At 70.2% G+C, this 84,730-nt stretch carries 79 protein-coding genes and 1 pseudogene; 32 read left to right on the top strand and 48 right to left on the bottom strand.

Translation table 11 applies throughout. From position 1 onward, the window contains the following. Nucleotides 1–682: 682 nt before the first annotated feature. Nucleotides 683–1,717 carry an aldo/keto reductase gene (locus KGQ19_RS06310; protein ID WP_212008122.1) on the bottom strand — a complete coding sequence of 345 codons (1,035 nt, stop codon included), beginning with the start codon at nt 1,715–1,717 and terminating at the stop codon, nt 683–685. Nucleotides 1,718–1,832: 115 nt separating this feature from the next. Here KGQ19_RS06310 and KGQ19_RS06315 point away from each other — a divergent pair, with 115 nt between their 5' ends. The 3 genes from KGQ19_RS06315 (at nt 1,833) to KGQ19_RS06325 (ending at nt 4,099) form a co-directional block, all read left to right on the top strand. Then, a complete protein-coding gene (locus KGQ19_RS06315; protein WP_230418263.1) occupies nt 1,833–2,417 on the top strand; it encodes a TetR/AcrR family transcriptional regulator in 585 nt (194 codons plus the stop codon). Nucleotides 2,418–2,469: 52 nt separating this feature from the next. After that, nucleotides 2,470–3,222, top strand: coding sequence for a TetR/AcrR family transcriptional regulator (locus tag KGQ19_RS06320; RefSeq protein WP_212008123.1), 753 nt, complete (start codon nt 2,470–2,472; stop codon nt 3,220–3,222). Between the two features lie 133 nt (nt 3,223–3,355). Further along, nucleotides 3,356–4,099: an SDR family NAD(P)-dependent oxidoreductase gene (locus tag KGQ19_RS06325; RefSeq protein ID WP_212008124.1), complete on the top strand. Its 744-nt coding sequence runs from the start codon at nt 3,356–3,358 to the stop codon at nt 4,097–4,099. Between the two features lie 30 nt (nt 4,100–4,129). On the opposite strand, the gene KGQ19_RS06330 is transcribed toward KGQ19_RS06325, so the two are convergent. Beyond that, entirely contained in the window at nt 4,130–4,552 is a 423-nt protein-coding gene (locus KGQ19_RS06330; protein ID WP_212008125.1) for a tautomerase family protein, read from the bottom strand. 171 nt (nt 4,553–4,723) lie between these two features. Between KGQ19_RS06330 and KGQ19_RS06335 the strand changes: the two genes are divergently transcribed. Next, on the top strand, nt 4,724–5,635 hold the full coding sequence (locus tag KGQ19_RS06335; protein WP_212008126.1) for a LysR family transcriptional regulator: 912 nt from the start codon (nt 4,724–4,726) through the stop codon (nt 5,633–5,635). Nucleotides 5,636–5,809: 174 nt separating this feature from the next. Here KGQ19_RS06335 and KGQ19_RS06340 read toward each other — a convergent pair whose 3' ends face one another. The 3 genes from KGQ19_RS06340 to KGQ19_RS06350 form a co-directional block, all read right to left on the bottom strand. Next, nucleotides 5,810–7,444: a phospholipase C gene (locus tag KGQ19_RS06340; RefSeq protein ID WP_212008127.1), complete on the bottom strand. Its 1,635-nt coding sequence runs from the start codon at nt 7,442–7,444 to the stop codon at nt 5,810–5,812. 114 nt (nt 7,445–7,558) lie between these two features. Continuing rightward, nucleotides 7,559–8,797, bottom strand: coding sequence for an iron uptake transporter deferrochelatase/peroxidase subunit (gene efeB, locus KGQ19_RS06345; protein ID WP_212008128.1), 1,239 nt, complete (start codon nt 8,795–8,797; stop codon nt 7,559–7,561). A 106-nt stretch (nt 8,798–8,903) separates the two neighbouring features. Further along, nucleotides 8,904–10,127, bottom strand: coding sequence for an EfeM/EfeO family lipoprotein (locus tag KGQ19_RS06350; RefSeq protein WP_212008129.1), 1,224 nt, complete (start codon nt 10,125–10,127; stop codon nt 8,904–8,906). A gap of 13 nt (nt 10,128–10,140) precedes the next feature. Between KGQ19_RS06350 and KGQ19_RS06355 the strand changes: the two genes are divergently transcribed. The 4 genes from KGQ19_RS06355 (at nt 10,141) to KGQ19_RS06370 (ending at nt 12,058) form a co-directional block, all read left to right on the top strand. Continuing rightward, nucleotides 10,141–10,299 carry a hypothetical protein gene (locus KGQ19_RS06355; protein ID WP_212008130.1) on the top strand — a complete coding sequence of 53 codons (159 nt, stop codon included), beginning with the start codon at nt 10,141–10,143 and terminating at the stop codon, nt 10,297–10,299. Nucleotides 10,300–10,303: 4 nt separating this feature from the next. Continuing rightward, nucleotides 10,304–10,834, top strand: coding sequence for a SigE family RNA polymerase sigma factor (locus KGQ19_RS06360; protein ID WP_307856353.1), 531 nt, complete (start codon nt 10,304–10,306; stop codon nt 10,832–10,834). Nucleotides 10,835–10,861: 27 nt separating this feature from the next. Further along, the gene (locus tag KGQ19_RS06365; RefSeq protein ID WP_212008132.1) at nt 10,862–11,623 is read left to right on the top strand and encodes a hypothetical protein; all 762 of its coding nucleotides are present in this window, start codon (nt 10,862–10,864) and stop codon (nt 11,621–11,623) included. 237 nt (nt 11,624–11,860) lie between these two features. Next, a complete protein-coding gene (locus tag KGQ19_RS06370; protein ID WP_212008133.1) occupies nt 11,861–12,058 on the top strand; it encodes a hypothetical protein in 198 nt (65 codons plus the stop codon). 4 nt (nt 12,059–12,062) lie between these two features. On the opposite strand, the gene KGQ19_RS06375 is transcribed toward KGQ19_RS06370, so the two are convergent. The 5 genes from KGQ19_RS06375 to KGQ19_RS06395 all read right to left on the bottom strand — a co-directional run bounded on the left by KGQ19_RS06375 (nt 12,063) and on the right by KGQ19_RS06395 (nt 17,130). After that, nucleotides 12,063–12,671 (bottom strand): hypothetical protein, encoded by a 609-nt coding sequence (locus tag KGQ19_RS06375; protein WP_212008134.1) that lies wholly within the window; start codon nt 12,669–12,671, stop codon nt 12,063–12,065. A gap of 69 nt (nt 12,672–12,740) precedes the next feature. Further along, nucleotides 12,741–14,276, bottom strand: coding sequence for an MFS transporter (locus KGQ19_RS06380; protein ID WP_212008135.1), 1,536 nt, complete (start codon nt 14,274–14,276; stop codon nt 12,741–12,743). After that, the gene (locus KGQ19_RS06385) at nt 14,273–14,944 is read right to left on the bottom strand and encodes a TetR/AcrR family transcriptional regulator (protein WP_212008136.1); all 672 of its coding nucleotides are present in this window, start codon (nt 14,942–14,944) and stop codon (nt 14,273–14,275) included. Before KGQ19_RS06385 ends, KGQ19_RS06380 begins: the two co-directional genes overlap by 4 nt. A gap of 175 nt (nt 14,945–15,119) precedes the next feature. Then, nucleotides 15,120–15,890 carry an NYN domain-containing protein gene (locus KGQ19_RS06390; protein WP_212008137.1) on the bottom strand — a complete coding sequence of 257 codons (771 nt, stop codon included), beginning with the start codon at nt 15,888–15,890 and terminating at the stop codon, nt 15,120–15,122. 34 nt (nt 15,891–15,924) lie between these two features. Beyond that, nucleotides 15,925–17,130: an ROK family transcriptional regulator gene (locus KGQ19_RS06395; protein ID WP_212008138.1), complete on the bottom strand. Its 1,206-nt coding sequence runs from the start codon at nt 17,128–17,130 to the stop codon at nt 15,925–15,927. A gap of 143 nt (nt 17,131–17,273) precedes the next feature. Here KGQ19_RS06395 and KGQ19_RS06400 point away from each other — a divergent pair, with 143 nt between their 5' ends. Next, nucleotides 17,274–21,881 carry a glycoside hydrolase family 3 C-terminal domain-containing protein gene (locus KGQ19_RS06400; RefSeq protein WP_212008139.1) on the top strand — a complete coding sequence of 1,536 codons (4,608 nt, stop codon included), beginning with the start codon at nt 17,274–17,276 and terminating at the stop codon, nt 21,879–21,881. Nucleotides 21,882–21,966: 85 nt separating this feature from the next. Here KGQ19_RS06400 and tmpA read toward each other — a convergent pair whose 3' ends face one another. Both tmpA and KGQ19_RS06410 read right to left on the bottom strand, forming a co-directional pair. Next, a complete protein-coding gene (gene tmpA / locus KGQ19_RS06405; protein WP_438801860.1) occupies nt 21,967–23,151 on the bottom strand; it encodes a 2-trimethylaminoethylphosphonate dioxygenase in 1,185 nt (394 codons plus the stop codon). Next, nucleotides 23,055–23,801, bottom strand: a complete 747-nt coding sequence (locus KGQ19_RS06410) for a GntR family transcriptional regulator (protein WP_212008141.1) — start codon at nt 23,799–23,801, stop codon at nt 23,055–23,057. Before KGQ19_RS06410 ends, tmpA begins: the two co-directional genes overlap by 97 nt. Nucleotides 23,802–23,965: 164 nt before the next feature. Here KGQ19_RS06410 and wsfD point away from each other — a divergent pair, with 164 nt between their 5' ends. Next, nucleotides 23,966–25,477: a glycan biosynthesis hexose transferase WsfD gene (gene wsfD, locus KGQ19_RS06415; RefSeq protein WP_438801861.1), complete on the top strand. Its 1,512-nt coding sequence runs from the start codon at nt 23,966–23,968 to the stop codon at nt 25,475–25,477. On the opposite strand, the gene KGQ19_RS06420 is transcribed toward wsfD, so the two are convergent. Together KGQ19_RS06420 and KGQ19_RS06425 are read right to left on the bottom strand one after the other, a co-directional pair. Beyond that, nucleotides 25,438–26,034, bottom strand: coding sequence for a sensor domain-containing protein (locus KGQ19_RS06420; RefSeq protein ID WP_307856354.1), 597 nt, complete (start codon nt 26,032–26,034; stop codon nt 25,438–25,440). The two genes, wsfD and KGQ19_RS06420, sit on opposite strands and share 40 nt — an antisense overlap. Nucleotides 26,035–26,604: 570 nt before the next feature. Beyond that, entirely contained in the window at nt 26,605–26,799 is a 195-nt protein-coding gene (locus KGQ19_RS06425) for a hypothetical protein (RefSeq protein WP_212008144.1), read from the bottom strand. Nucleotides 26,800–27,126: 327 nt separating this feature from the next. Between KGQ19_RS06425 and KGQ19_RS06430 the strand changes: the two genes are divergently transcribed. Continuing rightward, on the top strand, nt 27,127–27,654 hold the full coding sequence (locus tag KGQ19_RS06430) for a hypothetical protein (protein ID WP_212008145.1): 528 nt from the start codon (nt 27,127–27,129) through the stop codon (nt 27,652–27,654). A gap of 21 nt (nt 27,655–27,675) precedes the next feature. Here the strand turns inward: KGQ19_RS06430 and KGQ19_RS06435 are convergent, their stop codons facing one another. The 4 genes from KGQ19_RS06435 to glnA all read right to left on the bottom strand — a co-directional run bounded on the left by KGQ19_RS06435 (nt 27,676) and on the right by glnA (nt 30,352). Further along, nucleotides 27,676–27,825 carry a hypothetical protein gene (locus KGQ19_RS06435; RefSeq protein WP_212008146.1) on the bottom strand — a complete coding sequence of 50 codons (150 nt, stop codon included), beginning with the start codon at nt 27,823–27,825 and terminating at the stop codon, nt 27,676–27,678. Nucleotides 27,826–28,085: 260 nt separating this feature from the next. After that, on the bottom strand, nt 28,086–28,496 hold the full coding sequence (locus tag KGQ19_RS49335; protein WP_307856355.1) for a PIN domain nuclease: 411 nt from the start codon (nt 28,494–28,496) through the stop codon (nt 28,086–28,088). Further along, nucleotides 28,493–28,717, bottom strand: coding sequence for a type II toxin-antitoxin system VapB family antitoxin (locus KGQ19_RS06445; RefSeq protein WP_307856356.1), 225 nt, complete (start codon nt 28,715–28,717; stop codon nt 28,493–28,495). The genes KGQ19_RS49335 and KGQ19_RS06445 overlap by 4 nt, the downstream gene beginning before the upstream one ends. A 210-nt stretch (nt 28,718–28,927) precedes the next feature. After that, entirely contained in the window at nt 28,928–30,352 is a 1,425-nt protein-coding gene (glnA, locus tag KGQ19_RS06450; RefSeq protein WP_212008148.1) for a type I glutamate--ammonia ligase, read from the bottom strand. 241 nt (nt 30,353–30,593) lie between these two features. Between glnA and KGQ19_RS06455 the strand changes: the two genes are divergently transcribed. Then, nucleotides 30,594–31,001 (top strand): RDD family protein, encoded by a 408-nt coding sequence (locus tag KGQ19_RS06455; protein WP_212008149.1) that lies wholly within the window; start codon nt 30,594–30,596, stop codon nt 30,999–31,001. A gap of 242 nt (nt 31,002–31,243) precedes the next feature. Here KGQ19_RS06455 and KGQ19_RS06460 read toward each other — a convergent pair whose 3' ends face one another. The 7 genes from KGQ19_RS06460 to KGQ19_RS06490 form a co-directional block, all read right to left on the bottom strand. Beyond that, entirely contained in the window at nt 31,244–31,969 is a 726-nt protein-coding gene (locus tag KGQ19_RS06460) for a DUF4191 domain-containing protein (RefSeq protein ID WP_212008150.1), read from the bottom strand. A gap of 50 nt (nt 31,970–32,019) precedes the next feature. Next, nucleotides 32,020–32,205: a hypothetical protein gene (locus KGQ19_RS06465; protein ID WP_212008151.1), complete on the bottom strand. Its 186-nt coding sequence runs from the start codon at nt 32,203–32,205 to the stop codon at nt 32,020–32,022. Nucleotides 32,206–32,526: 321 nt separating this feature from the next. Further along, nucleotides 32,527–33,480 (bottom strand): lipoyl synthase, encoded by a 954-nt coding sequence (lipA, locus tag KGQ19_RS06470; RefSeq protein WP_212008152.1) that lies wholly within the window; start codon nt 33,478–33,480, stop codon nt 32,527–32,529. Between the two features lie 97 nt (nt 33,481–33,577). Continuing rightward, nucleotides 33,578–34,387 (bottom strand): lipoyl(octanoyl) transferase LipB, encoded by an 810-nt coding sequence (gene lipB, locus KGQ19_RS06475; protein WP_212008153.1) that lies wholly within the window; start codon nt 34,385–34,387, stop codon nt 33,578–33,580. Nucleotides 34,388–34,424: 37 nt separating this feature from the next. Further along, nucleotides 34,425–36,194 (bottom strand): S1C family serine protease, encoded by a 1,770-nt coding sequence (locus tag KGQ19_RS50900; protein WP_212008154.1) that lies wholly within the window; start codon nt 36,192–36,194, stop codon nt 34,425–34,427. A 214-nt stretch (nt 36,195–36,408) separates the two neighbouring features. Next, the gene (locus KGQ19_RS06485) at nt 36,409–37,965 is read right to left on the bottom strand and encodes a sensor histidine kinase (RefSeq protein WP_212008155.1); all 1,557 of its coding nucleotides are present in this window, start codon (nt 37,963–37,965) and stop codon (nt 36,409–36,411) included. Beyond that, entirely contained in the window at nt 37,962–38,651 is a 690-nt protein-coding gene (locus tag KGQ19_RS06490) for a response regulator transcription factor (protein ID WP_015795955.1), read from the bottom strand. The genes KGQ19_RS06485 and KGQ19_RS06490 overlap by 4 nt, the downstream gene beginning before the upstream one ends. Before the next feature lie 189 nt (nt 38,652–38,840). Between KGQ19_RS06490 and KGQ19_RS06495 the strand changes: the two genes are divergently transcribed. Together KGQ19_RS06495 and KGQ19_RS06500 are read left to right on the top strand one after the other, a co-directional pair. Further along, nucleotides 38,841–40,826: a DUF4192 domain-containing protein gene (locus KGQ19_RS06495; RefSeq protein ID WP_212008156.1), complete on the top strand. Its 1,986-nt coding sequence runs from the start codon at nt 38,841–38,843 to the stop codon at nt 40,824–40,826. After that, nucleotides 40,823–41,764 carry a hypothetical protein gene (locus tag KGQ19_RS06500; RefSeq protein WP_212008157.1) on the top strand — a complete coding sequence of 314 codons (942 nt, stop codon included), beginning with the start codon at nt 40,823–40,825 and terminating at the stop codon, nt 41,762–41,764. The genes KGQ19_RS06495 and KGQ19_RS06500 overlap by 4 nt, the downstream gene beginning before the upstream one ends. Here KGQ19_RS06500 and KGQ19_RS06505 read toward each other — a convergent pair. Together KGQ19_RS06505 and KGQ19_RS06510 are read right to left on the bottom strand one after the other, a co-directional pair. Then, on the bottom strand, nt 41,740–42,516 hold the full coding sequence (locus KGQ19_RS06505) for a cytochrome b/b6 domain-containing protein (RefSeq protein WP_212008158.1): 777 nt from the start codon (nt 42,514–42,516) through the stop codon (nt 41,740–41,742). The genes KGQ19_RS06500 and KGQ19_RS06505 overlap by 25 nt on opposite strands. Beyond that, nucleotides 42,500–43,252 (bottom strand): molybdopterin-dependent oxidoreductase, encoded by a 753-nt coding sequence (locus KGQ19_RS06510; protein WP_212008198.1) that lies wholly within the window; start codon nt 43,250–43,252, stop codon nt 42,500–42,502. The genes KGQ19_RS06505 and KGQ19_RS06510 overlap by 17 nt, the downstream gene beginning before the upstream one ends. Before the next feature lie 151 nt (nt 43,253–43,403). On the opposite strand from KGQ19_RS06510, the gene KGQ19_RS06515 reads away from it, so the two are divergent. Further along, nucleotides 43,404–44,108, top strand: coding sequence for a hypothetical protein (locus tag KGQ19_RS06515; protein ID WP_212008159.1), 705 nt, complete (start codon nt 43,404–43,406; stop codon nt 44,106–44,108). Nucleotides 44,109–44,548: 440 nt separating this feature from the next. Next, on the top strand, nt 44,549–45,331 hold the full coding sequence (locus KGQ19_RS06520; protein ID WP_212008160.1) for an NUDIX hydrolase: 783 nt from the start codon (nt 44,549–44,551) through the stop codon (nt 45,329–45,331). A gap of 93 nt (nt 45,332–45,424) precedes the next feature. On the opposite strand, the gene KGQ19_RS06525 is transcribed toward KGQ19_RS06520, so the two are convergent. Continuing rightward, on the bottom strand, nt 45,425–45,715 hold the full coding sequence (locus KGQ19_RS06525; protein WP_212008161.1) for a hypothetical protein: 291 nt from the start codon (nt 45,713–45,715) through the stop codon (nt 45,425–45,427). A gap of 250 nt (nt 45,716–45,965) precedes the next feature. Here KGQ19_RS06525 and KGQ19_RS06530 point away from each other — a divergent pair, with 250 nt between their 5' ends. Continuing rightward, a complete protein-coding gene (locus tag KGQ19_RS06530) occupies nt 45,966–47,999 on the top strand; it encodes an ATP-binding cassette domain-containing protein (RefSeq protein WP_212008162.1) in 2,034 nt (677 codons plus the stop codon). After that, the gene (locus KGQ19_RS06535; RefSeq protein WP_212008163.1) at nt 47,996–48,811 is read left to right on the top strand and encodes a hypothetical protein; all 816 of its coding nucleotides are present in this window, start codon (nt 47,996–47,998) and stop codon (nt 48,809–48,811) included. Before KGQ19_RS06530 ends, KGQ19_RS06535 begins: the two co-directional genes overlap by 4 nt. A 26-nt stretch (nt 48,812–48,837) precedes the next feature. Here the strand turns inward: KGQ19_RS06535 and msrB are convergent, their stop codons facing one another. Together msrB and KGQ19_RS06545 are read right to left on the bottom strand one after the other, a co-directional pair. After that, a complete protein-coding gene (gene msrB / locus KGQ19_RS06540; RefSeq protein WP_212008164.1) occupies nt 48,838–49,236 on the bottom strand; it encodes a peptide-methionine (R)-S-oxide reductase MsrB in 399 nt (132 codons plus the stop codon). Nucleotides 49,237–49,241: 5 nt separating this feature from the next. After that, nucleotides 49,242–50,018, bottom strand: coding sequence for a pyrimidine reductase family protein (locus tag KGQ19_RS06545; RefSeq protein ID WP_212008165.1), 777 nt, complete (start codon nt 50,016–50,018; stop codon nt 49,242–49,244). Nucleotides 50,019–50,162: 144 nt separating this feature from the next. On the opposite strand from KGQ19_RS06545, the gene zapE reads away from it, so the two are divergent. The 4 genes from zapE (at nt 50,163) to KGQ19_RS06565 (ending at nt 53,606) form a co-directional block, all read left to right on the top strand. Next, the gene (gene zapE / locus KGQ19_RS06550; protein ID WP_212008166.1) at nt 50,163–51,242 is read left to right on the top strand and encodes a cell division protein ZapE; all 1,080 of its coding nucleotides are present in this window, start codon (nt 50,163–50,165) and stop codon (nt 51,240–51,242) included. Nucleotides 51,243–51,409: 167 nt separating this feature from the next. Further along, entirely contained in the window at nt 51,410–52,255 is an 846-nt protein-coding gene (locus KGQ19_RS06555; protein WP_212008167.1) for a polyphosphate kinase 2 family protein, read from the top strand. Between the two features lie 86 nt (nt 52,256–52,341). Further along, nucleotides 52,342–53,046 carry a DUF4232 domain-containing protein gene (locus KGQ19_RS06560; RefSeq protein ID WP_212008168.1) on the top strand — a complete coding sequence of 235 codons (705 nt, stop codon included), beginning with the start codon at nt 52,342–52,344 and terminating at the stop codon, nt 53,044–53,046. A 56-nt stretch (nt 53,047–53,102) separates the two neighbouring features. Beyond that, nucleotides 53,103–53,606 (top strand): GNAT family N-acetyltransferase, encoded by a 504-nt coding sequence (locus tag KGQ19_RS06565; protein WP_212008169.1) that lies wholly within the window; start codon nt 53,103–53,105, stop codon nt 53,604–53,606. A gap of 75 nt (nt 53,607–53,681) precedes the next feature. Here the strand turns inward: KGQ19_RS06565 and KGQ19_RS06570 are convergent, their stop codons facing one another. The 8 genes from KGQ19_RS06570 to KGQ19_RS06605 form a co-directional block, all read right to left on the bottom strand. Next, entirely contained in the window at nt 53,682–54,659 is a 978-nt protein-coding gene (locus KGQ19_RS06570; RefSeq protein ID WP_212008170.1) for a quinone oxidoreductase family protein, read from the bottom strand. A 121-nt stretch (nt 54,660–54,780) separates the two neighbouring features. Continuing rightward, complete coding sequence (locus KGQ19_RS06575; protein ID WP_212008171.1) at nt 54,781–55,542, bottom strand: sirohydrochlorin chelatase; 762 nt, start codon at nt 55,540–55,542, stop codon at nt 54,781–54,783. Continuing rightward, entirely contained in the window at nt 55,539–56,432 is an 894-nt protein-coding gene (locus tag KGQ19_RS06580) for an ABC transporter permease (RefSeq protein ID WP_212008172.1), read from the bottom strand. The genes KGQ19_RS06575 and KGQ19_RS06580 overlap by 4 nt, the downstream gene beginning before the upstream one ends. Next, a complete protein-coding gene (locus KGQ19_RS06585; RefSeq protein ID WP_212008173.1) occupies nt 56,422–57,222 on the bottom strand; it encodes an ABC transporter ATP-binding protein in 801 nt (266 codons plus the stop codon). The genes KGQ19_RS06580 and KGQ19_RS06585 overlap by 11 nt, the downstream gene beginning before the upstream one ends. Before the next feature lie 24 nt (nt 57,223–57,246). Beyond that, entirely contained in the window at nt 57,247–58,365 is a 1,119-nt protein-coding gene (locus tag KGQ19_RS06590) for an ABC transporter substrate-binding protein (protein ID WP_212008174.1), read from the bottom strand. A 118-nt stretch (nt 58,366–58,483) separates the two neighbouring features. After that, nucleotides 58,484–59,830, bottom strand: coding sequence for a sulfate adenylyltransferase subunit 1 (locus KGQ19_RS06595; RefSeq protein WP_212008175.1), 1,347 nt, complete (start codon nt 59,828–59,830; stop codon nt 58,484–58,486). A gap of 2 nt (nt 59,831–59,832) precedes the next feature. Next, nucleotides 59,833–60,756, bottom strand: a complete 924-nt coding sequence (cysD, locus tag KGQ19_RS06600) for a sulfate adenylyltransferase subunit CysD (protein ID WP_212008176.1) — start codon at nt 60,754–60,756, stop codon at nt 59,833–59,835. Nucleotide 60,757: 1 nt separating this feature from the next. Beyond that, the gene (locus KGQ19_RS06605) at nt 60,758–61,480 is read right to left on the bottom strand and encodes a phosphoadenylyl-sulfate reductase (protein WP_212008177.1); all 723 of its coding nucleotides are present in this window, start codon (nt 61,478–61,480) and stop codon (nt 60,758–60,760) included. 482 nt (nt 61,481–61,962) lie between these two features. Between KGQ19_RS06605 and KGQ19_RS06610 the strand changes: the two genes are divergently transcribed. Continuing rightward, a complete protein-coding gene (locus tag KGQ19_RS06610) occupies nt 61,963–62,811 on the top strand; it encodes an LLM class flavin-dependent oxidoreductase (protein WP_212008178.1) in 849 nt (282 codons plus the stop codon). Nucleotides 62,812–62,898: 87 nt separating this feature from the next. On the opposite strand, the gene KGQ19_RS06615 is transcribed toward KGQ19_RS06610, so the two are convergent. Further along, nucleotides 62,899–64,629, bottom strand: a complete 1,731-nt coding sequence (locus KGQ19_RS06615) for a thiamine pyrophosphate-dependent enzyme (RefSeq protein ID WP_212008179.1) — start codon at nt 64,627–64,629, stop codon at nt 62,899–62,901. An 81-nt stretch (nt 64,630–64,710) separates the two neighbouring features. Between KGQ19_RS06615 and KGQ19_RS06620 the strand changes: the two genes are divergently transcribed. Next, nucleotides 64,711–65,481 (top strand): hypothetical protein, encoded by a 771-nt coding sequence (locus tag KGQ19_RS06620; RefSeq protein WP_212008180.1) that lies wholly within the window; start codon nt 64,711–64,713, stop codon nt 65,479–65,481. Between the two features lie 33 nt (nt 65,482–65,514). Here KGQ19_RS06620 and KGQ19_RS06625 read toward each other — a convergent pair whose 3' ends face one another. The 5 genes from KGQ19_RS06625 to KGQ19_RS06645 form a co-directional block, all read right to left on the bottom strand. After that, nucleotides 65,515–66,633: a hypothetical protein gene (locus KGQ19_RS06625; protein ID WP_212008181.1), complete on the bottom strand. Its 1,119-nt coding sequence runs from the start codon at nt 66,631–66,633 to the stop codon at nt 65,515–65,517. Nucleotides 66,634–66,943: 310 nt separating this feature from the next. Then, nucleotides 66,944–67,924 carry a GH25 family lysozyme gene (locus KGQ19_RS06630; RefSeq protein WP_212008182.1) on the bottom strand — a complete coding sequence of 327 codons (981 nt, stop codon included), beginning with the start codon at nt 67,922–67,924 and terminating at the stop codon, nt 66,944–66,946. Between the two features lie 87 nt (nt 67,925–68,011). Continuing rightward, nucleotides 68,012–68,200, bottom strand: a complete 189-nt coding sequence (locus tag KGQ19_RS06635; RefSeq protein ID WP_212008183.1) for a hypothetical protein — start codon at nt 68,198–68,200, stop codon at nt 68,012–68,014. After that, entirely contained in the window at nt 68,197–69,906 is a 1,710-nt protein-coding gene (locus KGQ19_RS06640; RefSeq protein WP_212008184.1) for a nitrite/sulfite reductase, read from the bottom strand. Before KGQ19_RS06640 ends, KGQ19_RS06635 begins: the two co-directional genes overlap by 4 nt. A 257-nt stretch (nt 69,907–70,163) precedes the next feature. Further along, nucleotides 70,164–71,588, bottom strand: coding sequence for a choice-of-anchor A family protein (locus KGQ19_RS06645; protein WP_212008185.1), 1,425 nt, complete (start codon nt 71,586–71,588; stop codon nt 70,164–70,166). A gap of 271 nt (nt 71,589–71,859) precedes the next feature. Here KGQ19_RS06645 and KGQ19_RS06650 point away from each other — a divergent pair, with 271 nt between their 5' ends. Continuing rightward, complete coding sequence (locus tag KGQ19_RS06650) at nt 71,860–73,215, top strand: dicarboxylate/amino acid:cation symporter (RefSeq protein WP_212008186.1); 1,356 nt, start codon at nt 71,860–71,862, stop codon at nt 73,213–73,215. Nucleotides 73,216–73,296: 81 nt separating this feature from the next. On the opposite strand, the gene KGQ19_RS06655 is transcribed toward KGQ19_RS06650, so the two are convergent. Further along, the gene (locus tag KGQ19_RS06655) at nt 73,297–74,601 is read right to left on the bottom strand and encodes a D-arabinono-1,4-lactone oxidase (protein ID WP_212008187.1); all 1,305 of its coding nucleotides are present in this window, start codon (nt 74,599–74,601) and stop codon (nt 73,297–73,299) included. Nucleotides 74,602–74,648: 47 nt separating this feature from the next. Continuing rightward, nucleotides 74,649–75,848: an MFS transporter gene (locus KGQ19_RS06660; RefSeq protein ID WP_212008188.1), complete on the bottom strand. Its 1,200-nt coding sequence runs from the start codon at nt 75,846–75,848 to the stop codon at nt 74,649–74,651. Between the two features lie 161 nt (nt 75,849–76,009). Here KGQ19_RS06660 and KGQ19_RS06665 point away from each other — a divergent pair, with 161 nt between their 5' ends. Both KGQ19_RS06665 and KGQ19_RS06670 read left to right on the top strand, forming a co-directional pair. Continuing rightward, nucleotides 76,010–76,408 (top strand): hypothetical protein, encoded by a 399-nt coding sequence (locus KGQ19_RS06665; protein ID WP_212008189.1) that lies wholly within the window; start codon nt 76,010–76,012, stop codon nt 76,406–76,408. An 82-nt stretch (nt 76,409–76,490) separates the two neighbouring features. After that, complete coding sequence (locus tag KGQ19_RS06670; protein WP_212008190.1) at nt 76,491–77,003, top strand: GNAT family N-acetyltransferase; 513 nt, start codon at nt 76,491–76,493, stop codon at nt 77,001–77,003. 52 nt (nt 77,004–77,055) lie between these two features. On the opposite strand, the gene KGQ19_RS06675 is transcribed toward KGQ19_RS06670, so the two are convergent. Continuing rightward, complete coding sequence (locus KGQ19_RS06675) at nt 77,056–79,470, bottom strand: phosphocholine-specific phospholipase C (protein ID WP_212008191.1); 2,415 nt, start codon at nt 79,468–79,470, stop codon at nt 77,056–77,058. A gap of 325 nt (nt 79,471–79,795) precedes the next feature. Between KGQ19_RS06675 and KGQ19_RS06680 the strand changes: the two genes are divergently transcribed. Genes KGQ19_RS06680 through KGQ19_RS06690 form a run of 3 tightly spaced genes read left to right on the top strand, consistent with a single transcriptional unit; the run spans nt 79,796 to nt 81,488 of the window. Further along, a complete protein-coding gene (locus KGQ19_RS06680; protein ID WP_212008192.1) occupies nt 79,796–80,350 on the top strand; it encodes a fluoride efflux transporter FluC in 555 nt (184 codons plus the stop codon). Next, the gene (gene crcB / locus KGQ19_RS06685; RefSeq protein WP_212008193.1) at nt 80,347–80,709 is read left to right on the top strand and encodes a fluoride efflux transporter CrcB; all 363 of its coding nucleotides are present in this window, start codon (nt 80,347–80,349) and stop codon (nt 80,707–80,709) included. Before KGQ19_RS06680 ends, crcB begins: the two co-directional genes overlap by 4 nt. A gap of 32 nt (nt 80,710–80,741) precedes the next feature. Beyond that, a complete protein-coding gene (locus tag KGQ19_RS06690) occupies nt 80,742–81,488 on the top strand; it encodes an oxygenase MpaB family protein (RefSeq protein ID WP_212008194.1) in 747 nt (248 codons plus the stop codon). A gap of 12 nt (nt 81,489–81,500) precedes the next feature. Here the strand turns inward: KGQ19_RS06690 and KGQ19_RS06695 are convergent, their stop codons facing one another. Beyond that, entirely contained in the window at nt 81,501–83,267 is a 1,767-nt protein-coding gene (locus KGQ19_RS06695) for an AMP-dependent synthetase/ligase (RefSeq protein WP_230418280.1), read from the bottom strand. A gap of 291 nt (nt 83,268–83,558) precedes the next feature. Here KGQ19_RS06695 and KGQ19_RS06700 point away from each other — a divergent pair, with 291 nt between their 5' ends. Both KGQ19_RS06700 and KGQ19_RS06705 read left to right on the top strand, forming a co-directional pair. Beyond that, nucleotides 83,559–84,272: a single-stranded DNA-binding protein gene (locus KGQ19_RS06700; protein WP_212008196.1), complete on the top strand. Its 714-nt coding sequence runs from the start codon at nt 83,559–83,561 to the stop codon at nt 84,270–84,272. 207 nt (nt 84,273–84,479) lie between these two features. Continuing rightward, a pseudogene (locus KGQ19_RS06705) lies at nt 84,480–84,730 on the top strand (hypothetical protein); the annotation flags it as partial.

The following is an 84,730-nucleotide window of genomic DNA, read 5'->3' on the forward strand; positions in this document are numbered from 1 at the left end:
CGCGGACTTTACCCCCGGACACCGGTGCTGTACCCCCCGGGCTGACGACGCGACCGTGGGGAACGGACCGCACCACCTCAGGGACCGCAGCCGCTGAGACTCACCCGGCCACCCGAGGGAACCGCGCAAGTTTCCCTGAGGTTGTCGAGGCCCGCCGGAGGCCCGGCTCTTCATCACAGTTCTTGATCTTGCTGTTGATTTTGACTGTGCCCTTGTTCTGACTTGCTGGAGTTGAAGAGGCCTGAGGTGGGGCGGGGTTGTGAACGCGAGAACCGGCAGCCGACAAACACACCTGCCACCCTGAACCCCGAACCGGCACAACTATGACCGAAGGCCGTAAAAAGCCTTTGAGGCCCAAAAACTAACCGCAACCTACAAACCAGAACCACCGCACGAAGACCCTCAGGCCCTCGTGCGAGAAGTCGTCGGCCGCACCCGCACCGCACGCACCACGCCGCACCGCCCCACGCCAACAACGCTCCGGCGGCTGCGCGATGGTCGGTCGCGCGCCGAGATCGCAGCGGCACCGAGAGCGGCGGCGGCCCGGGCGCAGGCGGCAGTTGCCGCAGCCGCTCTCGGTGCCGCTGCCGCTGCCGCCCGGCAAGCCGAGGCCGCGTGAACTGTCTTCCGAGCCGCCGAGTTCCCGAGCCCTGGCCGCCGCTCAACACCGATCGCGCTTCTGCTATCCCCGCCGGAATGCGGCTTCCAGCGAGCGCGTGCCGTACTCCCAGAAGTTGTCGGCGACGTTGACTGTCTCGCCGGGGCGCACGATCTGGTCGATCCGGTCCAGTACGTCCGTGCTCAGCTCGACCCCGTCCGCGGCCAGGTAGCCGTGCAGGTGCTCCATCGTGCGGGGGCCGATGATGGCCGAGCTGACTGCGGGGTGCCGCGTGGTGAATGCGGTCGCCAGTTGGACCAGCGTCAGACCGGCCTCATCGGCGAGGGCGCCGAGGGCGTCGGCGGCGGCGAACTTGGCGGCGTTGGCCGGGGCGGTGGCGTCGTAGGTGGCGGCGCTTCGGGCGCGGGCGGGGGAGCCGGGGCCGGTGATCTGGGCGCCGGTGCGGTACTTGCCTGAGAGCCAGCCGCCGGCCAGCGGGCTGTAGGCCAGGACGCCCAGGCCGTGGCGGGCGGCGGTGGGGAGCAGGTCGTATTCGATTGCCCGGGTGAGGATCGAATACGGCGCCTGCTCGCTGCGCATCCGGCCGAAGCCGCGGCGGTCGGCGACCCACTGTGCCTCCACGATCTGCGAGGCGGGCACTTTGGAGGCGCCGAAGGACCGGATCTTGCCGGCGCGGACCAGATCGGTGAGGGCGCCGAGGGTCTCGTCGATGTCGGTGAACGGGTCCGGGGCTCCGAGTTGGTACAGGTCGATGTAGTCGGTGCCGAGGCGGCGCAGTGAGCCCTCGACGGCGCGCGTGATCCAGCGCCGCGAGCCGCCGCGGTGGTTCGGGTCGCCGCCGAAGGAGACCCCGAACTTGACGGCCAGGATCACCTCGTCCCGGCGTCCGTCGGCCAGCGCCTTGCCCAGGATCTCCTCCGACTCGCCGTTCGAGTAGCCGTCCGCGGTGTCGATGGTGGTGATCCCGGCGTCCAGCGCCGCGTGGACGATCCGGATCGCGTCGTCGTGGTCGGGGTTGCCGAAGGCGCCGAACATCATCGCGCCGAGTGTGAGCCTGCTGACCGAGATTCCGGTGGCTCCGAGTGGTCGGTAGTCCATGAGGACTCCTTTCGCCGGCCGTGGGCAGGGCTCCGGCAGGCGGGTAGGCTGGGATCGAAGCGAAGCGGATAGGCTTTCCACTTCACCCTAGAACCGAAACGGATAGGCTGTCCACTTGACCACGGAACCGACCCCGAAGCCGCTGCCCCCGGCAGCGCGCCGCACCGACGCCGAACGCAACCGCGCCAAGATCCTCACCGCGGCCCGCGAGGCGTTCGCCGATCCGGACGCCGAGGTGTCGATGGCGGAGGTCGCCCGGCGGGCCGGCGTCGGCATGGCCACCCTGTATCGCAACTATCCCGGCCGTCCCGAGCTGCTTCAGGCCCTCTACGCCGACGAGGTGGACGCCATCTGTCAGGCTGCTGAGGCCGCCGACGGCCAGTCGCCGGGCGAGGCGTTGCAAGCCTGGCTGCGGCAGCTGTTCACCTTCTTCGCCGGCAAGCGCCACCTCGCCGCCGAACTGCTCAAGCACACCGACCGGGGCGACCCGTTGTTCGACGGCGGCCGCGCCGGGGTCGTCGCGGCCGGGGCACCGCTTCTCGCGGCGGCCCAGGCCGCCGGCACCATCCGGGGCGACCTCGACATCGAGCAGGTCCTCGACCTCGTCCACGCGGTCGCCACGATCCGCGGCGACCCGGCCCGCGTCCAGCCGCTGCTGCAAGCGGCGCTGGACGGGCTCCGCGGCCTGAAGGCGGGCTGATCCCAGGCTGGTCCCGGTCCCGTCCCCGTACGGCTTGTTTACGCTGTCAGCCATGCGAGGAGATTCCACGGCCCCGAACGCCGACGAGCAGCGCGTCCCGGACCGGGCCGAACGGACTCGCGGCCCGCGGCGGGCGCTGGTGGAGGCGGAGATCCTGGACGAAGCGGCGCGGCTGTTCGCCACCCGGGGTTTCGCCGCGACCAGCATGCAGGAGATCGCGACCGCCCTCGGAACGAGCCGTCCGGCGCTCTACCACTACTTCACCGGGAAGGACGAGATCCTCACCCGCCTGGTTCAAGGGCTGGCGGACGATTCGCGCCGCGCGCTGGACCAGGCCGCGGCGGTCCGGGGCGGTGCCGAGGAGCGGCTGGCCGGCCTGGTCTGTGCGCTGGCCGCGCCGATCGCCGCCGCGCCGCTGCGGGCCCGGCTCATCCGCAGCAGCCTCATCGAGCTGCTCGACCTGGACGGCCAGTTCGCCGCCGTGCGCGACGAGGTCCTACTGGCGGTCTCCGGCGTGATCGACGAGGGCTGCGAATCCGGGGAGTTCCGGCGCTGCGACGGCCGGGTCGTGGCGTTCTCGATCCTAGGCATGATCAACTGGCTGGCCTGGTGGTACGACCCGGCCACGGGACCCTCGCCGGAGGCGTTGACCGGCGAACTCTCCGAGTCGGCCCTGGCCATGGTCCGTGCGCAGACCGCCGATCACGGCCCGGTCGGCGTCTCGGGCGCGATCGCCGCGATGCGCCGTGACCTGGACTTTCTTGAGCGCACGGTGTGCGGTGACGGCAGCGTGACGAAATCCTGACGGCTGCGTAGATTATTCTACAACCGTGTTGACAGCAGAGACTGTCAACGCCAACCTGGACGTATGAACGTTCTTCTTCACCCCACGAATTCCTCGGCCATGGAATGGAACACCCCGGCGGAGTGACGGCGGCATGACAGATCATCGGAAGGGTCATAAGGGCATGCAGTCGGTCGTGATCATCGGGGCCACGCAGGGAACCGGTAAGGCACTGGCAGCCGAGTACGCGCGGCGCGGCGCGGACGTCGTGATCACCGGGCGCAGCGCGGAACGGGCCGCCGATGTGGCGGCCGAACTCGCCAAGGACGTGCCGGGCACCGTCGCCGGCCTGGCCCTGGACCTGACCGCCCCGGCCGACATCGCCGACCGGCTGGCGCCGATCGAGCGGGTCGACCGGCTCGCCCTGGTCGGCGTGGTCCGGGACCGCAACACCATGGCGGCCTACAACGTGGCCAAGGCCGGCGAACTGGCCGTCACCAAGGTCGTCGGCTACACCGCGGTCGCCAGCGCGCTCGCCCCGCGCATGGCCCAGGACGCCTCGGTCCTGCTGTTCGGCGGCGTGGCCAAGGACTACCCCTACTTCGGATCGACCACCGTGTCCGCGGTGAACGCCGCGGTCACCGGGCTCGTGCGCATGATGAGCCACGAACTCGCCCCGGTCCGGGTCAACGCGCTCCATCCCGGGATGATCGAGGACAGCCCGTTCTGGACGGAGAACGCCGACGCGGCGGCGGCCATCGTGGACAGCGCCCGCAGCGCGTCGCTGACCGGGCGGCTCGGCACTATGGACGAGGTCGTCGACGCCTGCCTGTTCCTGCTGGAGAATGCTTGGGCCAACGGCGTCGATCTGTCTTTGGACGGTGGCCGGCGCTTCTGAGGTCGACGTCTCAGGCGACCAGGCGACGTCTCAGGCGACGTCTCGCGCGACGGCCGTCATGCGTTCGTCGTAGCCCGTCTCGGGATTGACGACGCGGCCGGCGGCCCACCAGTTCTCGCGGGCGGTCTCCTGGATCACCAGCATGAAGTCCTCCTCGGGGACGTCGGCGTACAACCGGAGGTTGGCGACGATCGCTTGGAAGAGCTCGTTCTTCTGCTCCGGCGTGCGCTGGTTGAAGGCGAGCTGGATGAACATGGTGCGCTCACCGCGGCGGATGCCGAAGACGACCGGCTGGATGACGAAGTTCTCGGGGGCGACTTCGTGGAAGACGTGGAACTGATCGTCCTGGGGGATCTTCAGCACGTCGACCATGGACTTGTGCAGGGCTTCGGAGATGAGGCGGCGGTGTTCGGGGGTGGTGCCCTGGCGGAGGTAGATGTTGATCAGGGGCATGATTTGCCTTTCTGGTGCTGAGTGACAGCTGCGCGAGCGTCAGGCGTCAGGCGTCAGGCGTCAGGCGTCAGGCGTCACGCGCTCACGCTCTCGACGCTAGAGACAGCGTGGGCATTCCGCCAACGAATGTCCGGCATGCTGGATATGCTGTCTCCTCATGGACATCTCCTCATGGACATGACGCTGGTCGGGCTGCGGGTCCTGCGCGAGGTGGCCGAGCGAGGCACCTTCACCGCCGCGGCCGAGGCGCTGGGCTACACGCAGTCGGCCGTCTCCCGGCAGGTGGCCACCCTGGAACAGGCGACCGGGGCCCGGCTGTTCGATCGCTATCCCGGAGGCGTGCGGCTGACCAGCGCGGGGCAGGCGTTGCTGCGGCACGCGGTCACGGCCTTGGAAGCGCTGGAGGCCGCGGATCGGGAGCTGCGCGGGGCGCAGGACGACAGCGGACGCGTGCGGCTCGGGTTCTTCCCGGCGGCCGGGGCGGTCATGGTCGCGAGGGCGCTCGCGGCGCTCCGTCGGCAGCGGCCGCACATTCAGGTCAGCACGCGGGAGGGCACCACTCCCTCGTTGGTGCGGGCGCTGCGGACCGGGGCCCTGGACCTCGCGGTGCTGTCTTCGCGTCCGCCGTACCGGTCGCCGGATACTGACGATCCGCCGCTGCACGTGGAGCCGCTGCTGGAGGATCGTCTGCTGGTCGCGGTGCCGGCTGGCGGGCGCTTCGCGAACAGCGGCGCGAGCGTGACGATCGAGCAGCTGGCGGGGGAGACGTGGATCGCCAGCCCGGCGGGCATCTACGAGCCGCTGCTGGGTGTCTGGCCGGGCCTGCCCGGGCGGCCGCGGGTGCAGCACGCCACCCGCGACTGGCTGACCAAGCTGCATCTGGTCGCTGCCGGGCTGGGGATCACCACGGTGCCGTCGACGATGCTGGCCGCGGTGCCGCCGGGGGTGCGGCTGGTGGAGATCGACGGGGTGCCCGAGGAGCGGCGGCGGGTGAGCCTCGTTCGGCTGCCCGGGGCCGGCCGGGCCTCGGTGGACGCGGTGGCGCTTGCTTTGCGGGACGAGGCCGGGGTGCTGGCTGAGTAGCGTGGGGTGGTTTGCCGATGGCTGACCAGTTGCGGTTGAACACAACGTCGAACACAAAGGAGCCACCAGCGTCGTCCCCCACCCCCCGAGGGTCCGACCGCCGATGGCTCCCAGCTTCCAGCTACCCGCGCCGGCGCAACCACGCGCCGGCGCGGGTCCACCGACCGAGACCGACTACCACCGCGAGGCGATGGCGCCCGTCTTCGGGTTCAGGATGATCTTGTTCCAGATGTCCGGGAAGCTGAAGTCGAACATGTTGCGGATCGACCCGGCGTTGGCGTCGAACGAGCCGTTGCCGACGCGGCCCAGGTTCCAGTTGTTCTCGACGAACTGCAGGATCGAGGCCTGCGAGATCTGGTTGTGGCTGATGTAGTTCTGCTTGCTGTAGGGCGAGATCACCAGGAAGGGCTGGCGCGGGCCGACGCCGCAGCGGTCCGCCTGGCCCTTGGCCGGGGCGGCCGCGGTGCAGGCGGGGGTGCCGTCCAGCGAGGTGTTGGAGCCGTTGACAACCTGGCCGGACTGGTGGTCGTACCAGCCGTCGGAGTCGTCGTAGGCGACGATGACCGCCGTGTCGCGCCAGTCCGGGGACTTCTGGATGGCGTTGATCTCGGTGGCGATGAAGTTCTGCTCGTCCAGCGGGTCGGAGTAGCCGGCGTGGCCGTCCTGGTACTCGGCCGCCTTGAGGAAGCTGACGGCCGGGAGGTGGCCGGTGTTCAGGGCGGTGCTGAACTCCGACAGGTCGTACTGGTGGTTCGCCTGGTCGGTCTTGCCGATCATCGAGGTCTTCGACGGCGGGAGGTGGTGCGGGTTGGCCGTCGACTTGAAGTACTCGAAGGGGTCGTGGTGCGCCGAGTAGTCGGCGGAGGAGTTGCCGCCGACGTTGGTGTGGGCGGCGCCGCACTGGGCGTAGCCGTTGGCCGACTTGGCGGCGGTGGTGGTGGGGGCGAAGCCGCCCTGGAACCAGCCCCAGGTCACGTTCTTCTTGTTCAGCAGGTCGCCGACGTTGCTGCCGGACAGGGCGGCCAGCGGCGAGGTGGACGCGTGCCCGTTGTCCGAGCAGTCGTCGTAGGCCGGGTCGGCGTCGGTGTACAGGGTGCCGACGCCGGAGGCGTTCGGGTTGCCGATGAAGGAGGCCGAGACCGGCTGGCCGGTGGTGGAGTTCACCGCGGTGGCGCCGTAGGTCTGGCCGGAGATCAGGTTCAGCGCGCCGGGGGTGGACGGGCCGAACACGTCGCTGTAGGAGTTGTCGCTCATCGCGTAGTTCTGAGCGTAGTTCCACAGGCCGGTGACGGTGTTGCCGTCGTAGTAGTCCATCACCAGGCCGGGCGCGCCGTACAGGACCGGCATGCCGGTGCAGGTGGCCACGTTGGTGCTCTGGACGTACTGGTCGTTCTTGCCGTTGTCCGACGCCTTCTGCTCGGCGGTGTAGCCGTGGTTCTGGTCGCAGGTCAGCGCCTGGCTCGGGGAGAGCCGCTGCGGGTTGTACTGGTTCGGGTTCGCCGTCAGCAGCGAGGGCGTCAGGCCGTTGGCCTTCGGCGTGCTCCACTTCGCGGTGAACGGCGTGCCGTCGGTGTTCGCGGCCTTCGGGTAGGTGCCGAAGTAGTGGTCGTAGGAGACGTTCTCGTCGAAGAGGACGACCACGTGCTTGATCGGGGTGGTGGTCCGGCTGTCCCCGTTGCCGCCGTGGCCGTGGTGCCAGTCGTATCCGGACGCGAACGCGCTCGGGGTGGCGACAAGACCGATCACCGCGGCGGCGGCCGTGGTCAGGACCCACTTCCGGTGGATCAGTCGTTTCTTGCTCTGCGACATCGGATCTTCTCTCTCCAGAGGCGGTCTTGCCTGTTTATCGGGGGTCAGTCTCGACAACCGCAGTGAACGCGCCGGGAATCTCATGAGAATTCTGAGGCTCAGTGCCGCCGACGTTCAGGCCAACAATGCCGACCCGAAGAAGTCCGAACCCGACGAAACCCCCGGAAGCACCAGGAAGTATCCGCCGCCGAACGGCGAGATGTAGTCGTCCAGCGGCTCCCCGCTCAGCCGGTTCTGCACCGTCTCGAACTGCCGGCGGACGTCCTGCTGGTAGCAGGTGAAGATCAGGCCCATGTCGAGGTTGCCGTTCGGGTCCACGCCGCGGTCGTAGTTGTGGCCGCGCCGCAGGATCCGCGAACTGTCGGTCGCCGCGGAGCGCGGATTGGCCAGCCGGATGTGACTCGTCAGCGGGATCGTCTCACCGGTGGGGTCGTTGGAGTAGTCCGGCGCGTCGGTCTCGGCGTGCCCGGACAGCGGGGCCCCGCTGCCGCGCCGCCGGCCGAACATGTTCTCCTGCTCCCCGAGCGAGACCCGGTCCCAGAACTCGGTCAGCATCCTGATCAGCCGCACGCTCAGGTAGCTGCCGCCGGCCGTCCACGCCGGGTTCTTCGCCGGGTCCACCCACACCAGCCGGCTCATCTGCGCCGGGTCGGTGACATCCGGGTTGGCGGTGCCGTCCATGAACCCGAAGTGGTTGCGCGGCGTCCCCGAGGGCCGGGGCGGGCTGACGAAGCCGTCGATCCGCCACCGGATCTGCGCGGCGCCGCGGACGCTGCGCATGATGTCGCGCAGCGCGTGCAGCACAGTGTCGCTGTGGTCGGCGGAGAGCTGCAGGCTCAGATCGCCGTGGCACTGCGCCTGGTCGAGGTCGTCGTTCGGGAAGACCGGCATCGGGAACAGCCCGTTGGGCTTGCGCGCGGCCAGCCCGAAGCGGTCGTCGAACAATGAGGAGCCGACGCCGAGGGTCACCGTGAGGTTGTCGGCGACGACCTCGGGGCCCAGCGTGCCGGAGTCGGTCGGCGGCCCGCTGACCCCGGCCTGGTCCGGCAGGCCGCCGGAGGTGAGGAACGCGGCGCGGGCACTGATGGTGCGGAACAGCTCGGTGAGCCCGGCCTTGTCGGTCGCGGTGACGTCGAGCGCCAGCATGATCGTGGCCGGCGCGGCGGACCGGAGGACCGCGGCCTGGTGCGGGCCGTGGAAGGAGGGCGCGGCGGCGGCTGCGGCGGAGACGGCGGCGGCCGAGGCCGGGTCGCGGGTCAGCGCCAGGCCGGTGCCGGCCGTGGTCGCGGCGGCCGCCACGCCGCCGATGCCGGCGGCGCGGAGCAGGGACCGGCGTCCGATCGGGGCGGTCATCGGGGGCTCCCTGGTGTGATCTGGAACGAAGCAGGTGATGCGATGCGGGCGATGGCCGAAGGCGTTGCAGCGGCGGCACAGACCCCGAGCGCGGCGAACTCGGCCCTCACGACTTGTCCAACCGCGGCTCGCAGATCGTCGCGACCGGCGCCAGCAACTCCACCGCACCGCCGGCCGCCGAGTTCAGCGCCTCCCGCTGCGCGGTCGTGAGCCGCGTCAGCGGCGTCCACGACCCGTCGGCGTGGTGCTGCGCCTGGACCAGGGCGCGCAGCCGGGTCAGCGCGGCGTCGATCCGCGGCAGGTCGGGGTCGCGCGGCGTGAGGACCGGCCGCAGGATGCCCAGCAGCGACTGGGTGCCGTCGATGTTCGCCTCGACGGTCGCCAGCGTCGTGCCGCTGCCCTGGTCGCTCTGGCCGGACAGCTCGAAGCGGACCGCGTCCTCCAGGATCTCGTGCGTCCGCAGGCCCAGCTGCAACGGGTCGATCTGGTCGCCCGGGAACTCGGTCGCCAGCTTGTCCACCGACGCCACCAGATCCCCGGCCGGACCCGCCAGCTGCGCGGCGCTCTGACCGTGCCAGAGCCCGTACTCGATGCGGTGGAAGCCCCCGAAGCCGGAGTCCCCGACGCCGCCGGGAAGGTCGTTCGGCAGGCCGTCGATCGCGTCGCCCAGGTCGCCGAAGGCGTCGTAGGCGCCGCCGAGGCGCTCGTACTGCTGGTGCGCGGGGACCCAGTCGGTCCGCGCGGCGTCGAGGTCCCCGGCGGCGATGTCCGTCTGGAGCTTCTGGACCAACGGCTTCAGCTGCGCCAGGCCGCCCTCGACGTAGGCCTGGTAGGCCTTCACCGGCGCGGTCAGATCCTCGCGTGACACCGGCAGCACGCCGGGCGTCGTCGCCCCGGCCATCGACCCCGACGCGCTTGCGCTGACCCGGACCGGCGGCCCGGTGACCGGATCGGCGTCGGCCGGCCAGCAGCGCAGGGCATAGGTGCCGGCGCCGAGCACGACCGGCATCTGATCGCTGGTCCCGGCGGCCAGCCCGACGATCTCCCCGTAGATCGCGCCGCTGTCCGGGTCGACCAGGTAGACCTCGGTGGTCTGGATACCGGTGTTGGCGATCAGCAGGTTCTGCTTGCCCGGCTTGGCCGAGGTCCAGTTGGCGCCGCAGTCATAGGCGTCGACGGTCAGCGCATCAGAGGGCAGACCGGCGGCGTATTCGGGCTTGGCGGGCGTGTGGTGCATAGAGGTGCCGACGAGTGCGCCGACGACCGCGACGGCGGTGGTGAGCGCCAGGACGACCTTCGGCGAAGCCAGCCAGGGCGGGATCTTGGACAAGGGGAGCCCCATCATGGCGAGCGTCCGGAACGGTTTCGCCGCCGAGCTTAGGGGATCCTTGGTTGGCGGACGGCTGTTGGACGTGGAATTCATCCTGGCTTCGCCGAGTGTTGGCTTCGCGGAATTCATCGCCGGCGACGCAGACCCGGATCGCCGCTTCGTGCGTCTGTGATTGCGTGGGACGACAAAGCAAGCGAACCGAGCTTGACGCGGACTTCACGGAGTTCGTGGAGGCGAACGCTCACCGCATCCGTGCGCTGGCCCAGTGGCTGAGCGGCGATCCGGACCGGGCGGCCGATCTCGCGCAGTCGGCGTTGGAACGGACGTATGCGCGGTGGGGACGCATTCAGTCCGGTGATCCGATGGCGTATGTCCGCAAGGCCCTGCTGAACCAGCAGCGCGACTGGTGGCGCCGTCGTCAGCACCGCCCGGAGTGGCCGACGGCCGAGGTGCCGGACGTCCGCTCGGGGGAGGACCACGCGGCCAGCCACGCGCAGCGCGACGTGATGCTCGCGGCGCTGGGCCGGCTGACGCGCCGGGAGCGGCAGGTGCTGGTGCTGCGCTACTACGCGGATCTGAGCGACGCCCAGATAGCCGCCGAGATCGGCGTGGCGGTGGGCACCGTCAAGAGCACTTCGGCACGGGGGCTGCGCAAGATGCGCGTCTTATTGGGCTCGGCCGGGGCGCCCGTCCCGGCCGATTGGTAAGCGGGTTCTCCGATTCGGAGGTGGTGTATGGAAACAACAGATGAGTTCGAGACACACATGCGGGACGTCCTGCACGAGGAGGACGACCAGGCGGCCGGGTTCACCGCCGCGCAGGTGATCGCCAAGGGCCGGCACCGGCGGCGGACGCGTACGGCGGCGGTCTCCGGGGTCGCGCTGGTCGCGGCCGGTGCGGTGGCGGTGGTGCCGAGCGCGTTGATCGGCGGGAGCGGCCACGGCCGCGGCGGGGTGCTGACGGCGGGATCCGGCTTGCCGGCACCGGTCGCGACCACGACGGGGTCGCTGCCCGCGCCTTCGTCGCCGATGTCGGTGCCCTCTTCGGGGACGTCGACGGGGCAGACGGCCCCGTCCTCGCCGCCGTCGAGCACGCCGAGCGCGCACGTGGTGCCGCCCGGGACGATCACGCTGGTCGGCGGGTACACGATCACGCTGACCAAGGACTCGGTGACGTTCGCGGGCGACGGCGGCGCGGTCGGGCCGCTCTACACCGACAACGGCAACCAGGGCACCGACTCGATCGGCCTGCAATCCTGCGGGCGATTGGTCGGCGGTGTGTACATCGGCAGCGGCGAGGTCGCCTCAGGCCAGGTGACGGTGGACGGCAAGGTCCATGCCGCGAACATCGTCACGCTGGCCGGGCATCCGGGCTGGAGTGTGGCCTACGTGGACCTGGCGGCCCTCCCGCAGTCGACCTCGACCATGTCCATCAGCGTCTTCGACGCGGCCGAGCACCAACTGGCGACCTTCGCGGTACCGCCGCGGGCGCACTGAGGTACGGCACAGAGCTCTGATGCCCATCTGGGTTGTGCCGGGCGTCTGAACCGCCCGGCACAACCGCGGATCCAGGCACGGGGCCATGGATGCTGCATTCTGTCACCCCTGGCAGCGCTGTCCCCCGAAAGGTACAGCTCCAGTCACCGCCGGCCCGCAGTACGCGCCATGCTGCTGGTGGGGCCCGAAGCGGGCGCCTGAACGCCGTCAACCTGGGCCGCGGTAGGAGTGTTCGTCATGGATGTCCGCTACAAGCACCCGAGCCGGGCCAGCCTCCGGGCCTTCGAGGAGCGCCAGGCCCGGCGTCAGCGGAACCGTACGGTCGGTGCGGTGGTCGGTGGTGTCTCCGTAGCGGTGGCGGCCGCTGCGGCCGTGCTGCGGGCCGCCGGTGTGGGCGGCCCGTCGGCCGGGCAGCAGCGCCGCGACTCCGACTGAGCGCTCATTCGCTCACAGCTACTTCTGGCCCGGCTATATCCGGCACAGCTGTATCCGAGACCGTCGGTACCGTCGCCTCGACGGCGTAGAACAGCGGGATCCGGTGCAGCGCCGGCGGCTCGCCGGGCAGCCCGAGCTCGTGCCAGCGCCGCTGGATCGCCACCCGGACCAGTTTGCGGGCCCGGTGCAGCAGGAACAGTGCGAGCGGCACCTCGGCGAACGCCGCCGAGGCCAGGCTGACCCACACGTCCGACGTTCCCCAGTCCAGCACTATGTCGAACCAGGCGTCGCACAGCAGCAGCGTCGCGGTGAACACCGCGAGCATGACGACGATCTGCCGGCGGAGCATGGCCGCCACGATGGTCCCGGTCAGGGAGAGCAGCAGCAGGATGTCGAAGCCGACCCAGGCCGCGGACCAGGCCTTCGAGCGGTAGCCGGTGGGCATGGAGATCGCCAGGTAGACGATCCAGGCACCGAGGCCCGTGAGACAGGCCACGAGCACGGTGAGCAGGCGCGAGCGCAGACTTCGCAGGCGCTGCGGGTGGTTGCCGAGTTCCCGGGCCGCGTCGAGCAGGGATCCGGAGTGAGCAGGAGTTTTGGTTGCCGTGTGCATGGCGGTCTCCCCCAGTGCCCGGCCGTGGCGGCGGGTGGTGCCACGGCCGGGCGGATCGTGCTGTGGGTGTCAGTGTGCGAAAACCGGTACCGCGTCCTCGGTGGTCTCGGTGTGGTCGGCCCCGGAGCTGCCGGAGCCGGCGGCGGGTCCGCCCGTCTGCGGGCGGGCGTTGATCAGCGTCGCGGCCACCAGGGCGGCCAGCGTCAGCAGCCCGGCGGCGATCCAGTAGGCGGTGGAGAAGCCGTGGACCATGGCGGACAGCTTCAGCTGCGCGCCGCCGGCCGCGGAGTGGACGCCCGCGGCGTGGCCCTTGGCGTAGTTCGCGGTGGCGCTGTTGGCGATCGTGCTCAGCAGCGAGGTGCCGATCGCGCCGCCGACCTGCTGGGAGGTGCTGACCATCGCCGAGGCGACGCCGGCGTCCTGCGGCCGGACGCCGTGGGTCGCCACGTTCATGGCCGGCATGAACACCAGGCCCATGCCGAAGCCGAGCATCAGCAGCGCGGGCAGCACGGTGGTGGTGTAGGAGCCGCTGACCGAGATCTGGGTCAGGATCAGCATCGCCGCCGCGGCGATCGCCGCACCGGGCACCATCAGGAACTTGGTCGGGACCTTGGGCAGCAGCCGGACCGCGACCTGGGTGGCGCCGAGCATCATGCCGACGACCATCGGCAGGAACGCCAGGCCGCTCTTGAGCGGGCTGTAGCCCAGCACGACCTGCAGGTAGTAGGTGAGGAACAGGAACGCGCCGAACATCGCGACCACCGCGAGACCGATGGTCAGGTACGCACCGCCGCGGTTGCGGTCGGTGATGACGCGTAGCGGGAGCAGCGGGCTGGCCACCCGGGTCTGAGAGAAGATGAACGCGGCGAGCAGCACCACCGAGCCGATGATGAACCCGAGCGTGGTCCCCGAGCTCCAACCGTCGGTCTCGGCCTTGTTGAATCCGTAGACCAGCGAGGCCAGGCCGGCGCCGGCCAGCACGATGCCGAGGATGTCCAGGCGGTTGTGGTTGCGGGTGCCCTCGGGCTCCTTGATCTCGAAGATCGCGCCGGCCACGGCGACCACGGCGAACAGGACGTTGACGTACAGCGTCCAGCGCCAGTTCGCGTACTCGGTGAGCACACCGCCCAGCAGCAGGCCGACGGCCGCGCCGCCGCCGGAGATCGCGCCGTAGATGCCGAAGGCCTTGGCACGCTCCTTCGGCAGGGTGAAGGTGACGGTCAGCAGCGACAACGCCGCCGGGGCCAGGATCGCGCCGAACGCGCCCTGCAGCGCGCGGGCGCCGAGCAGCATGCTGGTGTTGACGGCCGCGCCGCCGAGCGCCGAGGCGCCGGCGAAGCCGATCAGGCCGATGAGGAAGGCCCGGCGCCGGCCCCAGCGGTCGGCGATGCGGCCGCCGAACAGCAGCAGCCCGCCGAAGGCCAGGGCGTAGGCGGTGACCACCCACTGCCGGTTGGCGTCGGAGATGCCCAGGTCGCGCTGGGCGGAGGGGAGGGCGATGTTGACGATGGTGCCGTCCAGGACGACCATCAGCTGGGCCAGGGCGATGAAGGCCAGGGCCCGCCACCGCCTCGGGTCGAGGGTCTGGGTTATGGACTCGGTCATGACGAGGTGGTCCTTGTCTGGGTGTGGCCGGTGTGCGGGTTCGGGGCCGCCTCGCTCTGTGCGCAGGGCTTGGTGAGCGGCAGGATGATCTGGTCGAGGATGGTGAGGATGAACGCCGGATCCGGCGGTCGGCCGGTCAGGATCAGCCGGTGGAAGACCATGGACGGGACGATGTCGGACAGCAGTTCGTAGTTCGGGACCGGTGCGATCTCGCCGCGCTCGATCGCCCGGTCGAAGACGGCCCGGTACACCGCCTTGCGCGGTGCGATGAACAGCTCGGCGAACGCCGCGCGCAGCTTGGCGTCATGGACCAGGCCCGACACCAGACCGGCCTGGACGTCGGTGCGGAACGTGTCGTCCACGTCGTTGAAGTGACAGGTGAGCTCGACCAGGTCGCCGCGCAGGGTCCCGGTGTTTGGCTGCACGGGGGCGGCCTTCATCCGGCCGACCGCGTCCACGACCAGCTCCGCCTTGCCGGCCCAGCGCCGATAGCAGGTCGCCTTCCCGGCGCCGGCCCGGGCGGCCACGGCGTCGATGGTCAGCCGGTCGTAGCCGACCTCGGCCAGCACCTCCAGGGCGGCCTGGCGCAGGGCGTCGTCCCGAGACGCGTCGCGCTTGCGCCCGGGGGTGTGGACAGTCTCCTCGGCCTGTACCACCTGGCTGGTCATCGGTGCTCGCCTCTCAATGCTGAACGAGTTTGTATCGAAACGGGAGTGTCTCGGAACTCCATCGTATCGAAACTAACCCGTTTCGCAAAAGCGGGCCGGGATGACGCCCGGGTGACGCGCATCACCCCAGGTCAGCGGGTTGCTGACCTGGGGTGATGCGTTGAGGAAGCGGCGGCTACTGGTCCGCGCGGGCCTCGTAGCGCTTGTCCCGGATGTAGATCTGGGCCGGCGCGCCCGCTCCGGCGCTCCGGCGGTCGACGTCGAACAGGCCGGTCGCCGTCACCAGATTGCTGAGCTTGGGGTAGCCGTAGGTGCGGGAGTCGAAGTCCGGCTGCTGGTTGGTCAGGATCTGGCCGACGCCGGACAGGCCGGCCCAGCCGTCCTCGTCGCTGGCCGCCTCCACCACGGTCCGCAGCAGGCTGACGAGCTTCGCGTCGCCGCGCAGCTTGGCCGCCGTGCTCTTCGCGGTCGGCTTCGCCGTGGCCTCCGGCACGACCTCGTCGGTGACCGCCAGGTTCTCGGTGTAGATGAACTTGTCGCACGCCGCGACGAACGGCTTCGGCGTCTTGCGCTCGCCGAACCCGTAAACGATCAGTCCGGACTCCCGGATCCGGGCGGCCAGCCGGGTGAAGTCGCTGTCCGAGGACACGATGCAGAACCCGTCGAAACGCCCGGAGTACAGCAGGTCCATGGCGTCGATCACCATCGCGGCGTCGGTGGCGTTCTTGCCGGAGGTGTAGGCGAACTGCTGGATCGGCTGGATGCTCAGCGTCAGCAGCTGCTCCTTCCACCCTTTGAGGCTGGTCCCGGTCCAGTCGCCGTAGGCGCGCTTGACGTGCGCCGTGCCGTACTTGGCGATCTCCGCGAGCAGGGTCGGCGCGTTGCCCGGCTGGGCGTTGTCCGCGTCGATCAGTACCGCGAGCTTGACCGCGTCTTCCGCGACCACGTGGTTCTCCCTCCGACACGGTCCACGATAGCCGTCACTTCCCCAACCGCTCGGGAACGCCGTCGAGGACGAGGGCTGCCGCGCCGCGTGCCCCGGCGCTGTCGCCGAGCAGGCTCGGGACGATCCGCAGGCGCTGGTGCAGCGAGCCCATGGTGCCCCGGTTCAGCGTGCGGCGCATCGGCTCCAGCAGCGCCTCGCCCGCCTCGACCAGGTCGCCGCCGATGACCACGAGTTCCGGATTGAGCAGCGAGACGACGGTGGACAGCGCCCGGCCGACCGCCTCCCCGGCGTCCTCGACGGCCCGCAGCGCCCCGCGGTCGCCCCGGCGCAGCAGGTCGGCCAGGTCGACGCTGCCGACCGGCTGCCCCCAACTCCGGGCCAGCAGCCCGGTGATCGCGGCCGGGCTGGCGACGGTCTCCAGGCAGCCGCGACCGCCGCAGCGGCAGACCGCGCCGTCGCGCTCGACCACCACGTGCCCGAGCTCGCCGGCCAGCCCGAGATGGCCCAGGAGCATGCGGCCGTCGCTCATCATGCCGGCGCCGATGCCGGCGGCCAGCCGCACGTAGACCACGTCGGCGCAGTCGCGGGCCGCGCCGAAGCGCCGCTCGGCGAGCACGCCGGCGTTGGCGTCGTTGATGATCCGCGTCGGCAGTCCGGTCCGTGCGGCGAGCACGTCGGCCGGCCGGGTGCCGACCCAGCCGGGCATGATCCCCTCGGCCCGGAGCCCGCCGGTGGCCTTGTCGACGGGGCAGGCGATCCCCAGCCCCAGCCCCAGGATCTTCTCCGGCGCCACGGCCGTGTCCTGGACCGCGCTCGCGATGAGCCGCACGGCGGTGTCCAGCGCCCGCTCCGGATCGTCGTCGACGGCGATCGCCTCGGACCGGTCCCAGCGCGACGTTCCGACGACATCGGTCAAAACAGCGCGGACATGATCGTGCCCCACGTCGAGCCCGACCGCGTAGCCGGCATCAGGCTCCAGAGACACCAGCTGAGGCGGCCGGCCGGCGCGCTGACCCGCCGTCGGCGCGCCGTCGGCGCTCTCGCGCACCAGTCCGGCCGTGATCAGCTCCAGGATCACCGAGCCCACGGTGGCGCGCGCCAATCCGGTGCGGCGGACCAGTTCGGCCCGGGACAGCGCGGGGGCGTCGGTGAGGGCCTGCAGTACTCGGACCCGCCCCAGGTTGTGCAGGTTGACAGGGGTCTGGGCGGCGGCGTCTGGCTCGATGGCGGTCGGGTGCACGCCGCGCACCCTAGCAGCGCCACTAAAGCTCGATCTAGTCAAAACTGCTTCGTCATATGTTTCCAGTCTCTTGACTTTCGCGCATACTCGGCTGAATGTGATGGGCGGCGAGTGCTCCAGCAGGCATCCAGTTCGGAGGCGCAATGGAACAGCACAGACGCACCAAACGGCCCAGACTGCGCAGGACGGCCCATGCGACGGTGGCCCTCACCGTCGGACTGGCCATCGCGGTATCCGCCGCACCGGCCTCATCGGCCGGGGCCGCGGCAGGCGGGGCCGCGGCGGCGAAGAGAACGCAGCTGCCGATCTATCTCGACACCCACTACAGCCCCGAGGCCCGTGCCGCGGATCTGGTGTCCCGGATGACGCTCCCTGAGAAGGTGGCGCAGCTGAGCACCAACAGCGGGCCGGCGATCCCGCGGCTGGGAGTGCAGCAGTACACGTATTGGAGTGAGGGCCAGCACGGCGTCAACACGCTCGGCGCCAACCAGGACAACGGCGGCAACGGCGGCGCGGTCCGGTCGACCAGCTTCCCGACGAACTTCGCCAGCACCATGTCCTGGGACCCGAGCCTGGTCTACCAGGAGACCACGGCGATCTCCGACGAGGCGCGCGGGTTCCTGGACAAGTCGCTGTTCGGCGTGAACCAGAACAATCTCGGGCCGTCGGCGAGCGATTACGGCAGCCTCACGTTCTGGGCCCCGACCGTGAACATGGACCGCGATCCCCGCTGGGGCCGGACCGACGAGGCGTTCGGCGAGGATCCGTATCTGGTCTCGCAGATGGCCGGCGCGTTCGTCAACGGCTACGAGGGAAACACCCCGACCGGCCAGTCCGAGACCGGGTATCTCAAGGTCGCGGCCACCGCGAAGCACTACGCGCTGAACAACGTCGAGCAGGACCGTACCGGCGTCTCGTCCAACGTCAGCGACACCGACCTGCACGACTACTACACCAAGCAGTTCGCGAGCCTCATCGAGAACGCGCATGTCTCGGGCCTGATGACGTCGTACAACGCCATCAACGGCACCCCGTCCGTCGCCGACACGTACACCGCGAACCAGCTCGCGCAGCGCCAGTACGGCTTCAACGGCTACGTGACCTCCGACTGCGGCGCCATCGGCACGACCTACCAGACCTTCCCGAGCGGTCACAACTGGGCGCCGCCCGGCTGGAGCACCGACGGCAAGAGCTCCAGCGGGACGTGGACGAACACCGCGACCGGGGCCACCGTCCCGGCTCAGGCCGGCGGCCAGGCGTACGCGCTGCGCGCGGGTACCGACCTGAACTGCTCCGGCGGCGAGAACACGTACGCTGACATCACGGCCGCGATCAACGCCGGGATCCTCAGCGAGGGCGTCATCGACAACGCGCTCGTGAAGATCTTCACGGTGCGGATGCAGACCGGCGAGTTCGACCCCGCGGGCTCGAATCCGTACACGAACATCACCAAGGCGCAGATCCAGAGCCCGGCGCACCAGGCGCTGGCGACCAAGGTCGCCGACAACTCGCTGGTGCTGCTGAAGAACCAGCCGGCCACTGCGGCATCCGCCTCGGCATCCGCCGGGGCATCCACCGGGGCCTCCAGCTCGGCGGCCGTCGCCAAACCGCTGCTCCCGTTGTCCGCGGCGGCCACGAGCAAGATCGTGATCGTCGGCGACATGGCGAACGCCGTGACCCTGGGCAACTACTCCAGCGATCCGACGCTCCAGGTCAGTCCGGTGCAGGGCATCACCGCCGCGGTACAGAAGGCGAATCCCGGCGCGACCGTCACCTTCGACGCCTGCGGTACCTCCACCACGGCGACCACCGCGGCCACCTGCTCGGCGCAGACCCTCGCCGATGTGGCGAGCGCCGACGCGGTCATCGTCTTCGTCGGGACCAACCAGCAGATCGCCGACGAGGGCAAGGACCGCACCTCGATCGCCATGCCGGGCAACTACGACTCGCTGATCAACCAGGTCGCGGCGGTCGGCAACCCGCGCATGGTGCTGGCGATCCAGTCCGGCGGCCCGGTGCAGATCGACAACGTGCAGAAGGACTTCCCGTCGATCGTGTTCAGCGGCTTCAACGGCGAGAGCCAGGGCACGGCCCTGGCCGACGTGCTGTTCGGCAAGCAGAACCCGGACGGGCACCTCGACTTCACCTGGTACGCCGACGACTCGCAGCTCCCCGCGATGTCGAACTACGGACTCACCCCGGCCGAGACCGGCGGGCTGGGCCGTACCTACATGTACTTCACCGGCACCCCCACCTACCCCTTCGGCTACGGCCTGAGCTATTCGACCTTCAGCTTCTCCGGCATCCACGCCGACCGCCGCACCGCCGACGCGAACGGCAGCCAGAGCGTCATTGTCACGGTGACGAACACCGGCAGCACGGCGGGCAGCACCGTGGCGCAGCTCTACGCGCAGCCGAAGTTCACGGTCGCCGGCCAGACCTTCCCGCAGGAACAGCTGGTCGGCTTCCAGAAGAGCAAGGTGCTGAAGCCGGGGGAGAGCCAGCGCCTCACGGTCAGCGCGCAGATCCCCGATCTGGGCATCTGGAATCCGGACACCATGAACTCGGTGGTCTACGACGGCACCTACGGGTTCGAGGTCGGCGCCGACGCGACGGATCTGCGCGGCGGCGTCGACGTCGCGGTGACCGGCGCGCTGACGCCGCGGGTCAGCAGCGTCTCCGTGCAGCCCGACCAGGTCGACTTCCAGGTCGGCCAGACGCTCGACCTCACCGGCAAGAACCCGTGGATCGCGGACGACACCACCGGCGTCGGCTCGGTTCCGCAGGGCCGGAACATGAGCGTCACGGCCGACGGCATCATCGAGGCCGCGGACGCCGACGGCAGTTTCGCCGACCTTTCCAAGGCGCACGTGAGCTACCGCAGCAGCGATCCGCGCGTGGCGACCGTCAACTCCAAGGGACTGGTCACGGCGGTCGGCACTGGCGCGGCGGACATCACGGTCACCGTCGACGGGGTCAGCGGATCGACGCCGATCGTCGTCGGCCACGCGGTGTCCGTCGCGACGCCCGCGCTCGCGCAGCCCGGCCAGGCCTCGACGGTCAGTACGACGTTCACTAACACGGCCGCGGCGTCGACCGGGTCCGGCGCGGTGACCGACGTCGCGATGAACCTCGATCTGCCCGCCGGCTGGACCGCGACCGCGACCAGCCCGGCGAGCTTCGCCAGTGTCGCGCCCGGTCAGAAGGTGACCACCACCTGGTCGGTGACCGTCCCGAACGGTGCCGGGGGTACGTACACGCTGAACGCCGATGCGACCGTCGGAGGCAAGCACGACAGCACCGGCTACAGCCAACTGGCGGTGCCGTACACCTCGCTCCCGGCGGCCTTCAACAACGACGCGATCACCAACGACAGCAACCGCGGCGGCGCCGATCTGGACGGGGCCGGCGCGAGCTATTCGGCGCAGGCACTGGCCTCGGTCGGGGTGACGCCGGGAGCACCGCTGGTGCATGACGGCCTCACCTTCACCTGGCCCGACCGACAGGTCGGCCAGTCTGACAACGTGGTCGCCGCCGGGCAGACCATCGACGTCTCCGGCTCGGGCTCCACGCTCGGCCTGCTGGGCACCAGCACCTGGGGACCCAGCACCGGCAGCGGCACGATCACCTACACCGACGGCAGCACCCAGCCCTACACGATCGGCTTCGGCGACTGGGCCAACGGCACCCCGCCGACCGGTGCCGACGTGGCGATCCGCGCGCCCTACGGCAACCAGCCGGGGAACCAGACCGGCTGGGCGGCGACCGTCGACTACTACCCGATCACGATCGACCCGGCCAAGACCGTGCAGTCGATCACGCTGCCCACCGGCAGCGCGCAACCGCACGGCGGGATCCCGGCGCTGCACATCTTCGCCATGTCCATCAAGTCCGACCAGCTGTCCGTCGCCGCCCCGCCGGCTCTGGAACCGGGCTCCTCGGGCACGGTGACCACGACGCTGGCGAACCCGTCGTCGGCGGCGCTGACCAACGTGGCGCTCGCGTTGACGCTCCCCGGCGGCTGGACCGCGACGAACAGCACGCCGAACACGTTCGCCTCGGTGCCGGCCGGCGCGACGGTCTCGACGACCTGGTCGGTGTCGGTACCGGCGGCCCAACAGCCGGGATCGCAGGTGATCGGGGTGACGGAGAGCGTCGGCGGCAGCCAGGCCGGCATCTCCGGCACCCCGACCACGGTGGCCTATCCGTCGCTGACCGCCGGGTTCAACAACGTGTCCATCACGGACGACGCGAACCACGGGCCCGGCAATCTCGACGGCGGCGGCAACAGCTTCTCCGCGCAGGCACTGGCCGCGGCCGGACTGAACCCGGCAGGCCAGTTCACCTTCAACGGGCTCGTGTTCACCTGGCCCGGCGCCGCCGCGGGCACCGCCGACAACATCGAGGCCGACGGCCGCTCGTTCAGCGTCACCGGCAGCGGCACCACGCTCGGCTTCCTCGGCGCCGCCGCCAACGGCCAGTCGTCCGGTACCGCGACGATCACCTACACCGACGGCACCACACAGCAGTTCACGCTCGGGTTCGGCGACTGGGCGTCCACGTCGCCGTTCCCGGGTTCACAGGTCGCGGTGACTTCGGCATATGGCAACACCTCCAGCGGCAAGTCGCCGTGGAAGGCCTCGGTTTTCTACGACGGTGTGACGCTTCAAGCCGGGAAGACCGTGCAGTCGGTGACGCTGCCGGCCGGCACGTCGTCGCCGCTGCATGTGTTCGCGGCGGCCATCGGCTGATCATGGTCGGCTGAGTTCCGCGGTGCCCCAGATCGGTCTTGCCGATCTGGGGCACTACTCGTATTCCGGTTCTGCGGCCCGGGGTTCAGCCCGCGCTCTCTGCGCGTGTCAGTACTTTGTGATTGCTGGCGACGCCGTCGAGATCTATGTAGCAGCCCTGGAGGTGGCGTCGGCCGTCGGCGGTGAATCCGGTGCGCGCGTGCAGGACGCGGGTGTTGTCGAAGATGACGCAGTCGCCGGGGCCGAGCCGGAACTGGACCGCTGCTGTGGCGTCGTAGAGCAGGTCGGCGAAGGCACGGTATGCGGCGTAGAAGGCTTCGATGTCATCTGGCTCCAGGCTGACCGGCTGCATGGAGCGGTTGTTGAAACGGACCTCGCGGACGCGGCCTTTCGCGTCCAGGCCGATCAGCGGCTGGGTCGAGCTCAGGTCGGTGTTCGCATCGCGGTAGCGGAACGTCACCGGTGTCGTGGTGAGCGAGCGGAACGCCGCCGGGTCGGCAGCGCGCAGCCGTCCGGCCGCCTCGAACCCGTCGACCAACGCCGAGTCGCCGCCCTCGGCCGCGTTGACCAGGCAGTGCAGGAGCTGGACGGTGGGCACCGGGTCCCGGTAGGGGTTGTCGGTGTGCGGGGTGATCGGCAGGTTGGTGAACGCCAGGTTGGTCGCCGCGGGTTCGGTGCGGACTTCGAAGACCTCGCCGTAGTTGGTGGTGCGGACGTAACCGAATTCCGAGGCGACGCGCAGGACCGTGCGGTCTTGGACGGGCACGCCGTGGAGCAGCGCGTAGCCCTGGCGGAGTACCGCGTCGAGGCAGGCGGTCCGGATGTCGTCGGTGGTGAGGAAGCCGTCCCACGCGAAGCGCGGAATCGGGTGGGACGCGCCGTGCCACAGCGTCTTCGCGTCCTCGGTCCTCGGGTTCGGTGTGGTGGCCGGCGCGGACGGGTGGTTCGCGACCAGCCATTCGCGGGGGAAGGTCGCGACGTGGCCGTCCGGGGCGAATGTGAAGGTGACGTGGTCCGGCGTCTCGTCGACGCCGCTCGCCTCCGGGGCGATCGGCAGGTCGGTGATGCCGAACAGCTTCTGACCACTGACCGGGTCCACGCACTCCGGGCAGTGGCAGTTGTCGCGGAGCCAGATGGCCGGGATCTGCGTCATGATTCCGTCTCCTGTTTTCGTTACCGGTCGCGGATGGAGCGCGCCAGCGGTGCGGACGCGACGGAGTTGCGCACGATGAACGTCATCGCGTCGCCGAGATAGCGGTCGTCGGACCATTCGAGCGGGCTGCCGGACGGGTCGGTGGCGCGCCGGCGCTCGCGCAGGAGCGCGGTGCCGGCGGCCGTCTCCAGAAGCGCGGCGTCGGCGGGGTCGGCGTTGATCGCGTCGATGGCGTGCTCGGCGTGCTCGAGGAAGATCCCGAACAGTTCCAGCGCGTCGCAGATGGACTCCCGGTCCAGATCGACGGTGGCGAGCAGGGTCCCGACCCGTTCCACGTAAGCGGTTCGCTCGATCATCACCGGACGCCCGGACAGCAGCCGGACGCGGGTCAGCCGGAAGACCGGATCGCCGACCGCCAGGCCAAGCTTCTCGGCCTCCTGGTCGTCCGCCATGGCGCGCTCCAGGCTGATGGTGCGTCCGGAGGGGACCTCGCCGATCAGCCGGGCCCACCGCGAGAAGGACCTCAGCTCGCCGAAGTTCTGCTCGCGCGGCCGGGCCAGGACGGTGCGCCGCGCGCCTTGGTGCGAGGCGATGACGCCTTCTTCGGTGAGCAGGGCGAACGCGCGGCGGACGGTGCTGCGGGAGACGCTGTACGCCTCGGCGATCTCGTGTTCCGACGGGAGCTTGGCGCCGAGCGGATGGACCCCGTCGAGGACCGCTTCCCGTAGTCGCTCCGCCAGCTGGCGGTACCCGAGGACCGTCGACATCCGTTGCCTCCGCCTACTTCGCCTACTTCACGCCTACTTGGCTCCGCCAACTTGTGGGACCAAGATAGCAGTTGTGGGACTAAGTTGGCAGCGGATGCCCCACCGATGATCTTCGTTCGCGATACAACCCCGTCTGCCGGTCCCCCGGTTAAAGAGGGGTGAGAGTGATCGGGAGGGGAACGTCCTTTGCCTCGGTTGGGCTGGGAGTCGCTTCAGCTGTGGCGATGGCTGTACGGCTGCTGATACCAGTCCCAGTGGGCATGGCCGATAACAACGACGGGTCCCGGCTGCTGTGCCTGGTCGGTGCGGACGCGCGGGTCGTTCACGGCGCGCAGGTGCCCTTCTGGCGTTACGTCGTGGAGAACTATCCCGCTGTGGGGCCGCGTCACCGATGCGAGTCGTATCCGTCCACGATGCTTCTTCCCGCCTGGCTCGCGGCGGCGGTCCACCGGTACGTGCTCAGGCTTCCCGGCGTCATCGACCTGCGGGAACTGGTCATCGAGTACTGCGTCATCGTCGGGTTCGTGATGTGGGCTGCTTCGCGGCTGGTACGAGGTTTGTCCGTGGCGCCGCGCGTTGTCGTCCTCGGTTCGTTGTTCTTGGTCCTGGCCGAGGCCACCTTCGCCGACTATGCGAACTCGCCCTACACGGAGACTGCCGCGATCTGGGGTCTTGCGGTGTTCGCGGTGGCAGGCGTCGCGGCCATGACCGAACATCGGAGACGACGCGCCGCGTATGTCGTCGCGTGGTCGGGGGCACTGTTCGCCGTCGGTGCGAAAGTCGAGTCCCTGACACTGGTGGTGCCGTTGGGAGCCTTCTTCGTCGGCTGTCGAGGAGGGTGGCGCCGTCTTGGCGGACGTTCTTTGGACCGCTCTATCCCCGTGCTCGCCGTCGTCTCGCTGATCGGCGTGGCCATGTGGCAGGGCGGTGTCTTCGGGGGCGGCCCCAGGGACCAGCAGACGAACGTGCGGAACGAACTCACCATGACGCTCATGCCGTTGTCGGACGACCCGGGCGCCGTGGCCGCGGGGCTCGGGCTGCCGCGTTCCCTCGGCGGCTACAGCGGCACCAGCATCTGGTCCGCGCATCCGATCCAGCAGGATCCCGCGTTCGACTCCTCGCGCGTCACCATCCCGCGCCTCGGCGGCTATCTCGCCACCCACCCCCGACTCGCGGCCCGGGTCCTGGCAAGCGGATCAGGGCCCTTCTCGCGGATGTTCCGCACCGGCTACTACATCGGCAACTACAGCAAGGCCGACAGCCGGGGGCAGGCCCAGCGGGAGGAGCACCGGGTCGCGGTCGTCTCCTGGCTGGCGAACCGCTTCGCCTGGGTCGGCTTCGGCGGCATCGTGGCGTACTGGATCGCCTGTTTCGCCGGGGCGATCACCCTTCGCCGCCGCGGCGCGAAGGGCTCGCTCCGGCACGCGTTCGCCACGGTCGCCCTCGTGCTCGCGGCCGGCTCGGTGTTCCAGTACCTGACCGCCGTCTTCGGGGAGGGCAACGAAGTCACGAAGCACTTGGCGATAAGCCTGTTCTGCGCCACGCTCGCACCCCTGTGGATATTCGCGGCCCGATTCGCGCGCAGCGTTTCGTCCCTCCGCGATCTCATCGACGATGAAGCGCCCCCGACAAGCGGTCAGCTCGCACCCTGCGCGCTCTTCAACCGCCCGGCCTGAACATCGGAAAGGTGGGACAGAAGCGTCCCGCCCATCTGCTTCAGCACCGTGGGATCGGTCGACACCGGCCCGATGATGGCGACGACCGAGACCGCCGTACCGACCGCGACCAGTTCGGCGGCCATCAGCTCGGCCTTGCCGTCGGCGGTCAGGTAGTCGATGTAGCCGGCCTGCCCGGCCTTGGCCAGTTCCGGAATCGCGCTGGGCGACATGGTGACAGAGCCGCCGCCCTGCTGCGGCACGGAGAGGCTCTGGCACCCCTTGAGCCCCGCGGCGAGATCGGTGATCAGCGCCGAGGCCTTGGCAGCGGAGGGGAACGTCATCACCGAGTCCTCGATCGAGTGGCCGTCCCCGGCCTTCGTGAGCTCGCGGTCCACCTCGGCCGTCGTGCCGTACTTAGGGACCAGGGCTTCCTGCGCGTCCACGAAGACCTGGCAGGCACTACCCCCGGTGGCCACCACGTCCTGGACGTTCGTGGTCGCCTTGCTGTCCTGCGAGGGGTCGAAGGTGTAGCCGGCTTCGTCCTTGCCGGTCAGCAGGATCTGCTTGCTGATCACGTCCGTCGTCAGCGTGGATCCGGAGGCGCTACCGGAGGATGCGGCCTGTGCACTCGTACTCGGACTTGCGCTCGTACTCGAAACTGCACCCGTCCTCGTACTCGCCGACGGTTTGGCGGCCTTCGCCGAACCGCCGGTGCTACAGGCCGCCATGCTCAGGACTATCGCTGCGAAGACGGCTATGGAAACACCCTTGGTCCCGAACGGCATGGCGGTCAACATAGCAGCACCCAGAGACGGCCGAAATGAACAACGAGTGTCACCGCGATCAGCGATCTAGCACCAGCCGTCGCGACGCACGAGATCTCGGGCGGCGCCGATCAGCACCGCGAGGGCAGCGCGCTCGGGGACGTAGCGCGGGAGAGCGGGAGAGGCCGAATCCTGCTGCGGACCGGCGCCCCAACTGGACGGGTCCTTACTGTGGCGACGGGCCCACTTTCGGCCTCCCCACGCCGTACCAGCCCCAGAGGTCTTGTCCAGGCCGGGCGCGCCAGCGGCAGCATTCCGCACGGATACGAACATGCCGCCTGTCCGACATTGCCACGATATTCGGCGCCCACAGTGCCACGGCTAATGTGCGTCGAGATCGGACAGCTGGGCCCGGACCCGCTCGATGGCCGGGCCCATTCCAAGGCGTCGGTAGATATGCAACGCCTGGTTCAGGTATGCCAGGCCCTGGGCGCGATCGCCGGTAGCCAGGTCGTGGTCGGCTATACCCTCTAGAGAGATCGCCTCGTCGGTGGGTTTGTGTAGTTCCCGGTTCATGGCCAGGGCCTGCTGATATAGCGTGACGGCGCGGATGCGGCGCCGAGCGCGGCGATGGTGGCGGCGTGATAGTTCAGCACGGTGGCCTCGCCACCACGGTCACCGATCTTTCGCCCCGGATCAAGATCATCCGGCCCATTTCGGGCCCGCATGAGGCTCGAAAACACTCATGATCAACACCGAGTGTCCAATTTAGATGTCGAAGTACTAGACATGGAAACCTGTGAGCTGCGGAAACGCGGCGAGTGGGTACGGGCGGCCCACTCTGGGCCCACCCCGCCTACGCGAGCTGGACTCGTCTCCAGCACCTCGAACATCATGGCCGCTGTGAACCTCTACGAAGTGGTGCCTGATCCTCCTGACGACGTCCACGAACGTTGGCGGAACCGCGAGGCCCCCGACGGAGACTTCATCGTGTACTCCGACGGGTCGCTGTCGGTGATGAGCCTGGTACGACTCCGTGCGCATGACGCGCGCCACGACCCGCGGTCGGAGGACTGGCACTGGTCGCAGACCCTGCGGGCCACTGCGTGGCGCGCCGGCGACTGGCTGGACGTCGACGGGACGATGGCCTCGTCCAGCCACGCCGGGTACCGTGCCCTCGCCGGGGAGTCGGCGAGCCACGGCAGCATCGGCTGGGTCGCGCTGACCCTTGACGACGAGCAGCGCACGCTGCAGTGGCTGGCAGTGGCCTGCTCGTCCAACCCGTTCGCCGAAGTCACCCTGGACGAGGCCACGGTCACCGCCACCAGCACCCTGGGGCGCGTCTGGGCCTTCCCGCGCGACGCCCCGCATCTGGTGGCGATCACCGCGGACCCGGACTATCCATGGCCGCGCACTGTTGGGGAACGGTAGGGCGCTACCCAGGCCGTACGGCTACTCGCCCTCGACGGCCACAGCGGCAAGCTTGTCGAGCAGCGCGGTGATGACGGCGTCGGTCAACCGGTAGCCGTCGGCAGTCCGCGTCGGGCAGAACGTCCGCGACCAGGTGATCGCGAAGTCGTGCTCCTGGTCGACGTGCACCACGGTCGGCTCGCCGTGCTTGCCGCACGCGCGGTAGTCGAGGGCGGGATCCGCCGCAGCGATCCTCGGACCTGTAGATACGCGTATCGCCCCAGGTCAGCGACTTGCAGAACTGGGGCGATACGGGGTGCTGCAACATTCTCAAACTGCGTCTCCGCAGGCCAAGCCACGTTCTAGATGTCGAAGTACTCGCCATGAAAACCTCTGACCTGCGGAAAACCTGCCGCTGAGTATGCCGGGCCCACTTCGGCCCACATGCCTTACTAGCTGCGGATATCCTGCTGTCGAAGCTCCGACAGTACAGAGGCGATGGCCACGAAGTCGTTGTCGACGTGCAGAACCGTGAGGCCGTGGTGCACGGCTGTCGCGGCGACCAGAAGGTCGATGGGGCCGGGTCCGCGGTGCTGCGACTTGAGCGTGAGTTTGTACTGGGCGGCATCGACCCAGCGCCATGCATCCTTCGGCACTGGTGCCATCCCACACAGGACATCGACGACGCTGGCCATTTCGTCACGGTGTGCGGCATTCTCCGCAGAATAGAGAATCTCGGCGCGTGTCGGTTCGCTGACGTGGAACAGACCCTCCGCGCCGTAGTGCTCCCAGGCCTTCATCGTCTCCGGGGTGCGCGTCAGATGCCAGAAGGCTGAGGTGTCGAGGAGGAACCCGAACTTCACTCGTGCCACGCCTCTTTTCGTGCTTCGTACGCGGCGATGCCCCTGTCGAAGTCGCCTTGTGCGCCCATGGCGGTTAGCTTCCGCATAGCCTCAAGGCGCCTCAGCCTGGCTGCTGTCTCCTGCAGGGCCTTGTTGACGGTGTCCTTCTTCGTCGTCGTTCCCAGCAGCCTCATGGCCTCTGCCAGTGCGTCCTCGTCTAGATCGATTTGGGTGAGCGACACGGGTCCGCCTCCGATCTGGTCGCATGTACATGGCATGTGTCCCTAATGTACATCATGTACATGCCGATGTCAGGCCCACGGGCGGGTGAACATGAGGGATCCCCGGACCCATAGATACGGGTATCGCCCCAGGTCAGCGGCTTGCTGACCTGGGGCGATACGAGGTGGCGCATTTTCTTCAAACTGCGTTTCCGCAGGTCAAGCCACGTTCTAAATGTCGAAGTAGAGCTCGAACTCATGCGGCGTGGGCCGCAGCCGAACCGGGTCGACCTCCCGCTCCCGCTTGTACGAGATCCACGTGTCGATCAGGTCCTGGGTGAACACGCCGCCCTCGAGCAGGTACTCGTGGTCGGCCTCCAGGGAGTCCAGCACTGCCGGGAGGCTGCCGGGGACCTGGGGGATCGAGGCGTGCTCGTCCGGCGGGAGCTCGTAGAGGTCCTTGTCGACCGGGGCCATCGGCTCGATCTTGTTCTTCACGCCGTCCAGGCCGGCCATCATCATCGCGGAGAAGGCCAGGTACGGGTTCGAGGAGGGGTCCGGGCAGCGGAACTCGATGCGCTTGGCCTTCGGGTTCGAGCCGGTGATCGGGATGCGGATGCAGGCCGAGCGGTTGCGCTGGCTGTAGACCAGGTTGACCGGCGCCTCGTAGCCGGGGACCAGGCGGCGGTAGCTGTTGACCGTCGGGTTGGTGAAGGCCAGCAGTGAGGGGGCGTGCTTCAGGATGCCGCCGATGTAGTGGCGGGCGGTGTCCGACAGGCCCGCGTAGCCGACCTCGTCGTAGAACAGCGGGACGCCGTCCTTCCACAGGCTCTGGTGGCAGTGCATGCCCGAGCCGTTGTCGCCGAAGACCGGCTTGGGCATGAAGGTCGCGGTCTTGCCGGCCTGCCAGGCCACGTTCTTGATGATGTACTTGAACAGCATCAGGTCGTCGGCGGCGGCCAGCAGGGTGTTGAACCGGTAGTTGATCTCCGCCTGGCCGGCCGAGCCGACCTCGTGGTGCTGGCGCTCGACGATCAGGCCGGACTCGATGAGCGTGCGGCTCATGGTCGCGCGCAGGTCCGTGTAGTGGTCGTTCGGGGCCACCGGGAAGTAGCCGCCCTTGACCCGCGGCTTGTAGCCCCGGTTGCCGCCCTCTTCGGAGCGCCCGGTGTTCCAGAACGCCGCCTCGGCGTCGATGTGGTAGAAGCTCTCGCCGGGGCCGGAGGCGAAGCGGACGTCGTCGAACACGTAGAACTCGGCCTCCGGGCCGAAGTAGCACGTGTCGGCGATGCCGGTGCCCTTCAGGTACGCCTCGGCCTTCTTGGCCACGTTGCGCGGGTCGCGGGAGTAGGCCTCACCGGTCAGCGGGTCGTGGATGAAGAAGTTGATGTTGAGGGTCTTCTCCGCGCGGAACGGGTCCAGGCGGGCGGTGCTGACGTCGGGCAGCAGCTGCATGTCCGACTCGTGGATGGCCTGGAAGCCGCGGATCGAGGAGCCGTCGAAGGCCAGGCCCTGGGCGAAGACGTCGGCGTCGAACGACTCAACCGGCACCGTGAAGTGCTGCATCACCCCGGGCAGGTCACAGAACCGCACATCGACGCTCTTCACGTCGTTGTCCCTGAGGTACGCCAGTACCTCGTCGGCGTTCGAGAACATCCACTACTCCTTTGAGTACTCTCACCGGCCGGAAGCCTCTCGCCACCGGGGCCGGGACCCAACGGGCACTTCTGTGACCGTAGGACCGGGGGGTTTCCCGGCCGTGTCCCTTTTGTTTCCGGCGTGTTACACGGAGCCCGGCTCCCTTCCAACCTACCCTGTGGGCAGGTCGGCGCCCCTGGAATGGTCGGGGGCGACGTTGGTGGCGGGCGTGGAAAGTGTGCGGGGTACCGTGGACGCCATGACCTCGTCCGACTATTCCGGCCAGCGTTTCGGCCTCCCGCAGACCGGTCCGGGCTCGATGGCCCCGGTCGGCCGCCGGCTGGCCGCGTTGATGATCGACTGGGCCATCGCCTACGGCGTGGCCTACCTGCTGGTCGGCGACCGGCTGTTCAAGTCCGGCCAGTTCGCGGCACTGAGCCTGCTGGCGGTGATGTACCTGGTGGGCCTGTCCATCAGCGGCTCCACCTTCGGGATGGCGATCCTGGGCCTGCGGGTCAGCTCCGATCAGGGGGCCAGGGCCACGCCGTACAAGATCGCGATGCGCACCGTGCTGTTGTTCCTGGTCATCCCGGCGGTGGTCTGGGACGCCGACGGCCGCGGCCTGCACGACCGGGTCGCGCACACGATGATCATCTCCACCCGCTGACCGATCCGGCGCGTGGAGCACGGCCCCGCGGCCGAAAAGCAAGCGATATCCGCATCGGGCGCCCACGAGACGCACGCTGACCAGCGTCTCCGCGCAATGCCTCGCGCAGTGCCCCGCCCAGTGCCCCGGCACGTACCCGCGCACAACGCCGACGGCCCGCGACCGGAGACCGGTCGCGGGCCGTCGTACGTTCCATGGCGTTTCGCTAGGGTTACAGCACGCAGACGCGGGCTTGTGACGATTCAGCGCACCTGGCCGCGCGGCATCTTGCCGTTACGCGGCATCGGGCCCTTCGGGATCGGCATGTTCGGCCCGACGGCCTTGAGCCGGTTCTGGTACTCCTGCACCTGTGCCGGACGCAGGTAGCCCTTGCCGGTGGCCGGCTTGAGCCGCATCACCTTCTTGTTCAGCCGCCCCAGCGGCACCATGCCCTCTTCGTCGCCGGCCACGATGTCCTCGGCGACCAGCGGCACGTCCGGGCCGAACAGCCGGGTCAGGTGCCGGCGCTCCTCGGTGAACAGCGCCTTGAGCCGGTTCGGGTTGCCCTCGCCGACCAGGACGATGCCCGGGCGGCCGAGCACCCGGTGGATCATGTCCTGCTGCCGGTTGAAGCGGACGCCGGGGGTGACGTCCCAGCCCCGGCGCAGCGTGTCCAGCACCGAGGCGGCGGCGCCGGCCTGGTCCTTGATCGAGGAGTAGGCCGCACGCTGGGCCCGCCGCCCGAAGACGATCATCGCGGCCAGTACCGCGACCGGGATGCCGAAGATGCCGTAGAAAAGCGGGGAGCCGAGCGCGAAGCCCAGCGCCACGAACACCACCAGGGCGGCCACGGCCCAGGCGGCCAGGACCAGGGGAAGCTTGGGATCCTCCTTGCGGGTCATCCCGTAGACCTCGCGGATCTGCTTCAGCCGACCCTTTTTCTTGGGCGCATCCCCGTCGGCGGGGGTCTTCGTGGTGTCGCGTGCCATGCCACGCAGGATACGTGGTGCCCGCGCCCGGTGGTAAACCAGTGCGGACGTTATCGGGTCCGCAGGCTCATCGCGGTGAGCGATTCGTGCGCCTCGGCCCGCAGCGCGGCCCGTTCCCGGCCCTCCAGCACGGCGGCGTGGGCGTTGGCCAACGCGCCGCGCTGGCCGCCGGCCCGCAGGACCCGGCGCTCGAACGATAGAAGCATGGTGCGGACGGAGTACGTTGTGGTGCTCATGGCAAGACCTCGACCAGGAGAAAAGAGGGGGGACGTCGGGGGAGCGGAGCCGGTGGCGGTCCACCACCACTGTCAATATTCTTTGTTACAGGGCCTAGTGTGGCCGGTCAAATCGTGGTAACGGGATACGCAATACTGCGGATCCCGTTCCGCCGGCACACAAAACGGCCCCGGTCCGATCTGGACCGGGGCCGTTGTTCGCAGCGTCCTAACAAAGGGGCTGAGTAGCGGTTTTCGAAACCGTCTGAGGTGCGACCAACGTCACGCCGGGACGGCCGACATCATCTCGGATCCACCGACGTTACGCCGGGCGGGCCGACGTCACGCCGGAACGCCGGCCGCGGCCGCCTCGCGCGCCTCGACGGCCTCCTTGTACAGCCGCCCGGCCCGGTACGAGGAGCGGACCAGCGGCCCGGACATGACGCCGAAGCCCATCTCCCGAGCCTCCTCGGCCAGCTCCACGAACTCCTCGGGCTTCACCCAGCGCATCACCGGGTGGTGCCGCGGCGAGGGCCGCAGGTACTGGGTGATGGTGACCAGGTCGCAGCCGGCCTCGCGCAGGTCGGCCAGGGCCTGCGAGATCTCCTCGCGCTCCTCGCCCATGCCCAGGATCAGGTTGGACTTGGTGACCAGGCCGAAGTCGCGGGCCTGGCGGATGACGTCCAGCGAGCGCTCGTAGCGGAAGCCGGGGCGGATCTCCTTGAAGATCCGAGGCACGGTCTCGATGTTGTGCGCCAGCACCTCCGGCCGGCTGCCGAAGACCTCGGCGAGGTGTTCGGGCTTGGCGTGGAAGTCCGGGATCAGCAGTTCGACGCCGCAGCCGGGCAGCATCGCGTGGATCTGGCGGACGGTCTCGGCGTACAGCCAGGAGCCCTCGTCCTCGAGGTCGTCGCGGGCCACGCCGGTGACGGTCGCGTACTTCAGGCCCATGGTCTGCACCGACTCGGCCACGCGCCGCGGCTCGTCGGTGTCGTAGGCCTTGGGCTTGCCGGTGTCGATCTGGCAGAAGTCACAGCGCCGGGTGCACTGGTCGCCGCCGATGAGGAAGGTGGCCTCGCGATCTTCCCAGCACTCGTAGATGTTCGGACAGCCGGCCTCTTCGCACACCGTGTGCAGGCCCTCGCTGCGCACCAGGCTCTTCAGCCCGGTGTACTCCGGACCCATCTTGGCGCGGGTCTTGATCCAGCTGGGTTTCTTCTCGATGGGGACGGCGCTGTTGCGGACCTCAAGCCGGAGCAGCTTGCGGCCTTCGGGTTCTGGGGTGACGGCCGTCACTTCGAGTCTCCTTGCGTCAATCGGATACCGCGTCAGTCGGATACCGCGGAGCGCGTACCGCGCATACCTGTGATTAGCAGCCTACGGGGCGCGCGGGCTATTCCTTCCCGGCGCCGACGAGGCCGTACGCCTCGGAAACCACGTCGTCCAGGTGCCCGGCCACCAGCGGCGCGACCTCCTCGACCGTGATGTCCCGGCCCAGCTCGGCGGACAGCGAGGTGACGCCGGCGTTCCGGATCCCGCAGGGGATGATCTTGTCGAACCAGGCCAGGTCGACATCGCAGTTCATCGAGAAACCGTGCATGGTCACGCCCTTGGCGACCCGCACGCCGATCTGCGCCAGCTTGCGGTCGGCCTTGCGCTGTCCGGCGTTGGACGGCGCGTACTCGGGCCCGGCCAGCCGGGGGTCGAACTCTTCGTCGTCGTCCACCGGCGCGCCGACGGTCTTCAGCCGCAGGTTCAGGCCGCCCAGGTCCTGGCGCTCGATCTCATCGCCCAGGATCCACACGCCGCTGCGGCCGTGGATCCGGGTGGCCTGCGGCAGGCCCAGGTCGGCACAGGTTCGCAGCAGTGCTTCTTCCAGCCGCCGGACGTGGCCCACCACGTCCATCGCCTCCGGCAGCCGCAGGATCGGGTAGCCGACCAGCTGGCCGGGGCCGTGGAAGGTGATGCGGCCGCCGCGGTCGACGTCGATGACCGGGGTGCCGTCGGTGGGTCGCTCCTCGGGGGCGGAGCGGCGTCCGGCCGTGAACACCGGGGGGTGCTCCAGCAGGATCAGGGTGTCGTCGATCTCGTCGGCGACCCGTCGGGCGTGGACCTCGCGCTGGAGATCCCACGCGGCCAGATACGGAACGGCCTCCGCGCCGAAGCCGGCGCGGAGGACCGAGATTCCACGTTCGTCAGACACCCCTCAAGGGTACGCCTGGTTCTTACCGCCCCTGCTGCTACTGGGTCGGGGTGGTCGCCAGCACACCGAGGGTGACGTTGACGGTCGTGGTGGAGCCGTTGCGGGAGTAGGTGATCGGGACGGTGTCGCCCGGCCGGTGCGAGCGCACCGCGGCCGCCACGTCCTGGTAGGAGTACACCAGGCGGTCGCCGATCTTGGTTATCACGTCGCCGGCCTTCAGGCCCGCCTTGTCGGCCGGGGCGCCGGCGGTGACCTGCTCCACCTTGTAGCCGGTCGCGGTGCGGGTGGTGGTGTCGCTCTGGCCGTTCTGCGCCACACCCAGCGACGCGATCTGCGCCGGCTTGCCCTGGGCCAGGGCGTCCACGATGGGCAGCGCCTCGGAGATCGGGATCGCGAAGCCCAGGCCGATGGAGCCGGCCTGCGAGCTGCCGCCGCCCAGACCGCCGGAGCTCTGGTCGTTGGAGGCGATCGCGGAGTTGATGCCGATCACGTTGCCCTCCATGTCCACCAGCGGGCCGCCGGAGTTCCCGGGGTTGATCGCGGCGTCGGTCTGGACCGCGTCCAGGACCACGGTGCTGCCGTTCTCCGCCTGGGTCTCCACCGGCCGGTTCAGGGCACTGACGATGCCGGAGGTGACGGTGCTGGTCAGGCCGAGCGGCGAGCCGATCGCCACCACCTGCTGGCCGACCTGCAGGTTCTTGGAGTCGGCGAAGGAGGCCTTGGTCAGCCCGGAGACGCCGTCGACCTTTATCACCGCGAGGTCGGCCAGCGGCTCGTCGCCGACGATGTGCGCGTTGGCGGTCCGGCCGTCGCTGAAGGTGACGGTGATGGTCGCCGCGCCGCCGCCGCTGCTGCCCCCGCTGTTCCCGCCGCTACCGCCGCTGTTCCCGCCACTGCCACCCCCGAACGGGTTGCCGTTGCCGTTGCCATTGCCGTTCTGGCTGGAGCTGCCGGTGTTCTGGTTCGGGTCGGCGGCGGCGATCACGTGGTTGTTGGTGACGATCAGGCCGTCCGAGCTGTAGATGATGCCCGTGCCCTCGTCGCCGCTGCCGTTGCCTTGGCTGACCTGGATGTCCACCACGCTCGGCATCACGTGCGCGGAGACCTGGGTGACGCTGCCGGGGGTGCTCAGCGCGGTGTTGTTGGTGTTCAGGGGGGAGCGCGAGCTGGAGGCGGCCGTGTCGGAGGAGGAGCTGTTGTTGTCCTTGGCCGCGTAGGTGACCGCGGTGCCGATGCCGCCGCCGATCAGCCCGGCGACCAGGGCCACGGCGACCAGCATCTTGCCGGCGCCGAGCGAGGAGCGCTGGGAGGTGGCGACGGGGGGAGAGTAGGGCGGGAAGGCCGTGCCGTCCGAGGGCGCGGCCCAGTTCGGCGGGGGCGTCGGGCCGGGGCCGAGGTGGCCGCCCAGGCCCGGCTGCGGCGCCTGCTGGCCCGGCGCGCCCTGGCCGAACGCGGCGCCGGGCTGGGTCTGCGGCTGGATCGGGGGCTGCGGCTGGGCCTGGGGCTGCGGTGCCTGCGGGGCCGGGCCCGACTGTGCCTGGTACCCGCCGGCGGCCGGGTCCGGCGGGGCCGGGACCGCGGGCTGGATCAGGGTCGCGTCCGGCTCTCCCGGGACGGGCTGCGACGCCGCGGTCGGCGGGAGCGCGTCCTGCTGCGGGAGCATTGCCTGGGGGTCCTGAGCCCCGGAGCCGCTGGGCGCGGCGGGGTTCGCGCCGAAGCTTGCGCGCACGTCCTGGTCCGCCGCTTCGTTGGCGCCGTTGTCGCCCAGGCCGCCGACGCCGCCTGCGTTGCTCGAGGGTTCGTTCATGAGGAGGAGCTTCGCCTGTTCACCTTAAATGCTGCTGAGACCCGGACAAGAGGTGACCGAAAAAGGAGGGCCGCGTACCCCTGTGTTTCCACAGGTACGGGTCCTGTTGGGTAACGACTTGGGTAACGACCATATGCGGTACTTGCTTTAAGAACGGCATCAGGCGCGTTCGCCCATAGGGGAACGCGCCTGTGAGGTGCCACTCAGGTTCCGCTTAAGAACCCGCTGCCGAGCCGCTGCTAGTCGAGTCGGCGTCCTCGGTCGGCCGCCCGGGGAGCCACAGTCCGAGCAGCGCCCCGCCGCTCGGCGCCCGCGCCGCCGCGACCCGGCCGCCGTGGTTCTCGGCGGCCTGCCGCACGATGGCCAGGCCCAGCCCGGAGCCCGGCATGGTGCGGGCCTCGGTGGAGCGGTAGAAGCGCTCGAAGACGTGCGGCATGTCCTCTTCGGCGATGCCCGGACCCTGGTCCGAGACCTGGAGCAAGCCGTCGGCCAGGCGCACCGTGACGGTCCCGTCCTCCGGGCTCCATTTGCCGGCGTTGTCCAGCAGGTTCGTCACGGCGCGCTCCAGCGCCGCCGGATCGCCTTCCAGGAACCAGGGCTGGAGCTGGATGTCGAACTTCAGTCCCGGGGCCCGCCTGCGGACCCGGTCCACGGCCTGCCGCACCACGTCGCCCAGGTTCACCGGCTCCGGCGCGGCCTGCGGCTTGGCGTCGCGGGAGAGCTCGACCAGGTCGCCGACCAGCACCGAGAGCTCTTCCATCTGGGCCCGGACGTCGGCGATGAGCTCGGACCGGTCGGCGTCGCTGATCCGCGGCGGGCCCGAACCGGGCGCGGCGTGTTCGGACTCGCCGCCGCCGAAGACCTGGGAGAGCAGGTCGATGTTGGTGCGCATCGAGGTCAGCGGGGTGCGCAGCTCGTGGCCGGCGTCGGCGATCAGGCGTCGTTGATGGTCCTGCGAGCGGGCCAGCGCGGTCAGCATGCTGTTGAAGCTGGTGGCCAGCCGGGCCAGCTCGTCGGTGCCCTGGACCTCGATCGGGCGCAGGTCGCCGGTCCGGGCCACGTACTCGGTGGCCTCGGTGAGCCGGTCCACCGGGCGCAGGCCGGCCCGGCCGACGGTGATGCCCGCGCTGCCGGCGACCGCGATGCCGGCGATGCCGACCAGTATGGAGACCAGGCTGAGCCGGCTGAGGGTCTGCTGGGTGTCGTGCATGGACTGCGCGAGCAGGAGGGCCTGGCGGGTCCCGGGGGAGTACTCGCTCGGCGGCACCGGCACGGTGATCGCCCGGGCCTTGGTGCCGTCGCCGAAGACGATGGTCCGGAAGTTGCTGGCGGTCCCGCCGGCCTGCGCGACCGCGACGTCGGCCGGGATCGGCTGCACCGACGGGATGACCGTCGACGGCGCGATGTAGTTGATCACGCCGTCGCTGTCGAAGACCACGACCTCGGTGTCCGTGTACAAGGGCACGTCGAGATTGCCCTTGACCTGGAGCTTGGTCTGGTTGTCCTCCTGGATCTGCACCTCTTTGGCGATCTGGGTGGCGTGGCTGCTCAGCGTGGTGTCCATCTGGCTCAGGATCTGGTTCCGCACCGTCACCCAGCCCGCGATCGAGGCCAGCGCCACGCTCAGCCCCACCGCGACCATCACCAGCGCGGTGATCCGGGTCCGCAGCGGGACGTGCGACATCACCTCCGTGATCTTCGCGCGCAACCGTTCGTAGGGTCCCAGGTGCTCCTCGGATTCCGGGTGTTCAGCAGTGATCAGAGGGTTCACGGTGCCGTCTCACGCAGGGAGTACCCCACCCCGCGGACCGTGTGGATCAGGCGGGGCAGTTCGTCGGCCTCGGTCTTGCGGCGCAGGTAGCCGACGTAGACCTCGAGCGAGTTGGCGGTGGTCGGGAAGTCGTAGCCCCAGACCTCTTCCAGGATCTGGGCCCGGGTCAGGACCTGCCGGGGGTGCCGCATCAGCAGCTCCAGCAGGTTGAACTCGGTGCGGGTCAGGCGCACCGGCTTGCCGGCCCGGGTCACCTCGCGGGTGGCCGGGTCCAGGGTGAGGTCGGCGAAGGCCAGCGGGGCGTCGGACTGGTCGGCCAGGCTGCCCTGGGTGCGGCGCAGCAGCGCGCGCAGCCGGGCCAGCAACTCCTCCAGCGCGAACGGCTTGGGGAGGTAGTCGTCGGCGCCGGCGTCCAGGCCGGCCACCCGGTCCGGGACCGCGTCGCGCGCGGTGAGTAGCAGGACCGGCAGGTCCTCGCCGGCCGAGCGCAGCCGGCGGCAGGTCTCCAGGCCGTCCAGCCGGGGCATCATGACGTCGAGCACGACGGCGTCCGGCCGCCGCTTCGCGATCGCTTCCAGTGCCGCCAGCCCGTCGGCCGCCAGCTCGACCTCGTAGCCGTTGAAGGCCAGCGAGCGGCGCAGCGAGTCCCGGACCGCCTGATCGTCGTCCACCACGAGGATGTGCATGGCCGCATTCTGCCCCTCTCGGTTGAGAAGACGCTGAGATCATGCCGATGTTTTTCCAGACGGCCGCCTTGCCGTCGCGCATGCGGATTAGTCCGTTAGAGGGATACGCGTTATCCACAACCCCGGTTTATCCACAGTCGGTCATGTCTTGGTCGCGCTCCGTACCCGCGAATCGGCACAGTAGCGGTCATGGATCACGACCTCACCTCCGCCCCCGGAGCCGCGGCCCCCGCCGCCGGCCTCCGGCCCGGCGGCCCCGATACCGGCGGCGCCGCATCCGGAGCCGAATCCGGAGCCCAGCGCCCGCCCCGGCCGCGCAGTGCGCGCGGCGGGATCCCGGGCCAGGCCGGCGGCGGCGCGGGTGGCGGGGGCGGTGCGAGTGGAAGTGCTGATGTCGGGAGTGCCGATGTTGGCAGTGCCGATGTCGGCAGTGCCGATGGCGGCACCGCCGACCAGGGAGCGACCGCCGAGGCCGCCGCCGGCCCGGTCAGCACCGTCCGCCTGGCCTCCCCCGGCTCGGTGGTCGCCTCGATCCCGTTCCTGTTCGGCTTCCACCCGGAGAACAGCCTGGTGATCCTGGGCATCAGCCATTCGGCCGAAGGCGGCAGCTTCATCCGGCACGGCGTCCGCATCGACCTGGACCAGGTCCGCGGCCAGGAACGCGGCACCGCCCTGGAACTCGCGGCCCGGCTGCGCGACCAGGATGCTGACATCGCCATCCTGGTCGCCTTCGGCCCGCGCGCCGCGACCGGCGCCAAGGCCCGCCCCGACCACTGCCGCAAACTGATGGCCGCGTTCCGCGCCCAGCTCGAGGCGGCGGCCAGCGAGGAACGCGTCACCGTCGTCGACGCCCTCTACAGCGCCAACGGCCGCTGGTGGTCCTACATGTGCCGCAACAACCGCTGCTGCCCGGCGGCCGGCACCGTGGTCCCGGCCGAGGCCCCCGCCGCTCTGGCCGGCGCCTTCGCGACCCGCGGCCACACGGTCTACGCCAGCCGCGAAGCCCTCGACGCCACCTTGGACCCCTACCCGCCGGAAGCCCTGGCCCGTACCGCCGAGGCCGCCGAACACCTGGACCCCACCTGGTACGACACCGACGCCGGCCTGGCCGACGCCCGCCGTCTGATGGACGTCCTCCTGGCCCGCTGCGGCCCCGACACCGAGCCGGCCACATCCCGCGCCCCCCGAACCGACGGCCCCCGCGCCGGCCGCCGGGGCCTGTCCGACAGCGCCACCACGGCCCTCGCCGGCCGATCGGGCCGCGCGGCTGATGCCGCGGCCTCGTCATCGGATGACGCTTCTGGCGTCGGCGGTTCCGACTCGCAGCCTCATGACGGCTTCAGCGGTTCGGCGGCGAGTCCGTCCTCCCGGTCGGATGCCGATGACGGTCCCGCATCTCCGGGCTCTGCCTTCGGCAGCTCTGCGTTCGACGGCTCTGCGTTTGATGGTTCGGCGTTTGATGGTTCGGCGTTTGATGGTTCTGGCTCCGACAGCTCTCCCGCCGACCAGTCCGAGCCGCGCCCCCCGCACTCCACCGGTGCCGTCATCCCGGCGGCTCGCAACTCCCGCCGGGTCAGCAACCGCATTCCGTCGCTCGCCGGCAAGTCCGAGGGCGTGCCGCTCGGTGCGCTCGCCGAGCCGCCCGGCTCGTTGCTCGCACCGCCGGTCATCACCGACGGCGAGGCGGCCGAGCTGCTGATCGCGCTGCTCAACTGGCGGGTGCGCGACTACCTGGCGTGCGCCGCCGCGACCGTGGACTCCGCCGGGCGGCTGCTGCGCCTCGGCGCCGAGTTGGCCCGGCGCGCGCCCCATCCTGAGCTTCGCCTCGCCCCCTACGCGCTGGCCGCGTGGGCGGCGTGGGCGATCGGCCGGCCCGCCATCGCGCAGTGTGCGGTGGATCGGGCGCTGGCCATTGATTCCGAGTACAAGTTCGCCTCGCTGATCCGCGCCGGCCTGCACCACGCCATCGACGGCGAGGGCGTGCGCGAGTCCGCCGCCAGTACGCGGCGCGACCTGTTCGGCGAGGCCGCCGTCGAATCCGACACCGTCGCCGGTTTCGACAACGGCGCCGGTTTTGACAGTTCAGATCCGGACTCCGCTCCGGCCCCGATCCCTTCTCCCCGCTCCACCGAAAACGTCCCCACCGAATCCGGAACCGATCTGGAGATCCCATGAACCGCATAGAGCAAGTCGCCCCGCCGGCCCCGGCGCAGCAGCCGCAGCCCCGCCTTCCCCGGGCCCTGGCCGACGTTCGGCGTCGAGCCGCACACGCCCTGTTCCAGCCCCGTGCGACGCCGACCCGTACCCGGCGTGGCACCACCGGTCTCGCCGTCGCGATCGCGGTGCTCGCCGTGCCGATGCTGCCGAACCCGGCCCTCGGTGCCGCGTCGACCGGCGCCGATCCGGTCAAGCCCAGCGCACCGCAGGCCCGGCACCACCTGAACCACGACCGCGTCGAGCCCGAGCCGGGCACCATGACCGTCCAAGAATGGGCGGCCTCCGGCTGGACACTCACCGTCCCGGACCACCCGGCCGACATGGGTCTGCTGGGCCACATCCTGGCCACCCGCCACCACGGCCACTACGTCCCGTGGCTCGCCGAGCCTGCCCTCGTGGCCCACGCCAACGCCGGCCCCGGCGTCCCCGCTACCGCGACCGGCGTCCCCGCCAACGGCCGCCGGCCGGTGATCGACGCCTTCCGGGTATCCCACACCAGTCCCCGTGCGGAGGAGCTGTACACCCCAGAGTCGCAGGCTGCTGCCGGCCTGACGTCCGCCCCTGCGGCCCGCTCCCGAACCCTCCCGAACCCGCTGGTCCCGGCCGCGAGACCGGCCAACACCAAGCAGATGCTGGTGGCGGGCAGGCAATCCGCCGATATCCCCGACATCCCCGGCGGCGTCGCGGCCCGATCGTCCGCGCCTCAGTCGCACCAGGCATCGGCCGCGGCCGACCCGTCGGCGTCCCCGTGTCTGCGCGAGGCCTCCGTGGCCGGCAACGACCGCCAGATGGTGGCGCACCTGCACCCGGCCACGGACGCCATGGACGTCGTCGTCACCCACCGCCGCACCCCTTGTACGGCGATGGTCGACTACCTGTCCCAGGCCCGCGCCTGATGGACGGCCCGGCCTTCCTCTCGATCGCGCGCGCCCGCCTCGCCGCGGGCCGCGCGGTCCTCCGCCTCACCCACGGCATCCGGGTCCGGGTCCCCGTCTCCGGACCGGTCCTGCGCCGCCACCTCGGCGGCCCAGGCCGGATGCTCCCGTTGCGCCCAACCCCGCGTGACATATCCAGTGCGCATCCCGATCCGGGCCTGGCGGTCGTTCAGTGCGAACCACACATGACCGATCACCACGAACCCGATCGCCAGCGCCAGCCAGTCGTGCACGAACGTCGCACCGGTCCGGGCCGACACCCCGACCAGGTGCGGAAACCACATCAGGGTCCCGGTCCCGGCCATCACCAGGATCGCCCCGCACTGGAACGCCGCGTTCAGCTTCTGCCCCGCGTTGAACTTGCCGACCGGCAGCGCCAGCTCCCGGGCCCGCTCACGCCGCCAGGCCCGATTCCGCAGCCACTCGCGGTCGGTCTCGCCGTGCCGGTTCAGCCGCCGCACATCTGCCCGGTACGCCCGCGAGAACAGCCCCGCCGCCATCGGGATGGGCAGCGCGAACCCGCAGTACAGATGGATCAACGCCACGACCGGACGGTGCCCGATCCGCACCGACAACGAGGGCAGGTACAGCACCGCCCCGGTGGCGATCAGCACCAGCATCAACGTGGCGGTCGCGCGGTGGACGTACCGTTCGGCGCGCGTGAAGCGCTCGATGCGCCGCCGGACGGCGCCGGCCTCAGCCGGTCGGGACATCGCCGTTCCTCCCGTTGGACTTCCCGACCCAGGCGTCGATGTCATAGCCGTAGCCTTCCCAGTAGCCGGGATGGACCGCGTCCACCACCTGGATCTCCTGGAGCCACTTGATGCTCTTGTACCCGTACATCGGCGCCGCGTAGAGCCGCACCGGCCCGCCGTGCTCATGGCTCACCGGCCCGCCGAGCATCTTCAGCGCCACCAGCATGTCCGGGTTCTGGGCCTGGTCCAGCGTCAACGACTCGGTATAGGTCCCGTCGAAGGAGACGAACCGCAACGCCTTCGCCGAACTCTGCACCCCGGCCAGCGCCAACATGTCGCTCAGCCGAACCCCGCTCCACGGCACCTTCGGCACCCGCCACCCGGTGACGCACTGGAAGTCCCGCACCATGTCGATCTGCGGAAGCGCCGCCAGATCGGTCAGCGAGTAGTGCTGCGGCCGGTCCACCAGGCCGGTGACGGACAGCCGGTAGGTGTTCGGATCCGGCGTCGGGACGCTCCCGGTCACCGTGTAGATGCGGAACTGGTTCCCCAGGGGGAGCAGGTTCGTCAGCCCGGTCGGATCGTGCGCCGCGACGTCGGCCAGGAACCGCTGGACGGCGGACCCGCCGAGCACGCCCATCGCACCCAGCCCCACCACCCCGAACACCACACGTCGCCCGACCGGCCGCCCCTCCCGATCAGACCGGCCAGGCCCGTCACCGCTCCCGCTCGCACCACCGCGGGCAGCGTCCATTGCCTCTGCCACAGGCCCATCACATCACCGCAGGTCATGCTGCACCAGCAAACAGGAGGGAGGTTCCTTGGTTCGTAATAATTGGAACCGAGCGAAGCCGGTCATGTGTCTTCCCCTCCAACCCCGAGAATCGCAGCCTGGAGGACACCGAGTGACTGAGCCGATGCCTTGCCGGACCGACCGGGCCCCGTTCGACCGACTCTTCGCCGAGGGGGCGGCCGCGGTGGCCGACGGCTCGCACCGGATCGAGGTGCCGCCCGGTGGCGGTAGCCGGCGGTGGGGTGTGTCGGCGCTGCTCCGGCCCGATCCCGGGGCGGAGGCGTCGCTGGCGGAGTTGGCCCGCGAAGCCGCGGTGGTCGCCGGTGACGGTCACTGGCTGACCGGTGCCGTGGGCAACTCGCACCTGACGATGCGTGCCCTCGAGTACCCGCGTGCCGACATCCGGGACGACGATCCGTGTGTCGCGCGCTACGCCAAGGCCCTGAGCGTGGCGTCGGCCGGCGTACCGCCTCTGGCGTTCGACATCTTCGGCCTGACGCTGACCCCGTTGTCGGTGATGGCGTGCGCGCTCCCGGTCGATGACGCCCCGGACCGGCTCTCAGCGGCCTACGCCGCCGCGCTCGGCGACGACGCCTGGCTGGAGGACGGGATCGGGCTCAAGCGCGACATCTGGTATCTCAACATCCTGCACTTCGCCGCCCCGGTCGGTGATCCCCGGGCCCTGATCGACTGGGTCGCCGACCGGCGCGACCTGACCCCGATCCCGCTGCGCGCCACCGAGGTCGAGATCGCCACCTGGCGTTTCACCGGGAGTGCCATGAAGCCGCTGCGGTTAGCCGCGTCGGTGCTTCGGTGAGCCGATCATGCCCCGGAGGGCTTCGGCATGCGCCCAGGCCGGGCGTCCGGGTCCGGTGATGTGCGACCAGGGCTGGTCCGGGTGCAGGCCCAGGCGCCGGAGCTGGTCCGCGCGGAGCTTGATCGAGAACGTGCCGTGCCAGTGTCCGTCGTCACGGACTCCGCAGTACAGGTCGATGCGGACGTCGGCGAGGTCGAACGGGAACCAGTCGATGCCGCGGTCGATCAGTCAAAGGGCGACGGCGCGCACGGGTGCCGGGCAGCCCGGCAGGTTCTCGTAGCCGATCACTGTGATCCACGCAGGATCCTCATTCGCCATATGACGATCGTATTCGTTGGACTCGTGCGGATCCGGTGATTAACCGGGGTGCCCACCTGCCATGATCTGGTTGGCCGGCCCCAGTTCTCGTCACCCTGACGACATCACGCTACGATGGTCCAATGCCACAGGACCTCGACCCGGACTACGACCCGACCGACTATCCGCCGTTCGCGGTGACCGTGGATCTGGTCGTGCTGACCGTGGCCGAGCAGGGGCTGAGTGTCCTGGCCGTGCGGCGGGGGGAGCCGCCCTTCGCGGACCGCTGGGCGTTGCCCGGCGGGTTCGTGAAGCCCGACGAGAGTCTGGGCGACGCCGCGGTGCGGGAGCTGGCCGAGGAGACCGGGCTGGGGCTGGAGGTCGCCGGGCAGGATTCGCAGGGCGTGCCCGACCACGGCGTGCACCTGGAGCAGCTGGCCAGCTACGGCACCCCGGACCGGGACCCGCGGATGCGGGTGGTGTCGGTGGCGTATCTGGCGCTCGCGCCGCTGACCTCGCTGCAGGAGGGTTCTGAGGGGCCGTTCCCGGCGGCCGGGGGTGACGCGCGGGCGGCGGAGTGGCTGCCGGTCGTCAAGCTGCCCGGTTCGGAGGGGCTGGCCTTCGACCACGCGCGGATCCTGGCCGACGGGATCGAGCGGGCCAGGTCGAAGATCGAGTACTCGTCGCTGGCCGCGGCGTTCTGCCCGCCGGAGTTCACCGTGGGGGAGCTGCGCAACGTCTACGAGGCGGTGTGGGGCGTGCAGCTCGATCCGCGGAACTTCCATCGGAAGGTGACCGGGACACCGGGCTTCCTGGTGCCGACCGGCGGCACCACCTCGCGGCAGGGTGGCCGGCCGGCGCAGCTGTTCCGGCGGGGGAGCGCGACGTTGCTGAACCCGCCGATGCTGCGGCCGTCCGGAGACTGAGCGGTCTGAAGAGGGAGACTGAGCGGTCTGAAGAGACTGAGCGGTCTGAACCGGTGGAACCGAGCCGGTGGACTGACCGAACCGGACCCCGGCTCAGGTCTCCCCGCCCAGATCCACGACGTAGGCCTCGTAGACCAGGTCGTTCCCGCGCTGGCAGTGCCGGTTGAGCCGGCGGGCCAGGTCGGCCAGCTGCTTGTCGGCCATGCCCGCGAGGTCGCACTGCACGGCGCGCAGTTCGGCGTGCTCGCGGATCAGGTTCTGGACGGCGAAGGTCAGGCGCGGGTCGGCGGCGACGATCTCGGCGTACAGCCCGTGTTCGCCTTCGGTCGCGGCCAGGTGTTCGGCGATGGCGGCGGAAAGGGGTACGGCGGGTGCGAGGTCCATTGCAGACCTCCTCGCGAGTGGGGGGTTCCTCTCATGGTGCGCATGCCCGAGGGGGGTTGTCCAGAAGCTGGCGGTAGGCAAGCTGCTGCGACACTTCATCACTCTTCACGGTGATTTCCCCCGGTCCCGTGAGTGATCACGGCTACCGTAGCGGACAGCGATGTCGCGGACGGTGATCAATCACTGGACACCGGCTGCCGGACCGCCCGGCGCCGCGCGGCGGGTCGGGCCCGGAGCAAGAGGAGTCGCGGTGATCGAGGCGATCGAGCTGACCAGCACCCGCCGATCCCGCGGCGCGGGCGGTGGTCCCGTGGAGAAGGTCTCGTTCGATGTCTACCCGGGCCAGGTCACAGCCCTGCTCGGGGCCCCGGGTACGGGAAAGTCCACAGTCCTGCGCCTGATGGTCGAGCTCGAGGCCGGCGGCGGCCGCACCCTGTTCGGCGGCCGTCCCTACCGGGCCCTGCGGCCCGCGGTCCGCGAGGTGGGCCTGGCCCTGAACCCCGACGCCGTCCACCCCGGCCGCACCGTGCAGGCCCACCTGCAGCTCTACTCGGCCGGCGGCGGCGTCCCCAAGGCCCGCGTCGCCGAGGTCCTGGAGGTCGCGGGCCTGTCCACGCAGGCCACGGTCCGCTGCGGCCGCCTCGACCCGGGCCAGCGCCAGCGCCTGGCCATCGCCGCGGCCCTGCTCGGCGACCCCGCGGCCCTGATCCTGGACGAGCCCCGGGCCCTGGACAGCCACGGCATGTCCTGGTTCCACGCCCTGATCCGCGCCTACGCCGCCCAGGGCCGCACCGTCCTGGTCGCGGCCACCGACCCCGACACCCTGTCCGGCACCGCCGACCACGTCGTCGTCCTCCGCCGCGACGAGCAGGACGGCGTCAGCCGGGTCATCGCCAGCCGCTCCGCCGCCGAGGTCTTCGACGAAAGCCGCGCCACCGTCGTCCAGGTCCGCAGCCCCCAGGCCGCACGCCTGGCCGCGGCCCTGGAATCCGAAGGCGCCGCCCTGGCCGCCGCCGGCCCCGGCGCCCTCCAGGTCCGCGGCCTGGACCGGGCCCGCATCGGCGAGATCGCCCACGTCACCGGCATCTGCTTGCACGAACTCAGCGAGATCGGCCAGGACGACGACGTCTTCGGCCTGCGCCCGGTCCCGCGCCAGAAGGAGCTCCTGCCCGGCCTCAACCGCACCACCGCCTGGCACTCGGGGGTGCGGGTGGTCGCGGAGGAGATCGAAGAGGCGGAGCTGGTCGAGGCGCAGGTGCCGGCAGCCGCCGCCCGCGAGGAGCTGGTCGGGGCGCTGGCCGGGGCCGCTACTGCGATGGCTGAGCCGCAGGTGCAGGTGGCTGGCGTTCGCGAGGAGCTGGTCGGAGCGCACGCCGCTACTGCGATGGCAGAGCCGCGGGTGTCGGTAGCTGGCGTTCGCGAGGAGCTGGTCGGGGCGCACGCCGCTACTGCGACGGCTGAGCTGCAGGCGCCGGTGGTTGGTGCTCGCGAGGAGCTGGTCCGGGCACAGGCCGGGGCTGGCGTCGCGGCGGCTGAGCGGCAGGAGGCTGAGGCTGGCGAGGCGGCACGGAATGGTGCTGGCGGGCGGTCTTCGGGGAGCTCGCATGCTGAGCCGCGTGAATCGGTCGCGGCTGTTGAGGTGTCGCTGCCGCAAGGGCTGGCGGCTGAGACCAGCCAGGCGAGCCAGGGCATTGGCGTGTGGCCAGCGCAGCAGCGGGAGTCTGCAGGCGCTGTCGACGCTGAGCATGAGTTGGCACAAACCGGAGTGTGGCCATCGCAGGGCTCGGTCGCTGAGCCGCGTGAGTCGGCGGCGACCACACCCGCAGACCTGTCAGCGACTCATGTCAGCGAGGCGCCCAAACCGTTCGCCGGCTCGTGGCGTTCCCAGGGCTCGGTTGCCCATTCACGCTGGTCGGCCGCCCAACCCAAGAAGGCCGACACCGCCGGCGCCAGCTCCGAATCGCCGCACCGCAGCAGCCCGTTCGGCCTTCGGCGGGGTCGCAACAAAGCCGAGTCGCAGCCTCCTGTGTCGCCGCTCGAACCTCCCGCAGCCCTTGGCCAGCCCGCCGTGCCGTTCACCGTCGCGACCGCGACCGTCGAGCCCGCCGCCGAGGCGAGCGACGGCATGACCCCGTGGCGCGCCGTCGCGGCGCGGGCGTCGCAGGGCCAGCAGACAGCCGGCCAGCAGACAGCCGGTCAGCAAGCACCAGGCCAGCAAGCACCAGGCCAGCAGCACCCTCCGGTCGCGGAGGCGGCCCCGGCAGAGCAGGATGCTTCCGCATGATCGCCGCGTTCCGTTACGAACTTCGCCGGTTGGGGAGCCTGCGGGCCACTCGGCGGGTGCCGGGGGGTGCGGCCGTCGTGGCCGCCGCGTTCGGGGTGGCGGCCGCGTTGGCGGTGTCGGCGGGTGCCTCGGAGCGGATCGTCGCCTTGTTGCGGCTGGCGGGGACGTTGCCCGCGTTGGCCGCCGCCGTCGTGATCGGCGCGGCCTCCTCGGGGCATGAGCGGCACCACGAGATGCGTTACGTGACCCTTGCCGTGGTGCCCCGGCGGGCGTGGCTGACGGTCGCCAAGGCCACGCTGACCGCGCTCCTGTCCGCCCTCACCGGTGCGCTGGTCGCCCTGTCCGCCGCCCTCGGCTACGCCCTCGCGCTGGCGTGGGCCTACGCCGGCGACCGCACGCTGATCCCCGACGGCGCCGCCGCCGACCCCGTGCTCCAGGGTGTGGCGCCGGCGGCCGCGGCGGCGCTGGCGGCCGGGCTGTTCGGTTTGGCCATCGGGTGGCTGACCGCCTGGTACCGGGTGTCGGTCGCGGTGGCCGTGGCGGTCGTGGCGCTGGCCGTGCCGGTGGCCGCCGGCCGGCTGCTGACCGGGATGCCCGGCGTCGCCAAGGCCCTGACCGGCGCCGAGCAGTCCCTGCGGGACACCCCCGTGCTGTCCTCGCTGCTCAACCCCCGCGTGCTGACCGCGTGGCCGCCGCTGAAGTCGGGGGTGCACCCGCTCCCGCCGACGTCCCTCGCGGCCACCGCCCTGCTGGCGACGGTGGCCCTGCTCGGCATCGCCGCGGGTGCCATGCGGTGGCAGCGCGGCGAGTGAGGGCGAGACGGACGGCCGGATGAGGATCAGGCCTCGTCCAGCTTCAAGCTCACCGAGTTGATGCAGTAGCGCTGCCCGCCGTGGTCCACCGGACCGTCGTCGAACACGTGCCCCAGATGCGATCCGCAAGCCGCGCAGCGCACCTCGGTCCGCACCATCCCGTGGCTCGTGTCCTGGAGCAGCGTCACCGCGTCGCCCTCGCCGGGCTCGTAGAACGACGGCCACCCGCAGTGTGAGTCGTACTTCGCCTGCGACCGGAACAACGGCGCGTCACAAGCGCGACAGTGGTACGTCCCCTCTGTGTGCGTGGACACGTACTCCCCGCTCCACGGCCGCTCCGTCCCGGCCTCGCGCAGCACCGTGAACTCCATCGGCGTCAGCAACGACCGCCACTCCGTCTCGCTCTTCTCCACCTTCTCGACCATGTGACTCACCCTTCCTTACCGGAACCGGCTGCGGAACCGTGTGTTCCTCCGACTAGATAACGCGCGAAGAGGAACCCGTCTTCCGTGAGCAGGCTGTGCAGTATCAGCGGTAACCCCTCCGTAAGGTCCGGCCCGGCCAGGATCCGCATCGAGTCCCCGCCGCGCAGCTGCGGCGCCACCGACAGGCACAGCTCGTCCAGCTTCCCGGCCGCCGCCAGCTGCCCGAGCAGGTGCGGCCCGCCCTCGCACAGGATCCGCCCCAGCCCGCGCTCGGCCAGCCGCTCCACGGCCAGCGCCAGGTCGACCTGGCCGGTCCCGGCCGCGATCACCTCGGCCCCGGCCTCGGCGGCGGCGTCGATGCGGTCCTGCGGGGCGTCGGTGGCGGTGAGCACGATGGTCGGGACCGCGGGGGAGGTGAACAGCGGCTGCGACCAGTCCAGGTCCATGGCGCGGGAGACCACGGCGATGGCCGCGGTCGGGGCCTGACCCGCGGCGGCGCGGGCGGCCTGGTACTGCTCCCGCACCCGCGTCGGGCGGTACTGCTCGGCGCGCACGGTACCGGCGCCGACCAGCACCACGTCCGCCAGCGCCCGCAGCACCCCGAAGATCCGCTTGTCCGCCTCGCCGGAGATGCCCTCGGACTTGCCGCCGGCGGTCGCGGCGCCGTCGACGGTGGCGACCATGTTGGCCCGCACCCAGCGCGGGGCGCCCGCCGGGTAGGCGTAGACCTCCGCCAGGTCGACCTGGCGGTTGCGGGGCGGGGGTGGCAGCAGCTGATACATGGGTCCAGCGAATCACACCAGGAGACTTCTGACACGCGCGGCACATCCACCCGTCGCACAAGGCTTTGTGACCGGCTTCACATGTGATCAACTACACCCCTCACATGGTCCTGGACACCCGCTCCGGCCTGCGACATTGGAAGTGTGCCGACGTCTGCTCCGATAGTCTCCGCGAATGCCGCGACCCTCGTCGGCCGCCGGCCCGAAGTCGGTGCGGACCGGCTGGTCGCCGACCTGGTCCCGCCGCCGCGTTTCGACCAGGTGCGGTTCTCCAGCTACCTGCCGAACCCAGCCGAGCCCAGCCAGACCGCGGCCCGCGACCGGTTGCAGGCCTTCGCCGCGACCGTGGGCGCCGCGCCGAAGAAGAGCGGCGGGCTGTTCCGGAAGAAGGCTCCCGCGACCGGCGCGATCGGCGTCTACCTCGACGGCGGTTTCGGCGTCGGCAAGACCCACCTGCTGGCCTCGCTCTGGCACGAGTCCCCGGCCCCGCGTGAGAAGAAGGCGTACGGCACCTTCGTCGAGTACACCAGCCTGGTCGGCGCCCTCGGCTTCAACGCCGCGGTGGAGCGGCTGTCGGATTTCGCCCTGGTCTGCATCGACGAGTTCGAACTCGACGACCCCGGCGACACCGTCCTGGTCTCCACCCTGCTCACCCGGCTGTCCGACCGCGGCGTGAAGCTGGCCGCGACCTCCAACACGCTGCCGGACAAGCTCGGCGAGGGCCGGTTCGCGGCCGCCGACTTCCTGCGCGAGATCCAGGCCCTGTCCGCGCGCTTCGAAGTGATCCGCGTGGACGGCCCCGACTACCGGCACCGCGACCTGCCGACGCCGCCCGCCCCGGTCGCCGAGGACGTCGTGCTCCGCACCGCGGACGAGCTCCCCGGCGCCACCCTGGACTCCTTCGACGGCCTGACCCACGAGTTGGCCGCGGTCCACCCCAGCCGCTACGGCGCCCTGATAGACGGCGTCAGCGCGGTCGGGCTCACCGGCGTCCGGCCGCTGGACGACCAGAACGTCGCCCTGCGCCTGGTGGTCCTGATAGACCGGCTCTACGACCGCAAGGTCCCGGTGGTCGCCTCCGGCACGCCGCTCGGCGACCTGTTCACGCCTGAGTTGCTGCGCGGCGGCTACCGCAAGAAGTACCTGCGCGCGGTCTCCCGCATCACCGCGCTGGCCCGGGACGGCGCGGCGCTGGCCCTGGCGCACGACCCGGCCCACGCCTGACTGACCTTGCCGTCGGCTGACACAGCTTGCCGCCTGGCCCAGCCCGCCGCCTGACCAGCCCGCAACTCGTCCCCGCGGCCGTCCCGCTCGCCGTCCCACCTATCCCGCGAGCGCCGGAACGGCTCCCATGACGTGCGAACCGGTAGCCCGGATGGCAGGCTTCCTTCATGGCGAAGTCCTACACGCACCTGCTGCGGGCCCCCGATTCCCCGGTCAAGCTGTCCAAGCTGGCGTCCGACGCGCACCCCGGCGTGGACTCGAAATCCGAGGCGCTGCAGAAGCTGCCGAAACTCGCGGCGCGCCTGGCGGACTTGCAGGAGCGGCTGTTCGCACAGTCCCGGGGCGGCACCGAGCCGGCCCGCCAGAGCCTGTTGCTGGTGTTGCAGGGCATGGACACCTCGGGCAAGGGCGGCACAGTCAAGCACGTGGCCGGCGTCATGGACCCCGGCGGCCTGCACATCACCTCCTTCAAGGCCCCGACCAAGGAGGAGCTGTCCCACGACTTCCTGTGGCGGATCCGCAAGGCTCTGCCGAAGCCCGGCGTGGTCGGGGTCTTCGACCGCAGCCACTACGAGGACGTCCTCATCGTCCGGGTCCGCGACCTGGTCCCGCGCGAGCAGTGGGAGCTGCGCTACGGCCTGATCAACGAGTTCGAGCAGGAACTCGCCGACCAGGGCACGACCGTGGTCAAGTGCTTCCTGCACATCAGCCGCGACACCCAGAAGGAACGGCTGCTGGCCCGCCTGGACGATCCCACCAAGCTGTGGAAGTACAGCACCAACGACGTCGCCGAGCGCAAGCTCTGGCCGGCGTACAAAGAGGCGTATCAGGCCGCGTTGAACCTGACTTCGACCGAGACAGCGCCCTGGTACGTGATCCCGGCCGACCGCAAGTGGTACCGGAACTTCGCCATCACCAACCTGTTGGTGGAGACGCTGGAGCGGCTGGATCCGAAATGGCCGCCGGCCGGGTACGACATCGAGGAGGAGAAGCAGCGCGTGCTCGCTTCCTGATTCGAACGCAGTCTCAACACGGATTTGTGATCGAGGGGCGCCCTCTGACAGGTTGATTTGATCATCGTCTTGTCAGGAGTGGAGCAATGAGGACTACGCGATCCGCCGCCGCCGCGGCCGTGTTCGCCGCCGTTTTGCTGGCGGGGGCCTGTTCGAGCAGCACGAAGTCCACGGCCGCCGCCGGAGCGCCGGCGCAGACGACCTCCTCGGCCGCCGCGCCGGTGACCGTGACGTCCACCGTGACCTCGGCCCCGGGGTCCGCCTCGGGCTCCTCGTCCGGCGGCGGGCAGTCCACTGCGGTCCCGTCGAGCGCGGGCTCGTCCCCGGCCACTGCCCCGGGCAGCGCTTCCGGGTCGGCGTGCCAGGCCTCGAATCTCAAGGTCACCATCATCCACGGCACCGACGCCGACCCGGACCCGAGCAAGACCAACGACCCGGCGACCGTCTCGTTCCAGAACACCGGCCAGAGCACCTGCACCATGCAGGGCCACGCGCAGGTCGACCTGGTCTCGACCTCCGGCATGGACTGGCCGCTGGAGGACCAGTCCGGCACCACCCCGAAGCTCACGCTGGCGCCCGGCACCAGCGCGCTGGCGAGCCTGTACGTGCTCTCGCACACCGACGGCGCCGGCACCAACGGCTTCCAGGTGAAGTCGGCCGTCATCATCCCGCCGGACACCAAGACCCCGACGACCGTCCCGTGGCCGTGGACCTGGGCCCTGGAGGACCAGTCCGCCGCGACTCACCCGGGCACGTTCATCGGCGCGGTGAACCAGACCGCCTCCAGCTGACCGGCGACCGGCGACCGGCGATCGCTGACCGCAGAGCGGTCGTTATCCTTCGCGGCATGCCGACACCGACGAAGATCCGCGAAGCCACCGACGAGGACTGGCCGCACATCTGGCCGTTCTTCCGCGCCATCTGCGCTGAGGGGGATACCTACTCCTACCCCTACGAGCCCACCGAGCAGGAGGGCCGCGCGCTCTGGATGGAGCGGCCGCCGGGGCTGACCGTGGTCGCCGTCGACGCCGACGGCACCGTGCTGGGCAGCGCCAAGATGGGCCCGAACCGGCCCGGCCCCGGCGCGCACGTGGCCACCGGGAGCTACATGGTGGCTCCGGAGGCCGCGGGCCGGGGCATCGGCCGGGCCCTGGGCGAGTACTCGCTGAAGTGGGCGCGTGAGCAGGGCTACCGCGCGATGCAGTTCAACGTCGTGGTCGAGAGCAACGCCCGAGCGGTGCACCTGTGGCAGTCGATCGGGTTCCGGATCATCGGGACTGTGCCGGAGGCGTACAAGAGCCGCACGCACGGCTACGTCGGCCTGCACGTGATGTATCAGAAGCTGGATTGAGAACGGTCCCGGTCCGAGCTCCGCGACTTCGGGCGGGTTCGGACCGGGACCGTCTTCGACTGGGGCGACAGGTGCCTACGGGACCAGCAGCAGCTTGCCTGTCGTCTTGCGCGACTCCATGTCGGTCTGCGCCTGAGCGGCCTCGCCGAGCGGGTACGTGGCGCCGATCCGCACGGACAGCGTCCCGTCCTGGAGCCAGCGGAACAGGTCCCCGGCGCGCCACTCCAGCTCCTGGCGGGCGGCGATGTAGCTGCCGAGCGTCGGGCGGGTCAGGAACAGCGAGCCGCCCTGCATCAGCCGCAGCGGCGCGACCGGCGGCACCGGGCCGGAGGCGTTGCCGAAGCTGACCAGCATGCCGCGGACCCGCAGCGAGGCCAGCGAGGCGTCGAAGGTGTCCTTGCCGACGCCGTCGTAGACCACGTGCACGCCCTGCCCGCCGTTGCGGCTGCGCACCTCGGCCGCCAGCTCCTCGCCGGACAGCTGGTCGTAGCGGATCACCTCGTCGGCGCCGGCCTCGGCGGCCAGCTTGGCCTTCTCGGCGCTGGAGACGGTGCCGATCACCTTGGCCCCGGCCGCCTTCACCATCTGGATCAGCAGCAGACCCATGCCGCCGGCCGCGGCGTGCACCAGGGCGGTCTCGCCGGCCTTGATCGGGTACGTGCTCTGCGTCAGGTAGTGCGCGGTCATGCCCTGCAGCAGCACCGCGGCGGCGGTCTCGATGTCCACGCCGTCCGGCACCGGCACCGCCCGCTCGGCCGGCACGATCACCTGTTCGGCGTAGCTGCCGCGGGCGTCCGCGCTGGCCACCCGGTCCCCGGCCTTGAAGTCCGTGACGCCCTCGCCGACCGCCAGCACATGCCCGGCCACCTCGGCACCCGGGGTGAACGGCGGCTCGATCGGATACAGGCCGATGCGCGAGTAGATCTCGGTGAAGTTCACGCCGGCGGCGCCGACCTTCACCAGGAGCTCCCCGGGCCCCGGTTCCGGGTCGTTGACGTCTGAGAGCTGGAGGACCTCGGGCCCGCCGGTCTGGCCGACGACGATCGCGCGCATACACGGATCCTTTCAAAGGTTGCCAGGGTTCGCAGCTTGCAACCCCGCTCCGGCCGCGCTGATTCCGCCGGCCCGGATGCCGGAAAGGCGCGCGGGACGGTTCAGCTCAGGTCAGCTCAGCTCACGCCACGTGCGCCAGGCACCGGGTCCGCGCCCCGTCGAACCGGGCCAGTACCGCCGAGGCCACCTCCGGCGCGTTCCCGAGCTCGTCGGCCACCGCGTCCGCCCCGGCTCGCAGCGCCGAGCCGCGGATCCGGTCGGCGAGCAATCCCGGCGCCAGGAAGTACGGCGCCACCACGACCCGCCGCGCGCCGCGGCTCCGCAGCGCGCGCACGGCCGCCCCGGCCTGGTCTCCGACCGCCGGTACCGGCACCACGCGCTCCCAGCCGCTGCGCTGCCAGCCCTCGGCCAGCTCGTCCACCGCGGCGGCGGCCACCCGGTCCGAGGACCCGGCCCAGGCCAGCACCACGGACGCTTCCTCGTCCCCGGGCCACACTCCGGCCTCGCGCAGCCGCCGCTCCAGTCCGGCCAGCACCAGCGGGTGCGGACCCAGCGGCTCGGCCAGCACCGGCGTCGCCACCACGGACCGCCAGCGCGGGGGCAGCGACTCGTGCGCGGCCAGCACCGCGGCTGGAATGTCCTGCCGCACGTGGTAGGCCGAGTTCAGGAGCAGCGGCACCACCTTCACGTGCTGATACCCGTCGCGGACCAGGCCCTGAAGGGCCCGCGCCGTGGTCGGACCGCAGTGGTCGAGGAACGCGGTCTCCACCCGCAGCTCCGGCCGCTGCGCGCGAACCGTGTCCACGAGTGCTGTGATGACTTCGCGGTGCCGCGGGTCGCGGCTTCCATGGGCGACCGCCAGCATCGCCTCTGCCTGCTTCACGCCAACCCCCTCGCCTTGAGCACGCGCCGTTCCAGGGGCGCGAAGAGCAGCTGGTTGACCGCCACGCCGACGGCCAGGATGAGCACGATGGCGGCGAACGCGCCGGACATGTCGTTGGCGTCCTGGGAGTTTTTCAGCAGGAAGCCCAGTGAGTGTCCCAGGCTCGCGGACTGGACGATGATTTCCGAGGCCAGCAGCGAACGCCAGGCGAAGGCCCAGCCCTGGCGCAGCCCGGCGAGGTAGCCGGGCAGCGCGGCCGGGAGCAGGACGTGGCGGACGGAGGCCAGGCCGCGGGCGCCGATGTTGTGGCCGACCCGCAGATAGATCGGCGGCACCTGGTCCAGGCCGGACATGACGCCGACGGCGATGGAGGGCACCGCGCCGAGCAGGACGACGGTGTAGAGCATGGCCGGGGTGGGGCCGAAGAACATCAGCGCCGGCGGGACCCAGGCGACCGAGGGCAGGGACTGGAGCCCGGACAGGATCGGCCCGAGGCCTGAGCGGACGGCCTTGTAACGCCCGACCAGGATTCCCAGCGGGGTGCCGAGGGCGACCGAGGCGCCGAAGCCGACGGCGCCGTGGCCGATGCTGTGGCCGACCGCTCCCCAGGCGTCGCCGCCGGAGAAGGTGTCCTTGAGCGAGGAGAAGACCTCCGACGGCCCGGGCAGCTTCCAGTCCGGCCAGATCTTCGCCGCGTACAGGAGCTGCCAGACGGCCACGATCAGCGCGAGGACGACGATCGGGGGTAAGACAGAGGCGGCCACCTGCCTGAGTCTGCCGGATTCCGGTTCCGTGGAGGTTTCCAGCGCGTCAAGCCCGGCTTCGATGTGTGCCAGCGTGTCGCCGCCGGTGGCGGCCCCGGCGGCGGTGTCGGTGGTGTCAGCGGCCATGGCGGCTGATCTCCTTGCGCAGGTGGTCGGTGATCTCCACCGACAGGTCGGCGACGGCCTTGTCCTCGATGCGGCGTGGCTGCGGGATGTCCACTTCCCACTGCTGAGCGACCCGGCCCGGGCGCGAGGACAGCAGCACCACCCGCTGGCCCAGGCGCACGGCCTCGCGGACGTTGTGGGTGACGAACAGGACCGCGAGCCCGGTGGCCTCCCACAGCCGGATCAGTTCCTCGTGCAGCACGTCCCGGGTGATGGCGTCCAGGGCGGCGAAGGGCTCGTCCATCAGCAGCACCGGGGTGTCCTGGGCCAGCGCCCGGGCCAGTGCCACGCGCTGCCGCATCCCGCCGGAGAGCTGGTGCGGCCGCTTGTCGTACGCACCGCGCAGCCGGACCAGGTCCAACAGCCGCTCGGTCTCGGCCTGCCGGTCGCGGCGCCGGGACAGCCCGCGCAGCCGCAGCGCCAGGTCGATGTTCTCCCCGGCGGTCAGCCACGGGAACAGCGCGGACTCCTGGAACATCAGGGCGGCGCGGCCGGAGGGCACCTCGACGGTGCCCGAGCTCGGCGCGTCCAGGTCGGCGACCAGGTTCAGCAGCGTGGACTTGCCGCAGCCGGAGGCGCCGAGCAGGCACACGAACTCGCCGGGGGCCACGGTCAGGTCGATGCCGTCCAGCACCGGGGCGCCGCCGGCGAAGGTCTTGCCGACCCCGGACAGGCGCACAGCGGCGGGGGCGGTGCCGGTCGCGGACGTGACAGTACCGGGAGGCGCCGAGGTCTCGACGGTGGCGGTCATGGCGGTATCCCCTTCGCTTCTTCGCTACTTGCTCGACAGCCCGGCGTCGGACACCGCGGCCCGGCCGTCCCGGGCCAGTTCGGTGTTCAGCAGCGTCAGGTCGAAGATGCCGTGCAGGTCGGTCTGCTTGAGCAGGCCGGTGGCCACGGCGTGGTCCATGGAGGTCTGGAGGGAGGCGGCCAGTGGGTCGTCGGTCACCGTCTGTTCGCTGACCGCGCGGGCGATCTCGGCGGCGGTGAGGGCCTTGCCGGTGAGGGCCTTGAGCTGGTCGTTGACCAGGGTCTGGGTGGCGGCCGGGTTCGCGGTGATCCAGGAGTTGGCGGCGATCTGCCCGTCGATCAGGGCCTTGACGGTGTCCGGGTGCGCGGTCAGGAAGTCCGTGGACACGACCAGGTTGGTGGTCGCGAACTGCCCGCCGGGCCACAGACTGCGCTCGTCGACCAGCACCTTCGCCCCGGCCTCGGCCACCATCCGGGAGGCCCACGGTTCGGGCAGCCAGGCGCCGTCGATGTGTCCGGCCTTGAACTGGTCCAGGGTGGCCGCGTTGTCCTGCGGGTTCACCGAGACGTCGCCGGTCCCGTCGGGGTTGGCCGTGAGGCCGTTCTGCTTGAGCCAGGCGCGCAGGGCGACGTCCTGGGTGTTGCCCTTCTGCGGGGTGGCCAGGGTCTTGCCCTTGAGGTCCGCGACGGAGGTGATCCCGGGCCGCACCACCAGCTCCGCGCCGCCGCTCGTGGCGCCCGCGACGATCCGCAGTGCCTGGCCGTGCGATTGGGCGAAGGCGGACAGGGCTGAGGACGGTCCGACATAGGCGGCGTCCAACTGGCCGCCGAGCAGCGCGGTCATCTCGGCCGGGCCGGCGTTGTAGATCTGGGTGGTGAGCTTGGTGGTGCCCAGTGCCTTGGCGAAGTCGCCGTGGGCGACCCCGACCACGGCGGTGGCGTGCGTGACGTTGGCGAAGTAGCCCAGCCGCAGCTCACCGGCGGCCGTGGAGGTGGTACCCACGGCGACGGAGGAGGAAGTGTCGGCCGATCCGGAGCTGTGGTCCGTGGTGGAGACGTACGCGGCGATCACCATCACCACCGACACGATCAGCCAGCCGGCCGCGACGGTGGCGGCGACGGCAGAGAACGCCCTTCGTATCAACGCACGCTCCAGGGGGACTACAGGGATCTTCGATGTCGGAACAGCGAGCAGCGGTGAGGCACCGCGGCCCGACATCGGACGTCCCCGGTGAAGTTGTGGGTGAACAGGGCGCGCTCGATCACGAGAAGACCCCCAGCGGGTCCCCGGACATGCCGGCGGTGAGGGTGTCGCCGCTGGCCGGGTCGATCAGCAGGAACGAGCCGGTCTCGCGGTCGGTGGCGTAGGGCTCCAGCAGGATCGGCGAGGCGGTGCGCAGGACCACCCGGCCGATGTCGTTGGCGTGCAGGGTGTGCGGGGCCGGGGCGTCGTGGTCCCAGTCGAACTCGTCGGTCCCGGCCGGGCCGGCGGCGGCGGCGGCCAGCGGGTCGGTGATGTCCAGCTTGGCGGAGATCTCCTTCACGATCGCCTTGACCGTGCGGGTGGTGTGCTTCAGCAGCACCCGGTCGCCGACGCTCAGCGGCTTCTCCGACAGGTGGCAGACGGTCGCCACCACGTCTTGCACCGCGGTCGGGGCGGCCTCGGCCGGGGCGATCAGGTCGCCGCGGGAGACGTCCAGCTCGTCGGTCAGCAGCACGGTGGCGGCCTGCCCGGCGGTGGCCCGCTCGACCGGGCGGCCCAGCAGGTCTATGGCGGCGATCGTCGAGCGCTGACCCGAGGGCAGCACCACGATCGGGTCGCCGACCTCCAGGTGCCCGGAGGCGACGGTACCGGCGTAGCCGCGGTAGTCGGCGCTCTGGTGCCGGATCACGTACTGCACCGGGAACCGGCCGGCCGGGCGCCGCTCGGTCTGGACCGGGACGTTCTCCAGGAACTCCAGCAGCGTCGGGCCCTCGAACCAGGCCAGATCCGCCGAGGGCTCCACGACGTTGTCCCCGCGCAGCGCCGACACCGGAAGCGCCGCGTGGTGCTCGATTCCGAGCGCGCTGGCGTAGGCGGCGAAGTCGGCCTCGATCTCGGCGAACCGGTCCTTGTCGAAGTCGACCAGGTCCATCTTGTTCACCGCCAGCAGCACCCGCGGCACCCGCAGCAGGGCCGAGACCGCGGTGTGGCGCAGGGTTTGCGAGGCCAGACCCTTGCGAGCGTCGACCAGAATGACCGCCAGCTCGGCGGTCGAGGCGCCGGTGACCATGTTGCGGGTGTACTGCACGTGCCCGGGTGTGTCGGCCAGGATGAACCGGCGCTTGGGCGTGGCGAAGTAGCGGTAGGCGACATCGATGGTGATGCCCTGCTCCCGCTCGGAGCGCAGTCCGTCGGTCAGCAGCGCCAGGTCCGCCTGTTCCAGCCCGCGGTTGCGCGAGGTGCGCTCCACCGCCTCGTACTGGTCGGCCAGCACCGACTTGGTGTCGAAGAGCAGCCGGCCCACCAGGGTCGACTTGCCGTCGTCGACGCTGCCGGCGGTGGCCAGCCGCAGCAGTCCGGCGACGTGGGTGTCCTTAGAGGTCGGCGCGTCCAGCAGCACAGTCATGACTAGAAGTACCCTTCTCGCTTACGGTCCTCCATAGCCGCCTCGGACAGGCGGTCGTCCGCGCGGGAGGCCCCGCGCTCGGTGATCCGGGAAGCAGTGATCTCAGCGATGACCGTGGCCACGTCGACGGCGGTGGAATCCACCGCGCCGGTGCACGACATGTCCCCGACAGTCCGGTAACGCACTACGCGGGTCTGGACCGGCTCGTCTTCGCGCGGCCCGCCCCAGTCGCCGGGGGACAGCCACATGCCGCCTCGGGCGAACACCTGCCGCTCGTGCGCGTAGTAGATCTCCGGCAGCACGATGTCCTGCTCGGCGATGTACTGCCACACGTCCAGCTCGGTCCAGTTGGACAGCGGGAACACCCGCACGTGCTCACCGGGCCGGTGCCGGCCGTTGTACAGCCGCCACAGCTCCGGACGCTGCCGCTTGGGGTCCCACTGCCCGAAGTCGTCGCGCAGCGAGAAGACCCGCTCTTTCGCGCGGGCCTTCTCCTCGTCGCGACGTCCGCCGCCGAAGACGGCGTCGAATTTGTGGGATTGGATCGCGTCCACCAGCGGCACTGTCTGCAACGGGTTACGCGTCCCGTCCGGGCGCTCGGTCAGCCGGCCGTCGTCGATGTAGTCCTGGACGTGCGCCACGAACAACTGGAGCCCGTGCTCGGCAACAGTGCGGTCGCGCATCGCCAGCACCTCCGGGAAGTTGTGCCCGGTGTCCACGTGCAGCAGCCCGAACGGCACCGGCGCCGGCGCGAACGCCTTCAGCGCCAGGTGCAGCATGACGATCGAGTCCTTGCCGCCGGAGAACAACAGCACCGGCCGCTCGAACTCGGCCGCCACCTCGCGGATGATGTGCACCGCCTCGGCCTCCAGCGTGCGCAGGTGATCGTGCGCCGGGGCCGTCTCGTCGTGGGTCAGGGTAGTCATGTCAGGTGTGCAGTCCGCATTCGGTCTTGGCGTTGCCGGCCCACCGGCCGGCCCGCGGGTCCTCGCCGGGCCGGGGCTTGCGCGTGCAGGGCTCGCAGCCGATCGAGGTGTAACCCTCCATGAACAGGGGGTTGGTCAGCACGCCGTGGTCGGTGATGTAGGCGTCGAGGTCGGCCTGGGTCCAGGCGGCGAGCGGGGAGATCTTGACCATGTCGCGCTTGGCGTCGTAGCCGACCACCGGGATGTCCGCGCGGGTCGGGGACTCCTCGCGGCGCATGCCGTTGATCCAGGCCGTGTACGGCTTCAGCGCCCGCTCCAGCGGCTCGACCTTGCGCAGCGCACAACACTTGTCGGGGTCGCGCTCGTAAAGCCGCGGGCCGTGTTCGGCGTCCTGCTCGGCGACCGTCCGCAGCGGGGTGATGTTCAGCAGCCGCACCGGGTACACCTCGGCGACGGCGTCCCGGGTGCCGATGGTCTCGGCGAAGTGGTAGCCGGTGTCCAGGAACGCGACGTCGATGTCCGGCGCCGCGACGGAGGCCAGGTGCACCAGGTGGGTGTCGGCCATCGAGGAGGCGACGACCAGGTCCGTGCCGAAGGTGGCGTGGGCCCATTCGACGATCCGCCCGGCCGGGGCGTGTTCCAGCTCTGCGTTGGCCTGCTCGGCCAGCGCTCGCAGGTCGCCGGCCCGGGGCTTGACCGACGCGGGTGCGGTGTCCGCTGACATTTCGGGGCTTCCCCTTACAGTGGCGGGCGCGCGGGCGTGCCGGACGCCCGACGCGCCCGGACCGCATGAGGCGGCGTCCTCGGACGGCGTGGGGGAAGGGCCGGCGGGACCGTGCGCCCTGAAGGATCTTCGGTGACAGATCGCGGGCGAGGTCTACTGGGCCGGCATACAGACCATGCTGGACAGCCGTCCGAAGTCGACGTGACGCCGACCGACGAGCGCGATTCCAGCACGAGACATGCTTAGAGAGTCGCACGCGGTCCGCGGGTCGTCCACTGTCGTCCATGATGCGGACCATGTGTCTCACGCCACGTTGAGGTGGCGTAATGGGGTTGTTGCGCCGGAGTCGGGGCTTTAGGCTGCCGATACTCCGAGAGGGAGCTCCCCAGAGGGAACGCCGCAGAACGGGAGCCTTAGGCTTCGCATTGCCGAAGTCCTGGAGGGGGCGGCATTGTTTCGTCGTTCCCTTATGGAGGTTATTCATGGAAGTCGGAATCGGCTTGCCCGTCAGCACCCCCGAGGTGCTGCTCGACTGGGCCCGGGCCGCTGACACCGGACCGTTCTCCACCCTCGGTCTGCTCGACCGTATCGTCTTTGAGAACCCCGAACCGCTGGTGACGCTGTCCGTCCTGGCCGGTGCGACCACCCGGGTCCGGCTGCAGACCGAGGTGCTGCTGGCGCCGCTGCGCGAGCCCGTCCTGCTGGCCAAGCAGGCCGCCACCCTCGACCGGCTCAGCGGCGGCCGCTTCGTCCTGGGGCTGGGCGTCGGCGGCCGGGAGGACGACTTCGAGGCGGTCGGCGCCGACTACCGGTCGCGCGGCCGGCGCATGGACGAGCAGATGGAAGTGATGCGGCGCGTCTGGTCCGGCGCTGACTACAGCGACACCCTGGGCCCGATCGGCCCGCTGCCCCACCGCGAGAACGGCCCCGAGGTGCTGTTCGGCGCGTTCGCGCCGGCCGCGCTGGGCCGGATCGCCCGATTCGGCGACGGACTGCTGGCCGTCGCGCCGCCGCAGATGATCGGCGCTCAGATCGAAACGGTTCGCCGAACCTGGCAGGAGGCCGGCCGGGACGGAGCGCCGCGGATCGTCGCCCAGGTCAACGCCGCGCTCGGCCCCGAGCCGGTGATCGAGGAGGCCCGTACGGCGATGGGCGGCTACTACCGCTTCGCCGGCGAGATGGGCGAGCAGTTCGTCGCCGCGATGATCACCACGCCGGAGGGGGTCCGGGAGGCCGTCGCGGCGTACGCCGACCAGGGCGTCGACGAGGTGATGTTCTACTGCTACGGCCGCGACCCCAAGCAGGTCGACCGGCTGGCCGACGCGCTCTGAGGTCGACGGTGCGCACTGCGGGGCGTGCTCTGAGGCCGTAGAACCGCGATGCCGGATGTGCTCTGAGGGCGGGGACTTACTCCGCGCTCAGAGCAGCCGCGCGTTGTGTGTCGCCTCCTTGACGACGTCGCCGAGGTGGCCGGTCAGCGCCTGCTTGGCGACGCTGAGCGTGAAGCCCTTGATCGTCTCGGCCGGGGTGTGCGCCGGTAGCGCCAGTGCGTAGGGATCGACCACCACGTCGACCACCACCGGACCCCCGCGGTGGTTCAGGGCCTCCTTCAGGCCCTGTTCCAGATCCGCGGGGCGTTCGATCCTGATGCCCCTGGCACCCATCGCCTCGGCGACCTTGGCGAAGTCCGGGTTCTGGAAGTCCACGCCCCACGGTGTGAGCCCGGCCTCCTGCATCTCGATCCAGACGAAGTCGAGCTTGCCGTTGTTCAGGATCACGTGCACGATCTCGGCCTTGCGCTGCACCTCCGTGAGGAGGTCGCCGAGGCCGAGCATCGTGAAGCCGCCGTCGCCGCACAGGGCGATCGCCGCGCGGTCCGGGAAGGCCATCTTGGCGCCGAACGCGTTCGGCGAGGCGCTGGCCATCGAGGCCCAAGTGAGGCTGCCGAACATGTGGCGCTTCGGGCCGAAGTGCAGGTAGTGCGCGGCCCAGATGCACGCGGTGCCGGTGTCCACGGTGAAGACCGCCTCTTCGGGCGCGAGCCGGTCCAGGGTCGCGGTCAGGTACTCGGGACGGATCTGCTTCAGGGCCGGGCCGCGTTCGACATAGTGCTGCAACTGCTTGTCGAAGTCCTCTGTCTTCTTCAGACACTTGCGCAGGAAGCTGTCGTCGGTCTTCGCCGACACCTGCGGCAGCAGTTTGTCCAGGGTCGCACCGACGTCGCCGACCAGCCCGTGGACCAGCGGCACGCGGCGGCCCAGCCGGCGGCCGTCCCGGTCCACCTGGACCACCTTGACGCCGCTGTGCGGGAGGAACTGCGGGAACGGGAAGTCCGTGCCGAGCATCAGGAGCACGTCGGCGTGGTTCGCCGCCTCCCAGCAGCCGCCGTAGCCGAGCAGCCCGGTCATGCCGACCGCGTGCGGGTTGTCGTACTCCAGCCACTGCTTGCCCTTGAAGCTGTAGCCGACCGGTGCGTTCAGCTTGTCCGCGAGGGCGCGGACCTGATCCCGGGCGTTCTGGCAGCCTTCGCCGCCGAAGATGGTGACCGTCTTCGCGCCGTTGATGATCTCGGCCAGCTTCCCGATGTCCTCGTCAGGCGCCGGGCCGACCCTTGTGTTCGGCACCGTTATATGCGTCGACACATTCGGTGCGTCCGCCGCTGCCACGTCGCCGGGCAGTGAGATCACCGTCGGGCCCTGTTCGGCCAGCGCGGTGGTGATTGCGGAGGTGACGATCGGCCGCAGCTGCTTCGGGTCTATTAGGCGACCTGTATATAGAGACGCGACGCTGAAGAACGTATAGGGGTTCAGCTCTTCCAGACCGTCCGTGTCCATGATGGCGGTCTCGACGTCACCGGCGATCGCGATCACCGGGACGCCTTCCTTGCGCGCGTCGATCAGGCCGTTGATCAGGTGGCTCACCCCGGGTCCGGCGGTGCCGCAGACCGCGACCGGCCGCCCGGACATCTTCGCCTCCGCGACCGCCGCGAACACGCCCCACTCCTCGTGCCGCACGTGCACGAAGTCGATGTCGCCGGCCCGCCGCAGCGCGTCGATCGCCGGGTTCAGGGCGTCGCCCACGATCCCGTAGCAGCGCCGCACGCCGGCCTGGGCGAGCATCTTCCACAGCACATCCGCGACAGTAGGCATGCTGCCAGTCTCGGGGAGGGGGCCCGCGCTGGGATCGCTAGAGTGAGCCGCGTGGGGGACCAGAAGACACCTATGATCCCGATGCCGTCCGTGCCCGCCGATGCTTTGTGGGAGATCTCCCTCGCGGCGTATCTGCGGCGGCGTACCGACCTCCCGTCGCTGGCCCTCAAACCGCTGGGGCTGCTCGACCGGTACGGCGAGGTGGCCGTCGGGCCGGACCACATGGCCTTCGACGGCGAGGACGTGCCCTGGGACAAGGCCGTCCGGGTGATCGTGCGGGACCTGGTCGAGGTGGTCTCCGACAAGGCGATGGCCCGCGAGGCGGAGAAGATCCGGCACCTGCTGCCGCCGTTGCCGGGCCGCAAGTGGGTGGTGGACCACGCGATGGCGCTGCTCGGTGAGTTCGCGGCGCCGCGGCTGACCAAGGCCCGCGGTGGCGACGTGGTCAGCGAGGTCGTATACCGGGGCGCGCTCGGGCGGGAGAAGACGGTCCAGTGCGGGGTGTTCGCGGCCCTGTTGATGGCGACCTGGCCGGAGGTGCGGAACAGCTTGTTGGCCACCGCGCGGCTGCACAGGGTGGAGGTGTACGGGGAGGCGGTGCCGGAAGCGCGCGAAGCTGCCGGACATTTCTCCGGACATATCTATAGTGCTGCTTCGCCGAACCAGACGTCCGCTGCGGATGACGAGCCGACCCTCCTGATCCCGCCGCAACCGAGCGCCGCCGGCGAACCCACGGTCATGCTCCCGCCGCAGTCGGCACCGCACGCGGACGATCTCGCGTCATCGGGCTCGGCGGTGCTGCCGCCGCGTCAGGACTTGTGGACTCCCGCCGAGCCCCGGCCCGAGGGCTGAGACCCGGCGGGTTCCGTGTCACCTACAGCCGGGTCACTTCACCGTCGCGTGCGTCAGCGCGCAGACGTTGGTGTCGTTGGACCAGCTGCCCTGGAACGTGAAGGTGCCGTTGCCGAACTTCACGTTGCCGGCGCCGCCGGTCACGCCCTTGAGCCAGGCGCACTCGTCGGCGTTCTCCTGGCCCTGGTACTGAGAGCCGGCCACGTTGTTGGTCCAGCCGCCGGCCGGGTTCTGGTCGGTGATGGTCTCGCTGTACTCGTGGCCCAGGGTCATGGTCCAGCCGTCCAGCGTGCCCTTGCTGCCGGAGTTCAGGAAGCTCACGCCGCAGCCCTGGCCGGAGTCCATGTTGTAGGGCTGGTTGGAGAAGGCGAAGTCGCCGACGTTGGACGCCACCGCGCCGCCGGTCAGGGTGCTGTCGCCGTTGTAGTCGTGCCAGGCGCAGTACTGGCCCTGGTAGTTGTCCGGGTTGGTGCCGTGCGGGGACAGGATCACGTAGTAGGCGGCCCGGTTCGAGGCCGCGGTGGTGTTGCCGAAGTGGTGCGCCGCCTTCAGCGCCTCCTCGCCGAGCTGGTGGCCGCTGGCGGCGGCCGGGGACTTGGCCGAGTTGTCGTACCAGGCGCCGGCGAACACGCCGCCGGTCGGGTACGGCACGTGCGCGGCGCTGGTGGAGCAGCTGGTCGCGCCGGCCTTCACCAGCGAGCCGTCGCAGTACTGGGTCATGGTCCCGGACCACGACTCACCGCCGGTGCCTATGCCCTTGAACAGCATCTGCGCGGGTGCGGCACCCTTCTGCGGGTCGTTGGAGAACGTCAGGTTGCCGTTGGCGTCCTTGCTCTGCGTCCCCCACTGGCTGCCGTAGAAGATGACGTAGACCTTGGGGTGCTGGTCCATCACGCCGATGCCGTCGATGCCGCCGCCGTAGGACAGCGTCTCCGGGCCGGTGGCGGCCTTCGCGGTGGCGGCGGAGTCGTGGGCGGCCTGCGCGCGGAACGCCGCGGCCCCGGCGACCGTGGGCATCACGCCATGGCGCTGCGCGGCCGGGGCGGCCTGGGCGGAACCGGAAGTGCCGAGCGCGGCGAGCAGCGCGGCACTGGCGCCGATGGCGGCGGCCAGGCGCGCCTTGCCACGGGCGGTGGTGGGGGTGTGGAGCATGGGTGGTGGCTTCCTCTCGCTGGGACCTCGCCGCTCGGCCGGGGTTGGCCGCAGCGGCGTGCTTGGTGCGCGGACGCACGGCATCGGCATGCGGCGGTACCGCGCGCTGGCCGTGCTTCCGTGGTGCGATGGGGCCTGTCAGCGCCCGACGAAACCCGGGACATCGGGCCCCTGAGATCGTCTGCGAAGGGGAAACTAGCAATGAGGCCAACCCGGGTCAACGGGTTGGCCTCAAACTGTTAAGCGAAGGTTTTCCAGGTGTCCGCCACGTCGGGGCGATGAGGACCCTTGCTCGGCCCTGGTCGGCCGATCAGCGGGCTACGGCTTCCAGAAGGTAGGCCACCGGCACGTCCGGGTTCGTCACCCGGGCGATGCTGATCTTCTGGACCGCGGTCGGCAGCGGTCCGCCGAGCGGGTTGACGCGGTCGGCGGTGGCGTCGACCACCACGTTCTCGTAGATGTGCGACCAGCCCTGGCCGTGGGTGAAGATGGCGACCCGCACGGTCGCCGTACCGAAGTCGGCGCCCAGGCTGAACCACACGTTTCCCCAGTTCGCGGTGCCGTAGTTCGCCGGCGGCGGCAACACCATGGTCACGGCGCCGGCGCCGGGTGTGATCACACCTGTCGCGAATGCGGGCATGTTGTCGTCCTCCAAACCGGGGGTGCCCCCCAGGGTCGCCGCCAAGTCCGCGGACGTGCCCCGGAAAGCGTTGTAGTCCAGGTTCTGTCCGCCGTCGGACGCCTGGTTGGTGAACTGGTAGATCAGGGGTGTGAGCCCGCCGTAGGGCTCCCATCCGGACGCTCCGTCGCCGGGATACAGGCTCCCCACGCTCCCGGACCCGCCGGGATACTCCGAGGAGACCAACGAAACGCTGCGGCTGGTCAGTGCGGACAGATCGGGTGAACCGAGCTGTTGCCAGTACCAACGCGGCAGATAGACCAGACGCAGATTGAGTCCCGCGGCATGCGCGGCGTCCACGTAGGCGAGGATGTCGGCCAGGGACGGCGAGAACGAGTTGGCGGGCTCGGCGTCCAGCATGCCCGGTAGTGCGCTGTTTCCGACGTTCGCTGCGGTATGCGCGGCCTGCGCACTTGCGCTCTCGTTGGATATGAAGTGGTACCAGATGAACGGTCTGCCGAGCTGTGCGGCCTGCTCTCGCCAGCCTTGGTAGTCGGCATCGGTGTAGTAGGTGCCTTCGGTCGTCTTGGCTATGACGAAGGCGGCGTCGGCGAGCCGGGACAAGACCAGCCCGCTCTGATAGGACGATATGTCGGGACCGAAGATGGTCATAGGCGGCTCCTTGTGGGGGGAGTCAGGGACCATATTTCGTATGCCGCTCTGACGAGTCCTCAAACCGCATGACTTGCTATTCGTTTGTCAGGACCCGGATGCGGCATCCCGGGCATTGTCCGTCCGGTCCGTCCGGGACGCGAGCAGGCCGACGAAGGCGACCTCGAACACCCGCCGGCAGGACCGGCACGACCAGCGCCGGTGGCTGCCCTCCTCCGGCCGCAGATCCTCGTCGCCGCAGTAGGGGCAGTACGCCGGCGCTGCTCGCTCGCTCATGACAGGTCCGCCTCCGAGGCGCGCGTCGTCCACTGCGCGAAGGTCTCCTGCGCGTGTCGCTGCTCCTGGAAGCGGCGTGCCAGCCGCTCGACGTAGTCCGGCAGCGCCGCCGCCGTGACCTTCAGCCCGCGCACCTTGCGGCCGAAGGCGCCGTCCTCGACATCCGTCGGTTCCTTGGTCTGCGCGCCGAGGTGGCCGCCCAGGTGCACCTGGTAGCCCTCGACCTGCTCGCCGTTCTCGTCCAGGACCAGCTGGCCCTTCAGTCCGATGTCGGCGACCTGGATGCGCGCGCAGGAGTTGGGGCAGCCGTTGAGGTTGATGGTCAGCGGCTGGTCGAAGTCCCGCAGCCGGCGCTCCAACTCGTCGATCAGGTTCGACGCGGTCTTCTTGGTCTCCACGATCGCCAGCTTGCAGAACTCGATGCCGGTGCAGGCCATCGTGGACCGGCGGAACACCGAGGGCCGGACCTGGAGGTCCAGTGCTTCCAGGGCGCCGACCAGCTCCTCGACCCGCTCCTGGGCCACATCCAGGATCAACAGCTTCTGCTCGGCGGTGGTCCGCACCCGGTCCGAGCCGGCGGCCTCGGCCAGGTCGGCGACCTTGGCCAGGGTGGCGCCGTCGACGCGGCCGACCCGGGGCGCGAAGCCGACATAGCGCTTGCCGTCCTTCTGGACGTGCACGCCGATGTGGTCGCGCTCGTAGGTCGGCGCGGGCTCCGGCGCCGGGCCGTCGGTCAGCGCGCGCTTGAGGTATTCGGTCTCCAGGACCTCGCGGAACTTCGCCGCGCCCCAGTCCGCGACCAGGAACTTCAGGCGCGCGCGGCTGCGCAGGCGACGGTAGCCGTAGTCCCGGAAGATGCCGCAGACCCCGGCCCAGACGTCCGGGACCTCGTCCAACGTCACGAAGGCGCCCAGCCGCTTGGCGAAGTGCGGGTTCGTCGACAGACCGCCGCCGACCCACAGGTCGAAGCCCGGGCCCAGCTCCGGGTGCACGACGCCGACGAACGAGATGTCGTTGATCTCGTGCACCACGTCCTGCTGGCCGCTGATCGCGGTCTTGAACTTGCGCGGGAGGTTGGAGAACTCCGGGTTGCCGATGTAGCGCCGCGAGATCTCCTCGATCGCCGGGGTGCCGTCGATGATCTCGGTGGCGGAGATGCCGGCCACCGGCGAGCCCAGGATCACGCGCGGGACGTCGCCGCAGGCCTCGGCGGTGCTCAGGCCGACGCCCTCCAGCGTCTTCCAGATCGCCGGGACGTCCTCGACCCGGATCCAGTGCAGCTGGATGTTCTGCCGGTCGGTGACGTCGGCGGTGCCGCGCGCGTACTTCTCCGAGACCTCGGCGATGGCGCGCAGCTGGGCCAGGGTCAGGCGGCCGCCGTCGATGCGCACCCGGAGCATGAAGTACTTGTCGTCCAGGTCCTCCGGCTCCAGGATGCCGGTCTTGCCGCCGTCGATGCCGGGGCGGCGCTGCGTGTAAAGGCCCCACCAGCGGAAGCGGCCGCGCAGGTCGCCGCCGTCGATGGCGTCGAACCCGCGGTGCGCGTAGACGTTCTCGATCCGGGCCCGTACGTTCAGGCCGTCGTCGTCCTTCTTGGTCTGTTCGTTGCCGTTCAGCGGGGTGAAGTAGCCCTTGGCCCACTGCCCTTCGCCGCGCTGCTGGCGGGGACGGCCGGCGCGGGCAGGCGTGGACGGGGTGACAGTCATCTCGGGGTGTCCTTTGAACAGGTTCGTACGGCCGGTGGGAGGAGGCGCGGGAGCGCGAACCGCTGAAGAGGCGCGGGTCAGAGCGCGGTGCGGACCGTACAGGCCATGCTGGAAAGGCGGCCGTAGTCGACGTGGCGTCGACTGACGAGGGCGATTCCGGCACGGGACATGCCCATCAGCCTGGCAGCGCATCCCGGACGCGTCCACTGTCGTCCGGGATGCGGACCGGTCGTCTCACCAACCGTGAAGGCGGCAGATCAGGCGTGCTTTCCCTTCTTGCGGCTGGTGAAGGCCAGCACCCCGGCGCCGACGGACAGCGCGGCGGCGGCCAGGCCCAGGGCCGGCGCGAGGCTGCTGCCGGTCGCCGCCAGGCCCCGGCCGGAGGGGCTGGTCGAGAACGACGGCTGGGTGCCGGACGGCGTGGTCGGCATCGCGGAGCCGGACGACGGTCCGGTGGTGGTCGAGGACGACGAACTCGTCGGGGCCGACGAGGTCGGCGCGGTGGTCGGCGCCGAGGTGGTGCCCGTGTCCGACGTCGATACCGTGGGCTCCGACGAGGAGCTGGAGGACGACGAAGTCGGTGCCGACCCGCACTCCGGGAGCACGCCGTCGAACGGGTACGCGTGGATCTCCGAACCGGCGTTGGAGTTGGTCAGCACCAGCCCGCCGGCCACGTACACCCGGCCGTTCTGGCCCGGCGTCTGGATGCTGAGCGTCCCGGCTGGATTGCCGCCGAGGATCGAGCCCTGGAACTGGGCCCCGCCCCGGATCGTCGCCGAGGTGGCGTTCGGGAAGTTCCACATCAGGTGCGGCCGCAGCTCGGTCGTCTGGTCGCCGGCCAGCCCGGTGCCGGTGTAGGTGTTGATGACCGGCGCGGTCCCGGTCATGTTGACGAGCACCGTGGCGCCGCTGGGGATGTTGTCGAACTCGATGCCCACGGTGCTCGCGCCGCCGATGTCGCCGGGGACGTCGAAGACCTGGAGCATGCTCGTCCCGTCGCCGGTGAAGGTCACAGCCGAGGGCGAGACGCTGACCGTGCCGGTCGCCGGGGCCGTGGCGGCGCACGCCGACCGGTCCTCGATGTAGCCGCGCAGATCCGAGTACTGATCGGCGGCACCCGGCCGCTGGATCGCCTGGCCGGGCGGGACCACGTTGATGGTGCCGGTCGCGGTGCCGCCGTACACGAGGTTCCCGTAGGCCGGGCCGTTGGCGTCGGTCCCGCCGACTTCCAGCCGGTCGGTCGGCTGCACGGTGACGTTCCCGCCGACGGTCACGAAGTCCGAGCCGTCCGGCGGCGGAACCCGCGAGCCGACCCCGACGACGCCGGCGTTGAAGATCCCGCCACCGCTCTTGTCGACGGTGAAGTCCCCGAGCACCACGATCTTGCCCTCGGCCTCGGCGGCCCGGCCGGTGGCGCTGAAGTCGGTGCCGGCGTAGATGTTGATCGCCGCGTCCCGGCCGCCGAAGTCGCCGTTGTGCGGCGGCGGCCACGTCCCGGGGCACTGCGGGCCCAGACAGGCACCCAGCGGCGGCGCGAGCGGCGAGGTCCCGGTGATCGGTCCGACCGCGCCGTGCGCCGCGCTCACCGCCGCCAGCGCCGCGGCGGCGAACGCCGCCCCGGCCACGCCGAGCACCGCGGCCTTGCGTCGCTGCTTCAGACCGACTTCGACGTCCGTCGCCACTAGGACTCCCTACTGTGATCGAACCCTCACTTTCCGTGCCGATGGTAGGAGGTCCGCCTGATGAGATGGGGGAGGCGCAGGCTTGGGACGACGGCGGTCGTGACGTACGTTGGTCCGATCATGCGATCAATCTGGGAAGGCGAGCTGCTGGTCCAGCGCCGCCACATCGACCTGTGCCGCACGCAGTGCGCGCTGTGTACCCCGCGTCACGCCTGACGCGAACCAGCGCCCACCCGTTTCCGCACGTCTCGAATCCCGGAGTAGAACAACCATGTCCGCATCCGCCGATGTGTCCGGCGCGCCCGCCCGCGCCCGGAAGTTCCCCCACGTCCCGTTCGGCATCCAGATCCTGCTGGGCCTGGTCCTCGGCATCGGCCTCGGCCTGGTCGCCCGCGACGCGCATCTGAGCTGGCTGGCCACCACCTTGACCCAGATCGGCACGATCTTCGTCCAGCTGCTGAAGCTGGCGGTCCCGCCGCTGGTCTTCACCGCGATCCTGGTCTCGGTCGCGAACCTGCGCAAGGTCGCCAACGCCGCGCGGCTGGCCCTGCGCACCCTGATGTGGTTCGCCATCACCGCGCTGATAGCCGTCAGCATCGGCATCGCGCTCGGCGTGGTGACCAAGCCCGGCCACGGCGTCAGCCTCGGGGCCGGGGTCAAGGCGCCGGGCACCACCGGCAGCTGGGTCGACTTCCTGCAGGGCATCATCCCGACCAACGTGGTCGGCGCCTTCAGCGAGGGCAACGTCCTGCAGATCGTGTTCCTGGGCATCGTCTCCGGCGCCGCGGTGCTGGCCGTCGGCGACCGCATGGAGCCGGTGGTGAAGGCCTCCGAGCTGGTGCTGGAACTGGTGCAGAAGGCTCTGTGGTGGGTCATCCGGCTGGCCCCGCTGGGCACCCTGGGCCTGATCGGCAAGGCCGTCGCGGTCTACGGCTGGGACCTGATCAAGCCGCTGTCCACCTTCGTCGTCGACATCTACGTCGGGCTGGCGCTGGTGCTGCTGGTCGTCTATCCGCTGGTGCTGAGCCTGGCCGGGCGGGTCAACCCGCTGAAGTTCTTCGCCGGGGCCTGGCCGGCGATCCAGCTGGGCTTCGTCTCGCGCAGCTCGATCGGCACGCTGCCGATGACCCAGCGGGTGGTCACCGAGCGGCTGGGCGTGCAGAAGGAGTACGCGAGCTTCGCGGTGCCGTTCGGCGCCACCACCAAGATGGACGGCTGCGCGGCGCTCTACCCGGCGCTGGCGGCGATCTTCGTGGCCAACGTCTTCGGGGTGCACCTGGGCCTGAAGGACTACCTGCTGATCGCCTTCACCTCGGTCGTGGGCTCGGCGGCCACCGCCGGTCTGACCGGTGCGATCGTGATGCTCACCCTGACCCTGACGACGCTCGGGCTGCCGCTGGCCGGCGCCGGCATCCTGCTGGCCATCGACCCGATCCTGGACATGGGCCGGACCGCGATCAACGTCGCGGGCCAGGCGCTGGTGCCGGTCGTGGTGGCCAGTCGGGAGGGCATCTTGGACCGCGCGGTGTACGACGCGCCCAAGGGCGAGCTGATCGTCGCGGGCGCCGAGCCCGCGGTGGCCGCGACGCCCGCGGCGGCCGCCGCGCCGACGCCGGTCGCGGCGTAGTCGCGGTCAGCGGGAATCCAGTCCCGATAGTCGCGATAGTCCCGACAGGACCTGTCGGGACTGCCGCGACTGCCTGCCCCGTCAGTCCCCGAACACGCGCCGGGTGTACTCGTTGGCGAACAACCGCTTCGGGTCCACCCGGTCGCGCACCCCGAGGAAGTCCTCGAACCGCGGGTAGGTCTTGCCCAGGTACTCGGCGTCGCGGGTGTGCATCTTGCCCCAGTGCGGCCGGCCGTCGTGCCCGATGAGGACCTGTTCGACGGCCTTGAAGTACTCCTCGTACCGGGTGCCCTGGTACATGTGGCAGGCGATGTACGCGGTGTCGCGGCCGTGCGCCGTGGACAGCCACAGGTCGTCGCCGGGCACCACGCGCACCTCGATCGGGAAGTTCACGTTCCAGTTCGAGCCGTTGACCAGCTGCGTGACCTCGCGGAACGCGGAGACGAACGCGGTCCGCGGGACCGCGTACTCCATCTCCACGAACTTCACGCGCCGCGGTGAGGTGAACACCTTGTCCGAGCGGTCGGTGTAGGTGCGGGCGGACAGTGCCGAGCCGGAGACCTTCGAGACGGTCTTGGTCAGCCGCGGCGCGGTGCGGGCCAGCCGCTGCGCCGCGCCGAACACCGAGTTCGACAGGAACTCGTCGTCCATCCAGTGCCGGAACCCGGACAGCGGGGCGGCCGGTCCGGTCGAGCGGTTGTTGCGCTTGATGTTGGTGCTGGTCGTGTACGGGAACCAGTAGAACTCGAAGTGGTCGTTGCCGTCGGCCAGCTCCTGGAAGCCGTCCAGGACCGCGTCCAGCTTCATCGGCTCCTCGCGGGCGGTGAGCAGGAACGAGGGCTCGGTGCGGAACGTCACCGCGGTCACGTAGCCGACCGCGCCGACACCCAGGCGCGCGGCCTGGAACAGCTCGGCGTTCTCGCTCGGCGAGCAGATCACGATCTCGCCGTTGGCCAGCACCAGCTCCAGCGCCGCCACCTGGGCCGCGATCGAGCCGGAGGCCCGGCCGGTGCCGTGGGTGCCGGTGCCGATCGCGCCGGCGGCGGTCTGCACCTGGATGTCGCCCATGTTGGTCAGCGCCAGGCCGTTCTCCGCCAGCAGCGCGTTGAGCTGGTGCAGCGGCATCCCGGACTCGACGGTGACCAGGCCGGCTTCCCGGTCGATCTGCTTGAGCCGGGTGAGCCCGTCCGGCTTGACCAGTACGCCGTCGGTGACCGCGGCCGGGGTGAAGGAGTGCCCGGAGCCGACGGCCTTGACCGTCATCCCCTCGTCGTCGGCGGTGCGCACGATCTCGACGACCTCGGAGGCGGTTCGCGGGGTGACCACCCGGGCCGCCTTCGCCGTCTGGTTGCCGGCCCAGTTGGACCACTCGTTCGCGCCCGCCACGCCTCACCCGATTCTTCCGCCGGCACGCCAGCTGTGAGCCGCGCCGTTCACTCGATCGCCGGATCCCCCGGACGTAGCCAACGCGAGCCGAGCAGCGCAGTCAAGAGGGCGAGGGCGCTTCCTGCCACTGGGACCAGATATGCGGTGTGCGCCCCGGAACGGTCGATGAGCCAGCCGGCGACCGCCGAGCCGGCGGTGATCCCGACCGCCGCGCCGGTGGTCTCGATCACCATGCCCTCGGTCAGCCGGGCCGCCGGGACCAGGAGCTCGACCAGCCCGACCAGCGTGATCAGGGTCGGGGAGATCGCGAATCCGGCCAGCAGCAGCACCAGCGCCAGCACCCCGATGTTCGGCGCCAGCGCCATCGGCGTCGCGGTGATCAGGACCAGCGCCAGCAGGATCATGACCCGCCGGTCCAGCGGCGTCTCCCAGTGCGTGGCCCCGAAGATCAGCCCGGCGATGAACGACCCGACGGCGTAGACCGCCAGCAGCAGCCCGGACCAGTCGCCGTGCCCGTGCTCCTCGGCGAAGGCCACGGTCACCACCTCGATGGAGCCGAACATCACCCCGATCGCGATCGCGCAGATGAGCACCACCCGCATGCCGGGGATGGCGATCGCCGCGGGTCCGGTGTGGTGCTCATGCGGATGCGGGGCGGGCTGGGTGCGGCGCTGGACCAGGAACGCCGTGGTGCCGACGACCAGGAACCCGGCGGCCAGCCCGACTCCGGCCTCGTGGTGCACCTGCAGGGTCAGGAAGGTGACCAGGATCGGGCCGATCATGAAGACGACCTCGTCTATCACCGCCTCGAAGGAGTAGGCGGTGTGCAGCGCCGGAGTCCCGGTGTAGAGCTTGGTCCAGCGGGCCCGCACCAGCGCCCCGACGTTCGGCAGGAAGGCCCCGGCCAGCGCCGCCGAGGCGAACCAGGACCAGGTCGGCTCCTTGAAGCGGACGCAGAGCATCAGCGAGCACAGCGCGGCGGTCGACACCGCGAGCATCGGGAACACGACCTCGGCCTGCCCGCGCCGGTCGATCAGCCGGGCCAGGAACGGCCCGCAGAAGGCCTGCACCAGCGCCATCGTCCCGGACACCACGCCGGCCAGCGCGTACTTTCCGGTCGATTCCTTGATCATCAAGATGATGCCCAGGCCGAGCATCGACATCGGCAGCCGGCCGACGAACGCCGCGGACGAGAACCCCCTGGATCCCGGCGCCTTGAAGATCGCGGCATAGTGCTTGGCCACCATACGGCGATCGTCGGGCCGGTGAGGCTGCTGCGCCTGCTGGGACGGCCGGGCGGGTGGTGCGGGGCGGCCCCCGGGGCCGGTTCACCGAGAATCAATCGGAACGATGATCACGATTACCCCTCTTGTCGCGACTTTCGGATAATTGGGTGAGACTCTTGGTCGTGGACGCCGATCGCACGTTCGCGGCCCACGTCCCGGATTCGCAGCTTTGGGAGCGATGGATGACCCCTTCGAGGTCCTTGAGTGCTCGTCTCGCCGACCATTCCGGCGTGCTGCACGGGCAGTGGGGGGATGCCGGTGCGGTGGCGGTCGGGCTGGTGTTCCTCGGCCTCGGGTTGGTGATGGCCCTGGACGTGATCAGGGTGCTCGCCTATCGGAAGGCCGACCTGTCGGAGCACAGCGCCAAGTGGCTGCACGAGTCGACCGTCCGGTTGAGCGGCGGCCGCGCGGAGCACCACCGGCAGTGCAAGCGCGAAGGCCTGATGGAAGTGCTCGGCTGGGGCCTGGTCGGGCTCGGGGCGCCGGCGTTCCTCGCCGGGTTCGTCGGTTTGGTCGCCTGACGGCCGCGGCGTACCTGCAGGCAAGACCTTCGCGCGAGAACTCTGTGGCGCCGGCCTTGGGAAACCTGTGAAGATGCCGAGCATGGCTTACACCGTGCGCCGCACCACTGCGGATGAGTGGCGGGACTTCCGGGAGCTGCGCCTGGCGGCGCTGCTGGACTCGCCGACCAACTATGGCCAGACCCACGAGCAGGCCCTGGCCATGACGGACGAGCAGTGGCAGGAGCGCGCACGGACCAACGCCACGTCCACGGAGCAGGCCTTCTACGTCGCCGTGGACGACGCGACCGGGCGGCTCGTCGGCATGTGGAGCGCGGCGCCGCACTTCAACCGTCCGGGCTCATGGATCGTTCTCGGGGTCTTCGTCCGCCCCGAGGCGCGCGGTACCGACGTCGCGCGCCGCCTGAACCAGGCCGTCATCGACTTCGCGCGCACCACGGACGCCAAGGAACTCGTCCTGCTGGTCCGGGACGACAACGAGCGCGGGCGCCGCTTCTACGAGCGGGAGGGGTTCACGCTGACCGGCTTCGCTCAGCCGCACAACCTCGACCCCTCCCACGACCTTGTAGAGATGCGCTACGAGGACTTCCGGTAGCGCATCCCTATAAGGGCCGGGCTTCTAGAGCTCTCTTACAGAGCTCTGCGGATCAGATCCCTATAACGTTCAGCTCGGCGCACGACGTCCACGGGTTCCCGTTGACCTCCGACAGCGCCCGGAACCGTACGTAGCGGCCGGTTGCGGCGGTGAAGTTCACGGTCTTCAGAGTGTTGTCGTTCGCGAACGTACCGGTCGCCACCGCGTTACCCCAGTTGGTGCCGTCGGCGCTGACGTAGAACTCGTATTGGCCGACCCAGCCGTGGTTGCCCCCGTCCTGCCGAGGCAGGTACGTGAACCCGGACACGGAGTGCGAGGCGGTCATGTCGAGCTGGATCTCGTGCGGGCACGGCGGGTTCGGCGTGACGTTGTACCACTGCGTGTGCCAGTAGGTAGCGGCGCTGCCGTCTATAGCGTTGGTCGCCGCGCCGTTCTCGCCGACGGTCTCCTGGCTGTCGAAGTACTTCACCGTCCAGCCGGTGCGGTCCAGGACGGCCGGGGTGCCGCCACCGCCGCTGCTCGGCGCCGCGGGCTGACCGGTCTCGATCTTCCCGGCGAACCGGCGGAGGAAGTTGTCGCCGACGTTCGCGGTGGCCGTCAGGTCGTACCAGCCGCTGGCCGTGGGCCAGGAGTGGGTGACCGTCGCGCCGCCGGCGACCGTGAAGGTCCAGGGCCCGCCGGTGATGAAGTGGTTCGCCGCGACGGTGATCACGGCGGAGGCGGTGCCGGTGTTGGTCATCGTCAGCACCAGCGCGTTGTTTGCGGTGTCGTAGCCCGGCTTCACTTCCAGGTGCGGCAGCGAGGCGTTGCCGATGGTGGTCAGGTCGCCGACGAACGTGCGCAGGAAGCCGTTGGGGCCGTGCACGTCGAGCGAGTACTTGCCGGCGCTGACGCTCTGCGCGCTCCAGTAGTCCGAGGACGTCGAGTTCGGCGAGATGAGGTACTGCCAGTTCGCGAAGGTCCGGTAGGCCGTGGTGTAGGCCTGGAGCGGGACGGCCTGCGCGCCGGCATTGGAGAAGTCCGTCCAGAACCGGCCGGCGGCCAGGTCATAGCGGCCGGTGACGTTCGGCTGGTAGAGCGTGGCACGCTGGCCCTTCGTGCCCGCCTCCTGCGCCGGCATGCTCTGCGTGGCCGGCGGGGTCGGGGCGGGCAGCGTCGAGCACTGGTTGTTCGCCGAGGTCACCAGCGGGCCGGTGGCCGGCAGGGTCGGGAACGTGGTGGTCGAGGTGGCGAAGTTCAGCGCGGTGGTCAGGTCGCCGCAGACCGCGCGCCGCCACGCCGAGATGTTCGGCTCCTGCACGCCGGTCCAGGTCTCGATCAGCCGGATCGTGGAGGTGTGGTCGTAGATCGTGGAGTCCACCCAGCCGCCCTGCGACCAGGGGGAGATCACCAGCTGCGGGACCCGCACGCCGAGCCCGATCGGCAGACCGCTGACGAACTCGTCGGCGGTGCCGGCCGGCGGGGTCGGCGGGATGACGTGGTCGAAGAAGCCGTCGTTCTCGTCGTAGTTGAGGATGAAGACCGTCTTGGACCACACGTCCAGGTTCGACGCCAGCGCGGTGAGCATCTTCGAGACGTAGTCCGCGCCGAGCGCCGGGGCGTAGTTCGGGTGCTCGGACTTGCCGGCCGGCGCGACGATCCAGGAGACCTGCGGCAGGGTGCCGTTGGTGACGTCGGCCTGGAACTCCGCGACCGAGTCCGTGGACTTCACCATGCCGCGCTGGTAGAGCGGGCTGCTGGTCGCGGCGTTCTTGTACTGGTTGAACCAGGCCAGCGCGTTGTCGTCGTAGTTGTCGGTCTCCTGGTAGACCTTCCACGTGACCCCGGCGGCCTGTAGCCGCTCGGGGTACGTGGTCCAGGTGTAGCCGGCCTCGGAGTTGTCGGTGACCGGACCGCCGCCGGTGCCGTTGGGGTCGATCATCCCGGTCCACATGTACAGCCGGTTCGGGTTGGTCGGTCCCATGACGGAGCAGTGGTAGCCGTCGCAGATGGTGAAGGCGTCGGCGAGGGCGTACTGGAACGGGATGTCGGCCCGCGTGTAGTAGCCCATGGTGTCGACGCCCTTGGCGGCGACCCAGCCGTTGTAGGAGCCGTTGGCCCAGGCGTTGTGCATACCGCCCCAGGAATGATCAAGATCGGGGACGCACTGCGCGCTGGTGGTCGCGGTGTTCAGGTGCCACGGCAGGATGGTCTTGCTGCCGTTGGGCTGGGTGGACACCGAGGTGCCGTTCTGGAACACGTACGGCACTGTGTCGCCGAAGCCCCGGACCCCGGCGAGGGTGCCGAAGTAGTGGTCGAAGCTGCGGTTCTCCTGCATCAGGATCACGATGTGGCCGACGTCGCTGAGCGATCCGCTCAGGCCCGCCGTAGCGGCCATGGCGGTGCGCAGCGTCTCCGGCAGGAAGGCGGCACCGGCCGCCGCCGCCGCGGAAGCGGACAGGAACTTGCGTCTGGACAGGGGAGACATCTCACTCCAGGCGTGTGGGAGAGATCGGGTGAGGGTGGCGCTCGCGCGAGATGCCCTGTGAATGTAGGTGCGCATCGCAGTGCTTGTAAATGCGCGATCTGCGGCGTAACGGTAAAATCCAAGCGTCGGTGGAGGAGACTCCAAGGGAACGCCCGCCGACCCCGGGATGCATCATCGCTACGGCTCTGGCCAGCGCGTCAACAATCGGTAAGGGCCGGATTCGGCTATAGCCGCCATGGCGAAATCAGGGGACGTCCGCGATGTCCGGATCCGGCCCGGGATGGCGGTTTGGGCGCCGGTGGCCGCGGGGGCGATCATGGGGCGCGTGAGTTCCCCACAGCCGCCCTCCGACGCCGGGCCCCAGCCCGGGCCCCATCACGTCGGGCCTCATCACGCCTGGCACCACGAGGTCCCGCCCGAGGACGAGGGCAGCAGCGTCGAGGCTCCGGCCGCGCCGGCTTCGGGACCGGGCACTGCGCGGGTGGTGGCGGTCATCGCCGCCGGCGGGTTTCTCGGCGGCCCGACGCGCTACCTTCTCGGCCAGGCGTTCCCGACCGCGCAACACACGTTCCCGGCGACGACGTTCGTCATCAACGTGACCGGGTCGTTCGTCCTGGCGGTGCTGCTGGTGTGCGTGATCGAGGTATGGCCGCCGACGCGCTATGTGCGGCCCTTCAGCGCGGTCGGCTTCCTCGGCGCTTATACGACGTTCTCCACGTGGATGGTCGACACGGACCGGTTCCTGGCCGCGGGGCGCTATGGTCTGGCCGCACTGGACGTCTTCGGCAGCCTGTTCTCCGGGCTGGCCGCCACGGCGCTCGGCATCTTCCTGGCGCGCGCGGCGCTCGTCAGGCGTTCCCCTGGATGGTCCCGCGCATGACCCTTCTAGGCGTAGCCATTGCTTCCGCTATAGGGGCGCCCGCGCGGTACCTCGTGGACCGGTTCGTGGCGTCCCGGAACCGGGGTGTGTTCCCGTGGGGCACGCTCGTGATCAACGTCACCGGCGCGTTCGTCCTGGGGGTGCTGGTGGGTATGGGTGCTCATCATGGGCTGTCCAAGCAGGCGGTGGCGATCCTGGGTACCGGCTTCTGCGGTGCCTATACGACGTTCTCGACATTCAGCGTCGAGACCGTGAGGCTGGTGGAAGAACGGGCGTTCGGGAAGGCCGTCCTGAACGTTGGCATGAGCCTGGCGGCCGGGCTGCTCGCGGGTACGGCCGGATTGGGGTTGGCGCAGTGAGGGCACGGGACGAGACCGCTATCCAACAGGTGGTGCAGGAGGTTTGTACCCTCCTCGGGGCCGGCCGCGCGATCCTGCTCCAGGTGGCGCATCCCAAAGTGGCACAGGGAGTGGCCGAGCACAGTCGGTTCGCGGAGAAGCCCCTTAAGCGGCTGCGCGGGACGTTGGACTACGTCTATGCGATCACCCTTGGGACGCCCGAAGAGTCCGCGGCGATCGCCGACACCGTCAACCGGATCCACACGTATGTCAAAGGCGCGGGCTACTCCGCGAAGGATCCGGAACTCCAGCTCTGGGTCGCTGCGACGCTCTATAAGAACTCGCTCCATCTCTACGAATCCACGCTCGGGCCGATGCCTGCCGAGAAGCGGGAGGAGTTCTGTCGCGAGGCCTCGGTGTTCAGTACGCTGCTCGGCTGCCCCGAGGACATGTGGCCGTCCTCGGTGACGGAGTTCGAGGAGTACTGGGATCGCGAGATGGCTTCGCTGGTGATCTCCGAGGAGGCCAAGCGGATCTGCCGCGATCTGCTCTACAACCGAGCGCTCCCGTGGTACTTGCGTCCGCTGCAGCCGGCGAACCGGTTCGTCACCACAGGCCTGTTGCCGGAGCGCATGCGGGATGAGTTCGGGCTGATCTGGGACCCGCGCCGCGAGCGGGTGTTCCGCTTCGGGGCGCGGGTGGCGCGTTCGACGTACCCCCGGGTCCCACTCGGGGTACGTCGCCTGCCAGTGGCGCTCTATATGCGGTACTTCCGTAGGCGGTTCGGCGCTAATGCGTGAAGACCCTCTTTACTAGCTCTCTGTCTGCACATACATCTCATCGATCACATCGGCGTACCGGTCGGTGATCACCCGGCGCCGCAGGCTCAGCTTCGGTGTCACCTCGCCGGTGTCCGGAGTCCAGGGCCCGGGGATGATCGTGTACTTCTTCACCTGCTCGGGCCGGGCCAGCTTGGCGTTGGCCGTCGCCACCGCCTGGTCCACCGCGGCCCGGGCTTCGGGGGAGTGCCCGGCGTCGCCCGGGTACACATCCGGGTCCAGGACGATCAAGGCCGTGACGTAGGGGCGGCGGTCGCCGATCGCGGCGGCGAAGCCGATGGCCGGGTGCGCGGTCAGGTGGCTCTCGATCAGCGTCGGCGGGATGTTCTTGCCGCCGGAGGTGATGATCAGTTCCTTCTTGCGGTCGGTGACGGTCAGGAAGCCGTCCTCGTCCAGGGTCCCGACATCGCCGGTGGCCAGCCAGCCTTCGTCGTCCAGCGGGGACTGCACGCTGCCGTCCGGCTGCAGGTAGCCGGCCAGCAGGATCGGGCCGCGGACGAACACCTCGCCGTCGTCGGCGAGCTTCACTTCGATGCCCGGGATCGGCGGGCCGACCGTGCCGGCCCGGTTCGCCACCGGCGTGCACACGGTGGCCGCGCCGCTGGTCTCGGACATGCCCCAGAGCTCCATCAGCGGGATGCCCAGACCGTTCAGGAAGCGCAGCGTCTCCACCGAGATCGGGGCCGCGCCGCTGGTGGCCCGGGTGAGCCGGTCCAGCCCGAGCAGCGAGCGGGCCGGGGCCAGCACGGTGCGGTCGGCCTCGGCGACGGCCCGCGCCAGCTCCTCCGGGACCTGCTTGCCCGCCGCGGCCAGGTCGAAGGCCTCCACAGCGAGCGCGTGCGCCTTCTCGAACGCCTCGCGCTGCGCCGGATCGGCCGCCTTCACCAGGCCCTGGACGCCGGCGACCAGCTTCTCCCAGATGCGCGGCACGCCGAACAGCGACTCCGGGCGGACCCGGCCGAGCGCACCGACCACCTGGCGCGGATCGGGACACAGGTGGACGTGCGCGATCTTCACGACGGAGCCGTAGAGGCTGAGCTCGCGCTCGGCGATGTGGGCCAGCGGCAGGTAGGCCAGGGCGTTCGGGAAGTCGTCGATGGGGTGGATCGCGTTGACGGCCTCCGCCTCGTACAGGACGTTGAGATGGGTCAGCACGACGCCCTTGGGATCGCCGGTGGTGCCCGAGGTGTACATCATGCCGACCGGGTCCTGCGGCCGGATCTGCCGCCAGCGCTGCTCGAACAGGCTCCGGTTGTCCGCCAGCCGCTCCCGGCCGATGGCCACCACCGCGCTAAAAGGCAGGAACTGCTTGCCGTGCGCGGCCTCGCCGACGACGACGCAGTCGGCCTCCTCGACCACGATGACGTGCCGCAACTCCGGCAGGTCGGCCAGCACCGGCTGCCACCGCTCGATCTCGTGCCGGCCCTCCAGCACCACGATCGGCGCGGCGCTGTGCGCGGCGACGTAACCGATCTGCTCGGTGGACAGCGTGTCGTAGGCGGTGCACGGGATGGCGCGCGCGTGCTGGGCGCCGTAGTCGGCGATCCAGTGCTCGGGCCGGCTGGACATCATGGTCAGCATCCGGTCCCCGGGCTCCAACCCGAGCGCGACCAGCCCCTCACTGAACTCCGCGGCGTGCTCCCGCAACTCGCCCCAAGTCAAGGTACTGGTATGCCCCTCGGCATCCGGAGCCCCGGTGAGCGCCGGCCGATCCCCGTACTCAGTGGCATTGCGCTCCATCAACCCGGGCACGGTCTGCCCCGCGATCGCGGCGAGAAAGGGCTCGGCAGCGGCGTTGTCCACGGAACCGGTCACGAAAGGCCTCCAGCGTCGGCATCGTTTCGGCAAACACTAAAACCGCCCAAGGCCGCACGGAAGAGCCCTGACTGGGCCGAACGAGTGCACACCCCCTTCGAACCCTTGTGCCCGATTCACGAAGAATGCCACCATAGTCCCACCAGGATCCCAGGGGGCAGGCGATCACCGGCCATAAGAAGGACCCGCACAGCACACATCCAGGGGGATGCACCGATGATGAACGAAACCACCGTCACCGTGGTCGGCATGGTCTGCAGCGACATCCGCTACACCCACCCCGACGACGCGGCCCCGACCGCCCGCTTCCAAATCCGCAACACCCCCCGCCACTTCGACAAACGCACCAACACCTGGACCAACGGCGACCCCAGCTACTTCAACGCGACCTGCTACCGCACCCTCGCCGACCACGTGGCAAGCAGCATGGGCGTAGGCGACCCGGTAGTAGCCACCGGCCGCCTCCGCATCACCCGCTGGCGCCGCAACGAGGAGAACATGGTCACCGCCGAACTCGACGTCCAAGCCATCGGCCACGACCTCCGCTGGGGCACCACCGTCTACCGCCGCGCCACACCCCCCGGCGGCACCCGCATCCCCGGCCCCGGCCGCCGCCGCGAGGCAGCCACAGCCACAGCCGCCGGCGCTGGCGCGGATGCTGGAGTGGGGGCTGGCGCTGGCACTCCTGAGCTGGAGCCCGTGGGTGCGGGCGCAGGCGCGGGGGTGGGCGCAGGTACCAGAGCGAGCGCCGAATCCAGGTCCGAATCCAGGTCCGAATCCAGGTCCGAATCCAGCGCCATCGCAGGTGCGGAAGCAACAGCCGCCAGCGCAAAACTCGCCGCCGGCCCTGGCGTCGGCACGAGTACTGATCCGAGCGACGCGGCGCCCACCCCTACTGCGGAGGCGATGAAACTACCCGCCGCCGCATGACAAAGCACTGACACTGACCCAGATTCCGACACCGACACCGACACCGATACCGCTTGAGCCCGCGGCCCACCCAGGGCCGCACTCAAGCACCCTCGCAACAAGGCACGCGGCCGGCAGCGGGACCGGCCGCCCCTCGCGACGCGCCCACGCGCGTCCAAAAAGCAGGTGGGATGGGGGCGGGGGAAAGGAGAGAACCAGCCGCCCACCATGGCATGCTTCGCCAGCACGCCAGCACGCCGCCACGCCGCCACGCCGCCACGCCGCCACGCCGCCACGCCGCCACGCCGCCACGCCGCCACGCCGCCACGCCGCCACGCCGCCACGCCGCCACGCCGCCACGCCGCTCGCATCCTGCCCCGACGCCCGCTGCGGGTCAGCCCAGCGCCCCGGACAGCGGACCGGCGGCTGCCCACTCCGCACTCCGGCACTCCGCACTCCGGCACTCCGCACCCCGGCAC

Source organism: Catenulispora pinistramenti, assembly GCF_018274385.1.
GTDB lineage: Bacteria > Actinomycetota > Actinomycetes > Streptomycetales > Catenulisporaceae > Catenulispora > Catenulispora pinistramenti.

Excerpts from the sequence above, each read along its gene's own strand:
- KGQ19_RS06620 (WP_212008180.1), top strand. The coding sequence starts at position 64,711 with ATGCCGTCCGTGCCCGCCGATGCTTTGTGGGAGATCTCCCTCGCGGCG.
- KGQ19_RS06605 (WP_212008177.1), bottom strand. The coding sequence starts at position 61,480 with ATGTCAGCGGACACCGCACCCGCGTCGGTCAAGCCCCGGGCCGGCGAC.
- KGQ19_RS06465 (WP_212008151.1), bottom strand. The coding sequence starts at position 32,205 with ATGAGCACCACAACGTACTCCGTCCGCACCATGCTTCTATCGTTCGAG.
- KGQ19_RS06365 (WP_212008132.1), top strand. The coding sequence starts at position 10,862 with ATGGAAACAACAGATGAGTTCGAGACACACATGCGGGACGTCCTGCAC.
- cysD (WP_212008176.1), bottom strand. The coding sequence starts at position 60,756 with ATGACTACCCTGACCCACGACGAGACGGCCCCGGCGCACGATCACCTG.
- KGQ19_RS06355 (WP_212008130.1), top strand. The coding sequence starts at position 10,141 with ATGGCGAGCGTCCGGAACGGTTTCGCCGCCGAGCTTAGGGGATCCTTG.
- KGQ19_RS06695 (WP_230418280.1), bottom strand. The coding sequence starts at position 83,267 with ATGGAGCGCAATGCCACTGAGTACGGGGATCGGCCGGCGCTCACCGGG.
- KGQ19_RS06375 (WP_212008134.1), bottom strand. The coding sequence starts at position 12,671 with ATGCACACGGCAACCAAAACTCCTGCTCACTCCGGATCCCTGCTCGAC.
- KGQ19_RS06615 (WP_212008179.1), bottom strand. The coding sequence starts at position 64,629 with ATGCCTACTGTCGCGGATGTGCTGTGGAAGATGCTCGCCCAGGCCGGC.
- KGQ19_RS06425 (WP_212008144.1), bottom strand. The coding sequence starts at position 26,799 with ATGAACCGGGAACTACACAAACCCACCGACGAGGCGATCTCTCTAGAG.
- KGQ19_RS06460 (WP_212008150.1), bottom strand. The coding sequence starts at position 31,969 with ATGGCACGCGACACCACGAAGACCCCCGCCGACGGGGATGCGCCCAAG.
- msrB (WP_212008164.1), bottom strand. The coding sequence starts at position 49,236 with ATGGTCGAGAAGGTGGAGAAGAGCGAGACGGAGTGGCGGTCGTTGCTG.
- KGQ19_RS06670 (WP_212008190.1), top strand. The coding sequence starts at position 76,491 with ATGGCTTACACCGTGCGCCGCACCACTGCGGATGAGTGGCGGGACTTC.
- KGQ19_RS06490 (WP_015795955.1), bottom strand. The coding sequence starts at position 38,651 with ATGCACATCCTCGTGGTGGACGACGATCAGGCGGTCCGGGACTCGCTG.
- KGQ19_RS06495 (WP_212008156.1), top strand. The coding sequence starts at position 38,841 with ATGGATCACGACCTCACCTCCGCCCCCGGAGCCGCGGCCCCCGCCGCC.
- KGQ19_RS06635 (WP_212008183.1), bottom strand. The coding sequence starts at position 68,200 with ATGAGCGAGCGAGCAGCGCCGGCGTACTGCCCCTACTGCGGCGACGAG.
- efeB (WP_212008128.1), bottom strand. The coding sequence starts at position 8,797 with ATGACCGCCCCGATCGGACGCCGGTCCCTGCTCCGCGCCGCCGGCATC.
- KGQ19_RS06640 (WP_212008184.1), bottom strand. The coding sequence starts at position 69,906 with ATGACTGTCACCCCGTCCACGCCTGCCCGCGCCGGCCGTCCCCGCCAG.
- KGQ19_RS06320 (WP_212008123.1), top strand. The coding sequence starts at position 2,470 with ATGCGAGGAGATTCCACGGCCCCGAACGCCGACGAGCAGCGCGTCCCG.
- KGQ19_RS06560 (WP_212008168.1), top strand. The coding sequence starts at position 52,342 with ATGAGGACTACGCGATCCGCCGCCGCCGCGGCCGTGTTCGCCGCCGTT.
- KGQ19_RS06610 (WP_212008178.1), top strand. The coding sequence starts at position 61,963 with ATGGAAGTCGGAATCGGCTTGCCCGTCAGCACCCCCGAGGTGCTGCTC.
- KGQ19_RS06520 (WP_212008160.1), top strand. The coding sequence starts at position 44,549 with ATGCCACAGGACCTCGACCCGGACTACGACCCGACCGACTATCCGCCG.
- KGQ19_RS06310 (WP_212008122.1), bottom strand. The coding sequence starts at position 1,717 with ATGGACTACCGACCACTCGGAGCCACCGGAATCTCGGTCAGCAGGCTC.
- KGQ19_RS06535 (WP_212008163.1), top strand. The coding sequence starts at position 47,996 with ATGATCGCCGCGTTCCGTTACGAACTTCGCCGGTTGGGGAGCCTGCGG.
- crcB (WP_212008193.1), top strand. The coding sequence starts at position 80,347 with ATGACCCTTCTAGGCGTAGCCATTGCTTCCGCTATAGGGGCGCCCGCG.
- KGQ19_RS06370 (WP_212008133.1), top strand. The coding sequence starts at position 11,861 with ATGGATGTCCGCTACAAGCACCCGAGCCGGGCCAGCCTCCGGGCCTTC.
- KGQ19_RS06595 (WP_212008175.1), bottom strand. The coding sequence starts at position 59,830 with ATGACTGTGCTGCTGGACGCGCCGACCTCTAAGGACACCCACGTCGCC.
- KGQ19_RS06455 (WP_212008149.1), top strand. The coding sequence starts at position 30,594 with ATGACCTCGTCCGACTATTCCGGCCAGCGTTTCGGCCTCCCGCAGACC.
- KGQ19_RS06400 (WP_212008139.1), top strand. The coding sequence starts at position 17,274 with ATGGAACAGCACAGACGCACCAAACGGCCCAGACTGCGCAGGACGGCC.
- KGQ19_RS06330 (WP_212008125.1), bottom strand. The coding sequence starts at position 4,552 with ATGCCCCTGATCAACATCTACCTCCGCCAGGGCACCACCCCCGAACAC.
- KGQ19_RS50900 (WP_212008154.1), bottom strand. The coding sequence starts at position 36,194 with ATGAACGAACCCTCGAGCAACGCAGGCGGCGTCGGCGGCCTGGGCGAC.
- KGQ19_RS06410 (WP_212008141.1), bottom strand. The coding sequence starts at position 23,801 with ATGTCGACGGTCCTCGGGTACCGCCAGCTGGCGGAGCGACTACGGGAA.
- KGQ19_RS06380 (WP_212008135.1), bottom strand. The coding sequence starts at position 14,276 with ATGACCGAGTCCATAACCCAGACCCTCGACCCGAGGCGGTGGCGGGCC.
- KGQ19_RS06570 (WP_212008170.1), bottom strand. The coding sequence starts at position 54,659 with ATGCGCGCGATCGTCGTCGGCCAGACCGGCGGGCCCGAGGTCCTCCAG.
- KGQ19_RS06565 (WP_212008169.1), top strand. The coding sequence starts at position 53,103 with ATGCCGACACCGACGAAGATCCGCGAAGCCACCGACGAGGACTGGCCG.
- glnA (WP_212008148.1), bottom strand. The coding sequence starts at position 30,352 with ATGTTCTCGAACGCCGACGAGGTACTGGCGTACCTCAGGGACAACGAC.
- KGQ19_RS06545 (WP_212008165.1), bottom strand. The coding sequence starts at position 50,018 with ATGTATCAGCTGCTGCCACCCCCGCCCCGCAACCGCCAGGTCGACCTG.
- KGQ19_RS06505 (WP_212008158.1), bottom strand. The coding sequence starts at position 42,516 with ATGTCCCGACCGGCTGAGGCCGGCGCCGTCCGGCGGCGCATCGAGCGC.
- KGQ19_RS06340 (WP_212008127.1), bottom strand. The coding sequence starts at position 7,444 with ATGTCGCAGAGCAAGAAACGACTGATCCACCGGAAGTGGGTCCTGACC.
- KGQ19_RS06650 (WP_212008186.1), top strand. The coding sequence starts at position 71,860 with ATGTCCGCATCCGCCGATGTGTCCGGCGCGCCCGCCCGCGCCCGGAAG.
- KGQ19_RS06500 (WP_212008157.1), top strand. The coding sequence starts at position 40,823 with ATGAACCGCATAGAGCAAGTCGCCCCGCCGGCCCCGGCGCAGCAGCCG.
- tmpA (WP_438801860.1), bottom strand. The coding sequence starts at position 23,151 with ATGGTCCGACGACCGCTATCTCGGCGACGCGATGACGTTCATCGTGCG.
- KGQ19_RS06660 (WP_212008188.1), bottom strand. The coding sequence starts at position 75,848 with ATGGTGGCCAAGCACTATGCCGCGATCTTCAAGGCGCCGGGATCCAGG.
- KGQ19_RS06510 (WP_212008198.1), bottom strand. The coding sequence starts at position 43,252 with ATGGACGCTGCCCGCGGTGGTGCGAGCGGGAGCGGTGACGGGCCTGGC.
- KGQ19_RS06325 (WP_212008124.1), top strand. The coding sequence starts at position 3,356 with ATGACAGATCATCGGAAGGGTCATAAGGGCATGCAGTCGGTCGTGATC.
- KGQ19_RS06555 (WP_212008167.1), top strand. The coding sequence starts at position 51,410 with ATGGCGAAGTCCTACACGCACCTGCTGCGGGCCCCCGATTCCCCGGTC.
- KGQ19_RS06675 (WP_212008191.1), bottom strand. The coding sequence starts at position 79,470 with ATGTCTCCCCTGTCCAGACGCAAGTTCCTGTCCGCTTCCGCGGCGGCG.
- KGQ19_RS06625 (WP_212008181.1), bottom strand. The coding sequence starts at position 66,633 with ATGCTCCACACCCCCACCACCGCCCGTGGCAAGGCGCGCCTGGCCGCC.
- KGQ19_RS06385 (WP_212008136.1), bottom strand. The coding sequence starts at position 14,944 with ATGACCAGCCAGGTGGTACAGGCCGAGGAGACTGTCCACACCCCCGGG.
- KGQ19_RS06335 (WP_212008126.1), top strand. The coding sequence starts at position 4,724 with ATGGACATGACGCTGGTCGGGCTGCGGGTCCTGCGCGAGGTGGCCGAG.
- KGQ19_RS06700 (WP_212008196.1), top strand. The coding sequence starts at position 83,559 with ATGATGAACGAAACCACCGTCACCGTGGTCGGCATGGTCTGCAGCGAC.
- KGQ19_RS06580 (WP_212008172.1), bottom strand. The coding sequence starts at position 56,432 with ATGGCCGCTGACACCACCGACACCGCCGCCGGGGCCGCCACCGGCGGC.
- KGQ19_RS06525 (WP_212008161.1), bottom strand. The coding sequence starts at position 45,715 with ATGGACCTCGCACCCGCCGTACCCCTTTCCGCCGCCATCGCCGAACAC.
- KGQ19_RS06585 (WP_212008173.1), bottom strand. The coding sequence starts at position 57,222 with ATGACCGCCACCGTCGAGACCTCGGCGCCTCCCGGTACTGTCACGTCC.
- KGQ19_RS06630 (WP_212008182.1), bottom strand. The coding sequence starts at position 67,924 with ATGACCATCTTCGGTCCCGACATATCGTCCTATCAGAGCGGGCTGGTC.